Origin of the sequence: Klebsiella sp. HN106 (genome assembly GCF_051209435.1) — a bacterium.
GTDB classification, from domain to species: Bacteria; Pseudomonadota; Gammaproteobacteria; order Enterobacterales; family Enterobacteriaceae; genus Klebsiella; species Klebsiella oxytoca.
Genome location: NZ_JBLURD010000014.1, coordinates 1 through 115343 on the forward strand (window position 1 = coordinate 1; position 115343 = coordinate 115343).

108 protein-coding genes (1 of these 108 running past the window's edge) are annotated in these 115343 nt (G+C 43.4%); 58 read left to right on the top strand and 50 right to left on the bottom strand.

Going from position 1 to position 115343, the window contains the following annotated elements:
* Nucleotides 1-89, bottom strand: an 89-nt coding sequence (locus ACSIPU_RS24185) for an IS1 family transposase (RefSeq protein WP_001515738.1), incomplete at its 3' end; no start/stop codon positions are given.
* 165 nt (nt 90-254) lie between these two features.
* Nucleotides 255-1388 (bottom strand): glutathione-independent formaldehyde dehydrogenase, encoded by a 1134-nt coding sequence (locus tag ACSIPU_RS24190; protein ID WP_017384068.1) that lies wholly within the window; start codon nt 1386-1388, stop codon nt 255-257.
* Between the two features lie 371 nt (nt 1389-1759).
* On the opposite strand from ACSIPU_RS24190, the gene ACSIPU_RS24195 reads away from it, so the two are divergent.
* Nucleotides 1760-2907, top strand: a protein-coding gene (locus tag ACSIPU_RS24195) for an IS3 family transposase (protein ID WP_119528883.1) whose coding sequence is annotated in 2 segments (ribosomal slippage) — nt 1760-1997 and nt 1997-2907 — 1149 coding nt in all. Because the reading frame shifts where the segments join, the coding sequence is not laid out codon by codon here.
* Between the two features lie 45 nt (nt 2908-2952).
* On the opposite strand, the gene ACSIPU_RS24200 is transcribed toward ACSIPU_RS24195, so the two are convergent.
* Genes ACSIPU_RS24200 through ACSIPU_RS24215 form a run of 4 tightly spaced genes read right to left on the bottom strand, consistent with a single transcriptional unit; the run spans nt 2953 to nt 8490 of the window.
* On the bottom strand, nt 2953-3381 hold the full coding sequence (locus ACSIPU_RS24200) for a hypothetical protein (RefSeq protein WP_017384060.1): 429 nt from the start codon (nt 3379-3381) through the stop codon (nt 2953-2955).
* A gap of 3 nt (nt 3382-3384) precedes the next feature.
* Entirely contained in the window at nt 3385-5502 is a 2118-nt protein-coding gene (locus ACSIPU_RS24205; protein WP_017384059.1) for a hypothetical protein, read from the bottom strand.
* Nucleotides 5490-7256 (bottom strand): hypothetical protein, encoded by a 1767-nt coding sequence (locus ACSIPU_RS24210; RefSeq protein WP_007897920.1) that lies wholly within the window; start codon nt 7254-7256, stop codon nt 5490-5492. Before ACSIPU_RS24210 ends, ACSIPU_RS24205 begins: the two co-directional genes overlap by 13 nt.
* On the bottom strand, nt 7243-8490 hold the full coding sequence (locus ACSIPU_RS24215; protein ID WP_007897923.1) for a tyrosine-type recombinase/integrase: 1248 nt from the start codon (nt 8488-8490) through the stop codon (nt 7243-7245). Before ACSIPU_RS24215 ends, ACSIPU_RS24210 begins: the two co-directional genes overlap by 14 nt.
* 613 nt (nt 8491-9103) lie before the next feature.
* Here ACSIPU_RS24215 and ACSIPU_RS24220 point away from each other — a divergent pair.
* On the top strand, nt 9104-9739 hold the full coding sequence (locus ACSIPU_RS24220; RefSeq protein WP_012477419.1) for a hypothetical protein: 636 nt from the start codon (nt 9104-9106) through the stop codon (nt 9737-9739).
* A 27-nt stretch (nt 9740-9766) separates the two neighbouring features.
* Here ACSIPU_RS24220 and ACSIPU_RS24225 read toward each other — a convergent pair whose 3' ends face one another.
* From ACSIPU_RS24225 to ACSIPU_RS24315, 19 genes are all read right to left on the bottom strand, one after another.
* Nucleotides 9767-10819: a phosphoadenosine phosphosulfate reductase domain-containing protein gene (locus ACSIPU_RS24225; protein ID WP_012477420.1), complete on the bottom strand. Its 1053-nt coding sequence runs from the start codon at nt 10817-10819 to the stop codon at nt 9767-9769.
* Nucleotides 10820-10984: 165 nt separating this feature from the next.
* A complete protein-coding gene (locus tag ACSIPU_RS24230) occupies nt 10985-11434 on the bottom strand; it encodes a hypothetical protein (protein ID WP_000182312.1) in 450 nt (149 codons plus the stop codon).
* A 50-nt stretch (nt 11435-11484) separates the two neighbouring features.
* On the bottom strand, nt 11485-12276 hold the full coding sequence (locus ACSIPU_RS24235; protein WP_000774871.1) for a hypothetical protein: 792 nt from the start codon (nt 12274-12276) through the stop codon (nt 11485-11487).
* 229 nt (nt 12277-12505) lie between these two features.
* On the bottom strand, nt 12506-12763 hold the full coding sequence (locus tag ACSIPU_RS24240; RefSeq protein WP_001052325.1) for a hypothetical protein: 258 nt from the start codon (nt 12761-12763) through the stop codon (nt 12506-12508).
* Nucleotides 12764-12828: 65 nt separating this feature from the next.
* A complete protein-coding gene (locus ACSIPU_RS24245) occupies nt 12829-13155 on the bottom strand; it encodes a hypothetical protein (protein ID WP_000556023.1) in 327 nt (108 codons plus the stop codon).
* Nucleotides 13156-13397: 242 nt separating this feature from the next.
* The gene (locus ACSIPU_RS24250; protein ID WP_000834113.1) at nt 13398-13718 is read right to left on the bottom strand and encodes a hypothetical protein; all 321 of its coding nucleotides are present in this window, start codon (nt 13716-13718) and stop codon (nt 13398-13400) included.
* Nucleotides 13719-14012: 294 nt separating this feature from the next.
* Entirely contained in the window at nt 14013-15263 is a 1251-nt protein-coding gene (locus ACSIPU_RS24255; protein ID WP_000104394.1) for a site-specific DNA-methyltransferase, read from the bottom strand.
* Between the two features lie 170 nt (nt 15264-15433).
* Nucleotides 15434-16042, bottom strand: coding sequence for a hypothetical protein (locus tag ACSIPU_RS24260; protein WP_000833775.1), 609 nt, complete (start codon nt 16040-16042; stop codon nt 15434-15436).
* A gap of 155 nt (nt 16043-16197) precedes the next feature.
* A complete protein-coding gene (locus ACSIPU_RS24265) occupies nt 16198-16455 on the bottom strand; it encodes a hypothetical protein (protein ID WP_001290639.1) in 258 nt (85 codons plus the stop codon).
* 64 nt (nt 16456-16519) lie between these two features.
* Nucleotides 16520-16948, bottom strand: coding sequence for a hypothetical protein (locus ACSIPU_RS24270; RefSeq protein ID WP_000069824.1), 429 nt, complete (start codon nt 16946-16948; stop codon nt 16520-16522).
* 91 nt (nt 16949-17039) lie between these two features.
* Nucleotides 17040-17417: a hypothetical protein gene (locus ACSIPU_RS24275; RefSeq protein WP_000645320.1), complete on the bottom strand. Its 378-nt coding sequence runs from the start codon at nt 17415-17417 to the stop codon at nt 17040-17042.
* 405 nt (nt 17418-17822) lie between these two features.
* Nucleotides 17823-18968 carry a hypothetical protein gene (locus ACSIPU_RS24280; protein ID WP_000339750.1) on the bottom strand — a complete coding sequence of 382 codons (1146 nt, stop codon included), beginning with the start codon at nt 18966-18968 and terminating at the stop codon, nt 17823-17825.
* A gap of 44 nt (nt 18969-19012) precedes the next feature.
* Nucleotides 19013-19309, bottom strand: coding sequence for a type II toxin-antitoxin system RelE/ParE family toxin (locus ACSIPU_RS24285; RefSeq protein ID WP_000581857.1), 297 nt, complete (start codon nt 19307-19309; stop codon nt 19013-19015).
* A gap of 49 nt (nt 19310-19358) precedes the next feature.
* Complete coding sequence (locus ACSIPU_RS24290; RefSeq protein ID WP_000170639.1) at nt 19359-19829, bottom strand: hypothetical protein; 471 nt, start codon at nt 19827-19829, stop codon at nt 19359-19361.
* 433 nt (nt 19830-20262) lie between these two features.
* Entirely contained in the window at nt 20263-22653 is a 2391-nt protein-coding gene (locus ACSIPU_RS24295) for an Ig-like domain-containing protein (protein ID WP_000694551.1), read from the bottom strand.
* Between the two features lie 402 nt (nt 22654-23055).
* A complete protein-coding gene (locus tag ACSIPU_RS24300; protein ID WP_000115760.1) occupies nt 23056-23307 on the bottom strand; it encodes a hypothetical protein in 252 nt (83 codons plus the stop codon).
* Between the two features lie 32 nt (nt 23308-23339).
* On the bottom strand, nt 23340-23528 hold the full coding sequence (locus tag ACSIPU_RS24305; RefSeq protein ID WP_001107529.1) for a hypothetical protein: 189 nt from the start codon (nt 23526-23528) through the stop codon (nt 23340-23342).
* Nucleotides 23529-23764: 236 nt separating this feature from the next.
* The gene (locus ACSIPU_RS24310) at nt 23765-24196 is read right to left on the bottom strand and encodes a hypothetical protein (RefSeq protein WP_001251242.1); all 432 of its coding nucleotides are present in this window, start codon (nt 24194-24196) and stop codon (nt 23765-23767) included.
* A gap of 103 nt (nt 24197-24299) precedes the next feature.
* Nucleotides 24300-24815 carry a hypothetical protein gene (locus ACSIPU_RS24315; RefSeq protein WP_012695482.1) on the bottom strand — a complete coding sequence of 172 codons (516 nt, stop codon included), beginning with the start codon at nt 24813-24815 and terminating at the stop codon, nt 24300-24302.
* 331 nt (nt 24816-25146) lie between these two features.
* Here ACSIPU_RS24315 and ACSIPU_RS24320 point away from each other — a divergent pair, with 331 nt between their 5' ends.
* From ACSIPU_RS24320 to ACSIPU_RS24340, 5 genes are all read left to right on the top strand, one after another.
* Nucleotides 25147-25911 (top strand): hypothetical protein, encoded by a 765-nt coding sequence (locus tag ACSIPU_RS24320; protein ID WP_000277498.1) that lies wholly within the window; start codon nt 25147-25149, stop codon nt 25909-25911.
* A gap of 80 nt (nt 25912-25991) precedes the next feature.
* Nucleotides 25992-26753, top strand: a complete 762-nt coding sequence (locus ACSIPU_RS24325; protein ID WP_001447802.1) for a methyltransferase — start codon at nt 25992-25994, stop codon at nt 26751-26753.
* 93 nt (nt 26754-26846) lie between these two features.
* Entirely contained in the window at nt 26847-27110 is a 264-nt protein-coding gene (locus ACSIPU_RS24330; protein ID WP_000149862.1) for a hypothetical protein, read from the top strand.
* 43 nt (nt 27111-27153) lie between these two features.
* Nucleotides 27154-27597, top strand: coding sequence for a hypothetical protein (locus ACSIPU_RS24335; RefSeq protein WP_000491821.1), 444 nt, complete (start codon nt 27154-27156; stop codon nt 27595-27597).
* Nucleotides 27598-27830: 233 nt separating this feature from the next.
* Entirely contained in the window at nt 27831-30251 is a 2421-nt protein-coding gene (locus ACSIPU_RS24340; RefSeq protein WP_000681217.1) for an Ig-like domain-containing protein, read from the top strand.
* Nucleotides 30252-32328: 2077 nt separating this feature from the next.
* On the opposite strand, the gene repHI2 is transcribed toward ACSIPU_RS24340, so the two are convergent.
* The gene (gene repHI2, locus ACSIPU_RS24345) at nt 32329-33417 is read right to left on the bottom strand and encodes an IncHI-type plasmid replication initiator protein RepHI2 (RefSeq protein ID WP_000159528.1); all 1089 of its coding nucleotides are present in this window, start codon (nt 33415-33417) and stop codon (nt 32329-32331) included.
* Nucleotides 33418-34524: 1107 nt separating this feature from the next.
* Nucleotides 34525-36981, bottom strand: coding sequence for an Ig-like domain-containing protein (locus tag ACSIPU_RS24350; protein WP_001232713.1), 2457 nt, complete (start codon nt 36979-36981; stop codon nt 34525-34527).
* Nucleotides 36982-37353: 372 nt separating this feature from the next.
* On the opposite strand from ACSIPU_RS24350, the gene ACSIPU_RS24355 reads away from it, so the two are divergent.
* Nucleotides 37354-37980: a hypothetical protein gene (locus ACSIPU_RS24355; protein WP_000966518.1), complete on the top strand. Its 627-nt coding sequence runs from the start codon at nt 37354-37356 to the stop codon at nt 37978-37980.
* A 57-nt stretch (nt 37981-38037) separates the two neighbouring features.
* Here ACSIPU_RS24355 and ACSIPU_RS24360 read toward each other — a convergent pair whose 3' ends face one another.
* The 5 genes from ACSIPU_RS24360 to ACSIPU_RS24380 form a co-directional block, all read right to left on the bottom strand.
* Nucleotides 38038-38319: a hypothetical protein gene (locus tag ACSIPU_RS24360; protein WP_000535423.1), complete on the bottom strand. Its 282-nt coding sequence runs from the start codon at nt 38317-38319 to the stop codon at nt 38038-38040.
* A complete protein-coding gene (locus tag ACSIPU_RS24365) occupies nt 38306-38749 on the bottom strand; it encodes a hypothetical protein (protein ID WP_001805248.1) in 444 nt (147 codons plus the stop codon). The genes ACSIPU_RS24360 and ACSIPU_RS24365 overlap by 14 nt, the downstream gene beginning before the upstream one ends.
* A gap of 60 nt (nt 38750-38809) precedes the next feature.
* Nucleotides 38810-38986, bottom strand: coding sequence for a hypothetical protein (locus ACSIPU_RS24370; RefSeq protein WP_000070862.1), 177 nt, complete (start codon nt 38984-38986; stop codon nt 38810-38812).
* Complete coding sequence (locus tag ACSIPU_RS24375) at nt 38983-40674, bottom strand: DUF4942 domain-containing protein (RefSeq protein ID WP_000096325.1); 1692 nt, start codon at nt 40672-40674, stop codon at nt 38983-38985. The genes ACSIPU_RS24370 and ACSIPU_RS24375 overlap by 4 nt, the downstream gene beginning before the upstream one ends.
* Before the next feature lie 247 nt (nt 40675-40921).
* On the bottom strand, nt 40922-42085 hold the full coding sequence (locus ACSIPU_RS24380) for a hypothetical protein (protein ID WP_000114860.1): 1164 nt from the start codon (nt 42083-42085) through the stop codon (nt 40922-40924).
* Between the two features lie 369 nt (nt 42086-42454).
* On the opposite strand from ACSIPU_RS24380, the gene ACSIPU_RS24385 reads away from it, so the two are divergent.
* Nucleotides 42455-43267, top strand: a complete 813-nt coding sequence (locus tag ACSIPU_RS24385) for a DNA adenine methylase (protein ID WP_001121574.1) — start codon at nt 42455-42457, stop codon at nt 43265-43267.
* An 8-nt stretch (nt 43268-43275) separates the two neighbouring features.
* Here the strand turns inward: ACSIPU_RS24385 and ACSIPU_RS24390 are convergent, their stop codons facing one another.
* The 4 genes from ACSIPU_RS24390 to ACSIPU_RS24405 all read right to left on the bottom strand — a co-directional run bounded on the left by ACSIPU_RS24390 (nt 43276) and on the right by ACSIPU_RS24405 (nt 46350).
* Entirely contained in the window at nt 43276-44130 is an 855-nt protein-coding gene (locus ACSIPU_RS24390) for a hypothetical protein (RefSeq protein ID WP_000970401.1), read from the bottom strand.
* Nucleotides 44131-44364: 234 nt separating this feature from the next.
* Entirely contained in the window at nt 44365-45081 is a 717-nt protein-coding gene (locus ACSIPU_RS24395) for a zinc finger-like domain-containing protein (protein WP_000838219.1), read from the bottom strand.
* Entirely contained in the window at nt 45078-45278 is a 201-nt protein-coding gene (locus tag ACSIPU_RS24400; RefSeq protein ID WP_000594930.1) for a hypothetical protein, read from the bottom strand. The genes ACSIPU_RS24395 and ACSIPU_RS24400 overlap by 4 nt, the downstream gene beginning before the upstream one ends.
* 19 nt (nt 45279-45297) lie before the next feature.
* Nucleotides 45298-46350 (bottom strand): hypothetical protein, encoded by a 1053-nt coding sequence (locus ACSIPU_RS24405; RefSeq protein WP_001065778.1) that lies wholly within the window; start codon nt 46348-46350, stop codon nt 45298-45300.
* A 476-nt stretch (nt 46351-46826) separates the two neighbouring features.
* Between ACSIPU_RS24405 and ACSIPU_RS24410 the strand changes: the two genes are divergently transcribed.
* The 14 genes from ACSIPU_RS24410 (at nt 46827) to ACSIPU_RS24475 (ending at nt 64555) form a co-directional block, all read left to right on the top strand.
* Nucleotides 46827-47702: a RepB family plasmid replication initiator protein gene (locus ACSIPU_RS24410; protein ID WP_000594611.1), complete on the top strand. Its 876-nt coding sequence runs from the start codon at nt 46827-46829 to the stop codon at nt 47700-47702.
* A gap of 1148 nt (nt 47703-48850) precedes the next feature.
* Complete coding sequence (locus ACSIPU_RS24415; RefSeq protein WP_000423602.1) at nt 48851-49204, top strand: hypothetical protein; 354 nt, start codon at nt 48851-48853, stop codon at nt 49202-49204.
* A gap of 17 nt (nt 49205-49221) precedes the next feature.
* Nucleotides 49222-49572, top strand: coding sequence for a type IV conjugative transfer system protein TraL (locus tag ACSIPU_RS24420; protein ID WP_001447770.1), 351 nt, complete (start codon nt 49222-49224; stop codon nt 49570-49572).
* A gap of 11 nt (nt 49573-49583) precedes the next feature.
* A complete protein-coding gene (locus tag ACSIPU_RS24425; RefSeq protein ID WP_000783153.1) occupies nt 49584-50372 on the top strand; it encodes a TraE/TraK family type IV conjugative transfer system protein in 789 nt (262 codons plus the stop codon).
* Nucleotides 50372-51643, top strand: a complete 1272-nt coding sequence (locus ACSIPU_RS24430; RefSeq protein ID WP_000592092.1) for a TraK domain-containing protein — start codon at nt 50372-50374, stop codon at nt 51641-51643. Before ACSIPU_RS24425 ends, ACSIPU_RS24430 begins: the two co-directional genes overlap by 1 nt.
* Before the next feature lies 1 nt (nt 51644).
* A complete protein-coding gene (gene htdO, locus ACSIPU_RS24435; protein ID WP_000521242.1) occupies nt 51645-52106 on the top strand; it encodes a plasmid transfer protein HtdO in 462 nt (153 codons plus the stop codon).
* The gene (gene trhB / locus ACSIPU_RS24440) at nt 52096-53451 is read left to right on the top strand and encodes an IncHI-type conjugal transfer protein TrhB (RefSeq protein WP_000351841.1); all 1356 of its coding nucleotides are present in this window, start codon (nt 52096-52098) and stop codon (nt 53449-53451) included. Before htdO ends, trhB begins: the two co-directional genes overlap by 11 nt.
* Nucleotides 53452-53458: 7 nt before the next feature.
* Entirely contained in the window at nt 53459-53941 is a 483-nt protein-coding gene (locus ACSIPU_RS24445; RefSeq protein ID WP_000377632.1) for a hypothetical protein, read from the top strand.
* A gap of 118 nt (nt 53942-54059) precedes the next feature.
* The gene (htdT, locus tag ACSIPU_RS24450; RefSeq protein WP_182911723.1) at nt 54060-54812 is read left to right on the top strand and encodes a protein-disulfide isomerase HtdT; all 753 of its coding nucleotides are present in this window, start codon (nt 54060-54062) and stop codon (nt 54810-54812) included.
* A 9-nt stretch (nt 54813-54821) separates the two neighbouring features.
* Nucleotides 54822-55772: an IncHI-type conjugal transfer lipoprotein TrhV gene (gene trhV, locus ACSIPU_RS24455; protein ID WP_001022588.1), complete on the top strand. Its 951-nt coding sequence runs from the start codon at nt 54822-54824 to the stop codon at nt 55770-55772.
* Nucleotides 55773-55780: 8 nt separating this feature from the next.
* Complete coding sequence (locus ACSIPU_RS24460; RefSeq protein ID WP_000387412.1) at nt 55781-58462, top strand: TraC family protein; 2682 nt, start codon at nt 55781-55783, stop codon at nt 58460-58462.
* Nucleotides 58463-61010: 2548 nt separating this feature from the next.
* Complete coding sequence (locus ACSIPU_RS24465; RefSeq protein ID WP_001371949.1) at nt 61011-61172, top strand: hypothetical protein; 162 nt, start codon at nt 61011-61013, stop codon at nt 61170-61172.
* A gap of 1128 nt (nt 61173-62300) precedes the next feature.
* Entirely contained in the window at nt 62301-63554 is a 1254-nt protein-coding gene (locus tag ACSIPU_RS24470) for a ParA family protein (protein WP_001050364.1), read from the top strand.
* The gene (locus ACSIPU_RS24475; protein WP_001278838.1) at nt 63551-64555 is read left to right on the top strand and encodes a ParB family protein; all 1005 of its coding nucleotides are present in this window, start codon (nt 63551-63553) and stop codon (nt 64553-64555) included. The genes ACSIPU_RS24470 and ACSIPU_RS24475 overlap by 4 nt, the downstream gene beginning before the upstream one ends.
* Nucleotides 64556-64616: 61 nt before the next feature.
* On the opposite strand, the gene ACSIPU_RS24480 is transcribed toward ACSIPU_RS24475, so the two are convergent.
* From ACSIPU_RS24480 to ACSIPU_RS24495, 4 genes are read right to left on the bottom strand one after another with little or no spacing between them, the layout of a single operon-like run.
* Nucleotides 64617-65006, bottom strand: coding sequence for a hypothetical protein (locus tag ACSIPU_RS24480; protein WP_000815011.1), 390 nt, complete (start codon nt 65004-65006; stop codon nt 64617-64619).
* Nucleotides 65003-65524 (bottom strand): hypothetical protein, encoded by a 522-nt coding sequence (locus ACSIPU_RS24485; protein ID WP_000598517.1) that lies wholly within the window; start codon nt 65522-65524, stop codon nt 65003-65005. Before ACSIPU_RS24485 ends, ACSIPU_RS24480 begins: the two co-directional genes overlap by 4 nt.
* The gene (locus ACSIPU_RS24490) at nt 65517-66353 is read right to left on the bottom strand and encodes a hypothetical protein (RefSeq protein WP_000700976.1); all 837 of its coding nucleotides are present in this window, start codon (nt 66351-66353) and stop codon (nt 65517-65519) included. The genes ACSIPU_RS24485 and ACSIPU_RS24490 overlap by 8 nt, the downstream gene beginning before the upstream one ends.
* Nucleotides 66350-67297 carry a metallophosphoesterase gene (locus ACSIPU_RS24495; protein WP_000718595.1) on the bottom strand — a complete coding sequence of 316 codons (948 nt, stop codon included), beginning with the start codon at nt 67295-67297 and terminating at the stop codon, nt 66350-66352. Before ACSIPU_RS24495 ends, ACSIPU_RS24490 begins: the two co-directional genes overlap by 4 nt.
* 363 nt (nt 67298-67660) lie before the next feature.
* Here ACSIPU_RS24495 and parM point away from each other — a divergent pair, with 363 nt between their 5' ends.
* From parM to trhN, 10 genes are all read left to right on the top strand, one after another.
* On the top strand, nt 67661-68698 hold the full coding sequence (gene parM / locus ACSIPU_RS24500) for a plasmid segregation protein ParM domain-containing protein (protein WP_000818954.1): 1038 nt from the start codon (nt 67661-67663) through the stop codon (nt 68696-68698).
* An 11-nt stretch (nt 68699-68709) separates the two neighbouring features.
* Nucleotides 68710-69348: a hypothetical protein gene (locus tag ACSIPU_RS24505; protein WP_001107538.1), complete on the top strand. Its 639-nt coding sequence runs from the start codon at nt 68710-68712 to the stop codon at nt 69346-69348.
* 402 nt (nt 69349-69750) lie between these two features.
* A complete protein-coding gene (gene hdtA, locus ACSIPU_RS24510) occupies nt 69751-70203 on the top strand; it encodes a H transfer determinant A (RefSeq protein ID WP_000952689.1) in 453 nt (150 codons plus the stop codon).
* A complete protein-coding gene (locus ACSIPU_RS24515) occupies nt 70193-70618 on the top strand; it encodes a hypothetical protein (protein ID WP_000836981.1) in 426 nt (141 codons plus the stop codon). The genes hdtA and ACSIPU_RS24515 overlap by 11 nt, the downstream gene beginning before the upstream one ends.
* Nucleotides 70619-70626: 8 nt before the next feature.
* Complete coding sequence (locus ACSIPU_RS24520; RefSeq protein ID WP_000235773.1) at nt 70627-71181, top strand: plasmid transfer protein; 555 nt, start codon at nt 70627-70629, stop codon at nt 71179-71181.
* 119 nt (nt 71182-71300) lie between these two features.
* Nucleotides 71301-75605 (top strand): IncHI-type conjugal transfer protein RSP, encoded by a 4305-nt coding sequence (rsp, locus tag ACSIPU_RS24525; protein WP_001232109.1) that lies wholly within the window; start codon nt 71301-71303, stop codon nt 75603-75605.
* Between the two features lie 277 nt (nt 75606-75882).
* On the top strand, nt 75883-76395 hold the full coding sequence (gene trhF, locus ACSIPU_RS24530; RefSeq protein ID WP_001286760.1) for an IncHI-type conjugal transfer protein TrhF: 513 nt from the start codon (nt 75883-75885) through the stop codon (nt 76393-76395).
* Complete coding sequence (locus ACSIPU_RS24535; protein WP_001256132.1) at nt 76382-77893, top strand: TrbC family F-type conjugative pilus assembly protein; 1512 nt, start codon at nt 76382-76384, stop codon at nt 77891-77893. Before trhF ends, ACSIPU_RS24535 begins: the two co-directional genes overlap by 14 nt.
* Before the next feature lie 144 nt (nt 77894-78037).
* A complete protein-coding gene (trhU, locus tag ACSIPU_RS24540) occupies nt 78038-79093 on the top strand; it encodes an IncHI-type conjugal transfer protein TrhU (protein ID WP_181231580.1) in 1056 nt (351 codons plus the stop codon).
* Nucleotides 79094-79111: 18 nt separating this feature from the next.
* Nucleotides 79112-82300 carry an IncHI-type conjugal transfer protein TrhN gene (gene trhN / locus ACSIPU_RS24545; protein ID WP_000776701.1) on the top strand — a complete coding sequence of 1063 codons (3189 nt, stop codon included), beginning with the start codon at nt 79112-79114 and terminating at the stop codon, nt 82298-82300.
* Nucleotides 82301-82328: 28 nt separating this feature from the next.
* Here the strand turns inward: trhN and ACSIPU_RS24550 are convergent, their stop codons facing one another.
* Complete coding sequence (locus ACSIPU_RS24550) at nt 82329-83201, bottom strand: hypothetical protein (protein WP_000771834.1); 873 nt, start codon at nt 83199-83201, stop codon at nt 82329-82331.
* A 179-nt stretch (nt 83202-83380) separates the two neighbouring features.
* Between ACSIPU_RS24550 and trhI the strand changes: the two genes are divergently transcribed.
* The 23 genes from trhI (at nt 83381) to ACSIPU_RS24665 (ending at nt 104596) form a co-directional block, all read left to right on the top strand.
* Nucleotides 83381-85165, top strand: coding sequence for an IncHI-type conjugal transfer helicase TrhI (trhI, locus tag ACSIPU_RS24555; RefSeq protein WP_435322431.1), 1785 nt, complete (start codon nt 83381-83383; stop codon nt 85163-85165).
* 394 nt (nt 85166-85559) lie between these two features.
* The gene (locus ACSIPU_RS24560) at nt 85560-86432 is read left to right on the top strand and encodes a hypothetical protein (protein ID WP_000041927.1); all 873 of its coding nucleotides are present in this window, start codon (nt 85560-85562) and stop codon (nt 86430-86432) included.
* Nucleotides 86433-86489: 57 nt separating this feature from the next.
* Nucleotides 86490-86867 carry a hypothetical protein gene (locus ACSIPU_RS24565; protein WP_000120822.1) on the top strand — a complete coding sequence of 126 codons (378 nt, stop codon included), beginning with the start codon at nt 86490-86492 and terminating at the stop codon, nt 86865-86867.
* A 60-nt stretch (nt 86868-86927) separates the two neighbouring features.
* Nucleotides 86928-87905, top strand: coding sequence for a hypothetical protein (locus tag ACSIPU_RS24570; RefSeq protein ID WP_000810361.1), 978 nt, complete (start codon nt 86928-86930; stop codon nt 87903-87905).
* 57 nt (nt 87906-87962) lie between these two features.
* Nucleotides 87963-89021, top strand: a complete 1059-nt coding sequence (locus ACSIPU_RS24575) for an ATP-binding protein (RefSeq protein WP_000063335.1) — start codon at nt 87963-87965, stop codon at nt 89019-89021.
* A 131-nt stretch (nt 89022-89152) separates the two neighbouring features.
* Nucleotides 89153-89326 (top strand): hypothetical protein, encoded by a 174-nt coding sequence (locus tag ACSIPU_RS24580; protein ID WP_001176645.1) that lies wholly within the window; start codon nt 89153-89155, stop codon nt 89324-89326.
* Between the two features lie 63 nt (nt 89327-89389).
* Entirely contained in the window at nt 89390-90517 is a 1128-nt protein-coding gene (locus ACSIPU_RS24585) for a DUF3150 domain-containing protein (RefSeq protein WP_001447808.1), read from the top strand.
* Nucleotides 90518-90594: 77 nt separating this feature from the next.
* The gene (locus ACSIPU_RS24590) at nt 90595-92601 is read left to right on the top strand and encodes a VWA domain-containing protein (protein WP_000762700.1); all 2007 of its coding nucleotides are present in this window, start codon (nt 90595-90597) and stop codon (nt 92599-92601) included.
* Between the two features lie 72 nt (nt 92602-92673).
* Nucleotides 92674-92895, top strand: a complete 222-nt coding sequence (locus ACSIPU_RS24595) for a hypothetical protein (protein ID WP_000192120.1) — start codon at nt 92674-92676, stop codon at nt 92893-92895.
* Nucleotides 92896-93008: 113 nt separating this feature from the next.
* The gene (locus ACSIPU_RS24600; RefSeq protein WP_000220379.1) at nt 93009-94241 is read left to right on the top strand and encodes a DUF7146 domain-containing protein; all 1233 of its coding nucleotides are present in this window, start codon (nt 93009-93011) and stop codon (nt 94239-94241) included.
* Nucleotides 94242-94510: 269 nt separating this feature from the next.
* On the top strand, nt 94511-95032 hold the full coding sequence (locus ACSIPU_RS24605) for a hypothetical protein (RefSeq protein ID WP_001011130.1): 522 nt from the start codon (nt 94511-94513) through the stop codon (nt 95030-95032).
* Between the two features lie 78 nt (nt 95033-95110).
* Nucleotides 95111-95989 (top strand): hypothetical protein, encoded by an 879-nt coding sequence (locus ACSIPU_RS24610; RefSeq protein WP_000762003.1) that lies wholly within the window; start codon nt 95111-95113, stop codon nt 95987-95989.
* A gap of 69 nt (nt 95990-96058) precedes the next feature.
* Entirely contained in the window at nt 96059-96994 is a 936-nt protein-coding gene (locus ACSIPU_RS24615) for a hypothetical protein (protein WP_000691119.1), read from the top strand.
* Between the two features lie 68 nt (nt 96995-97062).
* A complete protein-coding gene (locus tag ACSIPU_RS24620; protein WP_000991697.1) occupies nt 97063-97983 on the top strand; it encodes a hypothetical protein in 921 nt (306 codons plus the stop codon).
* A gap of 66 nt (nt 97984-98049) precedes the next feature.
* Nucleotides 98050-98988 (top strand): hypothetical protein, encoded by a 939-nt coding sequence (locus ACSIPU_RS24625; protein WP_000472041.1) that lies wholly within the window; start codon nt 98050-98052, stop codon nt 98986-98988.
* A 171-nt stretch (nt 98989-99159) separates the two neighbouring features.
* On the top strand, nt 99160-100116 hold the full coding sequence (locus tag ACSIPU_RS24630; RefSeq protein ID WP_000149830.1) for a hypothetical protein: 957 nt from the start codon (nt 99160-99162) through the stop codon (nt 100114-100116).
* A gap of 263 nt (nt 100117-100379) precedes the next feature.
* On the top strand, nt 100380-100655 hold the full coding sequence (locus ACSIPU_RS24635; RefSeq protein ID WP_001004201.1) for a hypothetical protein: 276 nt from the start codon (nt 100380-100382) through the stop codon (nt 100653-100655).
* Nucleotides 100656-100699: 44 nt separating this feature from the next.
* Nucleotides 100700-101290, top strand: a complete 591-nt coding sequence (locus tag ACSIPU_RS24640; protein WP_000578891.1) for a hypothetical protein — start codon at nt 100700-100702, stop codon at nt 101288-101290.
* 7 nt (nt 101291-101297) lie between these two features.
* The gene (locus ACSIPU_RS24645) at nt 101298-101555 is read left to right on the top strand and encodes a hypothetical protein (RefSeq protein WP_001371933.1); all 258 of its coding nucleotides are present in this window, start codon (nt 101298-101300) and stop codon (nt 101553-101555) included.
* A 73-nt stretch (nt 101556-101628) separates the two neighbouring features.
* Nucleotides 101629-102165, top strand: a complete 537-nt coding sequence (locus tag ACSIPU_RS24650) for a hypothetical protein (protein ID WP_000107167.1) — start codon at nt 101629-101631, stop codon at nt 102163-102165.
* Between the two features lie 16 nt (nt 102166-102181).
* Nucleotides 102182-102628: a hypothetical protein gene (locus tag ACSIPU_RS24655; protein ID WP_000549069.1), complete on the top strand. Its 447-nt coding sequence runs from the start codon at nt 102182-102184 to the stop codon at nt 102626-102628.
* Nucleotides 102629-102718: 90 nt separating this feature from the next.
* Complete coding sequence (locus ACSIPU_RS24660) at nt 102719-103681, top strand: DNA replication terminus site-binding protein (RefSeq protein WP_000119428.1); 963 nt, start codon at nt 102719-102721, stop codon at nt 103679-103681.
* Nucleotides 103682-103690: 9 nt separating this feature from the next.
* Nucleotides 103691-104596, top strand: coding sequence for a hypothetical protein (locus ACSIPU_RS24665; protein ID WP_001198595.1), 906 nt, complete (start codon nt 103691-103693; stop codon nt 104594-104596).
* 301 nt (nt 104597-104897) lie between these two features.
* Here ACSIPU_RS24665 and ACSIPU_RS24670 read toward each other — a convergent pair whose 3' ends face one another.
* A complete protein-coding gene (locus ACSIPU_RS24670; protein WP_000795949.1) occupies nt 104898-106073 on the bottom strand; it encodes a tyrosine-type recombinase/integrase in 1176 nt (391 codons plus the stop codon).
* Between the two features lie 169 nt (nt 106074-106242).
* Between ACSIPU_RS24670 and ACSIPU_RS24675 the strand changes: the two genes are divergently transcribed.
* Together ACSIPU_RS24675 and ACSIPU_RS24680 are read left to right on the top strand one after the other, a co-directional pair.
* On the top strand, nt 106243-106455 hold the full coding sequence (locus tag ACSIPU_RS24675; protein WP_001285422.1) for an Hha/YmoA family nucleoid-associated regulatory protein: 213 nt from the start codon (nt 106243-106245) through the stop codon (nt 106453-106455).
* 360 nt (nt 106456-106815) lie between these two features.
* Nucleotides 106816-107898 (top strand): competence protein CoiA family protein, encoded by a 1083-nt coding sequence (locus tag ACSIPU_RS24680; protein WP_001232447.1) that lies wholly within the window; start codon nt 106816-106818, stop codon nt 107896-107898.
* Nucleotides 107899-108063: 165 nt separating this feature from the next.
* Here ACSIPU_RS24680 and ACSIPU_RS24685 read toward each other — a convergent pair whose 3' ends face one another.
* From ACSIPU_RS24685 to ACSIPU_RS24720, 8 genes are all read right to left on the bottom strand, one after another.
* Nucleotides 108064-109563 (bottom strand): helix-hairpin-helix domain-containing protein, encoded by a 1500-nt coding sequence (locus tag ACSIPU_RS24685; protein ID WP_001284315.1) that lies wholly within the window; start codon nt 109561-109563, stop codon nt 108064-108066.
* A 25-nt stretch (nt 109564-109588) separates the two neighbouring features.
* Nucleotides 109589-111226, bottom strand: coding sequence for a PP2C family serine/threonine-protein phosphatase (locus ACSIPU_RS24690; RefSeq protein WP_000081059.1), 1638 nt, complete (start codon nt 111224-111226; stop codon nt 109589-109591).
* Nucleotides 111226-112266: a TerY-C metal binding domain-containing protein gene (locus ACSIPU_RS24695; RefSeq protein ID WP_001253656.1), complete on the bottom strand. Its 1041-nt coding sequence runs from the start codon at nt 112264-112266 to the stop codon at nt 111226-111228. The genes ACSIPU_RS24690 and ACSIPU_RS24695 overlap by 1 nt, the downstream gene beginning before the upstream one ends.
* A gap of 84 nt (nt 112267-112350) precedes the next feature.
* Nucleotides 112351-112989 (bottom strand): vWA domain-containing protein, encoded by a 639-nt coding sequence (locus ACSIPU_RS24700; protein ID WP_001253658.1) that lies wholly within the window; start codon nt 112987-112989, stop codon nt 112351-112353.
* On the bottom strand, nt 112989-113630 hold the full coding sequence (locus tag ACSIPU_RS24705) for a TerD family protein (RefSeq protein WP_000116681.1): 642 nt from the start codon (nt 113628-113630) through the stop codon (nt 112989-112991). Before ACSIPU_RS24705 ends, ACSIPU_RS24700 begins: the two co-directional genes overlap by 1 nt.
* A gap of 22 nt (nt 113631-113652) precedes the next feature.
* Nucleotides 113653-114291, bottom strand: coding sequence for a vWA domain-containing protein (locus ACSIPU_RS24710; RefSeq protein ID WP_001253657.1), 639 nt, complete (start codon nt 114289-114291; stop codon nt 113653-113655).
* A 462-nt stretch (nt 114292-114753) separates the two neighbouring features.
* Nucleotides 114754-115221 carry a tellurium resistance protein TerW gene (terW, locus tag ACSIPU_RS24715; protein ID WP_001176767.1) on the bottom strand — a complete coding sequence of 156 codons (468 nt, stop codon included), beginning with the start codon at nt 115219-115221 and terminating at the stop codon, nt 114754-114756.
* A gap of 17 nt (nt 115222-115238) precedes the next feature.
* On the bottom strand, nt 115239-115343 hold the final stretch of the coding sequence (locus tag ACSIPU_RS24720; RefSeq protein WP_011152964.1) for a DUF4236 domain-containing protein. Its footprint extends 1104 nt past the window's final position; 105 of the gene's 1209 nt are visible here — the last part of the coding sequence; its start codon lies beyond the right edge, outside the window — the gene reads right to left on this strand; the stop codon is at nt 115239-115241.

A 115343-nucleotide genomic window follows, 5' to 3' on the forward strand; every position in this document is an offset into this window, starting at 1 on the left:
TAGCGCTGATGTCCGGCGGTGCTTTTGCCGTTACGCACCACCCCGTCAGTAGCTGAACAGGAGGGACAGCTGATAGAAACAGAAGCCACTGGAGCACCTCAAAAACACCATCATACACTAAATCAGTAAGTTGGCAGCATCACCTGGCAGCTGAAAGTATGAATAATAACGCCCTGACAGGATATTTTATTGCACCCTGTCAAAAGTCATACATTCTTTCCCGGTTTTTGCTTTCTCATACCGGATAACTCTATTTAAGGCTTAAGGATAACCTTCGTCCATCCTTCATCCCGCTCATCGAAGTGCTTATATCCGGCAGGAGCCTCTTCAAGCGAAAGACGATGAGAAATTATTTTGCCCGGACTGGCTTTATCGTGATGGATGAGGCGAGACAGCTGACGGTTATAGGCCTTAACGTTCGCCTGGCCGGTACGGATTGCCTGTCCTTTAAACCAGAAACTCCCAAAATCAAATGGCATCTTACCCTCTCTGGCAAGCTCCGATTCAGCCCCCGGATCCTGAGGAATAAAGACGCCAACCACACCAATTCCCCCGGTTGCTTTCGTCGACGCAACAAGACTGTTCATGGTGACAGAGTTATCTTCATGGCCATGTTTGTTACAGCACTGATAGCCAACACATTCGCAGCCACAATCCGTACCGCGTCCATCCGTCAGGTCGAGAATTTTTTGTACAGCTTCATCGCCAGTAGCATTGATGCCCGTCGCCCCCATTTTTTCAGCCAGAGCCAACCGGTCTGTGTGCGTATCAACCACAAACACCTGTGAAGCACCTTTAATGATCGCCGAATGAGCTGCCATCAAACCGACCGGCCCCGCGCCATAAATGGCCACGCTTTCACCAGGCTTCAATCCGGCAAGTTCTGTTGCATGCCAGCCGGTAGGAAAAATGTCAGAGAGCATCACATAATCATCTTCTTTTTCTGCCGCATCAGGGGGAAGAACAAGGCAGTTAAAGTCGGCAAATGGCACCCGAAGCAGTTCCGCCTGCCCCCCCTCCCAGGGACCCATTTCAGCAAAACCATAAGCTGCGCCTGCCGAACCCGGATTGGTAGTGAGACAAAAGCCGGTCAGACCTTTTTCACAGTTTTCGCAAAAACCACATCCCACGTTAAACGGCAGACAAACATAGTCGCCCACCTTAATACGTTCAACGCCTGAGCCAATTTCGACCACTTCACCCAGGTTTTCGTGACCCAGAATCCGTCCCTGTTCAAAGCTGGTCCGGCCCTCATACATGTGCAAGTCCGACCCACAAATGTTGGTGGTGGTGATGCGGACGAGTACATCCGTGGGGCGGACAATTTTCGCATCCGGTACGTCTTTTACTTTTACATCATAAGGACCGTTGTAAATTACTGCTTTCATGATCTTCTCCTTCTTGCGTGCGGAAAGGAAATGCTGCCCGGCGGATTGGGGTATCAATCGAGTTTAGCTGCCATAACAGATCTCGCGATCGGCGAAAGGACGATTAGGATGTTTCTTAACTAAGTGCATTGAAGTCTGTAAGACAGGTACTTACCGATGAAGGCTGCCTGGAAAACGTAAAAACATCACACGTTAATCCGGTTTTTTTAAGCAGGCAGGGGATTACGGACAGCTTTGAGCGAGAAGCGGATAAAGTAAATCTATCTCATTTCTGCATTGTGCCAGAAGTAGACATAGGTGAATTAGGTGAATCGCCACGGGTTTAACAGACACCTCAGAGTCATTTAAGATGACTTAAAAGAGAGGTGCCCATGAGCGGTAAACGTTATCCCGAAGAGTTTAAAATTGAAGCAGTCAAACAGGTTGTTGATCGTGGTTATTCTGTTTCCAGCGTTGCAACACGTCTCGATATCACCACCCACAGCCTTTACGCCTGGATAAAGAAATACGGTCCGGATTCTTCCACTAATAAAGAACAGTCAGATGCTCAGGCCGAGATCCGCCGTCTCCAGAAAGAGCTGAAGCGGGTTACTGACGAACGGGATATATTAAAAAAAGCCGCGGCGTACTTCGCAAAGCTGTCCGACTGAGGTACGCCTTCATCCGTGACAACATCTGTTGCTGGCCTGTTCGCCTGCTCTGTCGGGTGCTGGATGTTCATCCCAGTGGTTTTTACGCCTGGCTTCAGCAGCCGCATTCACAACGTCATCAGACAGACCTGAGACTGACAGGACAGATTAAACAGTTCTGGCTGGAGTCGGGATGCGTCTATGGTTATCGCAAGATCCATCTGGATCTGCGGGATACCGGACAACAGTGCGGAGTTAACAGAGTCTGGCGACTGATGAAATGTGCCGGAATAAAGGCTCAGGTTGGATACCGAAGCCCGCGGCCACGTAAAGGCGAGGCCAGTATAGTGTCGCCCAACAGGCTCCAGCGACAGTTCAATCCGGATACTCCGGATGAGCGTTGGGTAACGGATATAACCTACATCAGAACCCACGAAGGCTGGCTGTATCTTGCCGTGGTTGTCGATCTGTTCTCACGTAAAATTATCGGGTGGTCAATGCAACCCCGGATGACAAAGGACATTGTCCTGAATGCATTGCTGATGGCCGTATGGCGGCGTAATCCCCAAAAACAGGTGCTGGTTCACTCGGATCAGGGCAGTCAGTACACAAGCCATGAGTGGCAGTCTTTCCTGAAATCACACGGCCTGGAGGGCAGTATGAGCCGTCGCGGTAACTGCCATGATAATGCGGTTGCAGAAAGCTTTTTCCAGTTGCTGAAGCGTGAGCGGATAAAGAAAAAGATCTACGGAACGCGGGAAGAAGCCCGCAGCGATATTTTTGATTACATCGAAATGTTTTATAACAGTAAGCGTCGGCATGGTTCTAGCGATCAAATGTCACCGGCAGAATATGAAAACCAGTATTATCAACGGCTCGGAAGTGTCTAGATTATCCGTGGCGATTCACCTCGCGTCCTTCCGTTCAGTATAGCCTCAGTCCCTGACACCACCCGAGAACGGAATGACGTCCCCTTTCTCCCTCCCGGTGTTGCGTTCAAGCTCCCTGACATACTGCTGTAAAAGTATAAGGTTATGTAACAGCTCTACATTTTCAGCCATCATCTTTTTGATTTCTTCCCTCAGCTCATTTCTCTGACGGCGATACTTTTCTTTCAGCTTGATCTGCTGCTCAATGCCCTGCTCATCAACCGGCGCGGTGCCCTGGCACGTTTTTTTCAGACTGCGGATAGCCTCCCTGACCTGCCTGTACTCAGGACAGTTATAATTCAGGGTGCCGTTTGCCAGCCCCGCTCGTTTTTCCACAGCATACTGGCTGATACGCTCCCCTGATAACATCAGTTCCCTCAGGGCCTGCTCTGCTCTTGCCTGTGTTTTTTTAACCCCCGACTGTTCGTTCGTCATGCTCTATTCATCCTTTTCAAAAAAGCGGACAGCATCTGCATAAAAATCTCTCTCAAGCATCAGAAAATCCCTGTCAGCCTGAGGAGCATTATTTCGCACGGCAATCTCCAGAAGGTTGTCATAATGAGCCATCCTGCGTTTCCACACGGGAACAGAATCAGCTCCGGCCAGCATGTTCTCACATCCCGGATTGCAGGACGCTGACTGAACAACCGCCTTAAACTCGCAGTCATGGCCATTCATGCAATAAAAACCGTTTCCAAGAGATACCAGTTTTTGCCCGCCTCGTTTAGCCATGCTCATCGCTTTTTTCAGTGTAGGAAACGTCATCTGATGTAAGTGCCCACCTCTCTGGGACATCAGTAACTTCCCGCCTTCGCCATAAAGCAGGCCTTCATGCTGATAAGAAACAGCCCTGGAAGCTGAGAGTTCGGTATCAACCCTTTCAATCTCGGCAGCGAATGCCTGAGGGATCGCCCGGCTAAAATGCGAAGCGTTGAGTGCACCGGACATATACCACTCCGTCATGCCTCTGATTAAGTGCTTAAACTGCCGGATAAGATCATTAGTAGAAATCAGATCAAGACGCCTGAGGTGTACAGCAAGTGAACGGCGAAACTGATGGGTTCGCAATGGCCAGAAAGCCCCCTCCCGAATCTCCATCGCAACGCGTTCATCATCACGTATGTTTGGATTTAAAAGCCTGAACTCATCAATATGGTCACGTCGGATGAACAGATGGTGTCTTTTCACAAATTTCTTTGCCCACTCAGTCTGGCGCTGCGTCCCCATAAAAGAGAGTTTTTGCTCCGAGAACCACGACCTGATATTTAAAGACAATGGAACATTGTCCAGCGTCTTCCCGTCCAGGCCTGTCATGATTTGATTAATTCTGCGTAAATGCTGAAAAGGCTTTTCCACATAGCGACAAACAACCCAGTCTTCGTGACTTCCACCTTCCGGGGCGAACTTATGCAACACCGAACGAAGTCCCAGGATATCACCATCATAAATCAGTGAACCGTGCATCACGCCAAGCACTTCGCTGTGTCTCATCCCCGACATGGCCTGTATCACATTCATGACTTTTAACGTCAGCTCAAAATGCCAGGTGTTCAGCTTTATGTGATCAACGCCAATAAAATCAGATCTCCAGCGCTTATTTTTATGTACCGAGAACCAGCCCTGCATCCCGGGGCCAAGTGTCGCGAAAAGCGCCCGAATTTCCCCGGCAACAATATTGTAGTAATACGCGGCCCGGTAATCCGGTATGCTTTTTGCTGTCCCTCTTTTACGGGCTTCCAGCATCGACGTATAGTAAGGCGAATCATAAAAACCGTTTATGATAGCGCACAGCCGGGAAAACCCGTCAAAATCGAAATCACTGATTTCAGCATCCAGTTCAGTAATCAGCCCTTCCCAGACAGACATCATAAGACTGAAAGGCATACAATATGTCTGGTTTGAATCATCCACACTGTTGTAACTGTCGAAGCTAATATCAGGAAAGTAACCGTATTTTCGAAGACGGGTATGACCTGTCAGCGAGATATCCGCCAGGTCCATAAAGTAATTACGTAATGTTCTTTCAGAACGCTTCCTGCCGTGCTCATCCTCCTCCTTCATCTTTACAATGAAAGCATTCCGGACAAGCGGAAAACGAAGCTGAAACAGACTGCGATACCCCATAGACTCAATAATACGGGCTCCCGCCACAATGTTTGCACATTTCCGGATCAGTGACTGCGTCTTCGCGGTCCTGCCGACAATCCAGAGCAGGCTGGCTGAGATGATTTTGGCTTCAAGACGCAGTTCAGGATCCCGTATGCCTGAAAAATTAACGGTTCTTAACGTTTCACCAATATGGGTTCTGACATAGCGATTGGTCCAGACATCATCCCTGAAATAAATATTCAGCGTCTCCTCATTGATAAAACGCATATCATGTTCATCTGAGCTGGCGATAACCAGGCAGTTATTCAGACGTTCAAAGCTTTTGTTTTCTAGTGCCTCACAGATGATATCCTCAGTCGGAAACTCATCCCCTGAACGAAGCGGCGTTCCGGCAGGAAACTCCGCCATTCGACTACGGCTTACCTCTTTTTTCTTCAAATCTGCCATACCGGAGCCACACCTTCTCGCTGAAGTTTAACGCGCGCTTTTTTCAGGGTCGCCTCATCTACCAGCCCAAGCCGTAAATCAATCTTCAGGAGTAACGTTTCATAACGCTCCACAGCATTGACCGAACCGATGTACAACGGTTTTCCATACTCGATAGCATGCCTGAATGACAGCAGGAGCCATACAGACTCCAGCGTTTCCACAACGCAACTTTTTGAACATTCGACACAATGAGAAAAATCCGCACAAGCCTTTGGTGTCCGGCCAAATCGTTTTTGCTTTTTTATAAAGCGCAATTCAATATCTGTAGGCGGCTCCTGCGATCGACATCCCAGGCCATTCAATAAAAGATCCACACCCTCATCGCTTCCACGCAGATCGATCCCCAGCTCATCAGCAACTTTTACCCGCTCGGATAACGCACGTGTCGCAATCCCCTGATTCATAAGCGTATCAAGTGCAGCACTGAAGTTTTCCTTCGCCCCCTGTGGGTTACCTGCAGCATAATTCCGCCTGTAAGTGCCCCAGTTATGCTGTGCTTTTTCCGCCGTAATCAGACCATTCTTTAATGTTCTGTCCGTATACTGCTCAGACGTTTTGCGCAAGCCAGAAACGGTAATTGATGGAAGCGAGGGATTAAGCTGCCGCATCGTGGCCCACGCCCCCTCAGAGTTAGAAAATTTAGTCAGATGACTGGGATTAAGAGAATAAAGCTTACGGAATTTCACCTGCGGCTCACTCAGAAACAGCGCCTGTACCGGAGGGAAGTTATCTGCGGAAACCAGATAGTTAACGATGTCGTCCCTGAGCCTGATAAAAGACAGAAACCAGTAATAGCCCGCACGTTTGGTCACATACTCCGATTTACCTATCGTCAGACGTATATACTTATTCGCTCTCCCCTTATAAACATAATCAGTGCTGATACCCTTTTCATCCAGATGTATATCATCCCGCGTCAGACCCAGAACCTGAGAGGTGTTTCCCCATGTGTGGTAACAGAACAGAAAAAAAGAAGTAAGAAAGTAATTTTCCAGAACGTCCCTGATGATGATCTCTGCCCTGCTGACCCCGTTCTCTCCCGGATACCGGAAATACGCTTCATAAACAGGTGCCAGCAAAGACGGTGAGAAATGCCGCACCCCTTTTTCCGATTTAGCGATATGCTCCCGGATACATCCCGCAAGGAACTCATTCATGGATGACAACTGCCTCAGGATCTCGGAAAGTTCATTCCTGGTATAGCTATCCCTTCCCTGCTGCTGATACGTTCCTTTCGGTAAGAATTCATATTCATACCGCCTCTGAATCTGCCCGCCCGTAAGCAAAAACCGGTTGACCACGGACAAGTAGTGTCTTGCCATCCTGACTGAAATTTTTCGCCGACGAATATCGTTCATGAGATGTTTAATATACATTTCAACGCCTTCAGCCGTGCCATAGTCATACTGATTGACTGACTGCCATATAAAAAACATATTGAGATAACGGAAAATGGTTAACCTTCCGGCGGGACGGTAAGACAGAAGAAATCGTTTCAGAGAGGCAATAAAATCGCGTTTTTCAGGGCGGGCAAGATGCGAATGTTCACTAAACCATCCGGGGAGCAACACATAATCTGAAAAATGAGCCTGAAGATAAACGTCAAGTAAATAATATCGGTTCAGATCCCGCTGAGTGATGTGTCCGCTGACCGTCTCCCATGACAGCACATTTTCGGCCATCCACGTTATCTGCGTTTCACTCCGGCTCATATATGGCTCCATCGCGACCTGCAGCACCGTCAATCAATGCGTCCATGACCCCGGCGACTGCATCAGAAATCTGGTTTTGCTGAAGAAAGACGATGTATTTCATCGTCGTATTTTCGCTTTTATGGCCCATCCAGTATTTTACTGTACCCAGCGCATTTGCGGCCTGATCGGGATAGCAACTCAGTGCCGAGCGTAAAAAATGGGTCGCAAACGTTGCCCGCAAATCATGGGGTTTATGTCTGAACACATTTCCCGGAGCAGACCGGGCCAGGCGATGGCGAAAACTGTACCAGCGGGAGTAAAAGGCTTTTTCAGACATCCGTTTCCCGTTTGCCATTAAAAATAAAGGCTCGTGCCGCCCTTCCCCACCCTGTCGTGCACGCCATTTTTGGATCTTCTTTTCATACTCCTCATCCGCCAGATAATCCAGAACCTGCTCGTACAATCGTCTGGTGATGAAGAGTTCTCGCGTCATCCCAAACTTCGTATGAACTCCGCATCTCGGACCAATATGAAGCCCCCTGATGGTCAACTCAGATACAGGGACACTGGCAAGGTACTCTTCAGTAAAGAGTGACGACGGCAGGGTCAGCATTTCATCCAGCCGTAGCCCACAATTTTTCATCAGCACAATCATTAAACTGAACAACCCGGACTCAGATTTCAGTGCCTCATCCAGGATATGAACCTCTGCATCATTCAGTGGGTTGATTGTCCTTTTTGTTGTGCTGGTTATCCTGATGGCAAGATCCGAACTTATCACCTTGCGTCGCCCGTCAACGACTTTTTCGACCAACGTAAAAAATGAGCTGGCAGCCAGCTCACCACACTTGCCCAGAAATACGTAAAACCGTCGGATAACGCTGATGTACACCGCCGCGGTGGATGAGGCGATGCGCCCCTGCCTTACGGCCCCCAGAAGATACTCCCTGAAGCCATATGTAGGGCTTTGGTATTTCAACGTTCCCGGGGTGAAAGGGTCAAGTCCGTTATCCTCCAGCCACCTTATCCAGCGTAAAAATGCCCGGGCTAAAGGCTTTAAATCCCTGGCCTGCAGGATAGCTTTATCCATAAGATAAAAGTGTACATATCGGCTCAGTTTTCGATTCTGGATGCCGCTAATATAAGGTATTTCAGCATACAGAAATCCGGGTTCAAATTTCAGTTTCGGCTCTGTTGCATCCAGTTTGCTGACACGCCCATAACGCGCATGAATGTTAGTGATTATCCTCACAGTCTGTCGCCCTGAAACGCCACCTCATGCCTACACTATAAATCCGGAAGAAGAAAAAACAAACAACCAGGTTGCCGGGAGTGAATATGCAAATCAGGAGGAAAGTAAAAGATGTAACGACACCATCACGATGCAATACATTGACCTCAACACGTTACCCGGACCATACGTGATAAACATCACAAATCCTTTGAGTGAAGAACTTAAGATGTGATTTTCATTTCCCGGCACAAACCGTGCCCTTAAAAAACAGGCAACGGATACATCTTAATGCCAGAAGTAAACCTTAATTGATTGAATACAGCCTGAGTCCATTGCAAAAATAACACACAGGGTAAATTCGCATATACAGAACCCAACGAAAAGCAAAAGAAACCTGTAACACATTTCGTTTACCTGTCACTTTCAATTGTAAAAGCCAGCAGAAAAAGCGCATATAACTATATTTATCCCTGCGGGGACTTTTGTTTGTGCTATATATTTTTTACAGAGAACCGCAACGCGTCCAAACACAAGAATATATTTACCTCTGGAAAATGGTCTGACTCCCTTTCACGTGGTTGTAGTGACCTGTTCTGTGATTCATGTAATGTCTTTTCTGGATGAGGAAAATATGTCATCACTGATATTTTATACAGACGAAGCACAAGCACTGATTGTAACAGATACCCTTGCCGTCACCGATAATGGGGAGCCGTTATCTTTTGTTTCCAAAGCAGGTTACATCCCCCAGCTAAGAACCATCATAGCAGGAACGGGGGCAGGTGGATTTTCTAACACCTGGTTGCTTGAAGCATCAACCAGAATGGTCGTATCAGGTATACAAAATCTCAATTATCATACATCGGCCTGTCTAAGGAGGCTGTGGAAACAATACAAGCATGACCATGCAATTCCCTCTTCTTCAACGGTGACAACCAGTGTTTATCAGTTCGCAATTTGCGAGGAAACAGGAAATATCGTTTCGTTCGCCTATCGCTCAGTCCATGATTTCGAATCAGAGCAATTACAATACGGAACAGGAGTAAAACCTGAGTGCCAAATCTTGGATGGGGATTTGTTGCAGACAATTCCTGTAATGATGAATGAACAAAGGGCTATACAGGCGACATACCCACACCCGGAACGGATCCATATTGGCGGTGAGATGATTGCGCATTATCTGACATCATCTATGTATCAATGCTTTAAGATTGGGGAATTTGAGGATTTCAGAACTCAGGGAGAGTATATATTGAGCAGGATTTAGGCAAAACGCGGTTCAGATAAAGTGCTTTTAACAGGCTTGCTGAACATTAAAAGGATATCTCTCAATTACGATGAATAGCTTGAATTCTAAAAATAGAAAAGTAGAGTTTAACTCTAAATACATAAAAACAAGAGTAAGCGAGCACCCATATCGAGCCCCACAAGCTGATGTTCGAGTGGGTTTCTCCGGCGACCAGATACACTCCCCGGTGGCGTCTTTATAAAGCGTTGCCAGGCTGAAGTTATCCGGCATAAAGCTTGGTAAAGGGAAGCGTGATTCGGAACCACAGGCCATCAGAAAAGACCAGATGTCCTGAGTGCGCCACTCCTTTACCGGATAGAGTTCACCACCGTGCTCAGTCAGGGTTACTTTCCTCGCCTGCCCTCCCATTTTGAGGATATTTCCGGCCCTTCGGGCACTTTCATCATCCCTGGAGCCCAGCATCAGGCATACCCTGCTTCGAACGGATGCCGGGGCGTTTTTCAGGTAACGAGCTTTGGCCTGGCGCAGGGGCGCGATTTTGTAGTCGGTTGAGCACTGTCGGGTAGAAGAATTAGTCCAGGTCGGAAGTCCGCGCCCAGTCAGAATGCGGCCGACCCAGCTCTGCGTAAGAGACGGTCGGGCGACAAGGACTGTGACCGGTAGCTGGTGTTCAGCAATGAACATTCTGAGCTGGTTGAGAACCTGTGAAGCCTGATAGTGCATCTCAGGGTTTTCGATCAGCGTATCGGACATCTGAATGAAATGATGTTCGCTGATATTTGTGCCGTTACGTACTGCCCTGATCAATGCCATCAGAAACAGGTGCAGAAGAGAATGGGAGTCTTTGCCGCCACTGTATCCCACGCACATTGTCCAGCCGTCCGTAATAGCCTGATAAATAGCAGATGTGGCTGACATGACCAGAGAAGAAAGACTCACAGTCTCCTTTTCATCGGTATAGTTCAGATCGGCATCGGTTGTCAGGGTCTCCCAAACATCCGCCCATTTATCATGTTTCAAAATGGCAGCATTAGCCGCCTCAGGAAAAATAACTTCTGAGGATAATTCAAGGAATGAGTCGCTTTTTTCAATAAACATATATTTTCCTGAACCACGGTATATGCTGCATCACTGATATTATTAGAACTTTAAAATAACTACAGCGCAACCATTTAGCGAAATTATATTAAATCAAAATCACGCGGATTTAATGTCAATATATATAAAAATAATCCATTGTAATTTAATCACCCGGCACAGCTATTAGTTATAGGTTGGCGGCGTAATAAATGCCGTATTATTTGTTTTCAACTCAGACAGCGGAATAAAAGGAGTGTTAAGAGTCATGTCATCACCACAATGGCGTGGTAGAGCTGAAAGCTGAAATGAATCTTTCATCACCCTAATAACCGGGCATTCCGTACGTGCTGATGGCATTACTTCCCGCAGCATCGCTTCCTGCTTTATGCTGTCGCTATGCTTATATTCATCCATGTCTTTTATTTCTTGAATTTCATCTTCACCACAAAATGACCAGTTAGCGTCATAGAAGTAAAACTCAGTTAAATGAAGATCGTTTTCTTTCACGTATGCCGCCAATTTGCGGATACGCTGTTCAAGCATTGTATCTATCCGTAAGGAAACACTCTGCGGAACGTCACTTGCAAATTCATTGATACAATCAACGGTAGAAACTATGAATTTATTGGTCATGGCAGGCTCCAGGCCACCGGGGAAACCGGTGGCTACGGTAATTGGCAGGCTTAAGCGCCGCAAAGGGTGTCAAGGGAAGGGAGAAGCTTGCTCAGCTTGTCGTAATCGAGCGGAGACAGTTCTGTAACGAGTTCGACCGAAAGACTAGTGTTGTCTTCTTCACACAGAATATAGATTCCGTCTTCTGGCTCTTTTCCGGCACATGCCTTCAGTCGTTTGTTAACGACCTCCTGGGCTGAATCCGCTACGTCGCAGCTCAGGACATAGCTTGCCACATAGCTGCTCTCACCGTGGTAATGCGTCACTTTACACAGAGCATACTGGATACCGGCTTTGTGAGCCTCATTCATGAGACGAGAAAACTGACAGCCATCCTGGTAATAGTGGGTATCCTTTGTGACCAGAATAGTCATACCCCCAAATTCATCTGTCCGGCTTTTACTGCATGTAAATGCAGCAGTAATTGTTACCATTTCCGAGAGGTCGAATACCGACAGCACGGCAGTTGTGAGGCAAATTGCATGGTCAAGATCAATGGTCTCTCCATGAAAAACTGCCAGCCCACTGCTGGTAACTTCTGTTGCGAACAACAGTTCATAATTGCAGTCTGGGCAGGATGGTTGCCCAAAGCTCGGCTCAGAAGGGTCATACTCAGGGTGGTTCTCGATAATACTGAGGATCAGCTTCTCAGTCAGAGAACAATCTGTCAGTGGCTTATCAAGCAAACGCTCACCTTCTGCAATTTCTGCTTCGGTAACGAATGTGATTGCTTCTTGTGCCATTTTTGCCTGCTCCTGAGTGCAGGGAATAATAAACGACGCCTGAGTATAATTATCTGCCACAGTTGACTCCTTGATTATTTAATTAATGTATTTGATGAGAAGATCATAACAAATACACTAATACCAACTAATAACCTGAAGGCGTTTTTTTAGAAAAAATATTAAGAAGAAGAATATGAACACTACCTCATCTTAAATTAATATCATTCAGGATTAATATTCATTTTTGCAAATAAAAACCGCCAGACGGCGGCTTTTATAAAGAGGGAAATATCATTGGAAGTTGAAATTACTTCACGGCAGGCCGACAAATTACGCGACTGCTGTGAGCTGAAGCGAAACTTGTAGAGGAAACTATAATCACCTTTTCTAAGTCGTCGGCACTGTCAGCAATATGATGCCGGAAAGCCTCCTCTGCATCACCAGGGGAGTCGGCTTCGACCAGGTAGGCCTGATCATCATCATCAAACATAATGCGCCCGGAAATGAGATAAAGTCGGCTCAAATCTGGCGTTGCTGCGCTCGTGCTTCGTTCGTTCAGATTCATTTTTTCTCCGTCTGTTGCTCGTAAAAAGAATGACGCCGGTTTAAAAGGCGTCGCCAGGGTTCGGGCTAAAACGCAGGGTTGCCATCGAGGAAGCTCATTGGCTGGCCAATAGCGGATGCCACCCTGAGAATTTCACCTGGTGTGGCATAACGCAGCATTTCAGAGCGTCCAAATTTCTGATACTCATCTACTGACATCTTTCTCCACTCTGGGTGAGGATCTTTTCCGCACAGTGACCAGTTGCTTTCAGAGGAATCACGACGGAGAACGTACACATCAAGCGAGGCTGTAAGCCCACTTCCATATCCCCGCTGCGCTACAACACGAACCTGAGAACCATCGTCGCGTTGCAACGTCTGGGTTAATTTCGTGATAGGATCCTGAGAATGCATGCCATTTACCTCGTTTTCAAAAGATTTACCGTAAGTAAATGATACCGAATCGAGAATTCTGGCTAATAGGTCAGAAGAAAAAATAATGAATATTTTTGAAGTGTAGGATAATGATTAGAATAAAATGGCCTGAATAAATCGCTAGCGGTTAAATCCGCTTATTTCAGAGAAGCTCTGATTTAGTAGTTAGGGAAAACGATGCGGTGAAAAGTAACTTTTACACCGCAATTCAGAAAAAAGTTTCAATTAGTCACATTACGAATAACCCGGCTTACTTTCGCATGTGCGTTCCCCTGGATGTTAAAGTAAAGCCCCTCAGGCAGACTCGTCGCCCACTTAACTCCTCGCTCAGCCATACGCTTCGGTGTTTCCAGCCAACCACGAGGAATATTGCCCGTAACGTCACCGATAACCCGTGAAATGCATGCTGCTACCCGGATGCCGCCGGGAATATCGCATTCGGATTCAACAATATGCATAACCTCAAATAAAGCACCATGCCGCTGGACATGATCGCCAATGTGCAACTCGATAGGAGAAACCATTTCTGTATCTGACTTCATATCTGTCCACCTTTAATTTAGAAACCGTCTAAATTACCAATATAGTTAATGTACCGGATGTTAATTCAACAAGTTCTGTATCACAACCATCAGTTTTTTTTGTTGGGTCTATATCGGAGAAACAAGTGAATATTGAATACACTCGTTAATACAGACAACCGGAAATGAATGGCACCCTAATTATCTCTGCGGCGTATGCTAAGCCGTTAATATTGTCATTTTATGGTAGAAACAATGCAAAATGAATAAACCGCTTGTCGCTTCAAACCACTTTATCAAAACCGTTAACTTGCATTAAGCCCGATACAGTTCGGCGAGCTCGTCCAGCATGGGGTTACTCTTATATCCCGGTGCGGCCGTAAAAAGGTTTCGGGAAATCGCCAGCCATTCCATGATTTTGTCCGTCGCCAGCCAACGTCTGCCAAGTCGCTCGGCTGCGATGGGAACTTTATGCAGGCCAGCGAAGGGATCTACAACAACATCTCCCGGCTCTGTCAAAAACTCAATCAGAAACGCTGCAAGCCTGGTAGGAGACGTTGCACCATGCAGCGGAAAACCTAGCTCGCGGGCAATGGAATGGCAAAATCTCGTATCAGCGCAGCTATTGCCGTAAAACAAAGTATTTTTGGGGATCGTTCCTTCTGTTTTATTTCCAAAGGATCCGCTTTTAAGCTGGTACGCCCCATCACCATAAAAGGTCGTGCGATTTTCACCGCCTGCTGCCTGCAATTTAAGATGCTGCTCTGAATGCGGTTGCAGTACACGTAAGTTGTTTGAACGAACCTTACTCGCATCATTGGTAAACCACAGCACAGGCTCATACGATGAGCAGAGCTGCACTCGTTGCTTACATGCCCAGTGCGTTGGCGATGGGGGCTTACTGCGATTCACCCACTGAAGCCTGTCCATGAGCTCAAGCCCCAGCTTGTCACATAATGCCAGTGTCAGACGCTCCAGATACAGAGAACGTGAAGGCCTGCCCCTATTAAAGCTATCTTGAGTGATATTCAATGCCACACTTGCGCCGGGTACAAGCTGTTTCACGATCGGTTCGAGGATACGCAGAAGCCAGTCAATATAAACCTGCTCGCCACGCCCCCCGCCATGCCCGTAGTCTCTTGAATTTCGAAGGAGGTAAGGCGGCGAGGTCAGGCAAAGATGAATTTGCTCTGTGATATTGCTGAAGAAGGCATAGGCGTTTCCAAAAACCGATGCCCCAAGAGAAGTTGAGAAACCGACAACACAGAGCTTTTCCCATGACTCGTGTAGGTTTGTTTTCGTCTTAGAGGAGTATCTCCAGACGCCCCGTTTTTCTGGAACGCGTTCGATGACTCCGGCCTGCCGAAGAGTCTGCTGAAACCAGCGTACTTTGTGTTTGACGCCGCTGGTTCTGGTTTTATCTGACCCAAATTCTTTCAGTTCGTGCAATTCGGCATCCGACATGCCAGTTTCACGCTGCACTTCGCGATAAAGCTCGTCGTTGCTCAACGGCAATTCGGAGGCTGCGTAGATCCGTGCAATTAAATCCGTAGAAATCGTGCTCATCAGCCATCCTTAATGGAGATGCAGTTTAAATATCGGCCTGATGGTTGGAAGGGGGATTACTAAATCAAACCGATCTGTTTATTTATAGGCTTTGTCAGGTCATGCAGCACAGCTGGGCATGCGCAAAGAGACCCAGTCTTCTTTAGCGGAGACACCTTCAAAAGTTGTACTCAATCAGCCCCAAGATTTTGAAACTCAATGTGCTTTTGCTCACACTCCTCCCTGCCCCACGAGCCCTGCCATTCACAGATGTCCCGGTACTTAATTTCCAGCTTATCCATCTGTGAGAGGTTAGCTGTTGCGAAGTCTGGCCATATGTCGTGCCAGCATGCGTTGTACGTGACGCCTGCTGGTGGGCAATACATCATTGCATCAGCATGGATAATTTCAACGCGAGGATCGTTTGCAAACGAGGCCGCAACGAGGTTAATAACGTCCTGTTCTTTTTCAATTACTGTTACATGGGTTACATCTTCTTTTTGAAGAATGGCGTGAAGCACCATCCCCAGACCAAGACCATTAATGAGCACGCGCCCGGTGGCTCGCTCTAAAAAATCCTGGCAGGTTCTGATCTCCATCGGGGTATTGGACATCACCACATCCCAGCCGTTGGACAAACGCCGATATCTACCGGGCGGGATAAACTCGTCTGTATTACCTGTATACTCGGCACGAAGGGCGAGGCTCATCGCCTTATCTGCGGTAATTTCGAATGTGTCCAGTTTCCAGGTTCCGGACGTGCCGTCTTTAACGGGTAAATCAGAAAAGCAGCTCTTCATCAAGGCAACCAAAATTCCAGTAATGTTGTTACGCTGAACCTATCACAAACCTGCTCTTAATACAGTTATCAGGAGTGACAGCGATCTTTGAGGAATCGTTTAAATCACGGGCATCCTGTAGCGGACGCCCGATATTTAATCAAATGTCGCAGGTGTTAAAGGAAGCGTTGCAAAGTTGCAACGTCTTCTGGAGCAACCTCCACGCAGCTCCTGACACTGTAGTGATTTTCGCCGTTGTAGTCGTAAACCCCACCGTCTTCAAAACTCAGCTGTTCAAGCTCGCCATGGCACTCTGAAATGAGTGCCGTCTGGCAAGCATTTTTCTCACAATCGCTGACGAGTAACCGAACATAGCTATTCTCATGGTCGCCGTTTCGGTTCTGGATTTTAACGATAAAGTGTTTTTCAGACATTTGTGCCTCCAGCACAGTTTGAGGTTAATTTAGCGTTGCCCCGGCTCACCGGGGCAAGAATAAATCAACCCTTAATGAAACTGTGCCCCCAGGTGTTAGGCTTAAATGCCTGCTCTTTGATATATGTTTTCATTACCTTGCAGGTTTTTTTCAGGGCTTTGGTATTGGCATCGGTTACTGAGATAAAATGGCGAGAATAACGGTTTTCCCGGTATTGCTTATCAGCGTTTGGGTCAATTGCTTCGCTTTGCAGGAGTCCTTCGTGCCTGCCAATTACTATTACGTAGTTCATTTCACCTGAAACACGATCCGTGAGTAATTGAATGGAAATATCAGTCGCTCGCGTGGCCTGGCTAGCAGAAATTTTTGCATGTAAGAAAGCTCCCTTTCGAAAGTTGGCCGGAGTCAAACCTGTAATATCCTCGGTGCTAAAATTAAGTGAAGATAGAGTTGAAAATAAATCACAGCTAATGACTTCAGTATTATTAGACATAACCCGGCTCCGCTCATATTCATGTTAAGGTAATTATATCAGGTTGATAGCATTACCTAATAACTTGGTGGCAAAAAGTTGTGGTTTTTGATTAACTAAAATTGATGTTCTCAATACTGCTCAAGAATTCTTTCTTTACACCCGGAGTAAAAGGTATACGTTCAATGTATTTATAAAGCGTCGCAAAGGTTTTGGTTTCAATGTTTCGTGAAATAACATCATCAATCGGGTCTTCGAACATATTAATAAAAACATCAATATGCTGCTCTCCGCTTTCTGAAGCTAAAGAGAGAATACAGACCACTTCAATGTAGCGGTTATCCTGCTCTGCAATGAACAACCAGTGCCCTTCGTTAAAGGCTGGTGCAGCACTGAAGCGTTTTACAACAATTTCTGAAAGAGCATATCCTGCCTGATCCAACAGATTAATAAAGTTGAGTTGAGTTGAAACCACGTCTAACGCTTTCATAAAACCTCCTTTTCATCTGTACTTATTATACTGTTACCCATCCCCCCAGCTAATAACCTCCCAGCAAACTTTCAAAAAAAATACCACCTTTAATTAGAATTGAACACATCCTTTTTAAATAACAAAAAGGATTATGAAACCCACAATGTTTGTGATGTGCCACCAAGGAAAAGTAACTTTTATGTGCTCATAAATCTTATTTCGTATTCACTTTCCTTTGTCTTTCGGTCGTAGATTATCAGGGGAAGCATAAGAAGAATATGTGAGGTTTAAGCAAATGCGGTGATCGGGCATTATAATTTGGTGAGGCTATTATAAGTGGATAAAGATAGTCGTAGGTATAGGATCAGGTTAAATTGCATTTTCCCGGTTGCCTTCCCTGGCCTACCGGTTTCAGCTCAGATACTAAGACCAGCGGTAATACTTAAAATATTCCTCATTTGCAGCTATAAACTCCCTCAAACCGTTCATTAATCCCTTCTCAAACGCTGTCACGATAAACCGGTAACCGTCCAGTGTTTCAATGTAGTAAATACCGCCTGGTGTAATTCCAACATGCAACACCTCGGCTGTCATCATAAACTGGCCTTCCGGAAAATCATGCGAAAGGTAAATGAAACCAGTAGTGGCCGATGCGGGTGTGGCATTCACTAAGACCCCGTTAAACTGCTGCCCGTGCCTCGCCGGTACAAGCTCACTTCCCCTGGTTGACTTATCAAGCAGCCTCTTAACATCTTTTTCTTCTTTTAACGAGGTATAGACCCGCACATCACTGTCATCACCTGGGCGAGAGCCGGTGCCAACATGAGCAAGACGACGGTAAGCACTGCGCATATTAACGTGGCAGGATGCCCCTGCTCTACCCTGAAGCCTTACGCCAAAGTCTTCGCAAAGTAACAAAATCTGACGTAGCTGGTTTTCATGCACGGACGCTGAGAGTGAAAGATTGAAACAGGAAAAGGTCAGTTCTAAAACCTTTTCGCGTTTGTCATTGAAATGAGCTTCCAGCCTGATGACTGGCTTTTCCGACATTGCAAAAGCTTTGTCCGTTACTCTGTACCGGCATTCATCTCCGAAACATTCTTTAACAACGCTGGCTATGACCGTGTCGTGTTCTCCATCTTCCGGAGCTGGCACAAAGATTTCAAATTGTGCCGGTGTATCCGGCTCAAGCAGAACGGGATAGAGACGCGGAGAATTAAGCAAAGCGCATTCAGAATTAATGAGCTTAACCCAGGCGCTTTTGTCGTCCGGATCCTTAAGCTGCTGTCCAAGGTTATCGCAAAAGTCAACTATCTGACGGGTATGCTCATCCGTGACTGCACAGATCAGGTTAAGACCATGCGTGGCCATACGCAGTTCCCGGGTTCGGGACTGGGAATTGATCGACCAGGGGTTAAGTGAAAGCGAAATAGGGCTTATGGAAGGGACGACCGTCTCATTCTGCAAATCTGTAAGCTGGCAGTTCGCAGTAGGCTTCGGGGAAAGGGTACTAAATATGTAACTTGCCTGTTGTTTAGTACTGGCCTGGATATAAAACATCGCGTCCATGCTTGTATCCCGGGATGAAATTGAAAATAGCTTCATTTTTAACCTTAATGGATGAGCGATTTATAGTCATGTGCAGACAAATGAACATTATGTGCGCCATCATTCCATTCAAAGAATAATCGATACTTAGAGTTTACTCGAATGGAGGAATAACGGTTTGACGTCATTCTTAAGCGTTCATAACGCAAGCTGTTGGATAATAACTCCCGCTCACTCTGGACATTATCCAGCGTTTCAAGTCGACACAGAATCGCGTTAATAATTTCAGAAGGAATACCTGCCGTTGTTTTTCCATTACGGAAGAACTTTTCAAGCCGTCTGTCTTTAAATGAATGGATCATAGTTCCTCCGTAATAATTGACCTTAAAATTAAATTAAAAGGGCTTTGAATTAATGAATACCTAAAATGCGGGCGGCAACTGCCAGCTGCTTATCACTTAACTGACGCTGGTGGGTTAAAGAAGACTTAAGGCTTTCCAGAAAATTATTACTACTGGATTGTTGGGTGATTGCATCAACCATTTTTTGATGAGACCTGCACCATGCTGTGAACGCAGAACTGTGGGCGCTTTCAGTCCTTAAACGCTCGTCTTGCAGGGATGCTGACACTTTGCGGGCAGCTTGCGCATTAATGCGGTACAGCGCATTCAGCGTGTAAGCAGTACGGGTCGTTTCGAGGCTGTAACCCGTGGCTTTACAAGCCATACAGCGACTTCTATAAAAATGCTTACGCTCTCCCCGCCCATTGCATTTATCGCAAACAATACGAAAAGTATATTCCGCAGTACCTTTTACAGAATCAACACAGCGGATTTTTGCGCTGGAGATTTCAATTCCACTGCGATCATAATATTTGGTCATAATGTGATTCCTCCGGTTAGTTCTGGAGTAATCATGACAGAATGAATCTACTGGCTAATAACCTGAGAGTAAATATTTTAAAAAAACATTGAGAGAGGGTCTGCAAATTTATACACGAAGGATTCAAATATAATTTGTTTAAAAAATTAAGAGCATTCTGAAGTAAAATTGCATCAAAAAGCATTCATGGATAAATCATGTACTGGTGCCAGCGATTTAAACGAGGACATTGTTCCGGTGTAATTACACGGTTTAGCATCATAGATTATAACCAAAAGGAAGGAGTCCTTCCCGTCTCGGGAATATTACTTTCCCGTTTGCAGTTTAAGAGACACTTAATGAGAAAGTAATAATTAAGTCATGCTCAACTCTACATTTTACATTGAGGATGGCGTAACAGGGTACGGCATACTACCGTACCCTTGTGTAGGGTTTATGTTTGAGGGAATTCTATAGCAAATGTGGCCGTGCCAGATTGACCACTTACAGCGGGAGTAACGGGATATGTGCGCTCTTCACCATTACCAAGATCCAGTGACAGCGATTTAGTTTCACCAGGCTGGACCGTAACTCCGGCAACCGTAACGCCGAACTGGGCGTTTTTCTGAACAGTCAGGGTTCCGTTTAACTGTCCGGTAATGATAGAACCGTCCTGACGACGCAACACACTGGTTCGGATGATGGCCAGCGGCGTGTTGTCCGTTGCTTTCAGTGCTACGGCTGTGGCCAGCGTCTTGAGATTATCCAGCATAATCAGGTTAGCTGGCTGGTAGGTAAAATTAAGCGTTTTAGTGGTCCGGTTACCTGATTCGTCAATAGCCAGAGCCTCCAGATGATACATCTGTCCCGATTCGTCAGTATTGGGGAAGATTCTGGGGTATTCAGGAATAAAGACATCCTTGGATAGCGGCGTGAATGCAAGGGTGACCTTTTCAGAGTTAGGTCCACCAGCGAGCTGAAGCGATATCAGGGAAGCATCCCCAGAGGCATCAGTAACGCTTATGCGTAGGTTCTCAAGCCCTTTAACCAGTTTTCCTTCTGCGTCTGCGCCATTAAAGCTGAACGCAATAACCGGAAGCGTTGAGTCAATTTTCAGCGGTGCATTAAGCGTTTTGGTTCCTGTGTTTCCAACAAGATCCGTGGCAGACACGCTAACAACCGTATAATCCCCGTCCGGTAGACCAGCGTATGAGAAAGTGGCGTTTTTGGTTTTATAATCGCTTTCACTGACAGTCACAGGCTTCAGGGTGAAAGTTTCCCCCCGGGCATTTTTAAGGGTGGCTTCGAAAACTTTGGTATCCCAGTAGCTGATGTTCCAGGCGTTGACGCGATCATTATCGGTGGCCGTCATAGTGATTGTCTTGGAGGCCTTGTTTACCTGAGCGACATTAACCACCGGTGGGTTGTTATCCCAGATAACCGTAAAATTACCAGCAAGCGCATCGAATATGCTGTCACCATCTTTTCCCGAGTAAAGATGCAGATACTCAAATCCTTTGTCACTGGTGTAGTTGAAGTTAACCGTCATCTCGCATGAACTTTGTCCGACAGGAATAGTGCAGAACCAGGCTGCATTTTTTACCGTTCTGAACTTTTGCACGTATGGTCGGGGTTCTGCGGTTACCTTTATGCGGCTAATGGTGGCGGTTTTAACGCTGATTGAGGCCTGAGTTAACCACTCACTGGTATCACTCCGGTACATCTCTTTAGCCACTATCTTCGGGGCTATTTCCATCGCCGGGGCTGGAGTGAAGTTGAGGGAGTTATGATGAATTCGTCTTACTCCTCCCGCCAGAGTCTGAAATTCATGATAAGTATCCCCCACATTTGGATATATGTATTTGAAAGTATAGATATTATAAGTGCTATCGGACGTCTGGAAATTCGAGTCCGCCCAGCCATATTTGGAACCGTTAACAGCAGTAAAGTCACTTTTCTTCCTTAATACCCGTACGGAAATAGGGTTCTGGAAGACGGTCATGCCAGACTGATAGGAGACCCATGATCCGGTAGTGGCGTCCTGCACCTGGATGATATCGTCAGGCTTAACCCGATCAATTACGCTTCGGCGGCTTAGTTCGCTCCTGTTTCCCGCTTTGTCATAAAGGTAGATCCCCACTTTATATTCAGAGCGGTTTTCCGGTGCCAGGGCATTGCTGCTTGCGTCGGCGACTTGAACGGTTACGCTACCTTCCACTGTATTAATTTCCGCTGGCTTTTTACGCTCCACTCCAGCGGCATCGGTTATGAAATATTCAGCATTAGCAAGCCCGGAACCTTTATCACTCAGTCCATTAAAGACCAGTGCCTGGACGCTGGCGTACTGCATACCGGCTGGTACTGAAGTGAAGATCGCTTCGCTGCCAAAGTTCCACCCATTTCTCGTATAACTTATGGTACCCGTTGCCGGAGGCGTTCGGTCAATTGCAAGCGGGTAATCCTGCCGGGAGACCTCCTTCCCTTGCAAGTCGGTAATCACCTCTCTGAGGGTGAAGCTATCTTCTCCCATCGCTGGTACGGTCAGAGTCTTGCCGTAATAATCAAAGCCTGTCGAAGATGTGGTACGGTCATCAACGGTAACCAGGCTGCTTTTCGTGCTCCAGATGAGGCTCCCGTCACTTTTCAGCAGACTGAGCGTAATATAACGGTCCAGACCGGAAATAACGGCAACGTCAAAGCTCGTTACCGGATTAATCCATACGGATGCAGGCGATACGGTCTTTTTAACGTTCAGGGTATCTTTAAAGCTGAATTCTGCGATTTCAGCGGAAGCTCCTGCGCTGAAACCTGCAAATGCAATAAGCAGGGCTAGTTTGATTTTCATGGGTTGTCTCCTGATCAGGTTCCCCATGATACTTTTTCAGTGTTCGTGATCTTTTCGGGAAAATAGCTATTTTTGATGTTTTTCTTTTCTGCCCGGCGGGACTTTTTTTGTTTACGTGAATGCAACAAAACCAGAAAAGTTACTTTTTGATAGGGTAAAATTAGGTTTCCCTAATTTCCAGAAGCAAGCGAAAGCAGAACTAGCTTAATAGCCATTAAGAACGCCATACCTATTGATAAATAACGCTCCTTACATTTAATGATTTGAGCATTTAAAAATGAATTAGCGAAAGAATTTTGGTTTGCTTTTTATTGCATGAGTAAAACAGTATTAATAATCCGGAGCCATTAGAACGTACTCTAAAGACTCCGGTATACAGATATCTTGCCAGTAAAAATGGCCTTACTCCTCATCATCCCCCAGCGCTTTTTTGATGGCGCGGCGGCGGGCTGCATCACCTACACGATATCCGACTGAATATACGTCATTCAACCGGCGCAGAATAAGATTTATTTCCTCATCCTGAATGTAGGCAGGTAAACACAGAACCACGTCGCCATCTTCATCATAGACTCGAACAACTTCCTTCTGCCCATCTCGCTCGCGAATAATCTGGACATGCTGAACCCTGGTGTATTCTGGGTTTACGCTCATTTTAAGTATCTCTCTGTAATTGTTGTTACCAGTTAGCTATAAGCCGGATAATTCTGGTATTCAGTGTTCTGCACAGCAATCGCCTGCTCGTGGATCATTGACACTGCCAGGCGGGCTTTAACTCGCTTGCTGGTGAGAAAACGCTTCACTTCTTTAAGTTCGCTGCCAGCCGACAGCATATTGAAGACATGCTGTTTGAGACTGTTGTTATTTTTGGCCACTTGTTTCTCCATCATCTTTGTACATGGTTATTTCAGGCTGGCCTGCCAGATCACACACGTTATCCATATGCTTTTGGACCCAGTCTGTTAGACCCAGACCTTCGGCCTTTGCCTGATTGACGTAACGCAGTTTACGTTCAGGGGTAACCCGCATCTGTAGTTGTGCCGTCGCTGGAACCGCCTCTTTCAGGGCGTTAAGGCCCCTCTGATCACGGGCCTGAATTGATGGTTTACCGCTAGGCATCTGATGTATCGCTCTCCCGGCGAGCGGTGGACAGCTCTATTTCTTTTGCGATAGCTTTATCTATGGCATCCAGCTGCATGGCAAACTTGATTTCAAGCGAACAGCGTAATGCCTTCAGGGCGCGTTCTTTGGTGCTGTATTGTGGTATGCCGTTCTGGCTACCATTCATGCCTCGCATGCGGCGGGAGGTTGCATCGACAACCTCTCCCTCTTCCCGTGTGCCGTGAACCGTAGTTCCGCTCCATGTCGGATAAACAGTGCCAGTGGCGGTGTTGAAGCTCCAGCCGTTTTGGTATTCCCCCGAGACCTCTGGTACGGGCATATCGCGTTCAACGCCATAGTCAGACCAGCGTAAAGCGCGGTTTATTCTGGCCTGTGCCACCAGCTCATCATACGCGGCTTGTTCTTTTTTATTCATCGCCATTTAGGGCAATCTCCTTAGAGGGGAATTAGGTGTTATATCGGTACGTAAGTGCTTTTCAGGCCTAATCTCTGACAAGGCCTGATGTGCCAGACTGCCGTTGCATTCACCGTTTTATGGCGGTTGACAGAGCCTCATTAAGAGCCGCAATTAGCTCAGGCGAAGTCGGCTCCAGATTTTTGGAAGCGTTCAGCAGCTCCTGAAGTGAAGAGATTTCCTTTGGCTCCACCTGGTTTGTTTCAGGTGCCGTTTTTTGCACTTCATCCAGTGTACGCTGTGCACCGTTATCCAGCACCAGCACCCCCCCGGCACGAATTTCTGAAATGGTGCGCAACGTATACATCAATTTATCCCAGACACGGCTACCAACCTCGAACCCGGAATCAGCTACTTTTTCTTCATTATGCTTTTGAAAAATTTCTTCTAACCAAGTGGTGAAGCGCTTTCCAAAAGTATTGGCGGCTAAAGAAGTGCAGGAATAAACCTGTTCGACCTGTTTTGTTCCATTTTTATCAGTGAATGTAATGAGACCGATTCGGCCACTGTTAACAGTGTAAAAGCGAGGTTGAAAGCCAGCTTTGAGAAGGTTTTCAATAGCTGAAAAAAAATCTTTTTTGAGCATCGGTTTCAAAATGGTTTTCCTTTTATGCCCGGTGCCGCCGGGGCGGTGGCGTTAAATATACGCCATGTAAGTAAATTAATTTATACCCATTTGATTGTCAATACAAACAAAAAAACAAACCATGTTTATTATTTTATCAACGATGCTATTTTAAAGTCCGTCTAAAATAAAAAACCAAAAAGTTAAATTTGAAGCCGTCCTTCCTAAATTCATTTCTTGCGCATATTAGCACCCTGCTTTAAGTAAATAATTTTTGAAAAAGTTGTCTGGAGGTTATTAGCTCGTGCATCTGGATTGGTAATATAAAGCCAACACAGAAAAGGAAAACAAAATGTATAAATTAGTATCTCCTCGTGAACTGACTGAGATTATTACCGGTTTACTGCTTAAACCTGAACTCCTTGGTGAGCTGGACTCACCAGAAAAGCATCGGATGTTTATGGCAGATTTAGGCCGCGTGGTGGCCGAACATTGTGGAGGTCTGGTAAACAGCGTCGTCTTGCCAGGAACAGAAGTTACAGTGTCGGATGGGTTACCGCTTAATGGCCAGCCGGTACGTTATCTCGGAATCAAAGAGAACATCCCTCACCTCCTTGTAGAGCCTGATGCTTCCTTACCTTCGCTCGCTAAAAACGTCTGGATGTATGCAGATCCTGAAGGCTGGAAAGAACATTTTGGAGCTGAGGAAGACTGCCTTACTCCTGAAATGATGCAGCTGTTCCGTAAAGGTATCCAGGCTCTTCAGAAAGAGCATGACACCCCTGAAATTAGCCTCACACTTCAGGACTGGCGCCTGGAGGAGGAAACACTGCCAGAAGAGGACAGTCAGGCCTATCAGGTCAGCGTTACCGGCCAACATAACATCCACTGTGAAGTTGTTAACAAGGAAGGTAACCCCTGTTTTGGTGTCATGTTCGAAATCGATCAGGGTGTGCCTGCCTTACACATCAACACCGGCGGGGATATGTTGCTCCACATTCATTGCGCCCATAACGGACTCGTTCTGACCCCTGATGCAAGCGGTCAGCGATTTGATAAGGCTCCCGTTGACCGCTTCTCTTATAACAGCCCATCCCTGCTGTTGTCTGCCGACTAACCAAGGCCAAATCTGAATTGTCCCGTTTAAGTAACCAACCCGCTGCCGCCAGGCGGGTAAATCCTCTTAATGGAGTTTTAATGCAAATCTCAACTGAAGTTCTGAACGTCTTATCTCGCTGCCGTGCTGAAGGGAACTTTCTTTTCCTGGCCGACCAGCTCGACCGCAGCATTTATGTTAAGACAAACAAAGTGCTCGAAGCCGCCGGTGGCAAATGGAACCGAAAAGAGCAGGCACATATTTTTACGGCGGATGCAGCTGAGCGTATCGAGCAAATCATTCTGACAGGTTCGGTTGACATCCCACGAGATCTGTTCAATTTCTTCCCTACACCTGAGAATTTAGTCACAGATATGGTTCTACGCGCTGAACCAGCTGCCGGGGAGCGTGTACTGGAGCCAGAGTTTGGTGATGGCCGCATTCTGAAAGCCTTAAAACTGGCGGCTCCGGATGCATTGATTACCGGGATCGAATTGAACGATGAGCGATTCCTTGCAGTGAAGAACGATAGTGTCCTTAGCACAGGAGTCGAGCTGGTGCATACCGACTTTCTTGGGTACCAGCCCGATGAAACTTTTGATGTTATCGTTATGAATCCACCATTCCTTAAACGCTCTGACGTTAAACATGTCATGCATGCCATCGCAATGCTCGCTAAGCGAGGTCGCTTACAGGCCATTCTGTCAGCTGGGGTATTGTTCCGGGAAGACACACTGACAAAAGCGCTCAGGGAGCGAGTCAAACAACTTGGCGGACAAATTTCGCCTCTTCCGGATGATACATTTAGGGAGTCCGGAACAAAGGTCAAAACAGCCCGCCTTGAAATTGATCTTCGCCGCTAACTGACAAGCAACCGGAAAGAAATCTTAATACGAGTAGCCGGTTAAAGTTACCTGACCGGCTTAACTGACTAAATCAATAAAGAGTGAACAGAAATGACGCATACTGCCGTTTCTCAGGCTAATAGTGCTTTGCAGCTACCCACGGTGGAGCATGTCTACGCTCTTCTGAAAGCAAATTGTAAACCTGACCGCTTTGACGGGCGTGACGGACCCGTGTGGGGCCAGGAATACTCGTGGAATCTGGCAAAAGATCGCTTACAGGATCTGGAGAAATACGGTAAGGCATATGTCTCCCGTCATGAAGACCGTATGGGGGAAGGATTTAGTTTTGGTCCTGACCTGTTAATTATTCGCTAACGCTCCTAATGCCTGATGATATGGTAAGCACAACTGGAAAAATATGTTTTCAAAGCCTATGACCACTTTCACACCAGAACGTATTGAACAAATTTTGGAATTTGCCGAGGGTAGTAACCCAAGCGAAGCAATGAGTCTCAGAGCTGACGAAGTTGCTGTACTGGCACGTATTGGAAAGGCAGTTATGTCGATTGCGCCTGTTTATCAGTGCGAGTTTTGCCACCATGACGCAACCGGGCAACTTCAGTGGCACTGGGAAGATGTGAACAAAGCTTTTTATGATAAATACGATCCAGACAGACGCGGAAGACGTCGAATCCTCTATACCGCCCCGCCGATGCCTTTAGTTTCGGCTGACCTGCTTAACATGGCTTCATCTGCTATTGAAGACTTGCTCACTAACAAAGACAGAAGTGGTGCGGGAATGTGGAATGACATTCCAGAACAGCTACGACGCGCAGCTAATGCGATATGTGGATGCCGATAGTTTCAGGCTAATGTTATAAGTTTTGCAATCGTTGCCAGTTTGGACACCACAGAAATGTCAGATGTAATTCCAAAAAGAAAGATTTCCGTCCTGAACGCACAATAAGGTTTGTCGAAAGGCAAATTATAGATTTGTAATTTCGAGCACCATATGGAGAAGTTTTTTATACTTTTACGAACATAGTGACCTTTAGGAAAAGCTTAAAATAACACCAAACCTAAAGGGGAATAAGAATGAAACATCTCGCTTTTATTACTGCTGTAGCCGGACTCGGTATGTCTGTTCAGGCCCCAGCTCAGATATATGAATCGGCCTTTAAAGACACGAACGGTATTGAGATCCACGCCCCGTCTTCTCGTCTTATGCTTAATCCGGCATCACCGGTAACTTTGACACTTATTTCAGGTCTTGATCGTTTCGTTAATGTCAAAGTCACGAAAGACACTGGAACTGTCATTCTTAATACTACGACTACACGGACGGGTGTATCAGACCGACTAACAGCTGCTGACGGTAGTGAGTTCTACGGCAAAAAAGTAACTTTGCCTGCTTTGGGTGAAGGCAAATTTGTCGTTCAGATAAACGTGTTAGATCTCAATCAGAAGCCTGTAGCGACCTATAACTATAACTGGCTAATTGATGTCACCCCTCCAGCGGCAAATGCTCTTACCGCTAATACTGGTTCTGGCTCTACCGCTGGTGACGTGTGGAAGCTTGGATTAGAGGCAACGGGGCAGTATGACTTCACCTCTTCGGGCGTAAGTGATGCAAATGGTATTGATAAGGGCCTAATATATATTTACAGGCAGGACGGTAGCCTCTACAGCACTACACAGATGCAGTATGACGTATCCGGCCAAAAGATGTACCACACTTACTCTAAGAATTCAGTTAAGGGAACCGGAATACCAGACAGCAACCTGGATGAAGACTTTACTGCAAAAGTTGTTATCTTCGATAACGCAGGTAATAGCCGAACGCTGCCAACTCAAAAATTTCGCTACGACAACACGCTGGGTGAGATGACACTGTGGGCCGTTCATGATCCAAATACGTCTTCCAGCGTCGTACCCGGGGTTTCTAATTATCCGGCTTACAAAGCCGGTATGGTCGTTAACGAAAACCCTATTCGATTAGTCTACCGGATCCCAAAATCTAACTACCGTGCTTATTCAGAAGGTGGGCTTCAGTTCATCAATCAATATTCCGCCCCCAAAGAGATAGCTGTAGACAGCACTTATGCTTATGTTGAAATGACTCTTCCCTATGGCTCAATTAATGGGGATATGGCTCGTATGGCGAACTTTGGCCAGTGGGGAGGGTATTATCCGTCATACAGCCTCGTTCTAAACCCATCTGCAAACCAAACGCCTGCATTTGCGGGTACCTGGGTAGATTTCCTCGATGATAAGGGGAACTGGGTTAAGTGGAAGGATTTTGAGAGTGTGGCTTCATCACGACTGCCAATTAAAATTTCCCGACTTCGTTTTAACGTTGAAGCCCGGCCCTTTGCACAAGAGATCGGCGGTAAGGCGACCTGCACCATTCCGGCAGGAAAAACCTCGTGTGAAGCGCCTGAGACGTTTGATATGGCCTTGGGTACCCAGGGCTACAATAGGATCCTTTACTTCGTTCGCAGCATCAGCAATCCCATTTTGCGGTCTGAGCAATGGATTATGACACGCTGGAACAATAAACAACTGCCGGTAATAAACTCGATATCATATGACGAGACTAACAAGCAGCTGGATGTACTGGCGTCACTTGAAGGCGATGGTAACTGGTTCGACTCGGTCTCATTGAGGGAATTTTATCTTTCCGATAAGAACACCGGTACCCGGATGTCACCCACAGGCGTAATCAAATCTCGTATCTCAGGTAACTACACGATTGCTTATGATTTATCCCGTCAGTCTGAAGGAAAATACAACGTTGAGGTCAACATCAGGGACTTCTTCCAGAACCAGACCAATAAAACTTTCGGAGAAATTGCTCTGGATAACACTCCTCCGACAGTGGCCATAACATTCGACGGAAAGCCGGTAAAAGACGATACGGTAGTGTACGGCCTGGAGAACCTCAGGATCGCTCTGGCAGATAATCTGACAACCCCGAGGATAACCCGTCTTCAGCTCGTAGGTGGCCCCACAGCTGATAACGTTGAGCTTACGTGGTCACCGGCAGGCAAAGATACATACATGCCTGAGTATCCGAGGCTGTTCCCAAATTTCGAACCATCTGAAAATTATTCAATTAGCGTAACAGTTGCCGATAGTCAGTCGAATACCAAAACCTATACTCAGAAGTTCAGTTATCTACCGAATAACCTTGTGCAGTTACATAATCTACGCACATTATCGGTCAGTTCGCCTCTCAAAACGACAGATGGCGTACCCCTTGCGTACCTGTCCACTAACGTTCTGCGTAAGACAAATGGAGAAATTGCTAAAGGGGTCCAGAACGCAACGCTGACTGTGCGGAAGGATGCAGCCTTCGGTATTAAATTTAACGGGGCACAGGCGGCTCCAGGTGAGTCAGTTGAGGTGCAAATAGATATGGGCCAGGGGGATAATCTTCTGTTACCCGTTTATCCTTCCGAAAATGGGAAAGTTGGCACCTCAGAATTCATGATTCAGATCGACGAGTTGAAGTAACTACCCGGAGCCGACAGTAAAACTGACGGCTTCAATTTTACTGCCCTCCTTGACTCCGATCAGCCAGTACGTCTTCAGAGATTCGCAAGGAAGAACCGAAAGAAAAGTTACTTTAATCGTACGTTTCCAGCGATGCTTTTAAAAGACAATGCACACTCGTTGATTACGACAATGGGAGTGAGTGTCGAAACCCTTGAGTAAGGATACCCGGTAAATATACAGCCCCGGGGATCCTCTTCCTTCAACCGGGGATGACAACGGTAGTGAGTCCGGCAACTCACTCCCGTTGTCACTTCTCTGACATATCGTCATACGAGCTTACTCAAGTGCATCCACAAAGATGGGATCGTTTTGAATCTAAACTGGTACTGGTTAGCCAGTCACTTGCATCTATTCCCCCGTCGATACTTAAGTGACAATTGTAGTGATCTGCAATACTGGTGTCTCAGAAACACTGACGACGGTAGAGACTCAATACCCTAACCCCTGACAACAGGAGTGAGCTTAGAGGTGTTACGCTGCTGTCACTTAATGCTTGGGAATTGCCTGACTCACAACCATTGTCATCCGGAGCTACTGATTAACGTTGAACCGCTGGACTTTAATGACAGTGGTAGTGATGGATAGGCTCATTTCCATTGTCGTCATTTTATCGGACAAGCCTCTTCGTCCTACAGGTTTAAGCTGACAATGGTAGTGATTGGATGATCTCACTACTGTTGTCACTCAGTTCTTTGAGCGGACCCTTCCCTCGGTTGGTCGGCATTAACAACGGTAGTGACTCGATTGGCTCACTGCCATTGTCATCGTGTAAATGACGTACCTTATCAGCTCAGCTGAAAGCAATGACAACGGAAGTGACTCTAATTGCTCACTGCCATTGTCGTCGTGTCTATTGAGAGCCTTATCAGTGCACCTGAAAAGCAATGACAACGGTAGTGATTCTAATGGCTCACTACCGTTGTCACCGTGTGTATTGAGAGGATGGTCCACTTAACTGGACGTCTATGACAATGGTAGTGACTTTAATAGCTCACTACCATTGTCGGCGTGTGAATTGAGAGGATGATCAGCTCAGCTGTACGGCCATGACAATAGTAATGACTTAATGAGCTCACTACCGTTGTCACCCTGTTAATTAAGAGGCTCATCTGCTCTTCTGGAAGGCTATGACAACGGAAGTGACTTGCTGGGCTCAGTGCCATTGTCGCCGTATGAATTGAGAGGATCATCCGCTCTTCTGGATGGCAATGACAACGGTAATGACTTAATAGGCTCACTACCGTTGTCATCCTGTAAGTTAAGAGGTTGATCTGCTCAACGGGACGACTATGACAACGGTAGTGACTTGCTGGGCTCACTACCATTGTCACCCTGTGAATTGAGAGGTAGATCCGCTTAACCAGACGTCCATGACAACGGTAGTGACTTTCTGGGCTCAATACCGTTGTCACCCTGTGATTTAAGAGGTTGACCCGCTCTACTGGACGGCCATGACAACGGTAGTCACTTTCTGGGCTCACTACCGTTGTCGCCACATAGAATGAGAGGAGCATCAGCTCAGCTGAACGGCAATGACTACAGTAATGAGCTGGATGAAGCATAACCATTGACATCTGGCCCAACCGGAAGCCGTATTCGCCAATCCAATCGAGATTCACAATGGCCGTGACTCGCCGCATTAAGTTCCGGTGTCCTCCCAAAGCTGAACGCACACTCGGAGGACAATGACAATGCCAGTAAGGTACACATCATTACCATTGTCACTATAGCTACCAGAGAAGCCGGGATTTGAATGTCGATGGTAGTGAGTGGGTCAACTCACTGCCATTGTCACCCCGTTACGATATTTTCCGTTGGATGTACTGGCCAATGAAGTAAAGCGTAGAAACCGGGTGTTAACAGGTGACTCAGGAGAAAGCGTTGAATTCGCAATCTCGATCTACATAGGGTGGTAGAGAACAATGACAACGGTAATGACTTTTGACTCATTACCGTTGACGTGAAAGAGCGGGCTGGGACTAACGAAAATCGAAGAAGTAATTTAGCACCCGGAGCCTGAACCGCCGGGTTAACTTTAGCTGGCGTTGCTGTTCTTTTTCTGGCTTCGAAGACTACGAATATAGCGCAGTTCTTCAGCGGTTAAATCATGGACGGTAAGAACATCATCGCCGTCTATCGGGTCAGCTGGTGGGCATAACTCACCTTCTAAAACAGAAGACCCTGAGTTCTCTTCTTCATCTTCAACCACTTCTAAAGGAGGCTGAGTATTGTTCAAATTCAGATCGGGATCCCGCTTATGAATCTGGAAGTATACTTTTCCGTCTTTCTTAATTTCGGTGTACTGGAGGTATCCTATCGATGCCAACTCTTCAAGAGCCTTTCTCACGGTAGCATTCTGACTATTTGCTCGTGTTTTGAGGTTCAGACGATTTTTCAGCCGAGTAAGGGATATCGGTATAGGATTTGGCGGTAATGACTCTATGAACGTATAGAGAGCCTGGGCGCTTTCCTTCTTGGCCAACTCCTTAATTGCCTTCAGCTGCATCAAAACCTTATGATCGTATTGATAGAGCTCGAAAATCTTAGGATCAACCTGAAGGACAACCTGATCTGATTCCGGGTCTAACAGGGCAGACTGTACCAGATGCGTTGTATAGACTTTGGACGAGTTATTACTGGTGAACGACAAGGTAACGGATGCTAACCTGCGTAAGGAGGCGTCTATACGTTTTCTGGACGCTGTAGATGAGCGATAATTTTCAGGCGTACATAGCTTGAGGAATTCAGTGAATTTTAAGCTTATCGTGTCATTGTTAATCGGATGATTGGCATAGGTTCGAATGATGCCCATCCACGTCTTAAAATCTACTGACATATCAAGACGCTCACCGACAATTGAAATATTGGTGAACCCCTCGCTCTCCATTAAAGAGAGCGTCTGTAACTCTTTCGTTGCGTCAAAGCCAACCGTTTTATATTCCCGATTTTGACGCCCCACACTCTTTGGTGATGGGACGAACAGCCCGAGCCGCATCAAAGCAATAGACTGCACCGTACGGTTGCTGTTAGGACGCAAAATGATGTCTTTACCTGATTCTTTCTCTCTAACAGAGAAAGCCCTGGTGACCAGGTCCTGCTGCTCAGTATCTTTCTCTTTAGTCATAATAAGTTATCACTGAATGTGTAAACAGATTGGTGAATAGTAAGCCCCAGCGAACTCTATGTCACTGGATGGATCATTGTGATGATCCATATCTGTGCATAAGTTCTACCTAAAAAAACGACTCCACTCATTAAAACTTGGCAAAAACTCTTTGCATACAATGACCTGCAACTCTTATCAACAACGGATCAGATCAAGTTAAAAAGATCTAATGAAAAGTCACTACTATTGTCGCTCTGATCACTACTGATGTCAAAAAACTCATTACCAACGTTATAATAATCACTACCAATGTCAAAATAATCACTACTGTTGTCACTGATCACGTCTCAGGCCTTGTGCCGTCTGGCCTGGAGGCAGCGGGGATCTCTTTTGATCTATCAGGAACACTAAGGTACTAATTATTGGAACTACCTTGTGGAAAATGGGGATAAATAAATGCTTAGTTCTTATACAGGTCTCAACTTGCCTCCCTGATAAAAACTGTCGTCAAAGCTAAATCACAGCCACAGGCATTTTCGGTGGATAAATTTTTGAGAAATAGAAGCATACATGCAGACTCGTGTCGCAAGTAATTGAAAGTAATAATTTATTTAAATAATGCGAGTCACCTTACCTTACAGTGGAAGTTTAAGTCTAACCTCACTACCATTGTCACTTAAAATCATTACCAACGTCGAAATAGTCTCTACCATTGTCTTTTAAGTCACTCCCGTTGTCACTTATGTCGCTACTGTTGTCAGTGACAATGCTCCAGCCCAGTAACCATGCGGCCTACAGCGTACCGGGATCTTCTTTGTACTCTCTGGCACCTTTGGGATCATTTATTGGATCTACATGAGGGATAAAATCTTTTGACGATTTCGTAGTGCAGTTATACCAGCGACTTAGCAAGACAAAAGCTGCAATTTAGTGACGAGTTACTAGTCTGCCCAACAAGAGCAATGCAGAGAAGATATGTGGTGAAATGACCATGGTAGTGAGTCTAATCACTACCATGGTCCGCAGTAAGCGTTACTTACGCAATGAACGTCGGACTGATTTGCAACAACATGGGCTACGGCGCATCAGAAGACGGCCGTTGTGCTTCAGCAAAACAGCCCTGCTTTATTTTAATTCTTCAATGTTAATCATGAACTCAGATCTGCCTGTAAGGCCGGATACAGCAGGGAAAATAGGAAAGCTACGGCTGTCCCCGAGCCCCAAATCCAGTTGAAGCTCTTTGCTTTCACCTGGCATCGCAGAAACACCATTTACAGTCACGCCGAATGCAGCGTCCTTACGGACAGTAAGCACTGCGTCCTGAAGCCCTGTAGCGATTGAACCATCCTTTTTACGCAGCTGGCTGGCATACAGAACAGCCAGAGGAGTATTGTCAGATGTTTTGAGAGAAGCATTGACAGCTAAGGTTTTCAGATTCTCTAGCCTGACGAGATTGTTTGGAAGGTAGTTAAATTCGACTGAGCTTTCTTTAACGTTGTTCATCTCATCTTTGGCCTGAACTGTGAGAGTGTATGTTTCGCCTTCATTAAGAGACGGAAAGATCTTGGGATAATTAGGTGCATACAGGTTGTTTCCCAGATTCACCCAAGACAATTCCACCGCATCAGAAACAGGGCCACCGCGAAGAGTCATACGGCTTAAGGATGGTTTAGTTAGAGCATCGGTGAGCTGTATACGGACGTTCTCCAGCCCATATACTGTTACGTTTTTGCTGATCGGTTTTCCTTCGTAGCTAATACTTACAGATGGTGCTGTATTATCAACGACAACAGTTTGATAAGGGAGGTTACCGGTATTGTTGAATGTATCTTGGGCATTAATTACCACGTTATAACTGCCTTCTGGTACCTCTTTCATGTTGAACTCATACGTGTAGTTCCCAGACGCCATATTTCTACCTGTTTGTTTGCCGGTTACGCTTATTTCTGCGTTGTTACGGTTTTTATCTGACAACCAAACTCGATTTACATAAACATGGTCGAAATATGAACCATCTCCAGGTTGATTCACGTAAACCTGGAGAATGTTGGTGGTTTCAATGTAATCAAATCCAGTGACGGAGGGACCCAGTGTATGCCAGGCTATATTCTCCCATATAGGGGCAAAGAAGGTTGCTTCGGTGGTTGACCTTACTTCATAGCCACTATGAAGATAGCCGGTAGTGCCATTTATAATATCCTGGGGCAAAGAGACGGTACAGGTTGTTGAGCCAGCTGGAATACTGCATGTTGCTCCGCCAGTGATTTTTTGATCATATGGCCTAGCCTGTACATTGAACCGGATATTAGTAAGTTTTATAGGCATATCAGATGCCTTGAACAGGTTCCAGTTTACGCTGTTGAACCATGTTCCATCAGCCTTTTGTCGTTCTATGGGTGAACTTCCCCAAGCCGGACTCTTTACAGAGGCAGGATCCCAGTTGAGCCAGCTGGCATACTGACCAAGATCTCCTCCAGACCATTGATATGTATTCACAGGTCTATAGTAGTTTCCATCTAAGGCACCCTGTGGCAGCTTAACTTCCACGTAGACATAGGTGGCATCTTCGGAAAGGACCTGTACTCCGCCATAGTTATTGGTAATGCTCATGCCACCATTTCGATATGGCTTCCAGTTAGTTCTTGGGATACGTATAACCAACTTGTAGGGGTTTTCCAGCACTGTAAGGCCTCGTTTAAACGGGACGTATCCCGAAGAAATGCCGGGTACAACACTGGTGCTTACACGTGAGTCATGAACTGCAAATGGCGTAAATTCTCCCATTTGATCGTCATATAAAAACCGCTGGGGAGGAATGTTAAGCGTATTTCCTGCCAGGTCCGTAACGATGAAATTGAAGGTGAATTCTTCATCAAGATCACTTGAGGGCATGCCAGCCTGGGTGTTCATATCTTTAATCCACGGATAGAACGCACGTTTATTGGCTGTGTCATAACTCAGGTTATTGTCGGAGACCACAGAACCATTACTTCGTTTAATGACAAGACGGATCTTGGCAATTCCACTAGCATCCTCAATACCGTCTGCAAATATAGAAAACTGGCCACTACCGCCTCGGCCCAACTCCCAAAGTGGCCCAGAAAGTACCATGTCGTAACCTGCGTTTTGACTCGGATAAATACTCTTATAGCGTGGAGGAGTTGTATCAACGATGAAATGATAAGTAGATGTGCTCACTACAGTCTGGCGAATATCCAGAGTTTCATTGACTACAGTAAAGGTCCCTTCTCCGAGCGCCGGTAGAACCATATCCTTTCCATAGTATTCTGTTCCATCGGCAGCAACGATACGATCTGCAACGCTCGTTTTGGTCGAGACGGAGGAATACATAACCTTTTTATCGCTGTCTCGTGTGACCGTCACTCGCTCGTACCGATCAAGACCCGATATCAAGTTCAGAGTCAAAACACCAGCGGGATTAAGATATGTTTGTGTTGCAGGCTTAATATTCCGAACAGCCTTATTGGTATCTGTAAATGAGTAGCTAAATACCTGAGCATGTGCCGAAGATACAGTAGCAAGGGCAGTTGCAACCATGCAGCCAATTAGAGTTTTACGCATATGATGCTCCGGGAATAGGTTATAGCCTTATTCTACGGATTCAGCCTACAAGGTCCGGTCGGATAAAGTGATAATTTGCCTGTTAAAAGAGACATCAAGTGAGAAAGCAACCAACGTACAGAATGCAAAATGGCGGCAGTGCATCTGGATGACGCAAAAGTAACTTTTTGTACCCACTTTTTTGGATTTTAGCCTTCAAAATGAGTATTCAACCAATCATAAAAGTAACTTTTGATAGACGCTGCTCCTTTATGTTTGCCAATTGTGCTGATATGTTTTTAAATTCAAGGAAGCGAGATTTTAAAAGCATCTGTTGAGTCAAATTTATGTAAAATAACAGGGTAACCATCACTTCTAGGTTGAGGAAACCCAATGTTATACATGCTCTTATGCTGTTTTCTGATGCTCAACAGTACATTCGTTATGTTCAGAGCAATGTCTGCAATAAGTAAAGGATCCGCTAAAGAAAACCGGTCTGAAATATCGCTGATAGTCCTAGCAACACTTGGAATTGCATCACCATTCATTGTCGCAATGATTACTATTAATGAAAGTATGACATCTAAAACAGTAACAGATTTTTCTTTGGGTGCTCAGTGGTCCGGAATGGTTTCAGCGGTAGCGCTAATGGGGTTATATGCTCGACGCGTTTGGAAAGAGAAGAAGTCCTTATTTACTGGCGCTTTCCTGGCCTCTTCCTTAATGGCCTTTATTTTTACTGACAGCCTTGTTTTCGTATCCCAGAAGGACACCGGCGTTCTGGCTACTTTCGTACTCGATAAAAACGCTGGAGATATTGATTGTAGTCGCCCGGCTATGATTGTCCATTACAGTAAAGGTGTTCCAACGGACTGGCGTTGCCCAACCAGTATCATGTTGATGGCGTATTCTTCATATCCTTTTTTACCTTGGCCTGAGTATAGCCATGGTACCAGCCAGTCTCTTACGGTTGTTATTGATACATTTATGGAAAACGCTGTTAATCTCAGTCAAAAATAATAAATAAACCTCTCTAGTGAGAGGTTTTATAAACCTGAGCCACCAATCTAATTAACTCTATATTTTTGTTTTAGCTTTTTTAAAGGTAGACTTACCGAATAAAACAGCAATTATAGAGCAAAGGCCTGGCGTTAGGACAAAAGCTAATAATGCACTGCCAAAACTTGTCATTTCAGGCACCACGAACCAGCTGATAGGCCACGTCAGGGCAGGTAAATTTAGCGGATCATAAAGCGCATGTAGAGCGCTTAACACACAGTAAAGTGCTAAAAAGCAAACTAGATAAACAACGATCCACATTTTAATTTGCTCAGCAATTTCAAATTTAGGACTGCCCATGCTTTACCTCAGTGGCTGAATATTGATGGTTAATATCTTTAATCACCCGTAAGCACTTAGTGCATACCTTAGTTCGATTTGTCTGCTTGTCCAGAGTGTATTTAACTTCAAGTTGACCTCCAGCATTAAGCAAAGTGAGCATCTCATCTTCTAACACGCTTCGGTAAATGGTCTTGTCCGAGAGTGTGCCCGGTAACGAGTACTCAACATAATTGTTTGAAACTCTTACCGATTTAGGGATTTTACCACTGAGCTGGATTTCATTCGTTGAAGGCATTACAGTTACTTTAATCACAGTTGCCGGTGACCAGAAATCCTGATAACGCACTTTATGAATTTTATCAGCTCTAAGGCCTAACCACACATTTCCGGCGATAAGAACAATAAGCAATCCATAAACTGATCGTCGAATGTTACGCCTTTTAATCACAATGTCCCCCATCCCTCAAATATCATTCTAAATAACTGCACCAGGATATCATGAGCGTAATTAAAAGAATTCTTCATAACCGGGGTTTTCAGTTGAGTTTGCGGACTCTTTACTTTGCGGTTTCTCGCCCTCTATTTGAGTATCCCTGACAGGTTTGGATTTACCCATGCTCCTCTGAAAGGTATCCATAACAAACTCAATATCTTCTTCTGGCAGGCTGGTGGGTTGGTTGCTCATAGGACTTCCTCTTGTTGAATACGTTCGGCGTACAGGATGCGAACCGAAACGGTCGTGTTTTCAAACTCGTTCTCAAAAACGTCCATCCATTCCGTCCGGAATTCTTCCCCCAGAAGGTTATCGAGCCCCTGAAGAGATAATGGAAGAACGGCTGCTAGAGATCCCCCGGCTGCGAGATGAGATGCAGCTGCCTGGAGATGCAGCCTGGCCCGGTTATCGGCAAAAGGTGGGTTCATCACGACATAATCAAACTTCTTCTGTTGATTAGACTTAGACCATGTGAGGAAGTCAGCTTCTGTCGTATCGTATCCCTTAGCCCGGGAGATAAGGCAATTCAAAGTATCAAGCTCGATGCCAGTAACGATCACACCGGCAGGGAATGATTTAAGCAAATCCGCATGGCCAATATTAGGCTCCAGGAGGGTATCCCCTTCCCCTGCACCGAGCAGGGAATATACATATTCGCTGATTCGGCAAGATGAAGGGTAAAACTGATGCGATACAATATCAGGCATCTCCCCTATCTGGCCGATGTAACGAATAACCTCACACGGATCATAGGAAAATGTCACATCGTATTTTGTTACTGTTGCCCCTAAGAACCGAAGGGTGTCAGCGGCAACACTCGAAGATTTGCGTTCGGCGAGAGACCCTAAAGATGTCCAGCAACTCCATTTATTGTCCCCGTCATTTTTAAACATTAGTTCAGAAAGCTGCATCCGGGTATCAAAGTCGATGCACTGCTTAAGTACAGGGAATGCCTCCAAAGATTTCTTGCTATGAGCCATGCGGTCGGCAGGTAATGCCAGCGGTACGATAGCTGATAAAATATTGTTAAGCCGCTCGGCGATATCAGGGTGGACGTCAATATGCATTGATCCATTTTTGTAAACCCTGAAACGAATACTGTTGCCATCGATGCAGATCCATTTTCTGAACCCCTCATGTTCGACCAACGCCTCAACCAATGATTTGGTGTTATGGATCGCCTTCACCTGTTCGCCACGGAAGAATGCGCATATAACGCGGAGCTCGCTCAGTGGTGAAATGCCAGACTCTTTAAAATCCACCCTTAATTTCTGCCAGGGGTATTTAGACGGCTCGCAAACTCCGGTAGTGATCATGCGGGTGGAGAACCCAAAAGCTTTGTTTGTCTTATGACTGCGGCTCAGAGACTGGAAGACGTCGTAAACCCTTTCTTTAATAAATTGATTGCGGTCATTAAGCAAAGCAACGACTGTGCCTACTACAGCGTCAGCTGTGAAATCAGGGATCACCTGAGGCGGCATAATATAGCGGTCGGCCGTAAACTGCTTATCCCATTCGTTACGTTTGGCATCCGACATGATAGGCAAAACATCAGTGAGTGCCATAACGCGTTTCCAGTATTCAGATCTCAGAGCGTTTTCCGCGAACAAGGCATCCGCTTCAGAGATACTGTGGTTGTAGCCTGAGAGATAAGAATAAAGTTTCTGGTGATTGTGGGTTTTGAACTGGACAGCCATGTGTTTCAACAAGCAGAGTTCATCATTATAGGACTCAACAAGATCCGCGATAATGCCGAGCTCTTTGCGCATATCTGGAAGAAATGTTTCAGAAGAGCTAACCACCAGGCTATGAGAGGTTGTTAAAGCCAGTACGCTGTGACCTGCATTATCGGGTTTAGCTTCAGAATCAAGAGATGACATTTTACCGGTCCTTTAGAAAAAACTTTTACCAGGATAGCAACGTCGCTCTGTAACCTAATAGGTTCAGTGACACGAAAAAGTTTTTTATGTCTCTGAATAAAACTTAAAGATGTCAACTCATAGAAAGAAGCAAAAAAAAAGCCCCGCATAAACGGGGCAAGAACGATACATGGAGGTTTAAAAAAGGCGGGCAAAAAGCCTGAATCCTTAATGACTCTGACAAAACCAACACTTTGCCAAAAGTAAATTATTCTGCGTCCGGCTGTGGGTCAGTATCCTGATCGGTCTCTTCCCCTGCCTTCTTAGCATTTTTTTTACGTGGGTATTTTGGCTTCTCACCATTAAGTTTTGCCTGACGATTCTCCGCACGGCGAAGCTGCTTGTTCTCTGATTCTGTGATCTCTTTTGAAAGATTTCTCAGCATCTCCAGAGTACTGCGGTTCAACGTAATGTTGATTTCTTCGTCAGCACTTGAATCTGTCATCTCCGGCAATTCAATATCCCCCAGTTTCTGTAATAAGCTGGTGGTGATGAGTTTGACGCCTTCTACGGCTTTTGTGGCAATAACCGGCGGAATCCGTGCTGGCTTGAAGTCTGAAGGTCTGACTCGTACCTGACCATGTTGGGTTTTTTTCACCGTGATGCCATTCGCATCGGCCTGCTCAAGTTCCGCGATCATCTTCTTGATACGTGAAATTGCTTCTGTTTCACCGAGCTCATCGATCAGTGAAAGCACGTTAACATACGAAATAGCGTCAGCATGAATCCATTTCTTGATAACAACAGAACAGGTTGTCAGGCGGATAAGAGAACTGATGGTCGTCGGGCTTTTATTTTCACGTTGAGCAATTCGTTCGAGTGACCAGCCAGCAAGAGAATGTAGGCGACGATAGGACTCGCCAAGCGCAACAGGAGAAAGCGCAAGACCACGGTTACCATCAATGGTCGCGAGCTCACAGCCAATTTCATCTTCTTTAATCTCAACGCAAAGGATTGTGATGTCATGATCTTCATCACATGCCATCATTGCGGCTTTTAAACGGCAGTGCCCCTGGCGAACAAAAGGTACCCCATCAATGACACGTACTCGGATAGGGTCTACATAGTCACCTCGAATGTAGGCATTCTTGATGTTGTAGATGTGTTCTTCAACCTCAGGGAGCTTATAGTAATCGTCACCCATTCCCATTTCGCGGGAGTTGAAGCCTGGCGTGACCTGAATTACTGAAGGGTGGATAGCCCATGCTTTCTGGTCACTTACTTCAGTACAAAGTTCAGGGTTTGCATCACGGAACTGTTTAAGCCCAGTGACGTAACGACCTGTGCCAGTAACTACTGAAAAGGCAACATGGGCCGTTTTAAAGACCTTGTCATTAGCTTGCTGTGTAGGTTCTGTCAGTAAAACACTCATAGGGGCTCCGTTACATTTTTCTGCTTACTTTCTGCGTAGCGGGGATACTACCGAAAAAAAAATCCATAATTTTTCGCAAAAAAGGTACTTTTTGAGCCTATTCTGATTTTTCACAAAAAAAGAGGGCTCCCCATTTCTTGTGATGGCATCAAAATCGCTTCATAAACAAAGACATAAATCCAAAACATAAAGTTCAGGTATCAGTGAGGAAAAATCTTATAAATCCGCAATGCTGAAAGTCAAAACTGTGCGTCTTAAACAACTTTTTTTTGCTCCCTAAGTTATTAGTTAAAGCCCGTGGTTAGGTACGATACCAGCACCTAAATTTCTCTCTCAGGTATAGACACTTTGACTCGACATCTCAGACACATGCCGATAATCAAATGGGCTGGTGGAAAAACGAAACTGATGCCTTTCATCAGCCATCACTACCCACACGATCATAGTTGCCGGTGGGTAGAACCCTTTATAGGCGGTGGTGCCGTTTTTCTGAACATGTTTGCACAAAATGCATTGCTTGCAGATAGCAATCCAGACTTGATCAACCTATACAGGACTATTCAAAGACAGAAAACTAACTTTATAAATCAGGTCCAAAACCTAGCGGATAAAACCTTTGTCGAAAAGGACTACTATGAGATGAGGGACCGTTTCAACAAAACCTGTATTTCTGGTCAACCGCTTCAAAGAGCGGCTTTGTTTTACTCCCTGAATCGCCTGGGCTATAACGGTATGTGCCGCTATAACTCAGAAAGAATCTATTCAGTGCCCTGGGGGAAACATACAGAACTGAAGCTTGACTTCAATAAAATAGACTACCTTTCATTTCGTCTTTCAGGTATTGAACTGATCACCGCTGGTTTTGAGGAGACTCTGGCCGCAACCGGCGAAGGAGATCAGATTTATTGTGATCCGCCATATGACAAAACAAGCAAAACTAGTTTTGTCAGTTACGATGGTAAACCGTTCAGCCAAAGCGACCACGTGCTGTTAGCAAATATGCTCGTTGACGCTCACAGAAAAGGCGCTGCTGTTGCGATATCAAATAGCCTGACACCATTCACTTTGGGCCTCTATGAAGAGCGTGGATTCGTCATACACAGACTCAGCGCTTACCGATCCGTAGGAAGTAAGCCAAATACACGGAAAACGGAAACAGAAATACTGGCCGTGCTGAAATAGAGTTAATTCTAATCAACGGGGCTAATCCATTCCTGAAAAGTTAATACCTCAGGGTGAGTTCGTTGAACATAAGGTATAAACTGAAGCTCTTCTATTCTCCGGTCGCCCCTCTTTCCTTCGCAAATAAATGAAATGAGTCCTTGCTGAGAAAGCCCAGTAAGGACGCTCATAAGTCTTATATTTAGAGTTTTAAGCTGTAAGTCGTTATTAATGTCCTCCACTTTATGAGAGCTCTGGCCTGAACGTTTAAGATACTCGTAAACCATGAAATTCGAATTTCGTCGTTTTAACAATTTTTCGGTTATGCATTCCTGAATGAAACCGCCAAGAGCATCTAAAAGCGGACTGAGAACTACCGGGAAAGTTAATGTGTAACTTTGAGAAGTTTTAGACAAAGTAAATGAATTTAGAAAGCTAAAGTTAAGTCTCTTTTTTGAATATGGAGCGTAAGCGACAAGAGTAGTTGACATAACAGTAAGTAAAGCTTCAAGATGTTCCACTGTTATTAATGTGGTTTTATCTGTATTTCTTAGATTATGGAAATCAATAAACGCTACTCTTGAACGGCTAAGCCAATCTTGTACTTTAATGTCGATAGAAAATTGCGATATATGATTTGAACATTCATTTTGGTTGATAGGGCATGCAGACGAAAGATGGTTATGGATTATCATGCATAGCACAAAAAAAGGAAATCGGCAGGCTGTGGGGCATTGAAAACCGGTTAAAGAAAGCTTAGACGTTTCATATGCGCTTACCGGAAAAGTAACTTTTCTTAACGTTGGCTTTGACGATGTTCTTGCATTTTTACAAATGAAACCGAGACCCAGATCATTGTGCATTTTAAAGTCCATCTCCATCATCACCTTTTAGCCTTAACTGTATGGTATTGGTATACAAAAAATTAAAAATTATAATTAATAAGATTATCATTTTTTTACTATTGAAAAGGTTGTGATAGAGGGGAATTTAAATGTAAAAGATTTATACTCGCAGATCTTTATGAGGGATAAAACCCATTGCGTAAGCAACAATATTACGTGAGTGAGTCCTAACGACAGTTTAAGTCTTGGCTCTATATTTAAGCAGTAAAACATTTAACTGTCTTGGAGTTTACTTAACTTAAAAACTGTTATTGCAGCATAATTTTTCGAATCAAAATCATAGAATTTTCTGACTTTTCCAGTCAAATGATAACGTTCACCCAATAAAATGTGATCCTGTTTATCGGCCGTTAAAGCGATCCCGTCATTTCTAACTTTACCAGTAAATGTAAAAAAATAACTCCCTTTACTTTTTGCGTACGCGGCCCTGACTTCAGTAAATGTTAGTTCAATGCTTATGACCTGGCCGATATTGTAGCTATGTTTTAAAATTTCTTGTTCATTTTCCGGAGTTTCAGACAACATCACATCAAAGGTTGTAAAGAAACAATCCAGCTGGCGTTCTGTCAAAAAACGGTTATTGTCTAGTTGCGCCAATATACTATTAGAAAACTTAGTGTTAGCCTTTTTTGCTTTCTCAATAAGTACGTGGTTTCTGGATTTCCATGCTTCGAGTGTTGGGTTAACACGCAGTTCCGGAATGTTATCGAGAAAGGTAATTGGCTCTAGTACCACTAATTTTTCAATAATGGGTCCAACTGTTTGTACCCCATGACACTTTTCACATACATCAGCCCCTTTGTGGCCTGTGCCCGCACATTCGTTACATTCTCTTTCGATAGGTGCATAATAATTTCCATCTCCGTTAAGGGATACATTCACTGAGGCTGGTACCATATGACCATCAAGAGTAAAGAAAAGAGATTTCATTTTCGAAACACCTCCAAACGTGCCTCTACGATTGCTACAGCTTCTTTCACAGTTTTTTCATAGTGGTCATGCCCTTCAGGAAATTGGTCAAAACGTTTACCGTGTTCTAACTCTTCCATGTTGCGTTTAAGGACTTCATGAGTTAGAAGCAAATCATTATAATTATCGATAAGAGTCAGCTTTATAGGTTTAATCACTCAACTAATCCTCGGTTTTTTATTCCTTAAGGAGATCTCGAATTTCCAGAAGCTCTTCTAATTTTGGTTTAGAAAGAATGATTGCTGTATTTTCGTCGTTAAGTAAAGACAATAAAATATTTAGCTTTTCATCATTCAAGATTATTTGAACACCATCATCAGAAAATATTACATTTTTACTATCAACATTTTTGAACAAGTGTGCACTATCTCTACCAAATTTTAGTTCTGTTTGAGTATTCGTTATAGATTCCGTATGTGTACTTTCCACAAGCTCAAGAAATTCAGATTTTAGCCGTTCTGTTTTCTTATGCGAGAGGCGCTTAATACCCAAAGTCTTACGTGTGACTGCCGAATTTTTCTTTTCTGGTCCGCCTTTATTTAAGGTGTCTGGTCCTGCTCCAGCTGCATTGTGTTCAGGTATGCCTACAATTTTGCTCGTTGTAGTCTCAATATTCTTAACGCCAGGTAAGAAACCTTCTATATGTTTTAAAACCATTTTGTGATCGTTGGAATATTTTAACATTATTTCAATGGCGAGCGTTTTTTTGATTAGATTTAGGCTAATCAAACGTTGAAGCTCTAATGGCATATCAAGGATTTTTAGCATATTACGAATTGCGGTAGTTGATCGTTGATATCGCATTGCTAGTTCTTCAACCGAATACCCGAGACTAACAGCATGAGCTAATGCATGAGCTTGCCCAACCGGATTTAGCCCATTGCTTCTGTTACCATCGAGGTTCTCAAGGTATTCTTCAATTTCGTTTTTATAATCGATTAAGATAACAGATAATTTTGGAATATTAGCACCTTCAGAAATTGCTAATTTTAAGCCATGAAAACGAGTATGACCTTGACGAACTAAATATTTACCTTTTCTTTTTACGACCTTGATCATATCAACCTGCCTTCCTTCCTTAAAGGCTTGTTTGATTGACACAATCATCGATTTGACAGGTTCTTGTTCGTAACACAAATCTCCGATTACCGCCTCTCGGGGATTAAATCCCTTTTCAATTTCAACTAGATTAGTATCCACTTCAATGACTGTATGTTTGCTGTTGTTCATATCTTCCTCCTGTTTACTACATGATACATGAACCTCAAATTTGCCAAATAGGGCTGATACATCTAAAAGGTAAACTCAAAAAATTTGCTTAATAAAATTAAAATAAAAACTGTCTTGAATAAAACAATGATAGTAAACCCACTTTCATTTCCGTTTGCGATCTGTAGATATTGATAAAGGAGCGCTATTCCTTGTTTTATATGGACTTATCATTGTTTTCAACAGGTTAGATCAATTCTTTAGATCACTAAAGATCAATAGAGTTCAAGTAAAGATCACGGCATCTTTAACTCATTGATTATAGTAACTTTATGAAAGGATCCGGCATTCGGATGCATGCGAAAAGCATTTGAATGAATAAGGAAGGCATTTACTGGAATGCTTATGGCATTTAGGTAAATGCGTAAAAAGCATTTGCAAGAATATGTTATAAACAGTTTGCCAAATGAAAATCTTATCACCGACGAGTTAAGTTAATGATTAAAAACAACGAGTTAATCCATCCTTTTGACGTAACCAGTAATGAATCAGGTAAGACTTATCAACTGACGCCTAACTCGTCCAAGTCGGTTCAGCCCGTGGCCCTGCTGAGATTGAGTGTATTTACCCCTGTCGGCACAAAAGAAAACCGCGACCGAAACTTTGAAGTTGATGCCTCTGATGAGCTTTCGTGTATGGAAATTGCAAGATCGGAGGGTTATGACGACATCAAGATAACTGGTGTCAAACTATCTATGTCTACCGACTTTAAGTGCTGGCTCGGGATCATCATGGCTTTCAGTAAATATGGTTTTACTTCCGAGAAGATTAGCCTGACTTTTAACGAGTTTGCGAAGATGTGTGGTATCAGTTCAACAAACATCAACAAACGAACTCGTGCGCGCTTTAAAGAGTCATTAATGAACCTTGCATCGGTAGTGCTTGCCTTCTCAGACTCTCGTAGTGGTCGGTTCACAGTAACGCATCTGGTGCAGAAGGCTATGATTGATCCAAAAAGCGATACTGTTGAGCTGGTTGGGGATCCTTCTATGTGGGAACTGTATCGTTACGACCATAAGACATTGTTAAGCCTTCAGGTTCTATACATTTTGGCTAAAAAAGAAGCTGCGCAATCTCTCTATATTTATTTTGAAGCAATGCCAGCTGGTACGTTGTTCGTTAATATGAAACGGTTGAGGGAAAGGTTGCTTCTTACAACCCCTATTCGTACGCAAAACCAGATAATTCGTAAAGCAATGCGGGAACTTGAATCTATCGGATATCTCGATTATCAAGAAGTTAAGAAAGGTCGCGACATACAATTTCAGATCTTCAAAAGAAGCCCTAAGCTGGCCCTTGCCAAACAAGGTTGAAAGCTATCTGGTATGCACTGGTTATAACCTGCTGAAAAATAAGTTATTTATCAGTGCTATGCTTAGTGCTTCTTTTACTACTGGTCTTACATCTCGGCTTAATGTGCAAAAAAGTAACTTTTCAAACGAACTCCTGACTATTCATCTGTATGCCTTTCTGACTCAAGCGTACATGCTAGCCCATTCATTAAATGCCGTTGAGCAAGATGGTTTCGTGCGCACTCTATTCACGTGAATGCCTTTTGTGGATTACGCCTCTTACATTCATACAAATGCTTTTGATGTCGGTATCCCAAAAATTCATTCATTGAAATGCTTTTGTTTGCCACTGTATCCCGAGCATAGCTATGCAGTGGTATAAAAAGGCATTTTGGTGAATGGCATTAGGTCGAATGACACACAGTTCAGCTTTGTTAAGAGCGAGAATGGTCCAAGACATCTATGACATTGGGCATCAGAAGGACTATGTGCTTGATATGAGATCAAAAAAATATCAGAAGCATCACAACTCCAATGGCATTCAAAGAAATGCCTTTGTTTTGTTAGTACACCAAACAACCCAAAATTCATGCAGTTATATCAAAGACTCATTCGCAAAAGGACTCAGCCAGAAAGCATTTGCTTAAATAGCATTGGCCAAAAGCATTCGAATGAATGATGTTCGTATGGACAAGACAAAGTCCCACTCACGCCCAGAGGTGTAAAAGGCATTTAGATGAATGACGCACCGGCCCGAGGATTGTATGTAGTTTCTCCAACTGATAGTTGCCGAACCAGGGAGCACAGTGATATGCGGCCTTCTCAGAATCAAGAGATAGATAATAAGGGAACAAAAAAGATTAGATATGAAGCTTAGTTACCTGCCCGATATCTAGTTAGAGCTTTTCAAACCATCAAAAGTGACTTTTATGCTTGAGGAGTCTCATCAGCTTCAGGATTGAGCTTAACGTAATCTTACCCCCTCCCCTCTTTCAAACTTTTACTAAGCGTTCACTGGTACCTTTCAAAGATTATGCTTTAGGCCCTTTGCTTAAAAATTCACCAATCGCTAAACGTTAAAAAAAGGGGGTTTATGCGAACGGAAGGATCGGAATAAAAAAGTATTATTCATTCGCGTTTACGTGAACTCAAATCTACACGGAGTAATTATGGAACTTTCTTTAAATATTGGCCTTAGTGAAAAGAAATCTAACACGGCTGCACTTTTTAAAACAAAAAGCGCAAAAGTGATTTTGTTTGTTCTGCTGACCGTGCTTTTTTGCGGTCTGGCATATGCGGGTTCAGATGATGGGGCACTGGGAGATATTTGGTCATACATGAGTGAAAGTATGACTGGAGCTCCGGGCAAAATTCTGGCAGCCGCGATGTTGATCTCAAGCGTATATTTCTCTGTCCTTAAGCCTAACCCGGGCCTGGCACTGGTTTCATTATTCATGATGCTGGTAATGGCCAACGGCGAGAAAATTATCAGCACCTTTATGGATGCTGGCGTACCGCTGTAATTTATTGTTAATCATGCATGAGGGGGTTCATCCCCCTCTCTGGATTTTTAATGAGTAAGCAGAACGACGTTCCTCAGCATACCTATAGATTCCCTTTCAGGATCAACATGCCTCTACTGATTTTGTTTTGGGATGCCAAAAAATTAGGGCTTGCATTCATTCTGGTTGCATTTGGGAATATCTTCGAATGCTTCGGGTTTTCTGTTGTAGCAGCGGTTGTGTATTGGATTGCGTATAACAAAGCAGCTGAGTCAGGAATAAGAGGATTGCTAAAACACAAACTCTGGTGGCTCGGTTTTTTGCCAGGTAAAGCAGTTTTTAGTAGCCGTTATTTCAACGATCCATTTATCAGAGATTTGTATTCTTGATGGAGCTATGAATGAAAATGCTAAGTGGCATTAACATCCCTTTTTTCAAAAAATCTAAAAAGGATGAAAACGGTGATCTTGAACAGTCATACGTAAAGAAAGATGAAAGTGCTAAGGGACGTTTTTTGGACATTAAAAAACGATTTAGCCCACAAGCTGAAGCGTCAGGTGCTGGAATTACATACAGCGCCCTGATTAATCGTGATACAAAACTTATCCGCATTAATACTGTTTCAATAGCCGTCATTGGGTTATTGGTTGCAAAGATTCTTTTTTTCACTGACCCAGTGACGATTGTTACCCCTCCAAACATGAATGAAGAGATCACGGTTGTTGGTAACAAAGCATCGGAATCTTATAAAACACAATGGGCTCTCTTTTTTAGTACCCTTTTAGGGAATATTAATCCAACTAATATTTCCTTTGTGACGGCCTATGTCCTCGATGCCCTTTCACCTGAACTACAGGCTAAAACGAGTGAGTCTTTACAGGAGCAGATAAATATCATGCAGGCTCGTGGTGTTGAGCAGACCTTTAAGCCTAATGATATTTACTTTGATCCAAAAAATGACATGGTCTATGTCTGGGGTACCAAAACGACTCGACTTGTAAATGTTCCGGACAAAACTGAATCATCGAAATGGACTTATGAATGGGTTCTCGGGATGAAAAATGGTCGCCCAAGAATTGCATATGTAAATCAATATTCCGGAACACCGAATATTAAAAAAATTACGATAAACGGCAAAGAGCAACTGGCAACGCTGGATAATCCGCCACCGTCTACAGGTAACAAGTGATGATTAAAAAAAAGGGCTTAGGCTTCAACGCAATTACAGCATTGATCATGCTCACGACTTCGAACTGCGTAATCGCTGAAGAATACCAATTGCCAGCAACAATTAATAACCCGGTTGTAATGCCAGTTGGTGCTGACGGATTTCAGAATGGAGCTGCAAAAGCCATTATTCCGGGTCAAGCTGGTTCTGAACAGTCAGGTGCACAAACAAACCTTAGTGAAGCCGGTAATGCGCAGGGACAAAAACCTACAACTGATCTCCCTACCGTGCAACTTTCCCCAGCCAGCAATGCTTCGCCTGCGGTAAGCGCTATTACTGGAGCATTATCAAATAATCCTAGTCTCCCCGGATTTGACGCACAGACCCGATCTGGTGCAATTGATAGCTATGGGAGACCAACAGGTACCTCTTCCCAGCAGAATGCAACCAATGCGACCGCCACGTCAAAAGCCGATGAACTTTATGTCGAAGCTCGTAACCGATATAAAGAAGTTCAGCGTGTAAATGTGCCGCCTGGTGGGAATGTGGTACTGCCAGTTTCACGAGGACTTCAAAACAGAATATCGACCAGCTTCAAGAATGCTTCTGTCAGTACTTCTACCCCTGCTGAAGAGGCAAGCATATTTGTTAATGGTGGCGATGTCTTTATTTCAACTAATACCGATAAACCAATCGGGATTATGTTGTCTGAAGATCAGGTACCTGAATCGACCTATAACCTGACCCTGGTACCGCTTGATGTTCCCGGTGCGATGATTTCAGTTACTACATCTTTAAGCCCATCTATGCAAGCCAAACGTGAAACCTCATTGGATAAGCAAAACTATGAGGAAATGTTGGCCCGCTCCCAGTCAGAAGAACTGGCTCCAACGGATCCAAAACAAGACGATCATAAACAAAGAATCATTGATTTATTGACTCCTGTGGCTCTTGGTGAGGTCCCTTCAGGATTCAGTTTACAACAGGACCGACTTTCTCGTATTCCTGCGCCAGAGCAGTCACCATGTAACTTTAATATGTATGCAAAGCTCGGTCAGAGACTGGTTGGCTCACGTGAACTTATTGATGTAATTCTTGTGAAAAACGATAAACCATACGGTCAAATCGTTGCTGATCAGCAGTGTATGGCAGAAGGCGTTATTGCAAGTGCTTTATTTGATAAAGCATACCTGCAACCGGGAGAAGAAACAGAGCTTTACATAGTCCGGGATAAATTGTTCAAGGAACGCGAGGCCCGGGTTACAACCAGACCAAGTCTAATCAGAAAATAATATGGGAAAAGTTACTTTGCCTGCTCTGCTTGGGGCCACCGTGATTGGTTTTGTCGTATTTGCTTTAACCAGCTTTTACTACAGGTCAGAATATATACCAAAAAGGAGTGTATTAATCGTTCCGGACGCACCCATTAGTATCGAAGATGGCAGTAACGCTTTTCCCGTTCAGACAGTAATAATGAACGATCCAACTCTTATTGATAAATTTGTAGGAGAGGGCAATATTAATGAGGAGAATGCTTTTGACTATCACAAAAGTAACGTTTTGGAACCTAATTACAAACATGAAATATCTAGAACGAGCCAGATAGATAAAGCTGAAATGAATCATCCATCTGTTCGTGAAAACTGGGCCAGAGCAGGTGAACCCTATATCGTTCCTCAGATGTCTGACAGCGAACGAAATCTAAAAATTAAACGATTCCAGAAACCTACAAGTGGAGCTAATCATGGACATTAAAAAGGCCTGGGAAAATAAGACCGTCAGACTTTCTGTTATTGGCGCTCTGCTGGTAGTGATTGTTTATATTATTAGCCAGTCTATTTTTTCCACACCAGTTAAGAAAGAAAAGAAAACACAGAAAAAAGACATGCAGACCAATTTGTTGTTAGATGATTCGCAAATGAACAAATTGAGTAATGAAGAAAGCCAGAAAGTATATAAAGAAATGGTTAAGCAAAACCGACTTGACCAAAATGCGGCGAAAGAGGACCGCGAAAAAGCAGAAAAAGCCCAACAGGAAACTAAAGCCCAAGTTGCAAGTTTAACTTCTCAACTTCAGCAGCTGTCTCAGCAAATTAATGATATGCAGACAAATCGAAACGGCAATCGTAACTTGGATGCTGGTAGTTCGCGTAAAACGATTAATGAGCAGGCACCGGCAGCTCCTTATCAGCTTAATGCTAATGCGCCGATTAATGGCGTAAACCCTAATTACGCTTCTATCACACCTACGCGTAATAGCCCAATGAGAACAATCACACAAAGTTCCATTAAGACTAATGGTACCGATGGTGTCATTCAGGTTATGCCCGTGTCTGAAAACAGAATCAAGGAAGGCAGAGAGGTCATTGCAGGAGATAAAGCGCCAACTCGGACTGTACGAGGTGATGGTACTGCGCCAGTTGATAGCAAAGCGCGGCATGCTGCCCGAAAAGATGAAATGTTTCTTCCGGCAACATCTATTATCACTGGTGTTCTGATTACCGGGCTTGAAGCGCCTACAAGCCTTTCTTCCAAATCAGAACCAATGCCAGTAACGATGCGTATTAAAAAAGATGTCATCATGCCCAATAATTTCACCATGGATTTGCGTGACTGTAATCTTCTGGGTTCAGCTGTTGGTGATCTGGCGTCACAGCGTGCTTACATACGTGCCACTTCTATCTCTTGTGTTAATTCAAAAGGGAAAGCTTTTGACGTAAAACTGGAAGCATATGCTGTAAGTGAAAATGACGGAAAAAATGGGATCCGAGGCACGCTTATCAGCCGAAATGGTAACGCAATTGCAGGAGCTGCATTTGCCGGTGGACTTTCTTCACTTGCCGGTAGCTTAAGTCCCAGTAAGGTATCTTCACTTAACATCGACCCTAATTCACAGGCTCAGTATCAGTCCCCTAATTTTGGTGCACTTGGGGCATTAGCCGGGGCTGGTGCAGCTCAAGGTGGTCTTAATCGACTCGTCGATTACTACACCGCAATTGCAGAACAACAGTGGCCAATCGTAGAAATTAGCCCTGGCCGAGCTATTACATTTGTCGTTCAGACCGGAACTACAATTCCAACGAATCTGACCAGTCGCTGAGGTTTAAATGGATAGTTTAGAAAAAAAAGAATCGCCTGAATCAGCTGGACCTGAAATCACTAAAAAAATGGTGCGAGAAAGGACAACAAAAAAAATTACCTTCGAAATTGATATTGAAAAAATATTGAAGTATTTATTTTTCTTCGCCTTTGCCGTATTGGTCATTATTTATGGTTATAAAGGCTTTATGAATGTTTACGATTACTTCAATAAACAATCCCAGCCTTCGTACAAGATTGCAGTGCTTGACATGCCTGAATTACGTAAGGAATTTTTCAAGCATCACGGAGGCCGTACTGCTGACAATGATAGATCTCAATTCGAAGAATATTTCAGAACATTAATGAAGATCTACCGTGACCGTGGCTATTTAATTATTGATGCAACGCTTGCCGTTACTGTACCGGATAGTGTTGAAATCGTCACTTATATGGAACTTGAAGATAGCTCTGAAGCGGTACAATCAAGTTCTTATAATGCAAAGAAGTAGAGGGCACCCAATAGTGAAAAAGTTACTTTTCCCTTTAATGGCGGCTTTCGCCATTATGGCGAATACGGTCACTTATGCTTCAGAGCAGGTCCTAACTAATAGTGATGCTGCTGCGTTAATGGCAAAGGCAAAGGAAGGTGGCGTTTCACCCAGTCAGATCTCGGGTGTGTTATCAAAAATGAAAGGATATAAACCTAAGGATGCCATATACATTCCTTCTGGTGGGCTATACCTCTTTCAGGACGAACGTTCGCAGCTAATGGCAGTAACGACCGATGGCCGATACTCCCTTACTGGGGGAAGCCTTGTTGATGTAATTAAACGTAAACCTGTTCTGACTGTAGAAGAAATCAGGAATTCCTATTTTATTAGTCTTGATGAGGCCCCCTTCCCTCTGGAAACTGTAGCGTCCATTCCTCTGGGAAATTCAAAGCTTAAAAGACAAGCAGCCATTTTCATAACACTTGATTGTGACGGTTGCATGGAACTTGTTAAGAAATTCTATGCAGATCGGGACAAGTATCGGATAGATATTGTTTTAGTTCCCTCACCCGGTGAGCCAAAAGAAGAGCTTAGAAGGCTCTGGTGTAGTAAAGAAAAAGGAAAAATAAACAACCTCGATATTCTTCGTTGGCTAATGGGAAGCAAATCCGACATTGAAAAAAGATTGCTCTCTCAAAAAGAAGCAGAAGAATGTCCGGCGGAACCTTTGGTAGCGTCATTGATGCTCGCAGGAATTTATAAATTGCAGGGTGTACCTTCAGTTGTCAGACAGGATGGTTTGGCTGGTAATGGCATTCCAAAAGATTTCGACTACTGGTTGAACCAAAGCGTTGAACCTCTCTTAAAAAATCCATTTGAGACAAATTAAGGCTAGTTTATGAACATCAAAAGATTGGTACTCAGTGCTCTGGTTGTAGGTACATCCTCATATCTTACGGGGTGCTCCATCGGTAGTTCCGAATCCGAATGTCCAGGCATTGAAAAGGGCGTTATCTGTAAAGGTCCTCGCGAAGTTATGGAGTTAACTAATAATCGAGATGATCTGTCTGCACTGGCGGGGGAAGAGTCGGAATCGGGAAAGGAGAAATCGGCTGTCAATGACAGCCGTTATCCAACTGAAATTAGCCCTCCAGGGGAAGTCAAATATCCACAGTCTACTACCCTTAAAAATCAGCCTGTGGCTTATTCAAAAACCGAAATTAAGCCAGTTGGTCAGTTACCTGTCATGTACGATAAAACTTTAAAAATGGGTGCCCCTACTTCATCCATTGGACCACGGCCTATTTCTGGTGTACCGGTTAATTCAAACGTAAGGATGACTAGCAGTTATAGCACTGCCTCTTCAACTGGTAACCCTTTCGTTCATCCGGCTGCGGAAGTCGTTAAACAAACAAGCTATCCGGTTTCTGCTGGAAATGCCCCACGCTACGTTGCACCTAATTCTGATATCAGCCCTGGTAAGGATATGTACTCTCTTTACAATGGCCAGCCCGTTAACCCGACTCTCAACCCTGGGCAGATCCAGCAATACCGTTCGCAAGGTTATAAACAAGCTGTAGTGGCTCCTGAACCACTTGCTGTTCTGCAACAGGGGAAAGTAATGAGAATTACTTTTGCACCTTATACCGATGATAACGATGCGCTTAATCTTCCCGGCTACGTTTATGTCAACGTAAAACCGCAAACATGGATTGCTGGCAAGAATTCGACCTCAAACCCAGCTCGCATAGTTCCTTTAGAAGTACAGGATGCGGCCCGGGAAAATATGCAGCAGCAACAAAAAGCAACTAAAGCTGTCTCTTCGAACGGCATTGTTAGACAACTGTAAGGTCAAATATGGAAGCTATCAATAATTACAATAGCGGTTTAAATCGCCATCAATTAGGTGGGTTTATCCCTGTTTACGATCAATTAGCAGGGACTCACTATTTTTTGATTGATGGCAACAGATTAGGGTTTATGTTTATCTGTAATCCATCCCCTGGAGTTTTTGATAATCAGCAAGATGTTCTTGCTGAAATGTTCAAAATGGATTTCCCTACAGATACTGTCTGTCAAATATCTCTGACTGCATTGCCAGACCTGACTTTACAGCTTAGTGCTTGGTCAGCTGTGCGAGGTGGGCGTATGACTGGGAACGATAAGCTTAAAGCAGATCTGCTTAATGGTTATCAGTTGGACTACTACGACAGAAGTATGCATAAGCCTTTAAAACCTGATCATGATAACCTTATGTTGAGGGATTTTCAGGTATGGATCTCGCTATCGATTCCTTTACAGTCTGCCCTTCCTACCGAGCTGGAACATTCGCGTATCGATTCACTTTACTCTGAACTTGTAAGTAAGTTAATTACGATTGGATTGCATCCGTTTAAGGTCGATGCAGAAAACTGGCTCTATTGTATAGATAAGGTCGTAAACCCCGGAAAGAACTCCCGGTGGGCTGAAGGTTTCATAGACGTTAACACTATGAAAAGGCTTAATGAACAAGTTAACGTTCCCGGCCGTAAGTATACAGTCACAGAAAATCATTTCTCATCAGTCACACAAAGTGACGACGAATCTGAGCATCGTTACTTCAAACAACTTTCCGTTGTAAAGTTTCCTGAATACGTCAATTTCGGTTGTATGTATGAGTTAGTAGTTAACTGGATGCATGGACGTAAGACAATTTTCAGCCCATTTATGATCACTCAGACTGTTCAGTTTGCCGATCCGCTCAAGTTGTCAAAAGAAAACGTCCGCTACAAAGCAATCACTAATAAACAGGCAAGTATACCTTCAGTTGTCACATTCTGCCCTCGCCTGCGGGATATGGATAATGACTACATGGCCGTAACTCGCGAGCTTGAGGATGGCGCAAAGCTTTTAAGAGGGTATCTTACTTTCACTGTTATGGGTAGTAATGCCAATTCTGTGCAGACAGCAGCTAACGATCTCAAATCCTTTTACCTCGAAAGCCGGGTCAAAGTAGCAGATGATTCCTTTATCGTTTTCCCGTCATTTATGTCATGTCTGCCAATGTGCAATGACCCAAAGACAATTTTCGACCTTGACCGTTCCGAAGTAGTGAGCAACACCGGAGCGGCTCATATGACACCGATCTTTGGGCCCTGGAAAGGTAATACAGATAGACCAGTACTGAGTTTAGTTTCTCGTGAAGGTCAACTCATGGGACTTGATATTTTCAAGACTTCTGCAAGCTATAACATGGTTATTGGTGCAACGTCAGGTGCAGGGAAGTCATTCTGGACAGCATATCTAATCAATAACTATCTTGGAGCTGGACCGCGATCTAATAACCTCGTTCATTATCGCTCAACATTTAAGCATTTTTTAGAAAACGAATACCCAGATGATGATCCTGACGGTGCTCAAGTATTTGTTGTGGACGTGGGCCGTTCTTACCAGGGGATTGCGGAACAATATACAAACAGTCAATTTATTGATTTCGGTAAAACCCCTGACTTCACCCTAAATCCCTTTGCCTTCCTAACTGACATCACTGTTAACGACGATGTATTTAACGAAGCACCTGAATTTACCGGTGAATCAACTTCAAACGATGCAGAAAAAGACAAAGTTGCTCAGACCATAATGGTTTTGAATCAGCTAAAAATTATGGCTTCAGAGAAAGGCCTTATCGATGATTATCAACAATCAGTGATGCTTCAGCTTATTGCAGAAGAGTACCAAGAATCCAGAAAATCAGGTCGGACCGGTTCAATAACCGGCTTTGCTCTGCGTTGCAAGAAGCATGAAGACAAACGTATAAAGGATATTGGGGAGCAACTCGGAGCATGGTGCGAAGGTGGAATTTATGGGCACCGGTTTACCGATACGTTGCCTCCAATCAACTTCGACAGCAGATTTATTGTTTTGGAACTGGAGGAGCTAAAAGGCACCCCCCACCTTCAGACAGTTGTATTAATGTCTATCATTCAGGCTGCTCAGCATGCAATGTTCATCAAAAAAGATGGGCGTCGTCGCTTGTTCATCCTTGATGAAGCATGGGAGTACATTCGTCCTGATAATTCATCAGGTGCCGGAAATCAATCAAACCAATTCTTCTCTTCCTTCCTCGAAGCGGCATGGCGTAGGTTCAGGAAAACAAACTGCGCTGGCATCTGTATCACACAGTCGTTTGAAGATTATTTTACTTCTTCTGTTGGCCGGGCCCTGACTGCTAACTCGCCTTGGAAGATAATCATGAAACAAGAAAAAGAAAGCATTGAAGCAATGAAGGCTAATAAATATTTTTCTACTTCAGATGCAGAATATGAACGTATGAAAAATATTCGTACAGTCAAAAAGGTGTTTTCAGAGATGTTAGTCAGGTTCGAAAACTTCCAAGAGATCTGTCGGTTATACGTAGACCGGAAAATGGAGCTTTGTTTTACTACGGATAGTGCTGACAGGAGTAAATTATGGGAAATTCAAAGCCGCGAGAATTGTAGCTATGGCGAGGCAATAGAAATTCTCTATGCTCAAGAAGTAGCAGCGGGTTTGGCCGCGTAGAGTAAATATCTTCAAGCAAAAATAATTAAACCAGATGTCTCATAAGAATCTGGTTTTTTATTGTATGCCTTAAGTAAACAAATGAGGTTGTGACTTAATGAGTTCATCACTGTGCTGCAAATTTTGGTTTTATAATTAATGTGGTGTAAAAACAGTGACATAAATACAAATCGCAGTTAGGTTGTGTACGCATTAAGTAAACAAAATTTATAACTTCAATACTGACATTATAAGATGAAAATCACGTAAATTACATTTTTGTTTACCAAAGGTAATCAAAGTAGCGCGGCATTATTAGTGAAAACAGATCACTGGTGTCATTTTGCATACAAAACTTAATATCCTTTAATCATTCTTCTAAAAGTTTATTATTAACGGTTTGGTTTCTGAAAATTTATCCAATTTGCTCACCGAAGACTTTTAACTTATTTAACCCCCTTTATCGCCAAACTGTGATTTTCTAATGTTAGTCTACAGTTCTAGGGCCCTTGCTCCCATGATGCGAATCCTGCCACCTAATAAAGATTAACGCCTCATTCCTGTATGCCGGTCTTACGACGCCAGTGCACGGACTATTTTTGGTCATCACAAGGACAGGCGGGAGATTTAATCAGGGCGTGGTGTTGCTGAGCAGCAGCTGCGGCACTGTAAGCCGAAGGCGGAATTAACTCCTTTATCACCATCTGGGGACGTCATTATGGGTAGCCCTTTTAACTTGCTCAGGACCATTAAGCTAAAATTCCGGATAGCGATTGACGTAAGATTTAGGCTAAGCAGGTAAAGTGATCCCCGCTCCCGGGGTGACAACTTTATACAAAAGGCCGAGCGGAAGATTGTCCTTAGGGAATATTTCTTTAACACAGCACGGGCACTTACTCACGCTGCCGGATTTAACCCCCTTAATCGCCAAACTGGGGTTCTGTCCTCATGCTGGCCTTCAGTTCTGGGCGGGGTTGCTATCACTTGCTCCCTAATGCGAGATGTACCTGCTGATACAGATTAACGTCATATTCCTGCGTGCCGGTCTGCCGACACCAGTGCACGGGCTTTTTTCGGTCATCACATTACCGGGCAGGAGATTTTATCAGGACGTGGTGTGACTGAGCAGCAGCTGGGGCACTGTCATCCGCTTGCAGATTTAACCCCCTTAATCGCCAAACTGGCGTTCAGTCCTGATAGTGTCCTTCCGTCCTGGGCAGGGTTGCTAACACTGGCTCCCTTAATACGAAATGCGCCTGCTGATAAAGATTAAAGTCACATCACTGCATACCGGTTTGCCGACTCCGGTGCATGGCCTTTTCCGATAATCACAAGGACGGACGGGTGATTATATCTGTGCATAGTATGTCTGAGCAGCATCAGAAGGCACTGTCAGCCACTGGCAGATTTAACCCCCTTAATCGCCAAACTGGCGTTCAGTCCTGATAGTGTCCTTCCGTCCTGGGCAGGGTTGCTAACACTTGCTCCCTTAATACGAAATGCGCCTGCTGATAAAGATTAAAGTCACATCACTGCATACCGGTCTGCCGACTCCGGTGCATGGCCTTTTCCGATAATCACAAGGACGGACGGGTGATTATATCTGTGCATAGTATGTCTGAGCAGCATCAGAAGGCACTGTCAGCCGCTGGCAGATTTAACCCCCTTAATCGCCAAACTGGGATCAGTCCTGATAGTGTCCTTCCGTCCTGGAGAGGGTTGCTAACACTTGTTCCCATGATACGAAATGCGCCAGCTGATACAGATTAACGTCTCATTGCCCATGCCGGTCTGCCGACACCGGTGCATGGCCTTTTCCGATATTCGCAAGCACAGATGCTTGATTTTTTCAGGGTGTAATATACCTGAGCAGCATCTGAAGGCACTTTCAGTCGCTGTCAGATTTAACACCCTTAATCGCCAATCTGGGATTTTATGATGTTAACCTCCAGTTCAAGACCCTTGCTCCCATGATGCGAACCTTGCCACCTGATAAAGATTTACGCCTCATTCCTGTATGCAGGTCTTACGACTCTAGTGCACGGACAATTTTCGGTCATAACAAGACCTGGCGGAAGATTTAATCAGGCGTGGTGTGACTGAGCAGAAGCTGGGGCAATGTCAGCCGCTGGCAGAAAAAACCCTTATTCGCCATCTCAAACCGTCATTATGGGTAGTCCTTTTAACTTTCTCAGGACCATTAAGCTTAAACTCCGTTTAGAGAATGACGTAAGATTTAGGCTAAGCAGGTTAAGTGATCCCTCTCCCGGGTTGAACACTATATTCATCGTACGAGCGGAAGATTGTCCTTCGGGAAATATTTCTTAAACACCGCTCGGGATCTTATTGCCACTGGCGGATTTAACCCCCTTAATCGCCATACTGGGGTTCTGTCCTGATGCTGGCCTTCAGTTCTGGGCTTGGGTTGCTATCGCTTGCTCCCATAATGCGAAATGTGCCTCCTGATACAGATTAACGTCATATTCCTGCGTGCCGGTCTGCCGACACCAGTGCACGGGCTTTTTTCGGTCATCACATTTCCGGGCAGGAGATTCTATCAGGGCGTGGTGTGACTGAGCAGCAACTGGGGCACTGTCAGCAGCTTGCAGATTTAACACCCTTAATCGCCAAACTGGGATTCTGTTCTGATGTTGACCTTCCGTTCTGGGCGGGCTTTGGTTTACTAACACTTACTTCCATAATACGAAATGTGCTTGATGATGCAGATTAAATTCACATTACTGCATACCGGTCTGCCGACACCGGTGCATGGGCGATTTCCGACGATCTCAAGAACATATGGGAGATTATATCAGGGAGAGTAGTATGCCTGAGCAGCATCTGAAGGCACTGTCAGCCGCTGTGAGATTTAACCCCCTTAATCGCCAAACTGGGGTTCTGTCCTCATGCTGGCCTTCAGTTCCGGGCTGGGTTGCTATCACTTGCTCACATAATGCGAAATGTACCTGCTGATACAGATTAACGTCATATTCCTATATGCCGGTCTGCCGACATCAGTGCTTGGGCTATTTTCGGTCAAAACAAGACCTGGCGAGAGATTTAATCAAGCGTGGTGTGACTGAGCAGCAGCTGGGGGCACTGTCATCCGCTTGCAAATTTAACCCCCTTAATCGCCAAACTTGGGTTCAGTCCTGATGTTGGCATTCCGTTCTGGGCGGCGTTGCTATCACTTGCTCCCATTATGCGAAAAGTGCCTGCTGATACAGATTAACGTCATATTCATGCATGCCGGTCTGCCGACACCAGTGCACGGGTTTTTTTCGGTCATTACAATACCGGGCAGGGGATTAAATCAGGGCGTGGTGTGACTGAGCAGCAGCTGGGACACTGTCAGCCGCTGGCAGATTTAACCCCCTTAATCTCCACACTGGGGTTGCCTCCTTAAGTTGGGTTTCAGTTCGGGGTGAGGTTGCTAACTCTGCTCCCATAATTCGTAGTGTGCCTCCTCAAGAGATTAACACCTCATATCTTTAGACTGGACTGACGACAACGGTTCACAGTTAGGAAACGTATATCAGCACACCGGTGAGATAGATTTTAGGGTCTAAGCAAGAAATAGGGTAGGCGTGAAGATTCATTAATGGAGCTCTTAACTTCAAAGCGTAGAGAAGGAGACAAGAATCGTGGTTTAAACAGGTTGTGCATTAGGTATGGACTAGAGAGTCTGAGCTCACATCTGCAAGTTAAGCTCACAAAAAATCATAAAAAAGTAAACAAACATTAGCTTAAGATTGAAACTAAGGATAGAATTGTACGCATAACAAGGAAATGGACGCATTATACGTAAAGTTTACATATATGCGTAAAAGTCGGTTTTCAGTGCAAAAAGGTCATAACCATGAATTTACTTGAAAAGATCGCCCTCGTTGGTCAGCGCATGAAAAGCGAGCAGATTTCTCTAAAGGAATCTCTGATGGCTTCATCAAGAGTATCTGTTTCTGATGATAGTGTTGATGGTGTTGATAGACTGATCTATAACCACTGTTTGAATAAAAAAAATCTCTCTGATTTTTTTGGGAAGTCACGAGTAACGTTCAATAAAATACTTTCGGACTTAGAAGAAAAAGAACTTGTTGGTGCACCTATTTATCAAAACAAAAATCATCTTTACACCCGCTGGGATGTTCAAAAAATAATGGATGCCCTGGGTTATCCCAAGTACCGCGATCATTACTTTAGCAGAGCTATTGTTACTCAGAATCATAAAGGCGGTACAGGGAAAAGCACTACATCTGTAGCTTTAGCAGTAGCAGCTGCTTTAGATCTACAACTCAATGCACGTGTATTAATGATCGAATGGGACCCACAAGGTTCGATTGGAAGCAGCATGATTCAAAGTGTCTCAGAAGATGATGTCTTCCTTACAGCAATTGATGCAATCCTTGGAATTTATGAAGAAAATTCTGAGTATAAAAAATATTTAGATTCAGGATTCTCTGAAGAAGAAATCATCACTAATATGCCTTTTTCAACGCATCTGCCAAACTTGGACGTAATAACGGCTTTTCCGACAGATGCTCGTTTTAAAGATAAATACTGGCAATGTTCTAGAGAAGAACGTACGTCTTTGTTACTACGTTTCAAGGAAGTTATCTTACCGGTACTGAAGCAGAACTATGATTTGATTATTATAGACACTCCACCTGAAGATTCACCTTTGATCTGGGCTGCTGACGAAGCGGCCGATGGGATTCTTGTCGCAGTGTCACCACGTGAATATGATTACGCCTCTACTACAGACTTCATGCTTACAATAAGTGAAAGGTTTAAACAATCACCAAGTAAGGGCGACAATTTAAAATGGTTCAAAGTTCTTGCTGTCAATGTAGATGACAAAAGTCCATATGAAAGAATAGTTTTGGATAAATTAATCAGAACTGTTCAGGACCTTTTGATGTCCGCTAACATAAAAAATTCTGAAGCATTTAAGGCAGCTGCTTCCAAAGGGCGTACAGTGCTTGATATCAAAAAATCAGAGGAACTTTGTTCCGCAAAGCAGCTTGATGTCGCAGAAGAATCTGTATTACAGGTATATCAGCAATTTATAAATGAAATAAAAAGTTTTTCAGCTAAGCAAGGAGTTAACGCATGAGCGATGAGCAACATATCGGGAATGATAAATCTCGATATTTAAACGCACCAAAGCGGACAGAAGTCGGTCACCGTTCAGGTCTTGCGGGTTTGAAAACAGCACCTCGCATAAAAAAGTTATTCACTCTTCATAAGGGCCGGAGACTTGAAGCGGAACATGTGATTGTTCCAGCCCAGAGAGTGGAGAAGGAGACCTTAGTCCATCCAGCGAACCCACGAAATCAAGAAGCCCTTACAGATTATTCTGTTAGAGATATTCTTAAGCAGATTGAAGAAAGAGGGGTCGATACCGAAGGGATCGCTGTAAAAAGAGATGGGGTTTATTTATTAATAGAAGGAAGTCGCAGACGTTTCTGCTGTATAAAGGCAGAAAAGGATCTCCCCCTGTGGGTTCTTCCGGATGAACTAACCGAAGATGATATAAATTCAATTATATCCGCAGCACAAACATCTCGAAAATTTTCATATAGAGAAGTTGGGTTTCAATTTATCAAAAAAATGGAAGAAAAAGGATTTTCTACTAATGAAGAACTCGCAGCATATCTTGGGATTAGTCATGTATCGGTAGCCAAAAGAATCCAGGCGGCCCGTATTGACGAAACATTGATCTCTTTATTCCCGGATTATGAAGGAATCCCGAACTCCTATTATAGTCGCTTGTCTCGTTTACAGAAATATGTGCAAAAAAATCTATTTCCTTTAGATGAAGTAATAGATAATGTTAAAGAGGAAACAAAAGATTTAGACATTGGAGATCTCCAGGTTGCTCAAAAAGTTGTAATGGAAAAAATCACACAATCTGTGGAAAGTGTTTGTGAAAAAACTTATTCCACAAAATGGGAAACAAGTGATCTTATTACTTTTGATAACAAAGATAAGTATGCAAGAATCAGTAAAAACAATACTGGTAGAAAAATTCGCTTTGAATTCAATAGGATAAATGCGGGTTTTATTAAGGAACTAGAGGAGTTCATAAAAGAAAAATTAAAAGTATCAGAATAAATATTGAACTGCATCTTTATGATGCAGTTCATATGATTTATATTTTTAATTTCTTGTTATATTAATATGGGGTGTGCGCAGGTTCAGACATATAAGGTCTTAGTTCTATATGAACAGAAGCGCCATTCCCATCATTTACTACGTTTAAAGGTGCTTTTCCCGGCAATGACATAGTTGCAACGTCAGGTCCAGAAACAGCAAAATTATTTTCTGCTGAAGGCATTACTGTAAAAATCTTTATAGCAACATTTTCATGTCTAAATAATGAAATCCCAAAAGTAGAACCAGCTTCGGTATTGCTCACGTCCACAACCACAGGGGTTTTTCCTAGATATTCATTAGTTAGTATGTTTTTTACTAATGCCCCTTCCGGGACAGTATAGATACGGTATGGATATGCTAAAGCCGTGTGACAAAAACATATTAAAATAACAATTAATGTTTGTTTCATAGATTATCCTCATTCAAAAATAAAAGATATAACTCTTGAAAATCGTGGTTAGTAATTAGGTCCGCTTTTCCGGGAAAATCGTAACTAACAGAAAATAAAAGCGAAAGCGAATCTTTTCCTTTTGCTTTGGGAGAGATTCTGCTAAAAGCACGGTTAATAAACATAAGTTGATCTTCATTGTTGAAGCAAAGTCCAAGCATTCCAACCGTAGGAACTACGAATGTGCTTACGCTGCCTGGGGGCAAAAGTTGCTTACTACGGGCATTGTAAGCACAACGACTACCACCTAGCGTTAGGCCTGAAAGCTCAATAAAACTTCTGGTTCCATTCTTGGCGACAAGCCAAACATCAGTTCCTGAACTTTCGACACGTAAAGTAACTTTTCCGTCAGTAAAGGCCTCACTTTTATTGTATAGAATAGGGTCAAAACCAACTGTCGGGAGTTCTTCGATTTTACTTTCTACTGACTGACAACCAGTCAGTAATGCAAACAATAAAAGTGTGATAACTTTAATCATCCCGCTTCCTTAGATTGTTTTTGGCGCTCGTTATAAAAGATAATGATTCACCGGGGTAGAGAATTGTTTCTTTCGTCCAATAACCATAACCACCGAGGATATTTTTTCTTTTCTCAATATAAACGGGTTCAGAAAATACTAAATGTTGATATTTAGGAAGAGATAAGATTTCATATTTTCCTTGTCCAACTAAGAGGTAATTCTTCTCTTTAGGATTGATGGTTACTGGATTACCAACACTTTGAGGTATGTTAAGTTTTTTTATATTTAGGTCAGAATAGTCAGGAACGGACACTTGATCATTAGACGTATTTCCGGGAAGAGTAAACCCTTTACCCTGATCCGGTCCAAAGATGGCAATTATATCTTTGTTGTTTCTTGTGATCGAAACGATAGCCTGAAGGGGCGTATTAGCAAGGTCATTTATAAACGATATAGTTAGACTTGATTTTGGCTCGACCCAAACAATGCTTTTTCCGGATGTGCCTTCGCTTAATGCAATTTTTTCATTTAGTAAGATTTTATTTTTGGCAATGATATTATACTCAAGTTTTGGTATCACAATAAAAAGTGATTCTTTATTTGAAACATTCATGATTTCTAAGAAATTGGTTTTGGTCATGCTGGTCTTTAGAACAGGCCTATATTTACCATTTATAAACCACCTTCCGTTTATAAGCTCCGCTTTAGCAGATATAAGTGAATCACTTTTCTGTGCGGCAGAAGAAAAAGCATCTTTTCTATGCTCTTTCTCTTGATGTGGTGCAGCTGCTGCGTGAAGATGCAAAAGTAATGTTGAAATTGAGATAATCTTCCAATTTATCTTCATCTTGTTACCTCAATGTTGTTTTCAATCGAATCGAGTTCTAAAGGATAGGTTTTAAGTGAATAAAACTTGTTTGTTGTTTGTATTAGCTGATGACACAATAAAACTGGATTGTTCTTCATGATTATTTCTACTAATGTAAGTGCTGGTGAGTCAGTTTGCGGTATACCCGGAGCAACTATTACCTGGTCTTCTAATTTTGACATATAGAGTGATCCAGTATTTATATGCAAACAATTACCGATCAGTACTGGAAGATTGTTTTGAGTACGACCATGGGCTTTTCGAATGCTGTTTACAGGATTCCTACCTAGGACCATAAGGTTGACGTCATTTATCATCATTGGTATTACGGCATGGTCCATACCGAATAGAAACTGGCTCTGAAAAATATTCACATTGGCATAGTTGAATGCTTGAAGCGCATTATAAGTATCAGTGAATGATGTGCGGATAGGGGCGTAATCAGAAGGGCAAACCCCAATTTTTATATCGCCTTTTAGTAAAATCTGCATCATCGTACCAAGCTGGGTATTAAGAAGTTTTTTTACCTCTTCCTCTAAATAGTAACGATTCACAGCTTTATGCCACTTTCCGCCCATTACACACCATCTCTCATTGAGGTATGTGCTGGGGTAAAATGTTCTCCGGTCTTTGTTTAATGGTAACAATTTTTTTAACATTTCTTCTCCGGCTCCGGCAGCTGAGAAATGCCTCACAAAACGTCCATCGAAAAAGCCACTGTTTATCGCCTTCATCAATTCTATGGGTTCCGGCCCATAGTCAAACAAATTTCCAGTAGAGAAAATTACTATCTCTTCTTCTGGCTTTGTAACTGATTGGATCAAGTTGCACAGCGCAGAGTAATGTCCATGAGGATCTGCCAGAAAGAAAATCCTTCCGGAGAAGTTTGTAAGGTCTATAGTTTGGACGTGCTCAGCTGCCATAAATTCCTCTACGTATGTTTACATCGATGATACGGTATTTCGAACTATGATTTTTTTACAAAAAGGCGTCATTTTGGATTCTAAGCCTAAGGACCTTTGTTACTTACAGGTAAAGGCCCCAGTCCTGGCTCTCAAACAGTTCATACTTAGGATGCAAAGTAACTTTCTGATTATAATTGGCTCCTTTATAAACATGGTTAATACATGAATACAGGAAATTTAACGGTAAGGTATTTAAAATGGAAGGATGCTGAAATAACATAGACTTACGTATTTTTTTAATAGTGTTAATGTTGATAATAGGTCACCATTAATGTATAAAGTTAATATCTAATATGGTCCTATTAATAAAAGAGAGTTTTTATGGCTGAACTATTAAAATCTGAAAGTCCTGTTTCACCATCAGTGCAGGATATCACTGAAGCTTTAAAAATCGTTGTCGATGATGGAAGTAAAGCTGCAAAACTGGTTTGTCTTAATGAAAGAAACGAATTAGTTCCCTTGCTTACACAAAATAGTTTTGTTCCAGATTTCCGTGTTCGCCATGAGGGTCTCAATCCTTTTAACTATCTTATTGATGGGCTGGAAAGGTTTTCGCATCACAGCGAATCTAGTAACTCACTGGAATCGACTGATGTATCTCACCAATACGATGAAATTAGCCGGTTAAATGTTCACCATGCACTTCATGCTTCTGGTTTAGTTCCTCAGGATGTTCACCTCTTTGTTACTTTACCACTTAGCCAGTTCTATACTGCTTTAGGGGAAACGAATATTGAAAATATTCAGAGAAAAAAAGATAATCTGATGAAACCAGTAGAGCGTTATCTTGACGGTAAACGCTATTCTTTTAACGTTTTGTCTGTGACTGTTTTCCCTGAATCTTTACCAGCTGTGACCCGGGCAGATGAAATTGAGGATATTGCTTCATTTGAATCAAGTTTGGTAATTGATCTTGGTGGTACTACTCTTGATGTTGCAAGTATTACTGGGCAATTAGAACAGATTTCGAAAGTAAAAGGTTTTGACCGTATTGGTTGTTCTATTGTTTACGATGAGATCAGCAGGTATCTTGAATCTGAGAAACTGAATACGAGTAATGCTTACATTCATCATCTTGTTGATAATCGTCATGATAAATCAGCTTTGAAGGTTGCAGAGGACAAGCGTGACGGTGTTTTTGATGCGGTAAACTCTGCGGTACAGAAGTTGCAAAGTAAAGTAATCAGAGCGGTTACACAAGTCGAAGAGAGGCCTCATAATGTTTTCCTTGTTGGGGGAGGTTCATATCTCATCGAAACAGCTATTCGTAAACATTTTGAAACGGCTAAAGTTATCATGGTAGACAATCCGCAGTTCGCATTATCTTTGGCAATTGCTGATACTATTTATTCAGAATAATGAGCTAGAGCATGGCTAAAAACCCTATCTCAAATAAGGCAGATAACGACCGGATTCAGATCCGGTCTTTCTGGATATCCGAAAGAAAAGCACCCTATGTTTATAGTTTCTTGAAAAAAACAGAACTTTCTCATAGGGGTGACCAACTGGATTTAATTAGGTCGGCTATTAGTACCGGGTTGGTATTAAATAATTTATTTCCTGACTTGGCAAATTTTATAAATGGTTTAAACGAAAGATTAACACTTGCAGATCTTAATAGGTTTCTGAATGATGGAAATACTATAGATACTGAACCTAAGCCTCCTATTAATGTATTGCTAGAGAATGTCTTAGATCAAAAGTTTAAGGAGTATTTAACACCTCTACAATTAGATAATTCAAAGCAGGATTCTGTTTCTGTAAAAGAAACCTTCCTTGTACAAAAGGAACATGCCTGCTTTGGTGTGAAGATTGAAAATGAGGGAAGCGATACCTCTATACCATCTGAAAGCCCACTTTCTTCAGGTGCATCCAAAATTTCAAAAGAAAAGTCCATTTCCTCTGTGGTGCCAGTGCTAGAAAAAGTATCGGATGAAAATCAAACCGCCTCCATAAGCATAAAATCTAAAGCTAAGGCAAACAAGCGACTAGCGACTTTGGCAAGATAGGTGAGAGACAGTACAATCGACTTCTGAGTTCAACTTGTCTTACCAGTAAAGCCAGCATACTTGCTGGCCTTTTTTTTGTTATAATAAACTCAGGCTTCAGCTGAATCTGTAAAATTACTGTTAATGAAACGGTATTTTAGGTTAATTTGGATGCTGTTACAGGAAGTGCGGATTTTTCCTAAATTTGTAAAAAACCTAAGAATTATCTTAATAAATCTGGTACTTAATTATTATTTTACGTAAAAAGTCTTTGTGGTTTAATGGTTATGTAAGGATTTTTTGATACCCTTATACCCGATGGACCTAAGGTCACTGACAACGATGTTCATGTAGAATCTTCGTTTCTGTAATCCCTTTTGTCCTTGTCCCAAATGATTGATTATTATAATAAAGGCTGATCGAATGCTATCTCGCAACTCACTAATACATGGTTTACGCCGAGACCAGTTAATCGGAGTTCTGACTATTTCAGAGTTTCCGGTAGTTATGGTAGAAAGCCACTTCATTCAGTCTGAGGTTATGGGAATAAAACCCGTAATTTTTAATATTGATGAGCTTCTTGTTTCTATATCCCCAATTTCCTCTCTTAAGTTCGATTGGGAGTGGGCCCCAGTTGATACAATACTCATTGAAGTTATCATTCCACCTGTAGAGTCAGACCTTGTAAGTGCAGAAAATGACTTCCTCCGTGATTCTGGTATTGGCCATATCCAGTGCGAGCCTGGCGGAGCATCAATACGACGTACAGTTACCTTCGTTGGTGGAATAACCGCTGATAACTTACTGTATCAGTTGAGGCTTATGTGCGTAAGCGCGTTAAAACTTTTAGGAGAGGAACTGGGGGATGAAGTCTAAGATTAGATATGTTTTATCTGGTTTTGTTGTGTTATGTGCATTTGCTGGAGTTTATAAAATCCTAAACAATGTTCCGGTTAAACCTGACCTTTTGGACTTCACTGGAAACACATTTAAAAAGACATCACTCTTCCTGCCATGTGATAAAAGCTCGCCTTCTTTAAACATTAAAATTGCTGATAACGAGAAAATCGTGATCAACGGCATCGCTTCAAAAGTAACTTTTGTTGAAAAGGCTGACCCCGTCAAAAGCCCTGGTTTTTGTGATGATCTTGATCTAAACAATTCTCGCCTTGTACATACGGCATCTTACAGCCTGGTGATTTCTGAAACCAAAACAGGATTTACACTATCAAATTTCAAGCATCTTGCCGATGATGAATCATTAGGCGGTATGTGGTTTTATCAAAAGTGACTTTTTATATGGCAACTTCAGACTTCGCTCTTAAAAACCATAATGTTAAAGCATTTGGTCAGGATGCAGCCCTTGTCATTGAGATGAACAATGAAGATGTTAGCTCATCAAAACCTTCACCTTTTTCAAATGAGATTGATAATTATTATCTTACATTGCACGTCGCTCCAAGGAACGCAAAAAAAGATTATGACTGGGGCTCAAACCGTTCTGTACTTCTAAAATTGTCGACGAATGAAGTTATGCAGATGGCATCTGTATTTCTTAGAATCATGCATACTTTAAAGATTGATAAGAGGAAAACCTCACATCATGGCCACGTCGTATACAAAAATATAAGCGTTACCCCAAACGAGAGGGGCGGTTTGTTGTTATCCGCAGGGATAGTTCCAGTCGATAAAGATGGCTTAAAACCCTTCATGCACATGGTCCCCGTCTCACAAATGGATTGCGTTAAAATTGGCCTCTACATACTTGGATATCTTGCTCAAAAAACGCCCTGGGTAAGCTCCGAGTCTATAATTACCGCGCTTCGCTTATCTGAAGCCAAGAATTCAAAATAGCGCATTAACATACGGAATATACGGAAAAATACAGGTTTTTTTAAATGTTATACGAACGGATATTTCTGTTTTTCATCGTAAAGTGAGTTTAATTTTGCTCAGAAAAACAGGTATTCGTCATGAGAAAATCAGGTTTAGGTTTAGCCCTGTTGTTTTCTTTAATTGCTCCGATTAAAGCGGTCTATGCTGAAGCGATTATGATTTCAGGAAAGCTACAGGCTGATCTGCCAGCCGTATCCTTTGACCCGGGGCCGGGCGACTTTGTTGCATACGTTAATTCTAACACTATCACTGCCTCAGGTGCAGGCACAGCCTGTAATGTAACGGTTGATGATCGAGCGACTTCCTCTGTTGATAACCTCGTTTGTTTTTTTGAGTGGTTACCCAATACCTTGGGATTAACTTCTAACGGCTTCACTCTTTCAGGCGTTCCCAACACCACCGGTGATTTAAAACTACCTTACAAGATTTCTTACTTCTCTGGTTCTGAACGGAAAAAAGTTGAAATAGTAAAAGGTGAATATTCAATCAAAAGTGTGGCACCGGTAAAACCAACTATCACCGGTCTTAAATCATCCCTGAACGGATTAGTCTATGACGGCTTTTCTTTCAAATCGTATTTAAAGGATGAAGCGATCAAAGATATCGCTGTTTCTGTTGAACCCCGCAATTATATTCAATACATCTCAATAGGTTCAGGCTCCGCCTGTGAAGTACCTATTGGCGGAACTTCCTGTACCATTGAAGTTGGAAGCATTAAGGCCAGTGATACAGATGAACTTTTGGGTTCACGTGATATCACAATTACAGCAAACTCTAAGAATAATTATTTCGCACCTCCTGAATCCAAAAAGCTTGTTGTTAACTGGGATTATCGGCCTCCTGTAGTAGACCATACACTTTGGAATTTTACCGATGAGGCTAAAACAATCAAAGTAGGTGGCCAGGACATCTATACCGGAGCCAAAACCGTTGCTGTGGCCGTTAAGGTACCCCAGCAAGAAACAGAAGGTGAATGGTGGCTCCCAACAGCTATGTCGCTCACTATGACTCCGGATGGCGTGTTTAAGCCGACGACTAAAGTGACTTTAGATGATGGCACTGAGATTGATTTCAAACAGTCCTGGGCAACCCCTTTACGTAGAACTTTACAGCCGGTAAGTGGACCTCAAAAAGTCGGTGATGAGTACCTCTATATCTTTGACTTAACGGATCTTATAAACGGGTCCTACGCAGCGACTTTTACAGTAGAAAATACGAGCAAAAACTCTTCTACGTACACTGAGCCTGAAAGCAAACTGATGCTGTCTGATAACCCAACGCTTATGGTTCTCAAAGATGGGCAGGTATTAACTAAACGAGCACCCGTATACTTCCTGAACGAGATTATCGTTGCAGCTTTCCAGGGGCAGGCTGGGGTTGCTGACATAAAATCAGTAACAATAGACAACAAAGTAGTTTCGTTAACACCTACAAATTATAAAGGTATTTACTACCTGCCGGTTGGAGACGATTTAGCAGTTAATTCGGATCACGAGATTACTGTGGTGGCTGAAAACCTTTATGGAAAAAACGTAAATTTCAGTACCGTGTTCACTTATCAACCTACTGGATTCACTCTTAAGAATCTGGAAAAAAACGTAACTCTTTACTCGCGCGTACGTCAGTATACGGACCTGCTTAGTCAAACAGCTGGTGATAAATGCACTCTGTTTACCACAGAGGAAAATGCGAATGCTTACCTCGCCTGGTATGGGGAAAAATCAGATGTTACAGCATGCTACCCTCAGTGGAACAATGTCCCTGATGGGTTGGAGTTCTATTTTAAAGGACGTACCCCGGGTCTAACTGGATTCTTTAATAAAACAGGTGAGAATCTGCTCGACTATCAAGTCTATATGATTAACGGGAAGGGCTCTAAAGCGGTTTCCGCAAGGAATCGCCGTACTCTGACCACACAATTACCATACAACCCGATCATCTCTTACAAAAAGAATAAAGTCATAGCAGGCATCAATCCGAACACTGCTCTGGCTTATACGACCGGGGGGGAGGCCGCTCGAATATTAGCGAAGGTGGTACCAGCTGACGTTACGATGATCGTCTCTCAAAACGGCTCTGAGGCTGTCAAAACGTCATTTAAAAATCGTTCCTCAAACAACGATGCAACGACCTTTGTACAAAGGGTCAAGGTTGCTGCTGCACCATTGTGGACAAAGAACGTCTTTGACATAGCTGTAGAATACTCAAAGGATCCAGAATTAAGAACTACAGACACCCTCAACGTATATACGGTGCCTGATTTCAATATTCGAGCATCGATGGAAGTGGATGACAAAAAAACAGCCACATCTCTTGAAGTGCCCTTAAAGGTAACAGTGGGGCGTTATAACAACTCCACACGTAAAAGTGCATTTGACCGTAAAACAATGGGAGAATGGGACGTCACGATATACTCTCAAAAAAGTGTATACGGCAAAGATCCAGAAACAGGCCGTTATAAAACTACATACGAAAGAACTGCGCTGACTGAAGCATTGCCGGTCAATGATGCGGGCATTGTCGAAACCAAGATTAAAATTGAAAATATGGATCTGGGTAATATGCGTCTGGTTGGTGTGGCTAAGGTCAGATCGCCATTCTCTGATTTTGAAATGAAACGTGAGACCAGTGCTGTAGGCATTCGAATCTATAAAGGTGAGGAACTGGAGGGTAACCTGTCGAAAAGCCTTATTATCGGAAGGATCCCACTTAGTACTCTGGTAAGCTTCAAATCTGCCAGTACGGCTAACTCTGATGCACTCGCCCCCACCGAATGGCAGCAGTCCTCTGATAATGGTCAAACCTGGACCATGCTTTCCGACATGACCGGAAAGAGAAGTGTAAGTATCAAAAAGACAGAAGTAGGAAAGTGGCTTTATAGGGCAAAAATGACTAATAAATTCACATCCAAGATTTCCTACACAGATGCCTTAACGGTAGTTACCTACAAGCAGCCTAAGCTCAGTATAGATGTTACAGACATTCTTCAGGGCTCAGATATACCTGTAACCCTGCTTGATAACGATGAACCTATACCAGCAGGCACCGCTGAGGTTCTCTGGTCAGAGGATAAAGTCAACTGGGTGCAGGGAGATACAACTTACACTGTGGCTTCAGCTGATACCCTACCGTCTACGATTTATGCCCGGATGCGTTACCTTGATTCCGATGAACTGGCAGAGGAGTCTTCATGGAAGGAAACGTCTGCTCGGTTGGCAGCCGCAAAACCCAAGCGCCTTTCTGTCTCGGTAACGGGGGTTTCAAAGGTAGAGGTTGGTCAAAAAGTTACTTTGGAAGGTAAGTTCACGAACCCTAACAGTAAGTACCAGAATGGTAATAACGTAGTTGAAGAATGGAAAACACCGGATGGCCAGACATTTAAGGGCTCTTCACTGTCTGTTACCCTTACTGAGCAAATGTTGGATAAACAGGGATATGCTGCTTTTGAATACAGTGCATGGTTAGCGGACAATAAGGAGAATACGGTTTCTACCCGTAGAGTTTCTGTCAAATCGTGGGTTTATAAATTTCCCGAGATGAAAATAAGCTCCAAACTTAAATACGACATGGCACCGACCACCCTACGCGTTGCGTTGAGCGGTATTAAGGATGGAGACTATCCTGGTGTTACTTATTCCCGTGAATGGATCTACGACAAAGAGAATCTGGTAATCACTAAAGATGAAGGTGACACCAAAGAATTTACAATTGAAAATCCTGGCAAATATACATTGATGGTTGTTTTCAAAGATAACCGAAACAATGAACAGCGTATCGAAAATACCTTTGTTGTCGATGAACAAACGCCAATGAACGTTGAGATGACACCCAAGTTCTCTAACAAATATATGAGAGCTCCACTCGATGTAACCTTAAGGTCAAACATCAAGCTATCTCATTCGGCGGACTCGATAGATACGGTCACATACAAGGTGAACGGTGAAGTAATACCCAGCGGCAAAAATTATTGGGCTCAACTGATCTCGGGTTTAAAAGAAAAGAAATACGAGATTACAATTGATGTTGTTAGTAAACTTGGACAGAGAGGTTCAGCATCTGTTGAGTTTGATGTCGTTAAAAACGCAGTGCCTAATTGTACATTGAGCTACACGGAAACCAACCTAAGCTGGAGCTTTACCAATAAATGTGATGATACTGATGGAAAAATGGTTAGATATGAATGGTTCATCAACGGCGAATTAAGGAACGTTTTCGGTAGTACGGCTACACTTTCTAAAAACCTTAACCGTGGTAAGCAGGACATAAAAGTAATTGCTTATGATGATAGTGGAGACTTTGCAACACAGCACGTGACAGTTTTCGGACCGGCTGAAGAGGCAAGTAAGTCTGAAAACACTGTATCAATACCAAGCAGTGAGTAGTTAATTTTTAAATATAAAGCCGGGACATTATGTCCCGGCTTTTTTATACCCAATAATTGGACCTTTGAAAAATTAATGTCGGAAAGTAACTTTGCTCCAAAGGCATCTTTCATGGCCGCTAACAAAGCTGCGTATACATGCTGAGGAATTAACATTCTTATAGGTGAATATTAGGTTAGTTTGCAGACTTCCGAGCGTTGAAAAACATGGATAATAGTTACTTGGATAGAGGTGCATCTGCCTAGTAAAAATATTCTTCAGTGCCAGTGAGAAAAATATGAGCGACTACATACCTAAAAAGAGAGGGCTGCTTATACTGGATTGGTATGTCCCCCTTAATATTTTATTGCTGATTCTCGTTATGTGTGTCTTTTTCACCCGTTATACATTTGGATACGGTTTATTGAATGGGTGCCTGCCTGCTGATTTTTATATGATTGATCATTCGGATAAAAGTATTAAAACTGGTGAACTCATAGCATTTAACATGCCGAAATCGGTACGTTTTATCCCAGAAAATGAACGAGTCATAAAAATTGTTGCCGGTGTGGGCGGTGACAAACTTAAAGTAACAATGGATGGGGTTTATAACGGGGACAAATTTTTTGAAGCTAATGCACGTCGTATTTCGAAGAAATACAATATTCCGTCCATTTTGATTGAAAAAGAATTGATAATTCCTGAAGGCGAAGTTTTCCTAATTGGGCAAACCGATCACTCATGGGATTCCCGTTTTTGGGGAACAGTAAAGCTGAATTCAGTAATTGGGAAAACATATGCGATCTTTTAATGTAAATAAAAAATATTTACCAATACTTCCTGGACTTGCGTTATGTGCAGTTTTAAGTAATACAAATGCAAGCACTGAGTATCAACATGATGCTGACCTAATCGCTCAGCAAGCAAAAGGGCTTGGGGCACAGGCTAAAGGTGCACAGCAGCCAGATGGGGCTCTTAGCCTTGATGCTACGCTAAAATCACCAGATGTGCAGAAGTACATAGCGCAAGCTGAAGCACTCCAAAAAAACCAGGACCTGAGCAAGCAAATAAACCGTGGTTACGTCCCCGGTATGAATGCGGATAGTGTTCAAGCAGTTATAGACCATACCCAGGCTATCAGGGCCCAAAGTAATAACTCTGAAGCTGTCAACGATATAATTAGAAGACGTGATGAAATTCAAGAAAACGCCAGCCTTAATGAAGCGGCTCTGAAAGCTGTGGAAAATAAGCCGGAAGTCATGCGAGGACAATCTAAAAATATCGAAAAATTGTTTGGTTCCTCGGGCATCACAGCTGCTGACTTCGAAAGAAAAATGGATAGCACACGTGAAGAAGCACTATCAACTGAAAATGGAATAACGATCTTTGCTTCATTTAGCTTGCCGGATTATGTACTGGAAGACCTTCTACGTACGGCCTCAGAGCATAAAGCTCGTGTAGTTTTCAATGGTCTAAAGAAAGGAACTACTCGGCTACCAGAGACACAGGCAGCAATAAACCAAATGATTGTCAAAGGAAAATTTGAATCTCCTTTGATTACAATTGATCCTGATAGCTTCAGTCAGTATCAAGTAACTCAAGTACCGACAATTATTTCTAGGGAGCAAGCTCGTTTTGCAAAAATGGTAGGCTCCTTCAACGTTGAGTTTTTTCAGCGAGAACTTGCTAAAAAACCCGATCAGGATATTTTCCCGGTTGCTGGTACCACTTATCCCGTTGAAGAAAAGAGCATCATTAAAGAACTGGAAGAACGTGCACAAAAATATGACTGGGAAGGTGCAAAAAAAAGGGCCGTTTCTGACACATGGAAAAATCAATGGATGGTCGACCTCCCTCCTGCCCAGGAACACAAAGAATTTTTAATTGACCCTACAGTGAGGGTCACTCAGGACGTAAAAGATAAGCAGGGCCGTGTAATAGCTTCCGCCGGTGAGTTGATTAATCCACTTTCGAGATTTCCTCAAAACCTGACGATGATAATTTTCGATCCACTCAATCCGGGCCAGCTGGTATGGGCTGAGCAGCAGTATCGACAACGTCTGGGTAGTGGAAAAGTAATGCCAATGTTTACCCGTATCCAAAAAGATAATGGATGGGATCACCTAAATGATTTACGTGAAAAATTTAACGGTAAGGTGTTTAAAGTTAACGAACAGATTATCTCACGCTTTCAGATTAAAAACACACCTGCGCTTATAACTACTGACCAAGATAAATTCCGGATCACCCTGTTTAGCGAGGCAGAAGTCCGTGGTATCGGAGCCCCAAATCTTTCAGAGGAAAAATAAGATGAAACTCGGATTTATTATAGGCGCTCTCTTTGCAACATGGCTGACGCTAAATTATCCGGACCAGATGAGAAGTTATTTTACCAAAGCCGTCGACTATATCGAAAGTGTTGCAACATTTATTACATCCAAGTGAGCATGATGGTGAAAAAATTCAAAAAGTTACTTTTAGAGTTCATTGTAGCAGTTATGCTTTCGCTTTCTATACCGGGTATGGCTATGGCAGCAGATGCTGGAGTCCCTGGGGCTATGTGTCAGTCAGCTGGAGTGTGGCAGGGCTTGATTAAGAATATCTGTTGGAGCTGCATTTTTCCCATGAGGATAATGGGCATAGGGGCAGCTCCAGAAGGCGCTGCTCCTTCACGTCCGGGTTGCTACTGCACAGATCAGAACGGCGTACCGGAAATAGGTTGGCAATTGAGCTTCTTTCAGCCGGTGAAGATTGTAGAAGTTGTAAAGAGCCCCTGGTGCAGCCCCTTTCTTGAAGGCACGATGCTTCAAAAATCGCAGTTTGATATTGGTAAAAGCAACACAAATCAGCCAATGACAGCAACTGAAGCCGGATTTTACGATGTTCATCTTTGGGAGTTCCCAATCATGACAATGCTCAAATTACTGATTATTGGCGAGTGCACTGCTGAACCCTATATAGATGCCAGCCTGACCTATATAAGCGAAGTGGACCCTATGTGGGAAAGTGATCTGCTTACACTCGTCCTGAATCCAGAGGCAGTAGTTTTTGCAAACCCAATTGCCTCAATGGTGTGCGCTGCTGACTGTGTAGCAGTAACAGCAGGAAAGGATAATCTCGCTGCATACTTTTGTGCCGGATGCGATGGCAACCTTTATCCATTAACCGGCCACATTTACGCAAATGATGACGCTGTAAGGACGAGTTCACTGATAACCCAGCGTCTTCTGACTAAACTACATCGCCAGGGAATGCTGATGCGAACGATGGGAGCAGACGCAATGTGTGAGAAAACGTGGGAATACTTTACACCTCGTTCCCAGTATCGGCTTTCAATGCTTTTCCCAACTCCTGAGGCGAAAGGGCCGGATTGCTGTCATCGTCTTGGTGATTCGGTACATGACTGGTCAACCCTTAAAGGTGGGCGCAAAAAAATAGGCAATGATAATTATGTCTATATGTTGTGGCGTTACAATGACTGTTGCGTCAGATATATACCAGGCGCTTGATTTCTAAGGGTAAAAATAATGAAACTTAGAAAAACGATAGCTTCAACTATTATTGCATCAATGATTGCCAATACTATGAGTTGGGCTTTTTATATCTCTCTCATAAATATGGTAATGACTCCTCGTATTTATGCGGCAGACGCTATATTTGACCAGCTCGAAAGTAACTTTAATCTTGCTAATCCTAACGCAAATCGCAATGCGACAACCAGTGCTCAGGACATTGTTGAGAAGTACAAGAATGCGGATTCAGGCGAGAATGTCAGTGGGAAGATCACCGAGAAATACGTGGGTAAAGCCGAATCCGCTAATCTTAATCTCGGAAAGTATGGGGCAGGGAACTCAAATGAAAGTGTCATGAAAAATGCCGCATCCGATGGAAAGTCCATTGGTAGCGCCGTACAACTGCCGAGTATGTCTGGAGGGACAATCAATTCAAACTATACCAAGGAAGGGGCAAAGCTGCTCTCTCGGGATGCTAATGGCAACATTGGTATAAGCAGTAATCCCAATACTACTCCTGGAACCAAAACAAATACCGGAGAGATTTTCAGCTCAGAGCAAAAGCACAGCGATATTAAGTTCAATGCCGCAGATCGTTATGGGGATGAGGATGGCTTTGTAAACGATATAAAGAATCGGAAAAGCCAGTTATTTGATGCTCAAAGTTATGATGGCGTTGCCTACCGCACCCTCGTAAATGCTAACAAGGACAACCCGGCATCATCTATAAAGCCTAACGATCCCATGTTTACTGCGGGGAGAAATGAGATAACAAATGCTGTTGCTGGTACTGGAAACTGGCTTCAGAACTGTAATGTTGAGACCTCTAAAAAAACAGTAACCACACACTATCCTGATTACAAAGAGTTCTACTGTAACTCGCCTAAGCAAGATAACTTCAGCAGCTGCACGATAACCCGTGATTTTTCAGTCCCTGTTTACATTTCAGGCGGAAACGGAGACATGTCGATGTGCGGCGATAATTGTGTGCGTATATGGTTTGGTCGCCGTGATGACAACTACTGGAGTGACGGGGTATATGATAACGAACTGACATTAAAATTCCATCCGGATGCAAAATTGGCCTCAGCAAAGATTGTTAACGCGGAGTGGGATGACCACATGCGGGTAACACTTGATGGCACGCAGATTTTTGCTCACATAGATGGTGCATATCGAGAAAGTGACTATCCGGCTCCTAAGGGATCTTGGGAGTTAAAAAAATCGTGGAAACTCGACAAGGTTTACGATGTGACTGATAAGGTCAGAAAATCGGTGTATGAGGAGCCTGATCGAGAAGTGACAATGGCATCCAGAGTATGGGTTGGTGGGAAGGGTGAAGGGTATTTTGAGGTTGAGCTGACTTTTGAAAATATGAAGCTCGAAGATAAGCACGTCCAGGAACCAGCTGGTTGTTACGATGCTGTACAAGCTCCGAATACATTCTGCCGTTTCGATCGGTTTAAAGATATGGATGTTGGCACAAAACGGCTTCCGGAAAGCGTGCTTTCATTGGCAAAGCCTCTGTATGAAGGTGATAAAGGATTTCTTACCTGGAAGACAAACCTTGAAGGCTACTTTTGTGATCCATTGGCCAAAGACAAAATTTGCTCTTATGACGCTAGTGGAAAAATTATGAAAGACGCTAATGGAAAGGACCTCTGTTACAACTATGAAGAAATAAAGAGTATGCCTGATGCATGTAGTGCTTATAAAAATGATGCAGCATGTGTACTCGATAAACAAACATGTGCAGAGGGTTGGTTCGATGAGGGCACTAACAGTTGCTACATGTATGAACAGAAATACACCTGTGACAGAGGGAAGGATGTAGTTCGGGAGGTTGAATCTTCTACAAATGCCTGTGTTGGCATGATCCCATGTTCAGGTGGAACATGCGAAACTGGGCCAAAGGAAGAGAACAACGATTTTGGAAAAGTTGCGGCTTATTCAAACATGGTTCAGTACATGCAGGGCGAAGCCAAATGCGAAGACCCTAACGATGCCAATTCATGTTCCGTCTTTGAAGGAAAACCTGAATGGTGTGGTCGTTCAGTAGGCTTTGTAAATGGCCTGGCAAAGACGGACTGCTGCGAAGCACCACAGGGAACCGCAGGAGCACTTGAAGGTATCATGCTTGCCGGATCTATGATCAGAAACACAAACTGGACCAGAGTTAATGCTCAGCTAATAAAATGGACCGGCGGTGATACAGGTACATGGGCTTCTATGTCTAATGCGGTCGGAGAGTGGACTGCATCAGCTGGTAAAACAGTAGGGCAAATGTGGAACAACGTCACGAGCTCCTTAACGAGCGTATATGAAAACGTCGCTGGTAATCTAAGCAGGGCAGTTGGGTCTTCCGCAACTTCTGGAGGGGCAGGAGGTGCTGGCCAGTTGGCACAGGAAACAATGTCCAGCTTCGGTATAGGTCAGCTTAAGCAGATGGCAATGAAGAAAGCCTACGAATTGCTACCAGATACAGTTCGTGACTTTGTCTTTAAGAACGTTGCTACTACCGGAGGAGAGGTTGTCTTCTCGGCTGCGGTTCAAAACTTTATGCTTGCATTAAACGTGATCGGTTGGATTTATACAGCCTATCAGGTCACTAAAATGCTTTTAGAAATGTTGGTAGCATGCGACCAGAAAGAGATGGAAGCTTCTATTCATAAGAATCAAAAATCCTGTTTTACATTAGATACGGAACGATGCGTCAAATATCTGAATGTTGGTTTCACAAAGAAATGCGTTAAAAAAGCAACAGACATGTGCTGTTATAATTCCATGTTGTCACGCGTTATTATGCAACAAGCTTATCCGCAATTAGGAATAGACCCTGTCGCCTCTAATTGCGTGGGGCTATCAATAAAGCAAATACAGCAACTGGATTTCGATAAAATTGATCTGACGGAGTGGATTAATGATGCAGTTCAGGTAGGAGAAGTTCCTGATCAATATTCAAAATTCTCCGAAGAATCAATTGTGGAAAACTTACCATTCCAGAATGAGAACTATCAACTTCCATCAGAACGTACCAAGGAAGCAATGGGCGGTGAAGAAAATATGATAAAGGCCAGACAAGAAAATGCTCAGGCTATAAAAGAGGAAAATGTAGATTGTAGCTATTTACCTCGACCGGCCATATGTGAGGTAGGTTCAACTACGCTGGATCCGGTTACGGGCAAGCAGTTGCCGAAATATTGAAGAAGGGGCCGTTAGGCCCCTTTTTTAATTACTTGGCTTTCAATGTTTTTTCTGGGAAGCCTTTTTTACCGTATTCACCGGTAAAGAGGTAATAATCTTTTCCGTTGATGGAGGCTGCAACACCCCCTGGAGTTGTTGTATTTGGGCTATCAGAACGGAAAATGATACCCGAAAAATCAGCGCTTGTTTCGTTTCCTTTAAATGGGATGAACACATAACGAATTACAGCGTAATCACCAGCGGGAAGGTTTAGCTCAGGAATTTCGGTTCCTGTTGCGGGGCGAATCGCCTGAAAGCTGTACATTGAATCTGTAGGGAAAACATCAGCATCAGGCTTAGAGGGCAGATCACAGGTACTCCATTTATTGACGACTGCCATATCAATTTTACATGTGGCCAGAGCTGCTTTCTGTTTTTCAGGGTTGTATCCAAATGAGGCCTGAGTTGCTTTTGTATGCTCAAAAACATACTTAGCTCCCTCACGTACCAAACTTTCATCATTGTAAGGCAATTTTTTTGGATTGGGGACGAACACTAGGTATTGATTGACCTGGATGTATTCGGCGTCAGAAGAACTGTACAAAGAGCTGAGGCTCATGATCCCAAAACCTTTTAGACCGCCTGTTACGTAGCCCATCGAACTATTGATGAGATACTTAGAAAGAAAGTTGTCGGCATCCCCTCCAGGAGTAACCTCTTGCTCCTTAAAATTAACGTCGAAACCAGCAAACGAATAGGCATTCTTGGCGACAGAATCATTTGCATTAGCATGCCAGTACTGGCCGTGACTGTACGCATTCAGAGCGGTGCCTGGCGTAGTGCCGGTGTCACCGGCACAACCCGATAGGGAAAAACCAATGACGACAGAAGAGACCAGAGATACTAAACGTAAAAGTTTCATTTAAAGCCCTTTTTGTAATGTCTTTTGGAGATGGAACCATTATTCCATAGTCACGCGTTTCACAAACAACCTGATTGCATAAAAAAGGAAAAAAAGTGATTTCCAGTAGAACCAGCAGTACACAAGAAAAGCGCTTTTATAAAAATGTATAATTATTAAAACGAAGTAATGAGGTTGAAATGGGTAAGCCAACAGAAGAGCAAAGACCTGTTATCGAGAATGCTAGCGCAAACAATATGGTGATAGCAGCGCCTGGATCAGGCAAATCGTTCACCATGATAGAAGCGGTTATATCGATTCTCAAAAAGTATCCATATGCAAGAATCGGGATGGTGACCTTTACTCGCGCTGCAACAAACGCACTTGCAGCAAAGTTACAAAAGCGATTGAGCAAGAAGGATCTTGACCGGGTGCTGGTGGATACTTTTCACGGACTCGTTAAGAAGCAACTGGACATGATTCGCTGGCCGGGAAAGATGTTGATAGGGCCAGCACAGAGATCTGTCATTCACCGGGCTTTGAAAGAATCCGGTGTAACGATGAAGTTTGCTGAAGCTGAATTCGTTATTGATGCTATCGGCAGAGAAATGGATACGGATGTGATTTCAGTTCGGCATAACAGACAACAGATCCATTTGTTTAATACCTATCAGGCGTTATGCCAGAAAGACCATGTGGCGGACCTCAATGCTCTTTCAAAATTTGTTGTCGGTCAAATGCATTCGGGAAAAATGCGCACGTTAGATTTGACACATTTGATAGTAGACGAAGTTCAGGATACTGACTCTATACAATTCTCATGGATAGCATTGCATACAAGAGCTGGAGTCTATACGAGTATAGTTGGAGACGATGATCAGGCCATCTACTCCTTCAGATCCTCAGGAGGAGTCAAAATATTTCAACAGTTTGAAAAACACTTCAGACCTAACATATTTTACTTAAACACATGCTTTAGGTGTGAACCTGAAATTTTAGAGGTGGCCGGAGCACTGATAGGAAAGAATGTTTACCGTTATGCCAAAGAGTTACGCTCGGCAAAAAAGGGAGGGGGAAAGGTCACTTTTCGTTCATATGTAGATATGGAGGAACAGATACAGGGTATTTTAAGCCTTATAAATCAGGATCCACATGGATGGGCAATTCTAAGCCGCAATAATGCTCACTTGGATGAGCTAGAAAGTTTGATCGAACAGCCAGTAATTCGTTACGGAGGTAAATCATTCTGGGATGAAAAAGAAACAAGCGATGTGTTAAGCCTTATGGCCTTTTTCCGACAATCAAATGATCATCGCTTAATGAAGAGAGTATTGGCATTGTTTGGAGAACAGGAATCAGTTTTGGATGAAGTGGCATTGAGTATGAGAGGAAGAAAAGTTACTTTTGGCGACCTTGCCATCCCGGAGGACAGTTCTCTCGAAACAAAAACATTACATTCAAACTTCGTGCGCTTTACCCAGGAAAGTTCTGATAAAGTTGAGATAGCAAAACGTTTCGCCAACCTTACGAAATGGATGGAATCGTCGTCAATCAAGATGAGGAGTAATAAAGGTACAGCAACCTTAACAAAAATTGCTTTAGACACTTGTAAACAGTGGGCAGAAAAGACTGGTTGGATGAATATGATAAATCGTGCTGCTGCAATGTCATTAGGCCCTAGGAAGAAGGACGAGGAATACAGCCCAGAGAAAGTAGTCCTATCAACCTTGCATGGTTCAAAGGGTCTTGAGTGGAATAAAGTAATAATAATGAGTTGTAATGCGGATCAGATACCAAGTAAAAGATCAGTTGGGGAGGAGGCAATAGAAGAAGAAAGACGTTTGCTTTATGTTGGATTTACGCGTGCAGAAAAGCAACTTTTTGTAATGTGGTATGGTGATCCTTCTTTCTTTTTAAGAGAATGCAGTGAAGAAAAGATAAAAGAAGCAGCTAATATTCGAATTTCTCCACTTTATACAGAATAATTCGATATGGGCATTTACTTATGCTTAAAGCTATAGTATAAAAACAATGAGCTTAAATATCAGCTCCCAAATTTGAGTAACTTTGCTTAAAGTTACTTTCGCGTTAAGCGTTGATTTAGCCGTGAAAAGCGGCCAGCTTAAACAAGCTGTAAGACACCACCGGCAAAATGTCACCTTTGTCGCTGGTGCACTTCCCATGCCTGCAAAAGGCAATCTGAATTTACCAAACCGTAACTAATTTAGCTCCTCCTGGGGCTATTTTTGTTGCGTACTTCTAATGCCAGATAGTATAAATCAGGCGGTTCATAGCTTACGGGAGATGAATGACAGGCTTTGCCTTCGTGTTGAAACGAAAATTTGTTTCTTCCTTCTTACTATATATAGGTGACCCCAAATGTCTAAAAATAAAGCTCGCAGTAAAGCCCTTCATCAAACCTTTAGTGAAATTATTCCAGAGATGGATAAGGCGCTAAACAAACAGCTCTTAGAAGTTCTGATGAAATATACAGAACGTGATAATGAACTGATTGTTATTTTGAATGAGGACGGCCCAAATATCATTGAACTTAAGTCTCTTAAGCCTGTGTCTTTGTTGGCCGAAAAGCTTTCTGCTTATTCAAGCTATTATCATGTGGATGTTGTGGAGCTCGTGGTCAAGAAAATTGATTTCGAAGGAGCTTATAAGCTTCTTAAAGCTTCCCCAGATGTACCACTTTTTAAAAGCTTAACTGAACTGGATAAATATCTTGTTGAGGAGTTTGAAAAATACGGATTAAATTCATTTCTTGACGTGGATAATCTGGATTACTCACTTGAAAAAGCCAGTGAACTCAAAAATGAGCAGTTAATAAATTGGGTTTCGGACATCATTTGCAAACGTGAAAAATTAACTTTACGTAAGCGTTTTGATGTCGCAGTAAAGGCCCACTACGAAAATGTAGAAAAAATGTATGATACCATTCGTCCGTTAATGAAAAAACTGGGTTTCCCAGAAGATCTCATGACGCACACCTTTAGTGAGTTAAGCGTTTTTGAAACTAAAGGATGGGACCATGCAATAAAATCGAAAATTGAGACTCTCGCTAAGCGTGAAACTCAATATTTAGATGATGCGGCTAAAGCAGAGAATCGACGTCTTGTAACAGAGAAGTTGGAGAACTCTTTAGCGATTGCACCAACTAAACCAACAAGAAATTGGTTACATATTGCCGGAATTGCCTGTTTGGTAGTCTGCACGTTCATGTATGTAACTAATAAATTTATTTAATCCTGTTAAGGGGGAACCCTAACGGGGCTTCTCTTTGAACAAATCGAGGAGCGGAAAATGTCATATCTTGAATATATCAATGAAGTAAAAGTGTCCGGGATAGTTATCAGTGCTGTGGAGAAAAAAATGACTGACCAGAGTATAGGTTTGTTAATAAAGCTCAAAAATAGGATGAAGACAGAAGTTGATGGTGAAATCACTGAGAGAGAATTTTCAGTTCAAATCAAGGTGTCGCCTGAAATGTATTCAACCTGTTTCACTGGTATAAATCAGGGTGATGAGTTGATGGTCTCCGGTTATATTGTTGTCGATACTATTATGATTGAAGGGAGAGAACATCCTCTTGACTACATGAGAGTGGTAGCAACAAGTAAGTTGGCTCACATACCTAAACCTCTAAAAGGTTTTGGACAAAGTAGCTTTAATCAGATCTGACATTAAACCCACCCTAAAGGGGAGAAATCCCTTCATGGGATTTCTCCTTTTGGAGTCCCCATGAAACAAAAATTTAGGGCTACTGCAATAAGTAGTAATCAACTTAGTTTTTTTTCTATATTCGATATAGATGAAGATGAAATAACGCAAATAGTTGATTCACCCAAAGAGCATTTAAATGATGCATACACGTCCGGATTAAACTTTAAATCAGATGAAAGTAACATTTCTGAGATAAATTATGATTCTGAAAGGCGTGAAAATCACCTTTATGAAAAATCCAAATTACTTAAAAATCAGATTTTGCATACAATTAATTTTGCAGCAGAAACAGATTATCTATATTCGGTTGAAGAATATAACCCAGATTTGGGTGGTCTGGTAATAGAATGGACCCCTGAGGATGTGTATGTTGTTTTTCTATCCGCTATGGAAGAGTCTTTGGAAATCATTAAAGAACTAGTGTTGAGGAGAAAGTTATTCTTCAAAGATGACAATGGTAATATCACAGTGAATCCACTTTTAGAAGCTGAAACACGGTGGTATATGTCAAAATCATTTGAATACACTTGTTTATCTCATGGACTTGATGCATGTGAATTTAGAGCGGAATTAAAATCATGGCTCTATTATCATTCGCATCGTTCGATTAGTGAAAACACGAAATTAGCTGAATGCAGGAATGATGATGAAATCATTTTGCATGATTGCAATGACGATATGGGCTGGGACATCTTCTTTGATCAGGATTATTTAATGTCAGAAAAAAAACTGGCTGTTAAATGGACTGACAGGGAAATTATGGATGTTTACATAAAAGCTTTTAAATCCACATTAGAGTTGTTTGACGAGCTTGTTTCATGTGATCTGTTAACTAAACGAAACGCTTTTGGCAAGTTAGAAATAAATCCAATATTCGAAAATCATTTTGAATGGATCATGTCTGAAGCTTTTGAAATAGTGGGAAATCATCTTGGTTATAATGTGCCTCAAATCAGGAAACTGATGGCAACTATTTGCCAAATGAATCTCAAATAAAATGCCACTGGCAAACATCTGCCAGAGGGCGGTGTTTGCATTTTACCGGAGTTAAAAATGTCTAATGCCGCTATGAAGTTAAATGAAACATCTTCTGATGCTTATGAAAAATTAGAAGCTCTTCTTTCCCCGGATGTTATAAAGTTAAAACATTATGTGGATAAAGGTGAGTATCTTTTAGTTCTAGCAAAGGACCTTTTTGGTATTCCAGAAATGGATCCAAAGATGGCTGTGCCTGTTTTCAAAACTAAAACCTCGTATCGAGCTCCGCTGAACAAAGACTACATACCAAATCCCCGAATACTTGAACAAGTGGTTAAACTGCTTATCAGTCCGGATATAGATTTAAGTGTGTGTCTTAAAGGTGAGTCCGGTTCTGGCAAGACTGAAATGGTAATGTACATTAGCCACATGATGAATTGGCCGCTGACAATTAAGCAGATCAACAGCAATATTCGAGTTGATGAGCTTGAAGGTGAGCGCAGTCTTAATGGTGGTAATACAGGTTTTGTACACAGCGATTTGGTAACGGGATTTCGTAATGGTCACCTCATTCTTCTGGATGAAGTGGACAAAATCGATCCTGATACGGCAGCAAAACTTCACATGCCCATTGAACGTAAGCCCTGGTCACTCAGTGCTAATGGTGGTGAGGTTATAACTGCTAATGGCTACACGCGATTTATTGGTACTGCAAACACAAACATGAGTGGAGGCGCTCGCCGGTTCGTTTCTTCTCAACGTCAAGATGCAGCTTTTATAAAGCGGTTCTTGATAGTTGAAATGGAGAAGCCCGACAAAGTTGCTTTAACCAATGTGCTTACTAAACGATATAGCTCTTTGCCTTTTCAGGTCATTGAGAAGTTCGTAAGAGTAGCGATTGCAGTAAATGACTCTGGTACAGAAGACAGTGTGATGGATATTCGTCAATTAGTAGCTTGGGTTGGCACGTCGATGACGTTAAAAACCTTTAGTCTTCTTGACACTTTCAAAATAGCTTTTGCTTCTGCTTTACCTTTACATGTGGTCGATCTTGTTCTTCAAGCTATAGATCTTTCTCTTGGCGAAGACAAGGATAAATCGCTGGAGTATTTCACAGCAAAAAAGTCGAGTTAGATGGGATTTGTTATGAAACCTCTGATATTTGTATCTCAGAGTTATCCCATCTTGAATTTAGTGCGTTTTTAAGTACGGATGGTGCTGCTACCATTGCTATAGCAAAAAACGGAACTAATTTTACTGGACTTATGCAACTGAATAACGACTATTCTTTATTGTTTTATCATGATGGTAAAATAAATATGGAAGGTCTAATTAAAGAAATGGAATTAAAAGGTTATATGTATCAGGGAGCAATGGGCAATGATGATGTTGCCGCTGAGTTTCCCGGTATTCTTTTAATTGCACCAGAGAAGCTTTAATATCAACCCTATCGGGAAATCTTTCCCGTTGGGGAGGGTTTCCCCTTTTTTTTGGAGAAACCCATGACTTTAAATACTTCAATGCTTAACAAAGTATCTGCAAAACAAATCTCTGAGAATTTTGCAAAATCATATCCAGATTTACTGGAAGGTGCAGTTATAACAAAAATTGAAATAAGTGGCTGTCAAGGATCGCGTCGAACCGATAAAATCGATTTGTCTTATGATGGAGATGATATTACGGATCAAAAAAGCGTATCTAAAAGCGAAGTACGTTGGATTGACATAAAAGCCCTTAGCTTCAAAAGTACGATTACCAGCAGAATATCAACCCTTTGCTCACGCTTGTGCATCCGCTATAGCAATATGTGGATTTTACCAGTTTCCAGTATGGAAGAGTTTCTGGAAGGGGCCCAAGAGATTGAACGAGAGTTTCAGGCAGGTATTCAAAACGTTGTAGACAATTATGAGATGCATATTGAGGCTGAAAAAAATAGAAGCCCAAGAATGTCTTCTTTGATTGATCAGTTGAAATTAACTAAAGATGATTTCATAAAATCCTTTAGATTTAATATTGCTCACTTTATTCCTTTTACGCCTATTAGCGTTGAAGGTGATGAAACCCAGGACTACTATCAGGAACAATTGATAACAGATCTGGCAGAAGAAGCAATGAGGGTTTATGAAAAAATTAGTAAAAATAATAATTTGCGCTCAAGTACTATTGACCGACTGAAGCAAATGCAAAATAAGATCATTAGCTTCATGTTTATACATAAAGAGGCGGCAGTACTTGCAGAAGCTATAAAACACATAATGAATAATTTACCTAAAGGTGCCATTTCTGAACCTCGCGACGTTGCGGTGTTACAGCAGTGGTTTTATTTCATGAGTGATGCTTCAATGTTAAAGCGTATTATTTCAGGAGAGCAAAAGGTTACTGACTGGTTGGAATCTATTACCAGATCATTTAATCAAAGCTCACAAACAGAACCGAACGCGCTACAGAACACAGGTATTGAAGCTATTTTAGATTCAACAAATGTGTTTCAGGTTGAACCTGTCGTAGAGAACGATATAAAAAACAGCACGTTTTCAAAGACTGATTCTGTAGCTGAACCTGAGAAATCAGTTTCGCAACAGGAAGACAATGCTGAAAATGGTTTTGATATCGAGCTCAAAGGCTGGTAACTGTTTGCTTTATTAAAAACCCCAGATGGGTACTTCACCATCTGGGTGAGTACCCCTTTTTTATAAAGAGGTATTCTATGAAATTAGATCTTAAATCATCGCCGCGCCATATTAAGCGTTTACAGAATATAGCAAAAGTCATTAGCGGCTTAGGCGATGTAAGAGTTGTAATAGACGACAATACCAAAGGACCGTATTTTGATCCTGTCAATAAAGTTTGTGTTTTACCAAACGGCGATTATAGCGATGATGACTTTGTCAGTCTGATTGAAGGTTTTACCTGTCATGAAGCTGGTCATGGTCGCTATACCGTCAGTGAGGTTTACAGTGACGCCTTTAATAGTGTTCTCATGTCATCTGAAGGGTTTACACGCTTCGATGACGGAATGAATGCAGAGTTTGAGAGCCTCGCTGAGAAACGTAAAGCTTATAGCAGGGCAAAACGTCTTACCGGGCTTATAAATCTGTTCGATGATGTACAGATGGAAGAGAAGGTTGGTAACGATTATCCGGATGCAAAGCGGCGGCTTGCAGCCACTTACGCACTGATGGTTAAAGCCGGAAGGATGACTCCTGATATATCTTCTCGTCCGGAAAATCCTGTCCTATTTATTGAGTGGTATCTGCTTAACTCATTGCGAGTAAAAGTCCTTCAGCAGGTAGGTCACAAAGAAACCCTCGATCCGTTTTTTGACTATGCCCAAAAGATACTTTCTCCAGTAATTTCTGATGTTGAGGAAATTTTTCATGATGCTCTTGGTTGTGAAAATACTCAGGGCTGTGAATCCCTTGCTCGTAAGACCCTGGCTCTTTTAGAGAGACTGCGGGATGAGGCAAAGGAACAACAGCAGCAGACAGAGCAGGAGGAGCAGGAGGCATATGATGAATCCGAGACCGATACCGATACCGAATCAGAAGATAAATCGCTTACGTCGACTGATAGTCGTGAGGATGATTCTGAGGACGATAGTGAAGGTCAGGCAGATACTTCCGATAACGCTGATCTTGCTCAAGAGGGATGTTCTGAGCCTTCAGAACTTGCTGAAGATAACGAGGGAAATAATGAACCCACCGGTGGCAATCCCACGGGTGATAACATTATTGAAGACGATACTGATGCGATTAACCCTTCCGAGAGTGAATCAGATGAAGCCAGTTCGACTAACGTTGAAGATGAAAGTAACTTTTCATCGGCTCAATGGGAGATACTGGCAGATTTGTTGGATGCCTTTCTTAGCAGTGATGAGGATAGCGAAGATTATCACGATGCTTTGGCTAAAGAGATTGAAGGTATTGCATCAAAAGTATCCGATGACGTGAAAGCCGAATTCGGTGCTTCTGAATGGGATATCCCTGATCTCCTTATCGATTTGAATGTTTACAATGAGGCTTTGTCTCTGAGTCATTCAATCGGTAGCGACTTGTCTGTTTTACAGCAGGTTAAAATGCGTGGCCGAAACAAAACTCATGAGCGTGGAATTACCTTCGATGGAAATCGATTAATTCTGTCACAAATGGGAGTTCGTGATGTCTTCAGAGCTCAAAGCGAATCTAAAAATAGAGGGCATGTTGGCCTCGTATTAGTTCGTGATATTTCAGCGTCAATGGCTAATGATGAAAGATATATTCATGCCATTAAGTCAGATCTTGCTTTATCGATGGCCGCTGAAAGTTTGTCAAAAATGCATGTCTCCAATATAGTTTTTCCCTTCAAGGAAAGTGAATTTGAGATTATCAAAACGTTTGATCAAAGCGTTGAGGAATCTCTATCGAAATTCACTCTTGGATGTAAGGGTTATTATACCCCTACGGGATCTGCTTTAATGGCAGCTGTTGATCTGTTACTTGACAGCCAATTCGATAGGAAAATAATTTTTCTTATAACTGATGGTTATCCGAATAAATCGGAATTTACTATCGTCGAAGTTATGGAAAAGGCTAAATGTAATGGAATAGAAATCGTTGGTGTTGGTATTAAGACTGATGAAATAATTGGTTTTGAAACGGACACTTTCGTAACAGTTGATGATACTTCTTTATTGTCTATTGAAGTCAGTAAGCTAGTTCATCAAATACTTTCTTAATAAACTCTACCCAATCGGGGCAAAAAGGCCCCGGTGGGTCTTTTTGCTCCATGAAGGAATAAGGAGCAAAATATGACTCAGATAAAAACTTACCGTGTAGAACATGAAAAAGTCGGTGCGATGCATAAAGTCCGTATTTTCGGACGTGTTGGTGAAGTTATAAGCAATGATAGCCCTCAGGAAAGAATCTTCCGCGAAGTCACTATAGCGGAGGGTAATAGCCAGCAGGCTGCGTTACTTGTAGATAACTACATACAGCGTCTTGAGAATAATGGCTTCACGACTGAAGCATAAATGTTGAGGGCCCCCGGGCCCTCTTTCTTAAATTCTGCGTTGTGGGTTTCTCCCTGTCTTCTGCACCGCAGAAGGCATTGAGAAACTCACAATGCCAGATAAGAGAGATCATCATGACTTATGCATCCCCGGCTCTTCGTCGTAAACCACAGGAAGTATCTGAACACTTTATTAAACTCGTTCATGCTCGAATTGCTGAAGTGTCTGGCTGGAAGTATATATTCGAAAGAATACCTGCTTTCAAAGACGCTTGTGCAAAAGCCCCGAGCCAGGTTCCTTGCCCGTTTACTGGCGCAGGGAAATCGAAGTTTCGTTTCCGACAAAAAGACCTTTATACCGGATGTGCGATCCATAATGACTTTCCGGTAAATGAGTTTTGCGACGGAATTGATGTTCTGGCGAAATATTATGAATTAAGTAAAACGCAGACTTGCAAAAAGATTCTCTCAGATTTTTTCGGGATGGATCTGCATGCTCCGTTAACTGACGCCGACATTGAAAATGAACGACGCTATAAATCAGCAGTTCGTGCCACAGAAACTCTTGACCGAGAGGAAGTGGCAAAGCGAATGCGAAAACTTGATGTGATGTATCACTATACCGGTGAAATAAAGCCTAATACTCCTGTTGCTTTGTACCTCCGTAATCGTGGGATCTCCCGCTTACTGAGTCACTTACCAAAGGATTTAGGCTTTAATAACCGGATCTACTATTGGGATAAAGATAAGCAGAAATCGATTATCTATCCGGGAATGATTGCAATCTATCGTGACACCCGAGGTCGGCCTCTGACTATCCATAGAACATACGTAGACAAAAACGGTGATAAGGCACCTGTAGAAAATCCAAAGCTGATGATGAAGCCTCCTGCCGATATGACAGGTGGCTCAATTCAGTTGTTTGACCCTCACTATGATTCAGGTAGTTCGACCTGGACACTGGGAGTGGCTGAAGGGATCGAGAATGCGCTTTCTGTTGTAGAAGCGACTTCAACACCATGCTGGGCAGCCAGCTCCGCATGGTGCCTTGAAAACGTTACTGTTCCTGATTTTTTACTGCCTCCGCCGGATGTAAAATATATAAACTTTTATATCTGGGCAGATAAGGATATTGCTAACTCACAAGGCACTCGTGCCGGTATCGAAGCTGCTCAGCGACTTCAAAGCCGCATGGTTGAGTTTTTGGCTAAACGATATCCCGCATCAAAGCTGACAATTGAAGTCTTCGAACCAGCACAAGATATTCCTGATGGGAAAAAGGGTATCGACTGGAACGATGTTCTCCAGTTAACAGGGCAGGATGGATTCCCGATTCACTGGGCTCCTGAATGTCTTAATCAGCTGTAACAACGATAACTCCCCCGCATTTTGCGGGGGGGGTTATCTTATCAATATTATTTTTTAAATTGTATTGATAAGATAACCGCTTTCCTTCGTGATAATTACCTGCCTTTAAGGTCTTTTCACGGCTGAGATGCTTGCTCAGTTAAATAAATGTGCGGTACTACTGGCTATGGTCGGTTGTATGACATGGTTATTCCATAAACTATTAAAACCCATAGCGGGAGTATTACCGTTATGGTGATGCTCGTCGTTTTACATCGGAGAGCATTTTAATGAATTTTCAAACTAACGAAGTTTTTAATAAATTTGCTGCTGTTATAAAATCGCGCATCGTCAATGAACCATCGTCATGCTATTTGCTGCATGATAATGAGATAGATATAACGATTTTGAAACATGGCATATTAGAAAATGACAGAAACCTGTTGTACGTAGTTCGTCCTTCAGGAACGTGTTTGTTGCGTTGTGACAAATATTTCTATCCGAAATATTATCTTCGTTGCCGTGGAGATTATAAGTCATTCATATATGTCCATCTTGATCTACATAGTGGTGAAGCTAAAGAAATCACATGGGAGCAAGCAGACGATATGCTGTCTAGTCCAGGAAAACCCCCATTAAAAGGAAATCTTGGACGATTTGAGTATATAAAAGTTGTGGTTGAGGACCTTCGTATTCGAGGTTACGCTGATTATCTTCCTGCGTATAATCTTGATGACCTTCGCCGTTTTGCCTTACAGGACGACCGCCCATCCCTTGTCAGATACATTGACAATGTAATGGCAACGGTCTGATTGGTTGCTAATTGATTTACATATTTTCCCTGATGGCCAACCTGCATCAGGGAGGCCTCAATAACGACTGGAGGCTGTATGAAGTTAGCTACGGACCTGGTAAAAGCTATTTTGATTAGAAATGGTGTTGAACCAGTAAATATAAGCGAATCATCTAAATTATCTTTGAAACAACCACTGACAGAACTTAAATTCAGTTTATATTTGCGAACTGAGCATTTATCTCACTTCCTACCCGGTTATGTTTATTCTATAAAAGAATGTCCACTGTCATATGACATCGGGATCGAAATTCAGAAAATCTTCGAAAGTTTACATTTGTTAAACGAAGAATTTGAATCCCTCGGTTTTGTTTCTGTATGGATAGAAATGCATCAAAGCATTTTTGAACAAAGTCGGTTTAAGAAAAGTAACTTTACTTTTCGGGAGGAAGAGGTCGAGCTTGCTAAAGGGCTTGTTTGTTCTCACAATTCACAAATAAGTAATGCGGCTTATTTCTGGCTTCAGCACTTTGAGGAGTTTATGATTTATGTTCGTAATAAGCTTATCGACCTCTTTCGAGAGGCCTATGACCTGATCCTTGGAATGCAGCAAGTATTTTTCATTCGGGAAAAGGAAGAGCTGTTGAAAACTATAAGTTATGGGGATGACCTGTATGAGGTGAAATTAATGGCGGCTGAGCTTTACTCTATCGAACAGAACTTAAAGTGTTCTGAATCGATAAGTACAAAATCTCAAGCTTCGGCATATATTAACCGCATCCGTGAGTTTGTGCGTTCGGGGTGGAGGCAGGGCTATATAGTCTGCCATCATAAGCGAAGTAATCAAATCTCATCATTGTCATTACCGATGTACTTGAAAGATACGTCAGGCCGAAGTGCTCGAAAGCGAGTAAAACGTCTTATATCTTCTACAGTTTGTGGTAGAAATAAAGATTTAGGTCTTACAGATTTTTAATTAAATTATACCCATGTGGGGATCACACCCCATATGGGAGTGATCCCTTTTTTATTGAGAGAGGATCACATGAAAATTATCGAAAAAATCATTAATGCCTTTTTGGTTGTTCAACATAAAAAAATACAGGTTAAAAACATTACATTTTTAGACAATGGGCAGGGCATGTTCTCTGGTATGTCTTTTGATGCTGATGTTTCACTGGAGTTTATGTATGAATCAGCAAAAGCATATAGTTCTTGTTTCTGTGATATTCCCTTTCCAGGTTTTGAAGATGCAAATCTGGAGGAAATTACGAAATTTCAATTAGATGCTTTGAAGCAAAGAAAGAATCATTCTTTCATTGTTAACCATTTGAGGTTTCCTATAGTTTTAAGGGAAGGGTGCAAAATCGAAAGAGGAGAAGTCTATTCAATTTCGAATTGCACTTATAATAAAGAAAGATTGCAGTATCTTTTTTCTCAGGATATTTACGGTAAGTTGTATAATTCCTTAGAGAAAGAATTAAGCTCGTTTTTCTCATTTATCAATGTTGAGGTGCACGAGTTGTTAAAAGATGCTGTATGCTTTGCATTAAAAATCCTGAATAAGATATCTTTGGATACACCTGAAAGACTTATTAAAGCTTTTAATTATCGTGACTGGTATTGTAGTTACGATGTTGAGCTTTTTAGGAAAGGCTTACCTGGTCATATTCTGGAAGAGCTCATTGCTCCAGATATCTTACTTTCAGACCTTAACGGTTGTAGAAAAATACTTAGAAATGCAAAACGATTTCTAAATGGACATACAAAAACCAATTGTGTTTATATTAAATATGAATGGTGGTTGGGGCCTGTGGATACCTCACACTCAGCTAAGTTGATGTCTGACAAAGAAATTAATAACCGAAGTGACTTGAAGAATTTTTCAAAGGTCTTTTTCAAAGAGTGTTTAAGTTCTGGTAAGTCGGAATATGAAAACCATCTTAGTGAAAAAGAACATGCGCTTCGCTACAATTATTAATTAAAATTATTTTCTCCCATAGGGATTTCTCCCTTTGGGAGAAATCCCTCTATTAAGAGGGTATTTAAATGAATGCGATACAAAAGTTAGTTGAATCTATTCTTGTTAAAATGGGTTTTGTTGGCGCTGTAGTGGAAAATATATATTTGGATTCAAAACCATTTCGGCATATTCGATTTGTGGCTGATATTCCAGTAATATCTTTTCTACCTCATTTGGTGAAATATCTTAAGGGCGCAGACCATCTTTACTGTGGTAACGATGATTTGCATCCTCTTTTCATTTATTTTTCCGAAGCGGCTACATTAAAAGCAGGCCCTGTAAATCTCGCGAACTTTCGTTTTGAAGTTTCTATAGCTTCAACTCATTTACGACTGGTCTCAGAGCAGCCTGATTTGCTTATCAAAGGATTTAACCGGGATAATCTAGAATACGTTTATTACCGCTCAGATTTGGCCTCTAAGGATCTTATACTAGGCCTTGTTGAACACGGTTCTCCTTTCATAAAACATCTACATGGACTTATACAAAAGCGAATTTTAAACGAGTTCTCTCTGATTTTTTCTGTTCTTGAAAAGATTTTAGAAAGCGCGAAGCCACAAATTCTTGCTTGCTTCCATAGTGTTGATTATGAAATGAACGTAAAAATAATAGCCGAAGCTATACCTGAAACTGTATCTAATCAGATAGTCACATCTGATTATATAGTTAATTCTATATCAGATGCGGACAAGTTTATAAATCATGTTCGTCGCTATTTAGCAGGCAGGGTAATGAAGAGGCGGATATACGCTGAATTAGATGTTTGTGAAGAAACATCAAATATTTCACTAGTGAACTTAGGATGCTTTACGTCTCCTCTGCTCGTTACGGAATATCAAATGTTTAAGCCACACTCTTCAGGGTTATATCGAAAAGCTATAAACAACTCCTTAAAACAGTTCAAACCAGAAATGCATGTACCTTCTGAAGAACTCTTTTATAATTAATCTAACCCATCCGGGAACTTGCTTCCCGGTGGGAAGCACTTCCTTTTTAGTCATGAGGTAGTGTAAATGTTTAAAGAATCTGACCACGTGGAATTTGTTAGTGCCTTTCTTTATCAAAATTTAGGCCTTAATGTTCCCGCTGACGATATAACCGTTCAATTATCTGATACTTCGTTCGACAAAGTAACCTTTGATTACGATGTAGATATCGATAATTTAAATTGTATGTTGGATCTCTACATATCTGAACTAATAAAGCACAACGCATCTTACTCCGATTCTATTCTTTTGAAACAAAAAATAATTTATTTTCTTGGAGTATTTAAGAATTTCGGATTTTTTACGTTTGATATTCGCGGATATAGTAATACTTTAAGCCCAGTTAAAGTTATTGATATTGTTTCAATGATTATTAATGACTGTGAAGAGTTATCTAAAGCTAATTCTTCTACTGATGCTATAAGAAATCTTTATCTCGATAAAATGAAGGTGGATGGGAAAGTGTTAGTTGCGAAATTTGCACTTAAACAGTTTTTTCATTCCGACTTTGGTGACTTTATCTCATTTGTCGAGAAAAGAATTACAGATTGTCTTAATGAAACTTTAAGGATTATCAAAGCTGTTGAACATGGCTTTGTACGTGTTGGGCAGCATAAGATTAATCGCCGTATTAATGATGACTTAAAGTTATGCATTGATTTCAATACTGATGATTATCCGGCAAATATGCCAGATATATATATTAAGTTTAACGATACATTTGATGGGAACGGGGCGTTATATTGTGACAATGATGCCCTCATATCCCTCTATACCGATGTTGCTTCAATTATCAATGTGCCGGTGATGATGGAAGTAAGATTGATCAATAAAAGAGGGCGTGTTGTCTGTGATTCTTCGCATTCAACTTACGTATCTCTCGAAAGTAATGACCGATACAGAGTAACTGATCGCACATTACTAATAACTGAAGCTTTTGACGATTTTCGTAACGCGTCTCAATGATCCTTTTGCTTCAGTCCAAAAAAGTAACTTTGGTTGGCTGAAGACACTTGTCTATGACAATGTAAAATCTGTCGCTGGCATCTTCTTTTAGCTTAACCAAACTTTTATCTAACCCAGTGGGGAAGTCGCTTCCCTTCTGGGGCACTTCCTCTCAAATTTGAGGTAGTGTATATGACACATTCATCTGATGATAAAAACTATGTCCGAGCAGTTCTGAGCTATCTTGGCATAGATTTTGATGAGGCGGATATAGTATTAAGTGTTTGCCATTGTCAAAGTGACGAGCTTTCTTTTACCTGTAATATCAAAGCTATTGAACTCAAGAATGCTGTTGATTTATATGTCGATAGTATCTCTGAGAATGAAATAGAAGCTTTAAACAGAGAATCTTTAAAATCTCGACTCTGTTACTTTCTTGAGGTGTTTGACGCAGTCTCTGGTCAGTACCTTGAGATTTCAGGAAAACACTTTGCAACTAGCCGTTTTGAATATGATGATGTTTGTAGTGAAGTTCTTAGCATGTCTAATGATGTTTCTCAGTCGAAAGGTTATGACCGGGATGAATATAACAGACTGATGCAGGTTGATGGTCAGGTTATGATTGCCCGTTTTGCTTTGCAACAGTTCTGGGATACTCATTTTATTGGACTAATAACATTTGTATCTGAGTCTATAACATCGAGCCTCTATAAAGCTTATGAAACTTTTAGTGATATAAGTTTGGCTTGCTATAAACTGAGTGAATATTCTTATTCACGCTCTATCAACAGTGAATTGACCCTTAATATTTCACTTAAAGAAAATGACTTCTGTGAGGACCTATCTGATTGCTATATGGAAGATGAGGCTTTACCTTCTGGTAGGGTAATTTCTCGACGCAACAATGACTCCATAATAAGTATTTATGAGAGCTATGCTGCGGCTTCTTATATTCCGATGATTGCATCTTTGGAAGTCGTTGATGAATACGGCGAAGTGGTTACTGACCTCTGCCATACCGTTTATGTTTCAGAGTTAACCGGTGGGCGGATTAAAATCCACGACCGTAATGACTTAGTATCTGAAGTTTTCGATAACCTAAGAAATTTAAATCTTGCAGTTGGAGATTCAGTTTCACAAGCTGCTTGATTCTTTCCCTGATTTTGATTTTTTCTCACATACTCTTATGGCACGGTTTCCGTGCCTTTTTTTTGCCTCGCTTACAAGCGTCTACTCCTCTTCTACCTATCCCACCTTACATCACCACTTAAAATCTATCTTTCTAATTCCATTATCCTTTTCGTAGCCTCTAATGCTCTGGTATGAACATACTCTTTAAACTCAAAAAAGTGCTATTAACGAAAAAAAATCCCTAAAGAGATTTGTATACTGTTCTCAACCAAGGAGAGCTCATGAATGAACTAAAATCCAAAAACGAGAACAGTACCAAAAGCAACTTTCCCCCGGTTGATAATCAGTTTTGCTTTTACCATGTTGATTTCAGCATAGAACGACTACTTTCAACGGCCGAGGATCTCCAGCTTGAGTACATCTTCCAGAAACCTGGAAGTGAAGTAAGAAAGGATTTGGTTGAGCGATTCGAACGTGGAGAGCGCTTTGTTACAGCTTCACACTGTGACAATTTCTGTGAAATCCTTGGTTGTCAAGGCCATCAGGAAAATGCATAAACCCATAAACCTACATTTCCACTTTTAAGGATGTTCACTAAAGAATGATTGGAGAAAGTATTTTTGACTGGGTAATTTACGGAATATCCATTTTGATATTTGCCTCAGCACTAATTGAAGGAAAGACAACTCGCTACCCAGCACTTTTTTTCTATGGGAGTTTAATTTTAATGTTAATCCTGATAGTTGCTGGAGGCCTTAACTGGTGGTTCTACAGGTCAAAATATGGCGCAGTAATCGTTATCTTCACAGTGGTCTCTTTACTGATGACTCGATTCCGCCTGGTCATATATAAATTAAGATTAAGAAAGTTAGTTTCAGAAATCAGATTTCGTATAAAAACGGGTTTTCGTATAATTCTTGTTTTGTCGGATAATGAGGATGAGCGTAATGTTCTGCTGTCTATGCTTAGCAACGTATTGCCAGAGCAAACGCTTATTCACACGCGTGATGCTCTCGGACCTCATTCAGAGCCTATCCTAAAAGCTCTTGAGCTACATCATCAACAGGGAACAGGTTACATACTCGTCTGTGAACAACAAATCTCAGCGCGTACGTGGTTGAGTATCGTAGAAAATGGGAAACCTGATACATCTATAGCTGTTAATTTTCATTCGATCCCAGAAATGGAGTGATTTTTCAATGAGTAGAACCGTTTCACAAAGTGTCACAGAAGATTGTCTTTTTGATACCCGCACACAAGTCAGATTACAACTAAGTCGAAGCGTTCATAAAACGCTGGCATCTGCTAAAGAAATTTTACAGGGAAGGGGGGTTGATTCGGTCTCTATTGAAGATCTTGTTCGAGCCTGTCTTGAAGAGAACCAGCCAATTGATCTAGCCTCACTTTACCTTGAAAATCTCTTAAAACAGAAAGGTACCAGCATTTGCGATTTTTAGTGTTTTCAAACCTATTAGATAAAATGCCGGTTGTGTTTATATAACATCAATAATTTCATGCAACAGGTAAAACATGAGTACTCAAAAGCAACTTTCCAGAACTACCGGCACTGAACGTATGTTTAAGGAAGAGCTGGCGTTATCCTTAATTTGTTGGGTTTTCACCAGTCCTTTTACCAACTGGACCGATAAAGTCTTCAGTGGTATTGAAGTTCCGTCTGAAGGACCGTCATCATTACGGGGTGAGACAGAAAAATTCTTTCGTTTTGTCGTTAATGAAGAAGGCTACGACGCAGGAAGGGCTGCTATTGGTCTTGACCTATGTTGTTTTTCACTTCCGTTGTGTTTGTTCCCGGACGCTGCCCTGTCTGAGGAAGAGGTTATGAGTAAGTTAACCGGAGAAGTTATCCATGGAATTCTTCTTTCCTTACCTGAGTTTATTGATATGCCAGAAGTGCTCGCTTACCAGGTCAGGGATGAAATTCTTGCTTTTAACACTCGCTGTGGAGACGGGATCTTTCATGGTTGGAACACGGCTTCAGAATTGTGGAAGTTTGAAATCTTTCCCCGCACCACCATCATGATGCAGCATACTTCGGCAATACATTAAAATTAGGCGGGGCAGAATGCATAAAAAACTTTTTCTTCTCGAATGGAAACCCTGTCAGAGCCGCGTATGGGCCGGTTGGATGGCCCTGTGGTTGACTATCAGTTTTCTGATGTTATCTGCCTTGCTTATGACAGATCATCTCCTGAACAAAGTCATCCTGCCGCCAACATGGTTGTTGATCTGGTTTTCGCCAATGCTGGGGTTTTTGATAAAAGTTCGCGTCGTCGAAACTCAACATTTCCTGGAGCATGACCTCTGTGTTGCAGGTTTCTCTTTTTACCGCTGGAAGAGGTTAGTTTCTCCCGGGCTTTGGTCAGTTGACTGTATAAATGGTCGTTTTCGCCTCAATCGGATCACCCAGGTGGGTAAGACTATCCACTATCCATGGCGTCTCCATTATCATCCTTTGTTCATGAGCCCTATCGAACATAAATCGCATGCTGTGAAAGCTGTTTCAAAATGACTTCTTTAGAGGTTTACATGACATTTATGTTCTGCAAGGTCAGCCTGGGCAGCAAAATTGATTGGAAATAACATGAGCCTGGAGAAACGTATGAGTTATGACGATTTGCCCTATTTTCGTGACCAGATTCTGGAACGCATCGACTCGCTCAAGTGTTTTCTTTCGAACACCCCCCCGATGATGGCAAACCTGATGACTGTCTCCACCGTATCTAGAACAGAAGAGCGCTTGAAGCAGGTTAAACCCATCAGGGTTAGTATTAAAGACGATGCTTCGGTTGAGGAAATTATTCAGGCACTTACTGACATCTGTGTGGATGACATAGAGTCATTAAGTCATGATTCCACCAAAGTAACCACTAAATACCCGGGTCTAATCATTGTCCCCGAAAGAGCAGATCTTCTCGAAAGCTTGATCACTTCTATAAACGAAGCAAAAAATGATTTTGCTGCGGCAATGAGGCGTATCGATAATAAAAAGAATGTCCGTTTTGATAAAGTGCACAAGAAGCTCCCGGGCCTTGTCGCTATGCACTCAACAAGAAATATCCTTTTCATCAAGTCCCAGCTTAAAAAAGTTACTTTTTCATGGCGGCTAAACCGAAACCAGGAAGTTAAAACAGCAGAGCAACTTGTGAGTTTGTTGGAGCGCAGGAGAGCCTCAGAAGTAAAAAATGTAGCAACTACCAATTTGAATGTCGTGTCTAATATCGATAAGGCTTTACACCGTCTTGAATTTCACCCACTGAAGCAGGGCGAATCTTATCGCCTTTGTCGAACTAACTCTTTCCCTGTTCCGATTGCTCACATTTTTGCATTTAGGCCTGAAGGGCAGGAACGAAACGGGAATAAATATGCTGAGACTGATTATTCAGTAGTAAAAGCATCCTTGCCCATTTTCGCAGCAGGCAACATACCTCAATTAAAAACGCTCTCTGACTGGGCTCCTGAAAACAGCCAGGGTCCGTCCAACCAACGGAAGCTGAGCCTGAAATATACAGAACTCGTGCCGGGGGCTGAGCTGGGCATTTTCATTGTCAGCCCCGAAAATTAAGGAACAACAATGCAATGGATTTCCACAGCCAGCCAGAAAATCGATGAGCGTCTCTATCGTGTCTGCGTCTGGGTAAAAAAATATCACGCTGATGCGATTAACCGCGTTGTGCTAACCGTTGATCTAAGTAAAGCCCGACATGACCCTGACGAGGACCAGGTAAGAGCAGAGCTGCTGTGCGGCCATTATTTTTTGCTTCGTAAGGAAAACGCTTCGAACTCTGCGCCTGACGATCAAAAGTTTGCTTTCCTGCCTGACGGGCGCAATCTGTGTTGGCAGACCGCAACCCCGGTGCTTCAGCATCTCCTACTCAATAAAAACGTTCCTGAGTCGCTGAGGTTGCTTACGGACTACATACATATGCGTCTGGCCAGGCTGACAATGGTACCTATGTCCGGAACCATCATGAACGAGGCTCTGCTGGACAGCATCAGCTGGGTTAAGGTGGATTTGACCTACTTCTGGCAGTACGAACAGCTCAGCTCTCATCTGGGACCCATCCAGATAACCCACAAGGCACTTGTACGCTTCGGGCACCTGGCAAAGAATGATGAAAACTCCAGTGCCATAAGAATTCTGCGTCAGCGTCTGTCTTCAGAATTCTTACAAGAATTTCAGATGGCTGAGGATGAGCTAAAGCGCAAACAGTCGTTGATGGGCACCATGGACGTGAAAATGCTGTTTCATGCTCATTACCCCAGCCAGAAGATGCTGGTGGCTCGATATAAAAATGGTTGGGTAATGGTGGATTGTTTTCTGTTTCACCATACCAAACCTAAGAAAAAAGCAAAAAACAAAACTACTGTGGCTAAGCCTCAACTTAAACAGACTAAAAGAGAAGGGAGTGAAAATGGAACTGGGCATTATGGTGTGCATCGTGTTGTTACTCTCAGTGGCGGCGGCGTGGATCAGTAATAAGACAGTTGATTTGCTCGAAAGATTCTATTTCAAGCGTCCGCTGAGCATGGAGTACGCGGCATGGCTACGTGTAATGTGTGCAGGCTTGTTATTAGTTTTTATTCAGGTTGCTCCCCAATTTACACTCCTGTATACCCTTAAACTTGTCACGCTTATTAATCTTGGAATCCAGACAATGAAATTAAATGGCGTGTACAAATATAAAAGGACGGGAATTTTGCCTCCGGGAGGGGCACTCTCTAATCTCACCAGACTTAACCCGTTCAAGAAAAAATAAAGTTATGCGCCCGTGAGGGCGCTATTCATCAAAGGCATTTCGCATAAGCTTGATCATGGCTTTTTTACCAGCTTCAATATTGCGAATGTAGCGCATAACCATTTCTTCATTCGACCAGTTCCCCATTTCCATAATCTGTGGTAGCGAGTAACCTTCAATATCCAGCTGTATCGCACCGCCTACACGAACGCTGTGCCCTGTCCAGTAACGGGTTTTAGTCTCATTTGGATAAAGCTCATTCCACATTTCTTTAAATGCCCGTAAAAGGGAATTTTTGCTGAGCATACCGGCATCGTCCACAGTGTCTTCCTCATCTTCATCGTTCAGAAGACTTTGTTTAGCACGGTAGGGCAGGTTATGCCGTTTAAGAAGCTCAGATAGCTCATTCCCTTTACTCCGAAGCTTCCAGCCGGGTGGCATATAGCCTGTATCATGGAAATTTACGGCCTGGAAAAGGTATTCATCCGGATGACTGTGCTGATCCATTTTCACAAGGTTCATCAATCTCAAGAGGCAGTTAGTTAACTGACGTGTCAGCCGGTAGGTAAGAAGTGTACTGATGTTCGTTTTTGTACGGTATACCGTCAGGTTAAATTCACCGGTCATACTATCCAGAGACAGATCTTTCAGACGTATACGGCGAATTTCGGATGAACGGAGCAGTGTTTCAAAGCCTGTCCAGATCAGGCACAGGTCACGAAGCTTACGAACTGAGTTTGTAGTACTGCGTAACTTTATCAGAGCCTTGAGATCGCCAATAAGAAAGGGAGTTGCCTGTTTAGTCGTCTTTCGCTTCCGGGCTTCCGATTGTTTTAAGGCTTCCAGCATGTACCATGCTTCAGACGTAATAATCCCGGGCAGGTTAAGCCCTTTTTTATGGATACTGTTTAAGGCCTGAAGACAGCTGTTTATGCTGCTTCGTGACAATTTGCCTTCAAGATGCCCCATAAACGCCAGCAGAGCTTCCTCAGACACGGGGAGCGAACTTACTGGCCAGTCTGTATGCAACCGGGCATTCGCCTGATACCATTCGTTCCATACTCGTAGCCAGTGCAGATAGGTTTTAGCTGTGTTGTATCTCAGATGGGAAAAGTAACGGATCAAGCGTGAAAGCTGTTTATCATGGTTGCCGAACGTTTCCAGCTGCTGATGCAATTCGCTTTCCGAAAACTGTCTGATCACTGATTGATTCTTCATCCTGCTCACCGGGATACACTGGTTTTATTTACAGTCATTTTAGCACTCATGTACCTGGTTATGAACAGGGTGGAAACAACGAAAAAGGTTGTGAAATCGTTAGGCTTAAGTGAAAAATGATATTAAGATTATCCCTGGCCAGTTGAGGCCTGTCTAAAGAAGGTTGATTATGTCTGACACAAAGCAGTCTTATTTAATGAAATTCCGTAAGTGTAGTTCGTTCGAAACGCTCGAAAAAGTATTTGAAAGGTTATGTGAAAAAAACTCGGGTGTCGCCTCTCTTGAAATTTCTGGTGCTTATGATCATCGTAAAGCTGAACTGACAATGAAAAAGTTATATGACAAAGTTCCTGCGAGTGTGTGGACCTTTGTTCGCGAGTAATTATTGATATTGGCACAACAAAAAGACTGTGTCTGGATTTGAAAATAGTTTATGCCCCTTTCGGGGCTAAAGGCACTGTAATAGCCTGTCTTTTTAACTTTCTTATTAAGTTCGGAGAAAGACTTTAATCATAAGCCAAGCCCACTGCTAAATACATCCGATATTCTCCTTAATTTTAGAAGTTGTGATAAAAGTTACTTTACCTAAACTTCTCTCTCCATATTTGTAAGGCTCTCATTTGATTCTTGTCAAACATTAATCTGGAAAGCTAAAAAATCATTTCTTTTAATTCGTTTTACAGAAATCCTCCTCCGTTATTTCGGATATAGTTTGAATAATTATCAAAAACGGGGTGCAGCCATGCGTAAGAGTTACACATTTGGTATTCCATTTGGACTCCAGAGAGAATCAGGACTCTTTTTAGATATTACAGAGGTCAGCCGGGGTATCGACTGTAACTGCATCTGCCCCGCTTGCAAAACTGATCTGTTAGCAAAGCAGGGGGAGGTCAAGCTTTGGCATTTCTCACACAGTACTGCTGTAGCCGGTGACTGTGATGGTCTGATGGAAGCCATCCGGGGAAAAATTATTGAAGTCATCAACGAGCACCAGGTTCTTGGTTTCCCAAATCTTCTCGCTGGCGACGATGGTGGGCCGGTTTCACTGAATGAGGTTATTGGAAGCGGCAGTATGTTCGGAGGCACAGCTGATCTGTTCGTAAAGGTTAATGATTTATGTGTGGCCGTCTTTCTGGACAGGGATCGTAGCATTTCTGCGAAGTTAACCTTTGACCACCTTCATCCTTCCGAAAGAGTTGCCGCATTGCGTATCGATCTTCCAGATATTGAATATGAAATCAGTCAGGTGCAGCTCGGGCGACGTAAAACAACATACAGTGAGTGCATTGAAAGCCTGATCATTGATGAGACCAGTTCCCGGGAATGGCTATATCATCCATTAATGCATGAACTTGAATCTGAACCTCTTCAGGAGTATCGGGGACGGGAGCCTTCAGAGGAAGGGCCTCTTCTTCAGCGCCTTGCTGACTGTAAGATGAAATTGCCTGATATCCTTCCGGGCAGTCATAACGCGTTAGTCAGGTTACAGCAGGATACGATTGTATGTCTGTGTCGGTTAACGGTTCGGGCTTATGACATCGCTCAGACCGATGAATTTCCTTTGTTCCTTCGCTATTTCAGGTTGCACTGCCTGGAAAACAGCGAACATGTCAGTTACGAAAGACTGATCTGCTGGCAGGAAATGATTTCAAAAACCCAGGAAGGCCAGTCCTTGACACAAAACGAACTTGAATATCTTCATGAGATTGTCCGCATCGCCTTATACAATCACCGGCTTAACAATGTCAGTATTTCAGATGTTAAAAACCATGACACAGGAAAGGAGAGCGGCAGGGTAGAGCCACAAAACTATTCACTCTTATAAATAAATTGGGCTTTGCGCATTAAACCCTTGCCGCAGGAGGTGTACCGCATATCCGGCACAGACAGTCAGTTTTTCTGGCAGCTTAAATTTGACACAGCTTAATATAGTGATTCATTAAACAGGTTCAGTATGCTGCCAGAACGTTTTAGTCGTTATGGGCGTCCGTTAGTTTTCTACTAACTGAACGACGACCAGCCTGCCGCCTTCCTCCTTTGACAGAACAAACTGAGCGTTATTCGTCAGTTCAATTTTTTCCCCAATGGCAATCTGTCGTTTATCCGGTAATGACATAAGCCCATTTATGCCTTCATTTACTAACCACCACTGATCGTTATGGAAAACAAAATACCCAACTCGTTTCCTTTGCAAATCGGTTGTACGCTCATTTGGCGCAATGAGGCGATTCACATGCCACGCATAGATTGACTGCCCGCTCCACACCATCAACCGGTGGTCGTCAGGACGATAACTGCCTTCCTTTCGGGAAGAATATAAATTTAGAACCGGTAATTTACCCTTGTATGGCGTACCGCAGTAGGGACAAACCGGCTTTGTCTTACCCGAGAAAACGTACCATTTCTGTTCACACGCCTTGTTCTGGCAGGGCTGTATCAGATCGACTGTTTTAACCAGGGCGCTTTCCCACTCATCGGCGGTCGGGCGTTTAGTGGCATCGTGTAAGCCATCTATAAAGGCGCGCTCAAACAAAGGTGTCAGATAAGGGCCCATGATGGTGTAAGGAATTTTCTCCGGGTCAGCCCAGGGCAGTGAAAAGGACGATAGCTGACTGACTTTGACTGCATTGCTTTTGTCTGTCGGATGTTCAATGAAGAGTGCCTTCTCACCCATAGATAAGGTCTCATCACGTACTTCATCCGACATGTCATGTATTTTTCCGCCACGTAGCGGATGACGGAAGAACAGATACATGTAGATAAGCACCGACAGCGCATGACGGTCAGTAGTAATGCTTGGCAATACGCGGTTCGGATCCTCTTTGGAAAGATGACTGGTTTTCACCACTTCCGGAGCGATAAAATCCGGGGTGCCCACCACGTCGGGAGGATACTTTCCAGGGACAACCAGGCCGTCTACGTCAATGATGCAGGCATGTCCCATTTCTGGATCGATAAGCACGTTTTTATAGCTTAGATCGCTGTGACAGAGACCTGCCGCATGCATCCTTCTGACGGCTCTTGTCAGCAGCAGACAGACCTTGAGATAGGTAAGCGTATTGCCTCGTTCACGTGGGTCGAGAAATTTGTTCTGGTTGCTGGCGCTGGCAAACCATTTGCCTTCCTTTTCACGACCTTTTATGCCAAGAAAATCATCGTTTTTAGAGCCGTATTTAAAGAAAAAGTAGCTTTTGTAGGTTGGAACCACGATGCCGATTTTATCCCCATGCTCAACAACATGGGTCGGCCAGCAAAACAGGTCCTTCCAGTATTCACCTCCGGACTGGCCAAAAATGTTTTGCCTGTAGCGTCCGGTGATCATATCAATCCGATCCCGGGCCTGCTCGTTCTGCGGTTTATGATAAAAAGCGACGACGTATGATTTATCAGGCGAAAAGTAAACATCCTTCATCGAGCCCGAACCAATTACCTCGTCAACATACTGGACTGTTTCGCCGTCCTTTGTTTTGCACGTAACGATATTTGCCATATTGATCACCGAAAAAGCGTATCCCTTACCACAACACCGCAATAGTGCGGTCATCATGGTTCCCTGTGGAGAAAAAGTTAAGCCAGTCGCCTAACCTCTCAGGCGCAATACTGGCGTCTGTAAGGACAGGGTTGAGCTCATCAACGAGACGGGTCCATTTTTCGTCACTGCGAAGCCCATTATCCGTCTCAAACAGAGGGTCTGAGACGCCGTCTGTCATGAGGATCAAGTGAGATACATCATTCCATTTACCCACGCTGATGCGGCCGCTAAACGAGGGGTCTGCGATAATGCTCTGGTCAAGGAAACGGGTTTGTCCTGCGTATTCTCCGCTATCGGGATTTCCCAGTATCCTGACTTTACCGGAAGGGCTGTATGCACCTATCGCACCATCACCAAGCCAGAATGCAGCCGCAAACAGCTCGTTATCAGTTCGTAGCGCTACAGTTGCCAGAAGGGTTGTTGAATAGGATTTCACAGGTTGTTCTGCACAAATGGCTTCGTTCTGGATACTGTTGACCGCGAGCGTAGCTGCCTGTTTAAAATGATGAAGCATGGCGTTTATTGTTGCCTGCTGATCGCTCCCTTCCCACGCCGTGATGTGCTGCTTTAAATGGACGCCTTTCACACCACTGAGCTGATTTAAAAGGTAATCGCCAGCCGTTTTGACTGCAATCCGGGAGCCTTCCCGGGAATTTACCGCACTACCGGCTCCGTCTGCGACCAGCATGACAGACCATCCTGTTTCCTGGCAGTGGTTGATGTAGAAGTCGTCATCTCTGAAGCTTCCGGCATGCTCATGAGAGCGTCCCCGGCGACTGGCGGCAGCAATACGTATATCACCCCTGACCAGGCCAGCAGCGTCCAGATGGGACTTAGGGTAGGGAGCGTCTGCTGGTGGCTCTACCACCTTCCACAGGCTTCTCGGATCGGGATTGATTATAAATAGCTGTTTTGTTTCACATTCGTCGTGCGACGTGCATGACCAGATTACTGAAAGCTCTATATCGCCGCTTTCGGTGGGAGTACCTGTCAGCAACTCCTGTTCTTTGTCAAAAGACAGGCCAATGTTCCGGGGAAAGACAACGTCCCTGACAGTAGCCTGCTGGCCCTCACCCAGAACGATAGCAACCGGCGAAGAGAAACGTTCGCCTGCGCGGGCGTTGGGGATCGTTATTTTAGCTCTCGGGGGAACGGCAGGTGGCACAGCTAAGCTGGCCCGCTGCTGGCCTGTCGGTATCTGCCCGGGTTTTAATACCAGGGAAGACAGGTTTTCGTCTTCCCTCTGTGCTGGTTTATCAAATTCGTAATAAGGCATCAGCTTCCAGAACGGAGGATGAGGCTCATTTTCTGGCAGGGGTTGCAGTGCTGATGTATCGGTAGCGTCAATGCCCGGGTTATCAGCAACACTTACGACCGTTTGTTGCTGATCGGAAAGACTGGATGCTGACGAGGCGGCAATCTCTGCGTCGTTATCACCTTCGCTAACCCGCGCAGATAAACCCTGTGCAAGGCTCTCAATCCGCTCTTTAAGCCGCATAATTTCTTCGGTAAGGGATGGGTCCTGCGATAGAAGTAAAAGCCGCTCACCTTCAACAGGGTGGCCCAGCTCAGACAGAACTAAGCGGATAATCTTCTCTTCAAGTAAAGCATTTTGCGACATCAACCTCTCCCTCTGTTTACGTCGAAGTTAGTGTTTCCGCCATCATTGCTGAATGACAGGCCTGTTTCACACCACGGGCAGATCACGTCATCCGGGCCGTCAATACACAGCAACTTTCCGCATGAGCACAGGGCAAACGCACTGGCATTACCGCAGTGGGGGCAACCCGGTACGCCATGCAGTTCGCTGGTATTTACCTGCAAACCGGTAGCGGTGGCATCTGACCACGCAAAATAGTCCTCATCGATGGGATAGCATCCGGCAATATTAAAGCTGTTCAGGTTCAGACTGAAATCGAGCCCGGAAACCCTTGCTGGTGGCCGTTCATACTTCATCAGGTACGGACGACGGGTCTTGCTGCAACGGCCGGTAAGCGTAACGCAGTTTTCGTCGTACGCTTTTACTGGCTCGTCCTTGGCCAGCCGGACTATGTATTCAGTCTGGCTGAGCTCAGGTTGTTTGTCGTCCCCGACGCTGCGGCTGTGCGCCGTAACCGAGGCCGTGATCCATTTGATGAAGCGGGTAAAGTCCCCTTCCTGAGATTCGGTGAACAGCATGACATTCTCTGTCAGTTGCCGCAGGATATTCAGGTCCGCTGACGGCCCCAGGCCAACGGCAATGAGATTCACTTTACTCGCGTAGTGATCCTTCCAGCGCTTCACTTCTGCGGTTGTGTCGTCAGTCGGACGTCCGTCGGTAAGGAGATACACGACGGGTTTCCAGTCGCCTTTAGCCTCATGAGTGGTTTTTCTGACCTGGGTATCAATTTGCACGGTCAGCTCACGCAATGCAGCTCCAAGGCTCGTACCGCCGCCAACGGGAAGGCGGGGAGGGTAGAACGAGGCAATTTCGTGAAGAGGTACAATCGTACGGGCTACACCGGCAAATGCGATTACCGAGACCCAGGCTGTTTCAAGTGCGTGTGGATCCTTTCTTAAATCTCCGACGATCATTTGCAGACCATCAGTCATTTTTTTCAGGTTTTCACCAATCATGGACTCTGAACAGTCCAGGACAAAAAACACGGGAAGGCGTCTCATAATTTTCCTCGTACGGCTGGTACGGCCAGCAGAAAACGTTGCTGTACAGAAAGGTGCTGCCCGGAAACAGCACCTTTCTGTCTGTCAGAGCACCAGCTGGATTTCTGGTGGAGGAGGGGGAAGGGTATCAGTTCCGTTATTGATCCCCGCGCTTGTGCTGCCGGAAGACACGCTGGCCGATACCCATTTAAAGAAACCTGCAAACGCGGTTGAATCTAGCGTCTCCAGAGACACAACCTTATCGGTGAGCTGTTTTAAGTGCTCATGGCCTGCTTTAGGACCAACGGCGCAGGCAATGATGGATCCGAATCCCCGGCCGCGAATCGCTTTTACCGCTTCACCGTACGCCAGGGCATCAGAAGGGGTTCCATCAGTCATCAGGAATACCAGAGGACGCCAGTCTCCTTTGGTATCACCATCTGAGCGACGTACATCCCGTTCAACACACTGCATCAGACATTCAAGGGCAGCACCGGTGAACGTCCCGCCTGCGCTTGGCACAACGATGTCAGAAAACTGGAAGTCTTCCAGCGGCGTGAGAGGAATGAACTCACGCGCCTCATTGTCATAGGTGATAATGGAGATATGAACGCTTTCGAGGGCGTAGGGATCCTGGCGAAGAGCGCTAAGCATCGCCTGAATTCCAACGTTAACGGAATGGATTGACTCACCGCGCATCGAGCCGGATGTGTCGATAACAAGGTAAACAGGCAGGCGGCGCATCACATGTAATTCCTCAGGTGCGAGACAAACGAATCTGATTCTGAAGGCTCACCAATTGCCCTGAGTTTCCAGCCTGTAGCCTCGCGTATCAGCTCGGCAAAGACCATGGAGCGCTGGCTGGCGAAGGCGGGTCCGCCAGAAAGATCGAATCGTGCCATTTCAATATTACGGGCATCTACTGCCCGGATGAAGGCATTCTGAACTTTACCAAAGTGCTGCTGGAGCTTTTCACCATTGTAGATCTGAACGATGAACACAATTTTCTCGTACTGAGCGTCAAGGGAATTCAGGCGCACAATAATTTGCTCATCGTCACCGTCACCGGCTCCGGTTCGGTTATCGCCCGTCAGCCAGATATTGCCTGACTTATGGCGAAGGCTGTTGAAAAAGATGATATCGCCATTCACAAGCGTTGGTTTACCATTTTCCACATTGCCGAGATCGGTCACCTTTCCGGCTGAATTACACAGGAAAGCGATCACATCAAGGTCGTATTCTTCTTCTTTTTTACCAAAGATCCCGCCGAGAAAACCTTTCTTTTCCTCATTAATATCCCAACCGAGGCCGATAGTAACGGACGAGAGATCGTATTCATTTTTTTTCAGGCTTACGCCCTGGCCTTTGCTCAGACTGACAGACATGATATCCCCTTAATCAATAAAATTATAAGACCACATTTACTTCTGGCGGCGGCGGTGGCAGGTCTTCAAGACCGATCACTTCTTTTTTGCTGGACTCCACTTTCTGACTGCCTACCGAAATGCTCGCACTGACCCATTTAAAGAAAGCTTTAATCGTCGAACTGTCAGCTGTATCGAGCTGAACCACGATTTCAGTGATTTCTTTGAGGACGCTGGTATCGGCATCATGCCCGGCTGCACATGCCACAACAACGCCGGTTCTGGCCGCTTTAAAGTCATTCAGGCCTTTACGCCAGTCATCATTCGGACTTCCATCCGTCATCAGGAATACAAGGGGACGCCAGTCACCTTTAGTGTCAGCCGTCGTTTTCTGTACTTCTTTGGCAATGGAGCTGGCCGTGAGGGAAAGCGCTTCGCCAAGAGACGTGGTGCCGCTGGCTGTTAGTGCTGGCATCTGGAAACTCAGGAGGTCTGTCAGGGGGACTGCCTGTCGGGCTGAAGAATCAAAGGTGATCACTGACACGTGAGCCGTTTCGAGTGCATACGGATCCTGTTTCAGCGTGGTAAGCAGCGTCTGAACGCCATTTTTAACCGCTTCGATAGGCTCTCCGTGCATAGAGCCGGACGTGTCGAGTAGCAGATATACGGGTAAGCGTCTCAAATGTAATTCCTTCTTAAGTGATCGTAAGAGGAGAGTAGTTTCAGGAAGAGGCCAGGGTTTGTTGATTTGATAAAACGGCACGACATCTGTCGGGTGGAGATTAAATACTCAGAAGCGGCATTAAAGAAATAAGTTAACCACCATAGAATTACCGACATGTGAATGGCCTCTTATCAACAGAAAAATAATTCAGACCGGACTGGAATATAAGATTTCTGAAAAAACTCGGACAAATAAACTGTCTTATGTATGAAATTCATCATACATCACAGATCTGCATGAATGGAGTGTAAAACGCCCAAAGATTGATGTGTAGCACAAGAGGATGTCAAGACACCAGGTTTTGTAGTCAGTAAGGCGCTGCTGGCATTGCGGGAGGAGAATAGATCAAAACTACGTCACGCCAATACAGAGGTAAAATATGACAAAACCGGGGTTTTCACCCCGGTCTGAGATTTAGCGTCAGGACTTTTTAGCGCTGTATTCTTTTATCAGTTCGTCAACGGAGTGCAGAGCCAGCTTCTCTACCGCTTCACTTCGGGTCGAGCCACTCAGCGCAGCCAGACGGTCAATTTTTCTTAAGATCCGCATGCGTAGCGATAAGGACACGGCTGTTTTTTTATCCTTATCGAGTACGACCTTCCCTGTAGACTCACCGGTTTTCAGTTCAGCATTCTGTGCGAGCGCTTCATTCATCCGGCGAAGGGTCTTTTTATCCAGCTGGCCCGGATTAACGAGATGGTAGGAATGACCTGCCTTGCTGTATTTGATCTCCGCAGAATATGACTCGCGTAGCTCTTTGAGGGCCCGGGTTAATGTCGGCTCTGAGCATTCCAGACTGGTTATAATGTCGGCAGCGGAAACGGGCTTGCCGGTGCCCAGTAAGTTGGCAAGCTTAAAAATCCGGGCCTGTCTGGTATTTAATTGCATCGTAAGATTTAGCCTGCTTAAAGGGTTAGTGGTTCAATAGGCTGAAAAATGAAGGTACTGCTCATCTTTCGAATAACCGGGTGATCGCCTAACGCTTCAACCGGATCAATGTGTTCTATGCC

Coding starts and splice junctions, on each gene's coding strand:
- ACSIPU_RS24190 (WP_017384068.1), bottom strand. CDS start 1,388: ATGAAAGCAGTAATTTACAACGGTCCTTATGATGTAAAAGTAAAAGAC.
- ACSIPU_RS24200 (WP_017384060.1), bottom strand. CDS start 3,381: ATGACGAACGAACAGTCGGGGGTTAAAAAAACACAGGCAAGAGCAGAG.
- ACSIPU_RS24205 (WP_017384059.1), bottom strand. CDS start 5,502: ATGGCAGATTTGAAGAAAAAAGAGGTAAGCCGTAGTCGAATGGCGGAG.
- ACSIPU_RS24210 (WP_007897920.1), bottom strand. CDS start 7,256: ATGAGCCGGAGTGAAACGCAGATAACGTGGATGGCCGAAAATGTGCTG.
- ACSIPU_RS24220 (WP_012477419.1), top strand. CDS start 9,104: ATGTCATCACTGATATTTTATACAGACGAAGCACAAGCACTGATTGTA.
- ACSIPU_RS24225 (WP_012477420.1), bottom strand. CDS start 10,819: ATGTTTATTGAAAAAAGCGACTCATTCCTTGAATTATCCTCAGAAGTT.
- ACSIPU_RS24230 (WP_000182312.1), bottom strand. CDS start 11,434: ATGACCAATAAATTCATAGTTTCTACCGTTGATTGTATCAATGAATTT.
- ACSIPU_RS24240 (WP_001052325.1), bottom strand. CDS start 12,763: ATGAATCTGAACGAACGAAGCACGAGCGCAGCAACGCCAGATTTGAGC.
- ACSIPU_RS24245 (WP_000556023.1), bottom strand. CDS start 13,155: ATGCATTCTCAGGATCCTATCACGAAATTAACCCAGACGTTGCAACGC.
- ACSIPU_RS24250 (WP_000834113.1), bottom strand. CDS start 13,718: ATGAAGTCAGATACAGAAATGGTTTCTCCTATCGAGTTGCACATTGGC.
- ACSIPU_RS24255 (WP_000104394.1), bottom strand. CDS start 15,263: ATGAGCACGATTTCTACGGATTTAATTGCACGGATCTACGCAGCCTCC.
- ACSIPU_RS24260 (WP_000833775.1), bottom strand. CDS start 16,042: ATGAAGAGCTGCTTTTCTGATTTACCCGTTAAAGACGGCACGTCCGGA.
- ACSIPU_RS24265 (WP_001290639.1), bottom strand. CDS start 16,455: ATGTCTGAAAAACACTTTATCGTTAAAATCCAGAACCGAAACGGCGAC.
- ACSIPU_RS24270 (WP_000069824.1), bottom strand. CDS start 16,948: ATGTCTAATAATACTGAAGTCATTAGCTGTGATTTATTTTCAACTCTA.
- ACSIPU_RS24275 (WP_000645320.1), bottom strand. CDS start 17,417: ATGAAAGCGTTAGACGTGGTTTCAACTCAACTCAACTTTATTAATCTG.
- ACSIPU_RS24280 (WP_000339750.1), bottom strand. CDS start 18,968: ATGGACGCGATGTTTTATATCCAGGCCAGTACTAAACAACAGGCAAGT.
- ACSIPU_RS24285 (WP_000581857.1), bottom strand. CDS start 19,309: ATGATCCATTCATTTAAAGACAGACGGCTTGAAAAGTTCTTCCGTAAT.
- ACSIPU_RS24290 (WP_000170639.1), bottom strand. CDS start 19,829: ATGACCAAATATTATGATCGCAGTGGAATTGAAATCTCCAGCGCAAAA.
- ACSIPU_RS24295 (WP_000694551.1), bottom strand. CDS start 22,653: ATGAAAATCAAACTAGCCCTGCTTATTGCATTTGCAGGTTTCAGCGCA.
- ACSIPU_RS24300 (WP_000115760.1), bottom strand. CDS start 23,307: ATGAGCGTAAACCCAGAATACACCAGGGTTCAGCATGTCCAGATTATT.
- ACSIPU_RS24310 (WP_001251242.1), bottom strand. CDS start 24,196: ATGGCGATGAATAAAAAAGAACAAGCCGCGTATGATGAGCTGGTGGCA.
- ACSIPU_RS24315 (WP_012695482.1), bottom strand. CDS start 24,815: ATGCTCAAAAAAGATTTTTTTTCAGCTATTGAAAACCTTCTCAAAGCT.
- ACSIPU_RS24320 (WP_000277498.1), top strand. CDS start 25,147: ATGTATAAATTAGTATCTCCTCGTGAACTGACTGAGATTATTACCGGT.
- ACSIPU_RS24325 (WP_001447802.1), top strand. CDS start 25,992: ATGCAAATCTCAACTGAAGTTCTGAACGTCTTATCTCGCTGCCGTGCT.
- ACSIPU_RS24330 (WP_000149862.1), top strand. CDS start 26,847: ATGACGCATACTGCCGTTTCTCAGGCTAATAGTGCTTTGCAGCTACCC.
- ACSIPU_RS24335 (WP_000491821.1), top strand. CDS start 27,154: ATGTTTTCAAAGCCTATGACCACTTTCACACCAGAACGTATTGAACAA.
- ACSIPU_RS24340 (WP_000681217.1), top strand. CDS start 27,831: ATGAAACATCTCGCTTTTATTACTGCTGTAGCCGGACTCGGTATGTCT.
- repHI2 (WP_000159528.1), bottom strand. CDS start 33,417: ATGACTAAAGAGAAAGATACTGAGCAGCAGGACCTGGTCACCAGGGCT.
- ACSIPU_RS24350 (WP_001232713.1), bottom strand. CDS start 36,981: ATGCGTAAAACTCTAATTGGCTGCATGGTTGCAACTGCCCTTGCTACT.
- ACSIPU_RS24355 (WP_000966518.1), top strand. CDS start 37,354: ATGTTATACATGCTCTTATGCTGTTTTCTGATGCTCAACAGTACATTC.
- ACSIPU_RS24360 (WP_000535423.1), bottom strand. CDS start 38,319: ATGGGCAGTCCTAAATTTGAAATTGCTGAGCAAATTAAAATGTGGATC.
- ACSIPU_RS24370 (WP_000070862.1), bottom strand. CDS start 38,986: ATGAGCAACCAACCCACCAGCCTGCCAGAAGAAGATATTGAGTTTGTT.
- ACSIPU_RS24375 (WP_000096325.1), bottom strand. CDS start 40,674: ATGTCATCTCTTGATTCTGAAGCTAAACCCGATAATGCAGGTCACAGC.
- ACSIPU_RS24380 (WP_000114860.1), bottom strand. CDS start 42,085: ATGAGTGTTTTACTGACAGAACCTACACAGCAAGCTAATGACAAGGTC.
- ACSIPU_RS24385 (WP_001121574.1), top strand. CDS start 42,455: ATGCCGATAATCAAATGGGCTGGTGGAAAAACGAAACTGATGCCTTTC.
- ACSIPU_RS24390 (WP_000970401.1), bottom strand. CDS start 44,130: ATGATGGAGATGGACTTTAAAATGCACAATGATCTGGGTCTCGGTTTC.
- ACSIPU_RS24395 (WP_000838219.1), bottom strand. CDS start 45,081: ATGAAATCTCTTTTCTTTACTCTTGATGGTCATATGGTACCAGCCTCA.
- ACSIPU_RS24405 (WP_001065778.1), bottom strand. CDS start 46,350: ATGAACAACAGCAAACATACAGTCATTGAAGTGGATACTAATCTAGTT.
- ACSIPU_RS24410 (WP_000594611.1), top strand. CDS start 46,827: ATGATTAAAAACAACGAGTTAATCCATCCTTTTGACGTAACCAGTAAT.
- ACSIPU_RS24415 (WP_000423602.1), top strand. CDS start 48,851: ATGGAACTTTCTTTAAATATTGGCCTTAGTGAAAAGAAATCTAACACG.
- ACSIPU_RS24420 (WP_001447770.1), top strand. CDS start 49,222: ATGAGGGGGTTCATCCCCCTCTCTGGATTTTTAATGAGTAAGCAGAAC.
- ACSIPU_RS24425 (WP_000783153.1), top strand. CDS start 49,584: ATGAAAATGCTAAGTGGCATTAACATCCCTTTTTTCAAAAAATCTAAA.
- ACSIPU_RS24430 (WP_000592092.1), top strand. CDS start 50,372: ATGATTAAAAAAAAGGGCTTAGGCTTCAACGCAATTACAGCATTGATC.
- htdO (WP_000521242.1), top strand. CDS start 51,645: ATGGGAAAAGTTACTTTGCCTGCTCTGCTTGGGGCCACCGTGATTGGT.
- trhB (WP_000351841.1), top strand. CDS start 52,096: ATGGACATTAAAAAGGCCTGGGAAAATAAGACCGTCAGACTTTCTGTT.
- ACSIPU_RS24445 (WP_000377632.1), top strand. CDS start 53,459: ATGGATAGTTTAGAAAAAAAAGAATCGCCTGAATCAGCTGGACCTGAA.
- htdT (WP_182911723.1), top strand. CDS start 54,060: ATGGCAAAGGCAAAGGAAGGTGGCGTTTCACCCAGTCAGATCTCGGGT.
- trhV (WP_001022588.1), top strand. CDS start 54,822: ATGAACATCAAAAGATTGGTACTCAGTGCTCTGGTTGTAGGTACATCC.
- ACSIPU_RS24460 (WP_000387412.1), top strand. CDS start 55,781: ATGGAAGCTATCAATAATTACAATAGCGGTTTAAATCGCCATCAATTA.
- ACSIPU_RS24470 (WP_001050364.1), top strand. CDS start 62,301: ATGAATTTACTTGAAAAGATCGCCCTCGTTGGTCAGCGCATGAAAAGC.
- ACSIPU_RS24475 (WP_001278838.1), top strand. CDS start 63,551: ATGAGCGATGAGCAACATATCGGGAATGATAAATCTCGATATTTAAAC.
- ACSIPU_RS24480 (WP_000815011.1), bottom strand. CDS start 65,006: ATGAAACAAACATTAATTGTTATTTTAATATGTTTTTGTCACACGGCT.
- ACSIPU_RS24485 (WP_000598517.1), bottom strand. CDS start 65,524: ATGATTAAAGTTATCACACTTTTATTGTTTGCATTACTGACTGGTTGT.
- ACSIPU_RS24490 (WP_000700976.1), bottom strand. CDS start 66,353: ATGAAGATAAATTGGAAGATTATCTCAATTTCAACATTACTTTTGCAT.
- ACSIPU_RS24495 (WP_000718595.1), bottom strand. CDS start 67,297: ATGGCAGCTGAGCACGTCCAAACTATAGACCTTACAAACTTCTCCGGA.
- parM (WP_000818954.1), top strand. CDS start 67,661: ATGGCTGAACTATTAAAATCTGAAAGTCCTGTTTCACCATCAGTGCAG.
- ACSIPU_RS24505 (WP_001107538.1), top strand. CDS start 68,710: ATGGCTAAAAACCCTATCTCAAATAAGGCAGATAACGACCGGATTCAG.
- hdtA (WP_000952689.1), top strand. CDS start 69,751: ATGCTATCTCGCAACTCACTAATACATGGTTTACGCCGAGACCAGTTA.
- ACSIPU_RS24515 (WP_000836981.1), top strand. CDS start 70,193: ATGAAGTCTAAGATTAGATATGTTTTATCTGGTTTTGTTGTGTTATGT.
- ACSIPU_RS24520 (WP_000235773.1), top strand. CDS start 70,627: ATGGCAACTTCAGACTTCGCTCTTAAAAACCATAATGTTAAAGCATTT.
- rsp (WP_001232109.1), top strand. CDS start 71,301: ATGAGAAAATCAGGTTTAGGTTTAGCCCTGTTGTTTTCTTTAATTGCT.
- trhF (WP_001286760.1), top strand. CDS start 75,883: ATGAGCGACTACATACCTAAAAAGAGAGGGCTGCTTATACTGGATTGG.
- ACSIPU_RS24535 (WP_001256132.1), top strand. CDS start 76,382: ATGCGATCTTTTAATGTAAATAAAAAATATTTACCAATACTTCCTGGA.
- trhN (WP_000776701.1), top strand. CDS start 79,112: ATGAAACTTAGAAAAACGATAGCTTCAACTATTATTGCATCAATGATT.
- ACSIPU_RS24550 (WP_000771834.1), bottom strand. CDS start 83,201: ATGAAACTTTTACGTTTAGTATCTCTGGTCTCTTCTGTCGTCATTGGT.
- trhI (WP_435322431.1), top strand. CDS start 83,381: ATGGGTAAGCCAACAGAAGAGCAAAGACCTGTTATCGAGAATGCTAGC.
- ACSIPU_RS24560 (WP_000041927.1), top strand. CDS start 85,560: ATGTCTAAAAATAAAGCTCGCAGTAAAGCCCTTCATCAAACCTTTAGT.
- ACSIPU_RS24565 (WP_000120822.1), top strand. CDS start 86,490: ATGTCATATCTTGAATATATCAATGAAGTAAAAGTGTCCGGGATAGTT.
- ACSIPU_RS24570 (WP_000810361.1), top strand. CDS start 86,928: ATGAAACAAAAATTTAGGGCTACTGCAATAAGTAGTAATCAACTTAGT.
- ACSIPU_RS24575 (WP_000063335.1), top strand. CDS start 87,963: ATGTCTAATGCCGCTATGAAGTTAAATGAAACATCTTCTGATGCTTAT.
- ACSIPU_RS24580 (WP_001176645.1), top strand. CDS start 89,153: ATGCAACTGAATAACGACTATTCTTTATTGTTTTATCATGATGGTAAA.
- ACSIPU_RS24585 (WP_001447808.1), top strand. CDS start 89,390: ATGACTTTAAATACTTCAATGCTTAACAAAGTATCTGCAAAACAAATC.
- ACSIPU_RS24590 (WP_000762700.1), top strand. CDS start 90,595: ATGAAATTAGATCTTAAATCATCGCCGCGCCATATTAAGCGTTTACAG.
- ACSIPU_RS24595 (WP_000192120.1), top strand. CDS start 92,674: ATGACTCAGATAAAAACTTACCGTGTAGAACATGAAAAAGTCGGTGCG.
- ACSIPU_RS24600 (WP_000220379.1), top strand. CDS start 93,009: ATGACTTATGCATCCCCGGCTCTTCGTCGTAAACCACAGGAAGTATCT.
- ACSIPU_RS24605 (WP_001011130.1), top strand. CDS start 94,511: ATGAATTTTCAAACTAACGAAGTTTTTAATAAATTTGCTGCTGTTATA.
- ACSIPU_RS24610 (WP_000762003.1), top strand. CDS start 95,111: ATGAAGTTAGCTACGGACCTGGTAAAAGCTATTTTGATTAGAAATGGT.
- ACSIPU_RS24615 (WP_000691119.1), top strand. CDS start 96,059: ATGAAAATTATCGAAAAAATCATTAATGCCTTTTTGGTTGTTCAACAT.
- ACSIPU_RS24620 (WP_000991697.1), top strand. CDS start 97,063: ATGAATGCGATACAAAAGTTAGTTGAATCTATTCTTGTTAAAATGGGT.
- ACSIPU_RS24625 (WP_000472041.1), top strand. CDS start 98,050: ATGTTTAAAGAATCTGACCACGTGGAATTTGTTAGTGCCTTTCTTTAT.
- ACSIPU_RS24630 (WP_000149830.1), top strand. CDS start 99,160: ATGACACATTCATCTGATGATAAAAACTATGTCCGAGCAGTTCTGAGC.
- ACSIPU_RS24635 (WP_001004201.1), top strand. CDS start 100,380: ATGAATGAACTAAAATCCAAAAACGAGAACAGTACCAAAAGCAACTTT.
- ACSIPU_RS24640 (WP_000578891.1), top strand. CDS start 100,700: ATGATTGGAGAAAGTATTTTTGACTGGGTAATTTACGGAATATCCATT.
- ACSIPU_RS24645 (WP_001371933.1), top strand. CDS start 101,298: ATGAGTAGAACCGTTTCACAAAGTGTCACAGAAGATTGTCTTTTTGAT.
- ACSIPU_RS24650 (WP_000107167.1), top strand. CDS start 101,629: ATGAGTACTCAAAAGCAACTTTCCAGAACTACCGGCACTGAACGTATG.
- ACSIPU_RS24655 (WP_000549069.1), top strand. CDS start 102,182: ATGCATAAAAAACTTTTTCTTCTCGAATGGAAACCCTGTCAGAGCCGC.
- ACSIPU_RS24660 (WP_000119428.1), top strand. CDS start 102,719: ATGAGTTATGACGATTTGCCCTATTTTCGTGACCAGATTCTGGAACGC.
- ACSIPU_RS24665 (WP_001198595.1), top strand. CDS start 103,691: ATGCAATGGATTTCCACAGCCAGCCAGAAAATCGATGAGCGTCTCTAT.
- ACSIPU_RS24670 (WP_000795949.1), bottom strand. CDS start 106,073: ATGAAGAATCAATCAGTGATCAGACAGTTTTCGGAAAGCGAATTGCAT.
- ACSIPU_RS24675 (WP_001285422.1), top strand. CDS start 106,243: ATGTCTGACACAAAGCAGTCTTATTTAATGAAATTCCGTAAGTGTAGT.
- ACSIPU_RS24680 (WP_001232447.1), top strand. CDS start 106,816: ATGCGTAAGAGTTACACATTTGGTATTCCATTTGGACTCCAGAGAGAA.
- ACSIPU_RS24685 (WP_001284315.1), bottom strand. CDS start 109,563: ATGGCAAATATCGTTACGTGCAAAACAAAGGACGGCGAAACAGTCCAG.
- ACSIPU_RS24690 (WP_000081059.1), bottom strand. CDS start 111,226: ATGTCGCAAAATGCTTTACTTGAAGAGAAGATTATCCGCTTAGTTCTG.
- ACSIPU_RS24695 (WP_001253656.1), bottom strand. CDS start 112,266: ATGAGACGCCTTCCCGTGTTTTTTGTCCTGGACTGTTCAGAGTCCATG.
- ACSIPU_RS24700 (WP_001253658.1), bottom strand. CDS start 112,989: ATGCGCCGCCTGCCTGTTTACCTTGTTATCGACACATCCGGCTCGATG.
- ACSIPU_RS24705 (WP_000116681.1), bottom strand. CDS start 113,630: ATGTCTGTCAGTCTGAGCAAAGGCCAGGGCGTAAGCCTGAAAAAAAAT.
- terW (WP_001176767.1), bottom strand. CDS start 115,221: ATGCAATTAAATACCAGACAGGCCCGGATTTTTAAGCTTGCCAACTTA.